The organism is Mesorhizobium sp. WSM4832, from assembly GCF_055811115.1.
The window spans coordinates 1-108,551 of record NZ_JBVVQH010000009.1; the positions used below are offsets into that span (position 1 = coordinate 1).

Below are 108,551 nucleotides of genomic sequence, written 5' to 3' on the forward strand. Positions count from 1 at the left end.
AGTGGTTCCCCCACTCCGTCTCGGCTTCGCCGATCCACCTCTCCCCCCGCCGGGGGGAGAGGAAAGGCTAGCCGTTGAAGGCGCGAGGAAACGCTAACCGTCGAGGCCGCGACCTCCGCGATTGGCATTTCCTCTCCCTCCAGCGGGGGGAGAGGTGGATCGGCGCGCAGCGCCGAGACGGAGTAGGGGAACCACCTATGCGATTAAAGCGCGACGCCAGGGCCGCGCGTCGCCTATTGGAATAACTGTTATGCGTCTCAAGCGATTGCCGTGCCCGACGTCCCGCGCGCCGTTCAAGGAAGGTCTGGCCTAATTGCGCAGCAGGCCGAGCCGGATCAGGCTCTCGGCGCAAGCGATGATGGCCTCCTCTCTTGACCGGGGTGCCCAGCCCAGCAGGCGCTCGGCTTTCTTGCCCGTCGCGCTCATGTCGTAGTCGAGCAGCGCCACGACTCCCTTGAGCTGCGCGTTCGTCTCACTGGCGATGCGCACCTGCTCGTCGGGCCACACCTGCGTCGACACCTTTTCGGCGGCCTTGCCCAGGCGCTGCCGCAGCAAATCGGCGACTTCGATCATCCACATGCTCTTGCCCACGGTGGCCAGGAACCGTTCGCCCTTGGCGGCCGGATTGGTCATGGCGCGAAGATGCAGGTCCGCCACGTCGCGCACATCGACGCAGCAGGAATTGACGTTCAGGCATCCCGGCTGCCCATCCAGCATGTTGGCGATCAGCCTGATCGAATGCGAATAGTCGGCCCCCAGGACCGGCCCGTAAACGGCAACCGGATTGACCGCCGCCAGTTCCAGCCCATTGCCCTCCCGCGCGATGAAATCCCAGGCGGCGCGCTCGGCAAGCGTTTTCGACTTCTGGTAGGGCGCGACATTGCCGCTGAGGTCGCTCCAGTCGGTCTCGTCGAAGGGCCGCCGGTGGTCGGGCTGGTGGCCGACGCCGATCGCGCCGAAGGCCGAGGTCAGCACGACGCGTTTGACGCCCGCCTCACGCGCCGCCTTGAGCACCCTGAGGTTTCCGTTGACAGCGGGCCCGATCCAATCCTCCTCGCGGGTCTGGTCGCCGGAAGGCGTGGGCGAGGCGCCATGCATCACATATTCGCATCCGGCGGCCGCCTCCGGCCACCCCTGGTCGTCGGTGAGGTCGGCTATGACGAAGGACAGGCGATCCCGGGCATCCACGCCGCCGACCTTGAGGTGCTCGCGCGCCTCTGCTTCCCGGTTGGGCGAACGGATTGTCGTGCGCACGTCGTAGCCCGCATTCAACAGGGCCAGCATGCAGTATTGCGCGATGAAGCCGGTGCCGCCGGTCACCAGGACAAGTTTGTCAGTCATATCATGCCTCGGAGATTGCAAATGAGCGCCGCATCCGATTGCGCGGCGCTTTTGTGCGTGCATGGTAGGGGCCGGAACTTGTACTGTGAATGCTTGAAAATGCGCATTGCTTGCGCGATAGTACAAAAATGATCGTCGACCCCTTCTCCGACGTCCTTACCCTCACAAGCGCCGAGGCGGTCGTCACAGGCGGCTTCACCGCCGGTGGCCCATGGGCGATCCGTTTTCCCGGGCGCGACAAGATCAAGTTCTTCGCAGTGGTGAAGGGCAGTTGCTGGGTCAGCCTCGAAGGCGAAGCGGAGCCCTTCCATTTCGAAACCGGCGACGTCGGGCTTCTGGCGGCGCGGCGCGGCTTCGTGCTCGCAAGCGAACCGGGCATTGCGCCCGTGGATGCGATGAGCCTGTTTTCCGGCGCCGGCAGGACGATGGCGACACTGGGCGACGGCTCGGAGTTCGCGCATATAGGCGGCCATGTCCTGCTCGACCCGACCCGCGGTGGCCTGCTGGCGGATATCTTGCCGCCATGGATCCACACGCGCGCGGCATCGCCGCAGGCAGCAGTCTTCCGCTGGCTTCTCGATCGGCTCATTGAAGAAAGGGACGCCGGTCAGCCGGGCGCGCAGCTTGCCTCGGCCCAGTTGACGCAACTGCTCTTCATCCAGATCCTGCGCTCGCATCTCGACACATCGAGCGTGATGCCCGCTGGCTGGTTGCGTGCCCTGGCCGAGCCGCGGATCGCGCCGGCGCTGCGTCTGATGCACGGCGACCCGGCGCGGGCCTGGCATCTGGAAGAGTTGGCGAAAGCCTGCGCGATGTCGCGCACCTCATTCGCCTTCCACTTCAAGACGGTCGCGGGCGTCGCGCCGCTGACCTATCTGACCGAATGGCGCATGCGCCTTGCCGAACGCGCCCTGCGGGAGGAGAGGACGCCTGTGGCGGTGGTCGCCCGCTCGCTCGGCTATATGTCCGAAAGCGCTTTCAGCAACGCGTTCAAGCGCGTCAACGGCAAGTCTCCGACGGCGTATCGGGCTTCAAGGAAGCCATTCGCCGGCCAGATCGTTGATGCCGCGTCGGCGAACTGACGGCATTTGTGCCAATAACTCCATTGACGACATTGCACTCACAACAGCTCAGGTAACGATTCCGGAATGGCCAAGAAGTTCGCATTCCTCCTGGTGCGCGATTTCACCTTGTCGCCGCTGTCGCTGTTCATCGACACGCTGCGGCTGGCCGGCGACGAGGGCGACCGCAGCCGCAGGATCGAGTTCGACTGGGAGATCGTCGGCGAGCGCGGCCTGCCGATCCGCGCAAGCTGCGGCGTCGAACTGCTGCCGACGAAGGCGATGGGCAATCCGGAGGATTTCGACAATGTCGTGGTGGTCGGCGGCCTGCTCGACACCAACCGTGCCTTGAGCTCCGAAAAGGAGGCGTTCCTGCTGCGCGCGGCCGAAAAAGGCGTGCCGCTCACCGCGCTCTGCACCGGCAGCTTCGTGCTGGCGCGCTACGGCCTGCTCGACGGCTACAGCGCCGCCGTCAGCTGGTTCCATATCAAGGATTTTCGTGCCGAGTTCCCCGATGTGAGCGCCCATGCCGACAGCCTCTATACCGTCGACCGCGGCCGCGCCACCTGCGCCGGCGGCACGGGCGCGGCCGACCTAGCCGGCTATTTCGTCTCGCAATTCATCGGCCAGAAGGCGGCGGAGAAGGCGGCGAAAATCCTCGTGCTCGACCGCATCCGCAACGTCAGGGATGTGCAGCCGGTCGGCGACCTCTTTCCCGCGGCCGCGAGCCGCGCCGTCAAGCGGGCGCTGCTCCTGATGGAAAGCAATCTCCAGGAGAAGGTCTCGGTCACCGAGATCGCCAGCCGGCTGAATTGCTCGCGCCGCCAGCTGGAGCGCCTGTTCGGCGCCGAACTGGGCACCAGCCCCATGGCCGCCTATCTGGCGCTCAGGGTGCACTACGCGAAGTCCCTGCTGGAAGGCAGCGACCTGGCAATCGGCGACATCGCCTACCGATGCGGCTTCGAGAATGCCGGCCATTTCAGCCGCGTCTTCCGCCAGCACACCGGCATCACGCCGACCAATCTGAGGCACCCAAACCGCGCCTCGAATGGGGCGGCGGCGATGATGCCGGAGTGAGGCGGCGCCGGGAGGAGGGATTGCCTTGGTCTAAGCCGAGAAGCTGAACAGGCGGAACAAGTCAAAGGTTGAGCGATAGTGCTCCAGCATCCGGGCAAAACCGGCCTGATGGCCAAGCTCCTGCCAATCAGACGCCGTTTCAGGATAGTCCATGCTGTGCACATGGGTGGTGAGCAGCAGCCATTCGAGGCCGCTGAACGCCGCGAAGTGTTTTCGCTGCCGGTCCCAGCGTTTCATCCAGCCGGCCCGGCTCTCCGATGTCCTGCAGGTGTTCTCGTAGACCAGAAGCGTGCCTGACGGACCGACCAGGCGCCTCAGGTGCTGCATGGCTTCCAGCTTCCGCTCGAACGGCAGATGGTGCAGCGACAGGCCGATCCAGGCGACGTCGACCGGCGCCTCGCAGGCGCTCAGCCATTCGACGAAGTTGCCGTGCCGAAGTTCGCTAGGGCAAGGCAAAGCGGCAATGTTGGCGGCGGCATCGTCGAGAGCCGGCCGCGACAGGTCGATACCGATGTAGCGGCCGGCCGGCAGGCCTGCCAGGGCGGCGGCACTGAAGGAAGCATCCCCGCAGGCAATGTCTAGGAAGGTGAAGCCTGGCCGCTGATGACGCAGAACCTCGCGAAGTGCCGCGTAAGCTTCGCGATGATTGAGGTAATTGTAGTCCACGACCTTGCGGTAGATGCCCCACATGTCCTGAAACAGACGGGCGGAGGAATTCGCGGCAACGTCGATTTTTGTGGCGGCGGTCATCGGATCGCTCCTGTTGGTCGGGTGCGATCACAGTGGAATCTGCGCCGTTAAAAGTAGCGAAGAGCGCCTATAAAACTTTCGAAAACTTCCAAAATGTTCCTTATTGCATTAGCGTTCGATGATGGAGGAGCAGCGCTACATGTTCGGCCCCTTCCTGCTCGATGCGGGAGCCGGCGTGCTTTACCGGCGCGGCGTGCCTGTTCCGATCGGCTACCGCGCCATGCTGCTTCTGGAACGCCTGTTACGCTCCGCCGGAACCGTCGTCGGCAAGGACGAGCTTATCGATGCCGCCTGGAGGGGGCTGGCGGTCGAAGAAGGCAATCTCTCGGTGCAGATCGCCAGCCTGCGCAAGGTGCTGGGGGAGGGACCCGAAGGAACGTCGTCGTCCGAGGGTTCGCATTCCATCGTCTCGGTGTCGCGTGTCGGCTATCGGTTGGTCGGCGATGTGCGGCCGCAGGCAAGCGAGGCGCGTAACGGCGCCGAGCTCGAGGCAGGGCCGTCGATCGCGGTGACCCGCTTTCGCGCGATAGGCGACGATCCCGACAAGGCTTATTTTGCCGACGGCCTGTCGGAGGACATCATCACCGGCCTGTCGCGGTTGCGCGGCCTGCATGTGCGCGACCGCAGCGCTTCCTTCGCCTATGACCCGCGGCATATCGAGCTCGACCGCCTACACCGCGAATTGAAGGTGCGCTACGTGCTCCAGGGCAGCGTCCGCCAGTCCGGCCACGCCTTGCGCATCACCGCGAGCTTGAGCGATGCCAGCGTCGGCACGCAGGTATGGGCGGAACGCTTCGACATCGAGGTCGGTGACTTCCTGGCACTGCAGGACCAAATCACCCACAAGGTCATGGCGTCGATCGAGCCCCAGCTTTATGAAGCAGAGCGATTGCGCCTGCACAGCCGACCGGCCGAGAGCCTCGATGCCTGGGGCTTCGTCATGAAGGCGATGCCGCATGTCTGGACGTGGGGATCGCAGAAAGACCTCGACATTGCCGAGGGCCTGCTGGTCAGGGCGCTCGACATCGATCCCGACTATGCGCGCGCCAACAGCCTGCTTGCCTGGACCACCGGCGCCCGCGCCGCACTTGGCCTGACGCCGAAACCTCGCGAACTGCTGGCTTCCGCGCTGGCGCGGGCGCAAGCCGCCGTCGTGCGCGACCAGGACGATCCATGGGCGCATTTGTCGGCCGGCTACGTCCATATGGTGTCGCGCAATTTCCGCCCGGCCGTGGACGAATTGCTGGAAGCGATCGACCGCAATCCGAGCCTGTCACTGGCGCATTGCATTCTGGGCTCGACCTATGGTTATGGCGACATGGCCGAGGACGGCCTTCACCATCTGGCGATCGCCGCGCGCCTCAGCCCGCGCGACTTCACCCAGGCGGCGATCTTTTCCACCATGGGCATCTGCCATTTCACGGCGGGGCGGTTCGATGTGGCGGCCGGTCTGGAGCGCAGGGCGATACAGCTGCGGCCAGCGTTCGGAACGGCTTGGCGCACCTACGCTGCGACCGCGGCGCTCGCCGGCGACACCGCCACGGCCACCATGGCGCTGGGGGAGGCTCGGCGGCTGCAGCCGAACCTGTCGGTCGCCTGGATTGAGGAGCATCACCCGATCGTCAAGCCAGAGAAGCGCGCGCTTTACATCAGTGGTCTTCGTATCGCCGGGCTGTCATAGCGCGCGGCGACGGGGCAGGAGGGCCGTGGTCGTGTCGCATGCCCCGCCTGGCCGATTGCGCCGGTGCGCAAACGGACCGTAGCATCTGGACAAGCGGCGGTGCCGTCGCTGTTTCAACGCTCGAATTTCGCCTGCGAGAACCATGCCGCATTACCCCGACGCCATGCCCGGATCGAAAACCCTCTTCGAGCGCGCCAGGAAGGTGATGCCGGGCGGCAACACGCGCACCACCGTCTTCGTCGATCCGTTTCCGATCTACGCCGCGCGCGGCGAGGGGTGCAGGGTCTGGGATGTCGACGGCAATGTCTATTACGACTGCATCAACAATTTCACCTCGATGATCCATGGCTATACGCATCCCGATGTCGCGCTCGCGGTGACCGAGCAGATGCCCCTTGGCACGGCTTTCGGCGCTCCGACGCTGAGCGAGATCGAGCTTGCCGAGCTGCTCGTCGATCGGCTGCCTTCGGTCGACCAGATCCGCTTCGCCAACTCCGGCACCGAAGGCGTGATGATGGCGATCAAGGCTGCGCGCGCCTTCACCGGACGGCCGAAGATCGTCAAGATCGAGGGCGCCTACCACGGATCCTACGATTTCGCCGAAGTGAGCCTGGACTCCTCCCCCGCCAATTGGGGTGACCTGCCGAACTCGACGCCCTATGCCAAGGGCACGCCGCGCGGGGTGCTGGACGATGTGATCGCCGTGCCCTTCAACGACACCGAGGTGTTGCGCGCGGTCTTCGCCGCTCACGGCGAAAGCATCGCCGGCGTGCTGATCGACCCGATGCCCAACCGTGCCGGATTGATCCCGGCGCGCCAGGACTATCTCCGCGCCATGGTCGAGATCGCCCACGCCGCGGGCGCGTTGGTCATCTTCGACGAGGTCATCTCATTCCGCCTGGAATGGTCGGGCGCGCAAGGGTTGTGGGGCATCGAGCCCGACCTGACGGCGCTCGGAAAAATCATCGGCGGCGGCTTCCCGGTCGGCGCCGTCGGCGGGCGCGCCGATATCATGGCGGTGTTCGATCCGACCGCGGGCAAGCCCGCGCTTCCGCATGGCGGCACATTCACCGCCAACCCGGTGACCATGCGCGCCGGACTGGCCGCGATGCGGGCGCTGACGAAGGAAAGCTTCGCCCATCTCGATAGCCTCGGCGCATCCTTGCGCGATGGCGTCGCCGCCTCGTTGGAGAGCCATGGTCTTGCCGGCCAATGCGTCGGGCTGGGCTCGCTGTTCAAGGTTCATTTCACCTCCCACCCGGTCACGGATTACCGGTCCGTCTATCCCGGCCAGGCCGAGCGCAAAAAACTCGACGCCTTCCACAAGGGCCTGCTCGGCCGCGGCGTCCTGTCGGCCAGCTACGGCCTGTTCGCGCTGTCGACGCCGATGACAGAGGCGGACGCCGGCGCCATCCTTCATGCGATCGACGAGACCCTTGGCGAGATTGCCGCGCAATCCTGAAAACAGGCGGACATAGATGACAGCTCCTCATGTCGTGGTGATCGGCGCGGGCACATTGGGCGTCTGCACGGCGCTCAACCTTGTCGAGCAGGGCGCGCGCGTGACCGTGCTGGAGGCCCAGTCGATTGCCTCCGGATCGAGCGGCCGGTCGGTCGGCGTCGTCGGATCGCAACTGACCGACCCGTTCGAGATAATGCTGCGCGTCCATTCGCTGCGCCGGTTCCGCCAATGGGAGGGCGAGGGGCTTCACTTCAACCACATCGGCTATCTCCGGCTGGCGCGCACGTCGGCGCAGATGGAGCTGTTTGCGAAGTCGGTCGAGATCCAGGGCGAGGCGGGCCTGAGGTCGCGCCTGATCCGCGCGAACGAGCTCACGCAGCTCGTTCCCCACATCAGCCCTGACGGGCTCGAAGGCGGATTGTTCGGGCCCGACGACGGCTTCCTCGATCCGCACGAGATGTGCAATTTCCTGGCCGGCATCGTCCGTGCGAAGGGCGGCGAGATCCGCCAGTACCGCAAACTGCTCGGCGTAGAACGGCGACCCGGCGGCTACACGCTGGAGACCAACGGCGGTCCGATTGATCCCAAGCGACGACTGATCGATTGCGACGTTGTGGTCAATGCGGGCGGCGCATGGGCGCCCCAGGTCGCCGCGCTCTTCGGCCAGCGCCTGCACATCTGGCCCGAGCGCCATGAGGCAATCGTCATCCATCTGGACGAGCCGCTCGGCTACACGATGCCGATGGTCATGGATCTCGTGAACGGCGAGGGCAGCGGCCTCAATTTCCGCCACGAGAAGCCTGGCGAGCTGATCGCCGAGATCCACAAGGTGGATGCGATCGCGCCGGAAGACCCGGACAATTACAACGACCAGTGCGAGGAGCGGTCGAAGGTCGATCTGGCCGAGCTGCTTTTGGAACGGGTGCCCGATCTGCTCGGCGCGCGGCTCGGCCGCGGCTGGGCGGGACTCTATCCCGTCACGGCCGACCACCGGCCCTTCGTCGGGCCGATCGATGCCTCGGAACCCACCTTGATCACCGCCGCCGGCGCCGGCGGCTACGGCATCCAGCTCGCTCCGGTGATCGGACAGATCGCGGCCGACTGGGTTTTGCACGGCGCGCCGGTTTCGGTGCCCGGATCGCAAATCCTGGCGCCGTCGGTTGAGCGGAACATCCCCGGTCACTGACCGGGTGTTGTTCAGCGTGCCGGACGCCTAAGATGCGACCGTTCCCGTTAACCATCGATTAACTATCCGATCGCCTTTAATACGGTTCTGGAGGATACTGATTTTGGCCGCGAGCAATGATTTCGCGACTGCCGAAATGAGAAAAGAAGCGGCGGATACCGTCGCCATCTGCCGGGGAGGCGCCCAGCATCTTTTGATGAGGAGCGCCGAATGAACATCGAAGAAGCAGTCACAGCAGCGACAGCCGAGTCGAGCCCGCTTCTGTCCTGTCTTGGCCAGCCCGTCGTCGCCTATCACGTCACGGCCATCATGCGCGAACCCGACAAAAGCCATGCGCGCCAGATGCAGCTCGCCTTGCTGCGGCGAAGCATCGAGGCCCTTGTCGACGATGGCCTCGAAGACACAGAAGCCGAACGCTTCGCGTCGCAGTTCCACGGTCGCGTCGGCTCGACCTGGGACCTCCTGCACATGTCCGACACGTCGCATTGATCTCTCAAGGATCGGCATCCGGCCGCAGATATATGTAACACCCCCGATATGCGGTAGACTGCCGGCCACTGGCGTTCATGGGATGGGGGGCATGCGATGCAGGCGATACCGATAGTCCATCAGCCGGAGCCGCCGGCCATCCCGGCGGTATCATCCCTGGGCGGCTATCCCACCGCCGTGCTGTGCTGGCTGCTTTCGGCCGGCGTCTATATCGCGGCCAAGTGGGTGGCGCCGGAAATGCCACCCTGGGGCCTGTGCTTCTGGCGGTTGGCGCTCGCCTGCGCCATCCTTTTGCCGATCGTGCACCGCCATCACGGCGCGATGATTGCGCTGCTGCGCTCGCGGCCGCTGGAGATCGTCGCCGTGGGCGCGATCGGCCTGACACTCTGCCAGGGCATGATCTATCACGGCTTGAACGACACCGACGCGACCACGGCGGGCATCATCATGGCGATGTCGCCGATCATGACCATGGTGCTGGCTCGTCTCGTGCTTGGCGAGCCGCTCGGGCTCTGGAAGGCGCTCGGCGCGCTGGCCGCGCTCGCCGGCATGCTGGTCATCGTCGCGCATGGCAATATCGAGGCGCTGGTGCAGCTGCGCTTCAATGTCGGGGAATTGTGGATCGTCGGCAGCGCCTTCTGCTGGGCGCTCTACACGGTGCTGCTGCGCCGCTCCAAATTCGGCCTCGAGCTTTTGCCGCTGGTCGTGCTCCTGCTGGGCGCGGGCGCGCTGGTCGCGCTGCCTTTCCACCTGTGGGAGATCGCCAACGACGAACGCTCGGCCATGAATGCCCACGGCTTGCTCGCGCTCGCCTATCTGGCCGGACCCGGCGGCGCGCTGATGTACTATCTCTACAACCAAAGCGTGGAGACGCTGGGCGCCAGCCGGGCAAGCATGCTGCTCTATCTGCAGACGCTGTTTGTCGCCGTGCTCGCCTATCTGCTGCTCGGCGAGAGCCTGCATGACTATGATCTGATCGGCGCGGCCTTCATCATCGCCGGGGTGGTGCTGGCGACGGTGGTCAAGTCGCGGGCGGTTCCTGCAAAGGCGTGAAGCCGAAGAGCCTCGATCGACATAAGGCTGTCCGCGTCGCCTGGCCGATTTGGTTCCCCGTGCCCCCGAGCGTCGGACCAAGCTTTCCTAAATTAGCCGATTTTGCTATTGGCGGGCGGCTGCCTTTGGCGGCGCCGGCCAAGGCCGAAGGGGGATAGCGGCAATCGACAAGCGCGTGGACGCATGAACGAGGTGCTGGAGCTGCGCGTGCTTGGCGATTTCCAGGTGACGCGCGACGGCCGACCGCTTGACCTGCCGCCATCGCGCAAGACGCGGGCGCTGCTCGCCTACCTTGCCGTCACCGGCAGGCAGCACCAGCGCGAGCGGCTGTGCGAAATATTCTGGGACATTCCCGACGATCCGCGTGGCGCGTTGCGCTGGAGCCTCTCCAAGATCCGACAGGTCCTGAGCGGCGAACCCGCCCTCGTCGCAGATCGCAACGCGGTCGCGCTCAACGTCGAGACGGATTGTGCGCGGCTGGCGCCACTGGTGAAGGCCGACCTTTCGTCCCGCTCGACCGAGGAGCTTGAAGCCGCCCTGGCCTCGATCCGCGGCGGCTTTCTGGCCGATCTCTCGCTCGAACGATGCTTCGAATATGAGTCCTGGCGGCAAGCGATCGCCAGCGAGGTGGAGATCGCCGAACTCGGCATCTTGCGCGAGCTGGTCGAGCGCCTAGCGGACCAGCCTCGGCAGGCGCTGCCGCTTGCGCAGCGCCTGCGCCGCCTCGCGCCCGAGGACCTGAGGCTCGCCGCCGAGATCGAGGCGCTGGAGGGCAAGGTCCGCTCGGTCGCCGCCCAGCCCACCCGCCGCGCGCCGCAGCCTGCTGCGCCCACGCTGCCGCAGGCGCCGTCGAAACCCGCCGCGTCGCCGCAGGATCCCGGCCGCGCCGTGCAATTCTGCCGGGGTGTCGACGGCACCAGGCTCGCCTATGCCAGCACCGGCAACGGCCCTGCGATCCTGCGCGCCGCGCATTGGATGTCGCATCTCACCTTCGACTGGGACAGCCCGATCTGGCGGCACTGGATGCGGGAGCTGTCGCGCCAGAACCGGCTGGTGCGCTATGACGAGCGCTGCAACGGCCTTTCGCAGCGGCACGTCGTCGATATCTCATTCGAGACCATGCTGTCGGACCTCGAATGCGTGATCGAGGCGACAGGGCTCGACCGCTTCACCTTGCTCGGCCTGTCGCAGAGCTGCGCGGTTTCGATCGCCTATGCCATCCGCCATCCCGAGAAAGTGTCGGGCATGATCCTTTACGGCGGTTACGTCAAAGGCTGGCGGGCGCGCGGCGACGCGGGCGAGATCGCGACACGCGAGGCCGCGGCGACGCTGATGCGCGAGAGCTGGGGCAAGCCGAACCCGATGTTCCGGCAGGCCTTCTGCTCCATGTTCATCCCCGGCGCCACGCACGAACATTTCGCCTGGATGGACGAGTTGATGCTGCGCACCGTCTCGCCCGACGACGCCTGGCGTCTTCAGAGCGCCTTTTCGGTGATCGATGTCAGCGAATTGCTGGAGAAAGTGCGTGTGCCGACGCTGGTGCTGCACGCGCGCGACGATAACGTGGCGCCGGTGGAGTCGGGCCGCACCATGGCCGCGGGCATTCCCGGCGCGCGCTTTATCGAGCTCGAGAGCCAGAACCATATCCTGCTCGAAGGCGAGCCCGCCTTCGAAGAGTTCATAGACCACGTCCGCGCCTTCATCGCCGAGACGGCGGGCGCGTAGCCAGGCGTTCTCAGCCTCAGCCCCTGGCCAGCGGCACGGTGAACACCGTCGCGGTGCCGGTGAGGCAAAGTTCGCCGGCTGCGTTGCGCACCGATGTCTCCAGCTTGGTGATCGGCTTGTCCGCGCGCACCTCCTTGACCTCGACGCGGCCGGTGACCAATTCGCCGACGCCGACCGCCTTGACGAATTTCCATGAGACTTCGAGGAACACCGAACCGGGCCCGGGGAGGTCTTCCGCCACCACAGCATTCAGGATGCCCGAGGTGACGCCGCCCTGCACGATAAGCTTGCCGAACACCGAAGCCTCGGCGAGCGCCTTGTCGTAATGCAGCGGGTTGCGGTCGCCGGTCATCTCGGCGAACGCGTCGATATCCTGCGGCTGCGTGCGCCGCGAACGCTCGGCGAAGGCGCCGGGTTGCGGGCGGCCCTTGATGACGCCGACCCAGCCGTCCTGCATCAAATGCCCATCCTTCATCGACTGCCCATCCTTTATCAGCTGCAAAGTCATGATCCTGCTCCTGTTCGGTTGCGAGAAAGGTTCGAGCCGGCCAACGGCTTGTCCTGGTTCGCCGGTGCCCGATAGGTCGTCGGCTTCGATGCCGAGGATGGCGCGCGGCGGGGCGGCGTGGGCTGCCCCGCCAGCGCCTGCACCTCAGCCTTCAGCACGGCGCTGAGAAGGCGATGCCTCTCGCCGATATCGTCGAGCGTCCAGTCGAAGCCGGCGATGGCATCGGTCGTGTCTAAAATCCGGTTGGCGATCATGTCGCGCTGCTGCTGCCAGGTTCTGAACGCCGCCTCCGAGCCGTCGAGGATGGCGCGCGCAAGGCTTTCGGCGTCGCGCAACGCATCGGAAATGCCGTGCGCGGTGATGGGATCACGGAAGAAGCCGGCATCGCCCACCAGCGCCCAGCCCGGGCCGTGCGCCTGGCGGACATAGCCCGGCACGCCCCGGAACGCCTGCAGGCGCGTATCCTTCGGCGCCTGGGCCGCCTGGGCGGCCAGCGCTGGCGAAAGCGCGTCGAGCACATCCATGCGGGCGCGGGCGTGGCCGAGGCGGAACCGCTGGTCGAACACGCCCGTCGGCACCGAGGCGACAATGCAGGCGAGGCCGTCATTGGTCGGGATGAAGGAGCCGGCGATCCCATCGCGAAAATACCAGTGGTAGCCGGCGCCGGGCTCGACCGGCGCGTAGCCATAGACATGGGCGGCCGACACGGCGCCTTGCCGCAACAGCTGGGCGTCGACGCACTTTGCCACCAGCGAGCCGATGCCGTCGGCGCCGACCACGATATCGGCGCTGACCCGCACCGACGCACGGCCGGCGGCGCGGATCTCGATGCCGCGGACGCGGCCGCGCGTGTCGGCAAAGAGGTCGCCGACCGCCACCTCGTGCAGGATCTCCGCGCCGGCCTTGCGCGCCGCGTCGACCAGGATGCGATCGAGCACGGTGCGCCGCGGCGCGATCAGGCCGGGAAGGTCCGAACCGTCGGCGAGCGGGACGGTGATCGCCTGGTCGCCATAGTGGAAGGTCGTCGTCTCGACCAGCGGCGTGCCGGCCTTGAGCAGCGGCTCGAGCAGGCCCCAGCGCCACAATTGCAGCACGGCGGGCCGCATCAGCGCATGCGTCGACAGCGTGTCCGAGCCATAGGGCTTCCGGTCGATCGCAAGCACCTTGAGACCCGCGCGGGCGAGTAGCATCGCGGTCGCCGCACCCGCGCAGCGCGCGCCGACGATGATGGCGTCGTAATGGCCGCGCCTGGGGCTGGCCATGAGGGAGATAGGGTTGATTGCCATGTTTTATTGTCCTTAGGCCGCCTTGCGGCCGTTGCAGTCGACTTCAGGCCGCCTTGCGGCCCTTGGAGTCGAGATGACAGGAGATTTCGGTGGCGATCGCCTTCGCGTCCGCGCCGACGCCGCCAATAAAGTTGGAATCGCGCTTGCGCAGGAAGCGGAAGCCGAGCGCGTAGAGGCCGGGCACGCTGGTGATGCCGCCCCGATGCGCAAGCTCGCCATCGGCGCCGAGCGCCAGCGGCTCCAGCCAGCCGAACGAGCGCGCGTAGCCGGTCGCCCAGATGATGCTGCGGATCGATCCGTCCGTCAGCGAAAGCCGCTCCACGCAGGCCGACGGCATCGCCACCGGCTCGCGCCGGTATGGTGTCGCCGTCCCCGCGAAACGGTCGATCTGGTCAAGCAGTCGAGCCTGCTTCGCTTCGGCCGCCGCGATGTGCGCGCCAGGATCGTCGGCGAAGACGATCTCGCGATCGGCAACGCCACGCACCCGCCCGGCCAGTTCCACGCCGAGCGCCTGCAGCGTGGCGAGGTCGACATCGGCCTTGTCGGGCCGGCCGGCGAGCTGCAGCGAAGGCTGGCGCCGGGCGCTTTCCGGATCGGCGAGGTCTTCCTGGCGCTGCGCCATCAGGCCCATTTCGCAAAGCCAGAAGAAGATGTCCTTGCCGCGCCATGTTCTTGGCAGGCGCGTATGCTTGCCGACCGAAAGCACCACGCGCCGCCCGGCGCGGGCGAGCTCGTCGGCGATCTGCACGCCGGAAGACGAGGCGCCGACCACCAGCACGCCGCCGCCCGGCAGCTCTCCGGGTGAGCGATACTGCGAAGCGTGGATGCTGAGCAGTCCGCCTCTGGCGCCAACCGCGAAGGGGATGACCGGCCGGTCGCAATGTCCGGTCGCGACGACGACCGCGCGCGCCGACTTCTCGCCGGCGCTGGTGTGCAAGGCAAAGCCGTCGCCGGTCCGCTTGCAGGAGATGACCTCGACGCCGGTCTCGACAGGCGCATTCCATTGCCAGGCATAGCGCTCCAGCCCTTCCACGAAAGCCCCTTTGGTCATGAAACCGTCCGGATCGCCGCCCTTGTAGGGCGAGCCGGGCAGGGCATTCAGCCAGTTGGGCGTCAAGAGCCGCAGCGAGCGCCAGCTCTGCGAACGCCAGCGCTCGCCGATGCGGCCGCGTTCCAGCACGACATGGTCGATGCCGGCCTGGCCGAGGCAATGGCTGAGCGCAAGGCCGGCCTGGCCCGCGCCGATGATGACCGCGCGTCTCATGGCTCATTTCCGTCGATAGGAGGAGAGGCGGTTCGGATCGGATCCGGACCGCCTGCCGGCTTCAGCCTACTGGATGGTCTTGATCCCGACGGTGACCGGGACACCCTTGGTCAGCACGTCGAAGACGGCCGAACGGGAGCGCGACTGCTCGACCAGCTGCTGGAGCTTCTCGGCCGGCGCGTCGCCTTCGATCTCGAACGACACCTGGATGTTCTGGAAGCCGTTGCGGACCTCGTCGGAAATGCCGAGGATGCCGCGCAGGTCGATGTCGCCGTCCACCGAGCACTTAACCCTGGTGAGCTTGATGCCGCGTGCGGCGGCAATGTTGGCGACGCCCGCCATCAGGCAGCCGGCCAGCCCGTGCAGCAGCCACTCGACCGGGGTCGGCGCATTGTCGGCGCCGCAAAGGATCGCCGGATGGTCGGCGTCGGCATAGTGGGGCTTCTCGTGCTTCTGCTCCTGGCCGGCGCCGAAAAAGCCCTTCATGACGGTCTTGCTGTGCGTGCCCTCGATCCACTCGTTGTGGGCGCGGAACTGGAACTTGGCCAGCTCCGGCTGCGCCGCGACGAAATTGATCGTCGCCAACAGGTTCGGCGTGTCGACGCCATTGAGCGGAAGCCGTGCAGGTTTGGTGTTGGGTTGCATCGTCATCTCCAAAGATTGTTTGCGGCTTGGTTGCCGTGACGGCTTCTGTTTGCCGATGGAGCGTTTGAACGAGAGTGGATGCGAGCGTGGAATTTTTCATACACTCACCGTGGAAATTGCGTTGGACGTATCGTTTGAAACGCGTGCTGATCGCCTGGTTCCATGGGTCGGATGTTTGCTTGATCCGAATGCGCCGGAACGCAAAAACCCCAGGCGTGGGAAGCGCCCTGGGGCCCATCGGCAGCGTGGCCACGTTCGCCGTCGGGCGGTCACCTGACGTTGCCGATGTCCATCCGGTCGGTGTCGGACGGGGCGTAGTCCATCGCGGTGTAGTGGTCGATTTCCGAACGGGCGATGCCCAGATCCTTGAGCAGATAGTCGGGCATGGCCTGCAAGGCGGCGCGCTCGCTGCGCATCTTCATCGCACGATAGGCAAGCCGCAGCGCGCGGCCGGCAAAACCGGTCAGGCCTAGGCGCGCACGGCCGGTTTCACAGGCGGTGTGTTCCAAACTCGTCATTGTCGTCTCCATCTTTGCGGCGCGATTATTCGCGTCGTCGATGGCAGGACTGTCGCAGGCGACCGGGGGAACCAGCATTGGAGCGGGCGTCGAAATTGCCGTGGAAATCTCGCAGTCTCTCAGTTTGAAGTATCGTCCTTTGCCAATGCGGCACGGAGCGCATCGTCGCGAAGGCGTTTCTCCGTATCGGCGAGAGGCAGTGTATTGGGGCCAAGGTGACGGCGGGGTATTTCTACCCCCTATGGCGTAAGAAACGAAAAGTCCTTGGCCTTCCGTTTATATCAGGACTTGCGTATATAAGGGCTGCGTTACTTTGCTCATTTTCAGAGGGGAACAAAATCATGCGCGAACAGAAATCGCTTGGACTGGCGCTTCTGGCTTCCATATCGCTTTTCCTCGTCGATGCCGCTTTAGCGAAAGATGCCTACAAAACACCATGCAGGGCGGATGCCCAGCGAGTGTGCAAGATGGTCGACAATGCGAAGGGGTTTAGCTGTCTTAAGCAGCACATCAGTGAGCTCACGCCTGCCTGCAAGACGTTTCTCTCCAAGAAATGAACTGAATGCGTTGTAGCCGTTCGATCGCATCGCCGGTTGCCGAGTGCACAAGCGACCGATGCGTAAAGCCATTCCTGCACAGAGCTGCAACCCTTTGTCGGGTGCGCTGAGTCAGGTCACGAATGAAGTGTCCGCTCTTGAAGATACCCAACCCGAAGACGCCGGTCCGCTCTCGGCCGACCGGCGCAGCCCTACCGTCCAAGGGCGCCTCCGATCGTGACGCAATCGACGTCAGCTCGTGAGCGGATCTGATAAGCCGCAGGCTGCACACCGGCTGACAGACCGGCTATTTCATTCACGAGCTTCTTCCGAATTGCCGTTGCAAACTCGGCTGTGCTGTCGACCCTGACGATGAAAGCGTCGGAACCGCCGATGACGCAGCTCTCATAATACAGCTCGACGAAGCGCGGACCAAAGCTGTCGAGCGTGTCGGCCGCTTGCAGCGAGATCGCCAGTCCGTTGATGGTCACGCCGGCAGCAATGAGTGCGTCGCGCACGGGTTGAAGCGGCAGACCGGCATTGTTGGGTCCGTCGCCAGAAACATCGATTACGCGGCGATCGCTTCCCGGCCCTTCGGCCAGTAGGTTGCCCGCCGCCAGGATCGCCCCTGAGATTGACGTGCCGCGTCCTCTGACGATCGGCTGAGCCCGCAGCACCTCGCCGAAGGCGGCCGCATCTTCGGGTCCATCGAGAACAGTCCATGGTATCAGCACGCTCTGGTGATTAGGGCCTGCCCACTCGACATAGGCTATGGCAATTCTGCCACTTCGACCGGATTCGATGGACTGCAACACCGCGGGATCGTGCAGTGCGTTGACATATCCTTCCCGCTGCAGCCGTTGTTCCGTCTCGCTCATTGAAGACGATACATCGACGCAAAGAACCAGTTCGAGATCCACCGAGGAAACTTGCGCCGCCGTGGCCGACAGCGACGTTGTCAGGCTCACCGCGAGGGCAAATAGCCCGCCTCGTGCCCGTCCCGATTCTTCTTGCCCAGCGAAGGGTGGATCGAAGGGCATCATATTGGCGCGTCCATCCGGTTGATCGAACGAGAGGATGCTGCCGGCGACTTTGTCTCGCATCACCCGTAAGGGTGAACCGAGGCTGCGCTTTCGCTGGTAGTGTGCGCCAGCATCCAGCGCTGTCTCCCCAAGGCGCAACGTGCTATTGAAGCGTGCCTTCACGACCACGGAGTTGGTCGATGCTTGTGGAACGAACTGAGCGGGCCATCGAGGCCTGTTACGATGCGGTCCTGGCGCCAGGCGAGTGGCCTCGCGCGCTACAATTGCTTGCAGAGTCGCTAGGCGCCGAAAGCTGCACCTTCTTCTCAGACGATGAAGAGGTGCCGCCCAAGATGCCCATCTCCACCGAACATGCCGAATTCCACGAATTGTGGCTGCGCAACGAAAGCGATGCTCCGGATCCGCACGTCACAAGAGCGCCCGCATTCCGCCGGGCAGGCTATACGACGCTCATCGAAGACCAGATCTCCACGAAGGAGGAACGCAGGACGCTGCCCTATTACCAAGAGATTGCCCGTCCCGGGGCACGGGATTGGTATGCCTCAACTCCCTTTATGGTCGATGAACATCGCTGGAGCATGCCTCTCTATCGTGGCGCTCGCCGTGGTAGGTTCTTTCCCGAGGAAACCAACTGTTTCGCGGAAGTTGGCCCGCACCTCGGCAGGATCGTAAGGCTCGCCAAGCGGTTTGCAGCGTTCCAGCAGGTGTCGGAACTCTCGTCGCTTGAACGAGCAAGCTGCGCGGCCATTCTGCTCGACGAACAGGGCCGCGCGAAGGATCTGAACGTTTCGGCACAGAAGCTGATTGGTGAGGAGTTCTACCTTGTGAGAGGTCGCCCGGCGACCGATGACCCCAGCAGCAACGACCGGCTCCGGCGGCTGCTCGCCGGCGGTCTGCCTAGCCGGCGGGACGGAGCGCCTGCGGCCGCACCGGTGGTCATCAGCCGCGGCGAAAGGCCCTGGCTTTTGGCGGAGGTGATGCCGCTGAGCGCACTAGGCAGCGATCTGTTCATGGCCGGCTGCGCCGTCCTCCTGCTGACCGACCTAAGGTCTCTGGAGCGTCCGGATGCACTGCGCTTGCGCGCTGCATTTGGCTTGACGGCAGCCGAGGCCAGGCTGGCCGCGCGCCTTGCGTCGGGCGATGGCATCAATGCGGCGGCAATTGCACTCGGCATCAGCCGCGAAACCGCGCGCACCCAGATCAGAGCGGTATTCGCCAAGACCAACACTCACCGTCAGGCGGAACTCGCCACGCTCGTCGCTCGCCTTCGGCCACACGCATGATGACCGATTGGTAGGAGCGTATTGCGGCCGGAAGCGTCACGAGGCAGGTGCTAGCGCTAGGCGGCCAACGCGGCGCCGCAGTCGAGTGTCTGGTTTCAGGCAACGGCAAGCAAAGTCGTTGAGGTCAAGATGGGGCGCCAGCGGAAATGGCACCTTTCTGGCTAGTTCGTCCCAGAACCAGACCGTCTGCTTCCGGCCCAAAAAGGACATTGGAGATTGCCCTGGCGAGGACGCCTCTGGAGTGAAGCGGCCGCTCGTGGCAGCACCAGGAAGAAGATCAGCAGCAGAAGCACCGGTGCAACCAGCATCCAGGCCAGGCGTGGATCATACAAGGTCCAGCGATTGTTCATGCGCACCCGAAGGTAGGCGCCTTCTTCGAGGCGCTTATGTTCCCAGCGGGCGAGATTGGGTGATTGACGCCGCGATGCCTACAGGCGGTGGCCAAATTCGCTTCAGCCAGGGGAGGGCGTCATACCAGCGCCGGTCAATACCGCCGGGCCAACCGTCGCTCGAAGAAGCCGAAGCCGGTCGTCACCAATGCCGCCAGCAGGAAATACCCCAGCGCGGCCGCGAACAGGGGCTCGTAGACCCGAAAGGTCTGCGCCCGAACGAGGTTCGCCGCGCCCATAAGCTCGAAAACAGTGATCGTCGAGGCCAGAGCGGTTCCCTTCAGAAGCAGGATATTCTGCCCGCCGATCGCCGGCAGCGCCAACCGGAAGGCCTGAGGCAGAAGCACGGAAATCATGATCCGTGCTTTCGACAGGCCGAGCGACTGGCCGGCCTCGCGCTGGCCGTCCGGAATCGACTTTATCGCGCCCCGCCATATTTCGCCGCAATAGGCCGCGGTGTTGAGCGACAGGGTGAGGAACGCATAGCAATAGGCGCCTCGCAGAATGGGCCACAGCGGGCTGTACCTTATCGAAGGGACGCCGGCGAGCAGCTGGCCGACGCCAAAATAGAAAAGGTAGAGCTGGACGAGCAGCGGCGTCCCCCGGAAAGCCAGGATGAAGGCGACCGCCGGATAGCGCAGCCATGGCCTGGTCGACAGCCGGGCAAGGGCAAGAGGAATGGCAAGCAGATTGCCGACCAGCGCGCAGCCGACAAACAGGATGACCGTGGTCTGGATGCCGGCCAGGAGCTGGCTGGCGAGATAGTGCCCGAACTCTGTCACGCTATCTGCGCCTCCCGGCACTTGCGGTGGCGGTTTCCAAGGTGTGGAAGAGCATTGCCGACAAGCTCGACATCACCAGGAACACGAAGGCGATCGCGCAATAGAACAGGAAATAATCACGCGTGGCGCCGGCGGCCATCTTGCCGGCGAGGACGAGCTCCGTGAAACCGATGAGGCTGACCAGCGAGCTCTCCTTCAGCACGACCAGCCACAAATTGCCGAGCCCCGGCAGTGCCAGCGGGACCATCTGCGGCAGGACCACCAGGAAGAAGGTCTGGCGGCGGGTCAAGCCAAGCGCATGCGCCGCCTCGGTCTGGCCCCGCGGGATGGCGGTGATCGCGCCGCGAAGGACTTCCGTGCTGTAGCCGCCTTGAACGATCCCGAGCGACAGCGTCGCGGCGACAAATCCGTTGATCTGAAATTCGGAAGTGAGACCGGCGATGGTCACGAGCGAACGCAACGCGTCGGTCGCGGTATAGTAGACGAGAAAAATGACGAGGATGTCCGGGACGGAGCGGATGATCGTTGTGTAGGCGACAGCGGCAAAGACGGCTGCCCGGCGCTTCGAAAGCTTGGCCAACGCACCAGCAAGGCCAAGCATCAGGCCAACGATATAGGCGCTGATCGAAATTTCGAGGCTCAGCAAGGCGCCGCGAAGCAACTCGTCGCCCCAGCCCTTGTCTCCGAAGCTGAGCAAGGCCAGCCAAGACACCATCGAATCCATACGGCAGGTTCCAATGAAGATGGTGCCGGCCGATGGCCGGCACTAAAGCATGGTGCCGAAAGGCGGCCGCTTAATCGCCGTAGATGTCGAAATCGAAATATCGCTTGGTTATCGTGTCATACTCGCCGCTGGCCTTCACGGCCTTGAGCGCAGCGTTGAGGCGGTCCCTGAGGGCCGCGTCTTCCTTGCGCACACCGCCGCCGTCTCCGTAGCCGAACATCTTCTCATGCGGCAGGGTCACCTTGACTTCGTAGGCCTGGCCTTCCGGCTTTTTCAGGAAATCCTGGATCTGGATGCCCGCCGCCGCCATCAGGTCGACGCGCCCGGCTTGCATGTCGGCGATTTCATCGTCGAGCGTCGGATAGATCTTCACGTCGGCAATGCCGGTGAATTTGTCCTGCATGTAGGACGCCTGGAGGCTCGCATTCTGCGCCGCCACGGCCACCCCCTTGAACGTGTCGGGTTTGGTCACGTCGAACTTGCGCGTGTCCGCCTTGGCGCCGACGAGCACGTTGGGCGAATAATAGTACTTGTCCGTGAAGTCGATGACCTCCTTGCGCTTGTCCGTGATCGACATCGAACTCCAGATCACGTCGAATTTCTTGTCCAGCAGCGCGGGAATGATGCCGTCCCAGGCGATATCGACGATCTCGCATTTTGCCTTCATCTGCGTGCAGACGGCATTCATCAGGTCGATTTCCCAGCCTTGCCATTTGCCGCTGGCATCCTTGACCGAGAAGGGCGCGTATGGCTCGGCCGCGACACCGAAGCGGATGACGTCCTCGGCGGCCGCCGGGGAGGAGCCGGCGACGCCAAAGGCCGCCGCGATCAATGATAGGATGACTGCCAGTTTTTTCATGATGGTTCCCCTTTTTGTTTCCTGCTGAATTGTCTTTCGCAGGGTGGTTCTCAAAAACGCTAACAGGTCAAATCAAGGCGATCTAATGCTCTCTGCGGCGCGGTTCATCACCAATAGTTATGACAGTGACGGGGCTTTGAATGGCACAGTCTGGCCGGAGCCTCGACTGTGTTCAAAACTGTCATCGGGCCCTCCGGTTGATCCAATCATGAATTTTCCTCGCTAGCCTCGCTCCAAAGGAAATAGGCTCGGCACTGTCCGCCAAATCTCGATTGTGCCATCGTCGATCGGCTCCCTTCCCATGGCGGGGACAATGCCGGTAGCGAGGTCTCGTGCGACTTGAGTTTGCCAAATGAAAAGCGGTGCTTGCGGGTCAATCGCGGAACTGGGTGAAAAGATCGCTTCCGGCCTGTCGCCGGTGAAGATCGTGGAAGGCTGCCTCGAGAGGATCCATGCGCTGAACGGACAGATCAGGGCGATGATCTTCGTGAACGAAGCCGACGCCCTCGATGCCGCGCTCCAGGCCGAACGTGAAATTCAATCAGGCAGCAGGCGCGGTCCTCTGCATGGCGTGCCCGTCGCGATCAAGGATGTTGTCGATGTGAAGCACTGGCCGACGACGGCGGGATCCATGTTGTTCCGCAACCAGGTCGCACAGGGTACCGCAGCCTGCGTGGCCAACCTCCAGGCGGCAGGCGCGATCATAATCGGCAAGACCAACCTGCATGAACTCTGCGCCGGCGGCCATGACAATCCCTGGTTCGGTAAGGTCGTCAACCCGCTCGATAGAAGCCGCGGGACTGGCGGCACCAGCAGCGGATCGGCGGCGGCGGTTGCCGCGGGCTTCTGCGCGGCGGCGATCGGCACCGACAGCGGCGGGTCGAACCGGTCTCCGGCGGCCGCGACGGGGTTGTTTGGCTATAAGCCGACCAACGGTCTGATCGACACGCAGGGGGTGATGAGCATCGCGCCTTCGCTGGACTGCGTCGGCGTTCTCGCGCGCTCGTCGAGGGACATCCGCCTGGTGACCGAGGCGCTGGCCGGAAAGCGGCTCAGCGCGCAGGAGGGCAAGGAAAGCGCATCGGGAACCGGCATGACGATCGGCGTCTGCCCCGAACTGACCGGCGCTTCTGTCGACGGCACCGTCGAAACGGCGTTGGCCGCGCTGCTCGATCGGCCGATGGTGCGCAGGGTGGAGATACCCTTCGCCGGCCGCGAAGAATTCGTCGCCGCGGGCCTGACGATCCTGCAGTACGAATTTGCAAGGACCTACCGGGATCCGATCGAGCGGAACCCGGATATGGTCGGCGACGCGGTTCGCGCTTTCCTGCAGGACGGCATCGGCATCGGCACCGGCGCCTACGATAGAGCCGTCGAGGTCCGCGAGGACGCGCGTCGGCGGTTTATGACAAAGATGGCGGGCCTGGATGCCCTGGCCGTCCCAACGGCTCCCGGCTCGGCGCCCCGGCTGGCGGACGAACTCACGCAGGTGAATGGGGAAATGGTGTCGTGGGGAATGGCGGGCGGCCGGTTTCGGCGCTGGGCGAACATGCTCCGCATGCCGGCTTTGGCCATCCCCCTGGATGTTCCCGACGGCCTTCCGGTATCTGTGCAACTCGCCGCTCTTCCCGGCCGGGATGCAGCCTTGCTCGACCTTGCCGAGACGTTGACCGGCAGCTGACCGGGGTCCCGCGGCTGGCTGAAGTTCATAACCTGTAGGAATAAACTTCATTCACTTGGCTATTGGAACGCTCGCCTCGGCCCGTTAACATCGGGGTTGCCGCGAGCTTGCTTGACGGCGCATCGATTTGTCGGCGGGGCAGGGGTCAGCGGCCATGAAGTTCAGCGAAAAGGACACGACCCCCAGGGACGCGGAGTTCACGCCCCGCGAGATCGAGATTTTCGCGTCGGTGATGCTGCATGGGACGACGACGAAGGCGGCCGACGCGCTGGACATCACGCAGCCTGCCGTCAGCAAGATGCTCCAGCAGCTCACCGAGAAGGCGGATTTTCAGCTGTTCAGGAAAAGCCGGCAGCGACTGATCCCGACGCCGGAAGCGCACATGCTCTATGCCGAGGTGCAGCGGGTTTTCGAATCCGCGCGCGGCATTTCGCGCGCTGCCAGGGAAATCCGCGAGCTGCGCAGCGGCAGGCTGAACATCTGCGCGCTCCCGGCCTTCGGGTCCACGCTGCTGCCGTCCGTCATAACCAGCTTCTCAAGACAGCATCCGTCCGTCTCCATCTCGCTGGACATCCGCAGCTCCGCGACGGTGGTGCAGAGGGCAAGCCGCAATCAGCTCGACATCGGCATCGGCGTCACGGCGTCGGACGAGAACCCTTCGATCGTCCGACGCGCGCTGACCGCGACGCCGCCCGTATGCGTCATGCCGGCGGGCCACCGGCTGGCTCAGCTCGACGTCGTCCAGGCGGACGACCTCGACGGTCTCGACTTCATCTCGATGGGCTCCGCCGATCCGATGCGGCGGCAGCTCGACGCGCTTTGCGAAGAGCGCGGCGTCAGGCGCCTGCTAAAGGTGGAGGCGAGCCTCTCCAGCGCCTGCATCGCCCTGGTCGCATCCGGCGCGGGCGTGACGGTCGTCGACCGGCTTTCCGCGTGGCTGGCGCGCGACTTGCCGATCGAGATCAGGGATTTCCGGCCGCATCTCGATCTAAATCTCAGCGTCTACAGGCCTTGGGGCGTCATCGCATCGACGGCGGCGGACGCTTTCACCGAGCATCTCATCCAGACCACGCGGAGCTTCATGAACGGTGTGGATGCCGGGATAATGGCCCTGGGAACAAGGCAGGGCCAGTAAGGGCGCTAATGCATGTCGCCCAGAAGTGTGCAGCGGTTCTGGGACAACGACATGCATCAAAACAAAGACTTAAAAGCGCGTCGCTTGAATCCGTTTCAGCGCGACGCGCTTTAGTGGAGCGGCAGGCTCCGGAACAGGCGTTCGATATCGGCTTCGTCATTGTAGACATGCGGCGATACGCGCATCTTCGTGCCGCGCAGCGTGACATGCACATTGGCGCGCTTCAGTTCCTGCGCCGCATTCGGCAATAGCCGATCGCCGATATCGAGGATCGAGATATGCGGCGTCGGGTAGCGCGGACGCGCGACCGGCAGACCGCGATTTTCCGCCTCGGCCCAGACAAGCTCGTTGAGGTGGCGAAGGCGCTCGAAAACTTGGCCGACGGTCCATTCGTGGATGAGCTTCATGGCGGTGATTGCCACCGGCAGGACCGCGAAGTCCGAGCGTTCGCCCATGTCGAACCGACGCGCGCCGGGAAGAAACTCCGCCACCGTCACCTTGTAGAAGTCGGATCTGTCGCCACCCAGGCGGTTCCAGGAATGGTGCTCGAGCGTGCGTCCCGCTTCGTGCCAGCGCGGATCGGCGTAAAGGAAGGCGAGGCGATAGGGACCGAGCAGGAATTTGTAGGTGGCAAAGACCAGGAAATCCGGCCGGACGCGGCGGACGTCGAAGGGCACCGCGCCCACCCACTGCGTGCCGTCGACGACAAGCGCAGCGCCCGCCGACCGTGCGGCGACTGCCACTGCCTCGAGATCGATCGCCATGCCTTCGAACCAATGGACAAGGGTACCCGCAACGACAGCGATGGGGCGGCTCGAGGCCCGGATCGCCGCTACGATCGCGCCGGTCCAGTTCCCGTCGGCCGGTTGCACAACGATGTCGACAAAGGCGCCCGCGCGTTGCGCCAGATCGTACCAGATATATCGATGCGAGGTGTGTTCGTTCTCCATGAGAAGGATCGCCGAACCCGCCGGGACCGCCACGTTGGCGGCTGCGATCGCCATGCCGTAGCTGGTGGCGGCGACGATGGCGATGTCGTCGGTATCGGCGCCCACCATCGAGGCGGCGAGCTGCCGCGCCTGCTCCACCTCGTCGTAATAGGATGCGATCGTCATCTTCCAGGGCTCTGCTTTCACCCTGACGCCGGCCTCTCCGGCCGCGACCGCGGCGGTCGGAATCGGGGACATGTAGGCTGCGTCGAGATAGGCCGTCTCGCGGGGTATGGAAAAGAGATCGCGCTGGCAGCTCAGCATGGCGTCACAACCTGAAATCGATCGAAGTGCCCAACCCGGCGTCGCGGACGCGGGCATAGACAAGATTGGCGAGTTCGATGTCCTGGGCGGGAACGCCAAGGGATCGGTAAAGGGTGATGTCGGTGTCGCCGGCGCGGCCGAGCTTCGCGCCCGCCAGCACTTCGCCGATCTCGCCGCGAATATGGTCACGGCCGATCTGGCCGCCCTCCATCGCCTCGACCAGCTCGCCGGCGGCCACGAGGGCCATGGGCAGGTAATCGACCCAGACCTTGGATCTACGCACGCATTCGAGGTCGATCTCGCGGCACGACGCCACGCTCGCGCCGACCGCATTGACGTGGACGCCAGGCGGCAGCCACGCGCCAAACAGAACCGGCTCCTCGGATGATGTCGTTGTGCAGATGATATCGGCCCCGCGAACTGCTTCGCCGGCGTCGCGATGCGCATGCGCCTCGAAGCCGCCGTTCGACAGGCTCTCTGCCAAGCGCTGGGCCTTGGCGAAGTCTCGACCCCAGATATGGACCATCCGGATCGGCCGCACTTCGGCAATGGCCTCGACGTGCCGGCGGGCCTGCTCGCCATAGCCGAAAATCGTCAGCATCGAGCTGTCCTGGCGCGAAAGCGCCCTGCTGGCAACCGCGCTGGCCGCCGCGGTCCGCCAGGCCGTGAGCTCTCCTCCGTCGATCAGGGCCACGGGCCGCCCGTGATCCTTGTCGAACAGGAAGACACCGCCGCGGTGGGACGCGAGCCCGTGCGCGAAATTTTCGGGAAACACCGACAGCACCTTCGCCCCGAACAGCGGCCGGTCGTCAAGCGCGGCATACATCAGCGACAGGCAACTGCCTGTCGCCCCCGGAAGGTCGAGCGTGCGCCTGATCTGCTGGCGGGCCATGCCGTTGGAAGTCTTGAGCAGCGCCGCCTCGGTCGCTCCAAGCGCCTCAGTCAGGGTCAAGGCCTGCCGGATCGCATTCTTGTCGATCAGGAGGAATTCGGTCTCGGCTTTCACCGTGCAGTCTCTTCCATTCCACGACCTCCGTTTGCGCCTTGCCGCGCCAAGCGTAGCACCGCCATCACAGGCGGTTGCCCACGACCTTCATAACTTCGCGCGAGAAGTTGCCCATGCCGCATCATGCTCGGACGAATGCATCGTCGGATCGTGGCAATCACCGGTTCATAACTTTTGGCCATCAACGGCAGCGGCCAGTTCAATTGACCCCAATTGCCCGACCGTTGCAATGTTTTCAGGCAATCTCGAATACCGTGCTGGATATCTGCATCAATATGCAGAGATTATCCCGCCGTGCATTCGAATAATATCGATGTAATAAATGGCACAAGAAGCGTCAGAATCATCGATATACCTGAAAAAATAACAGATATGGCGCCAATAATGATGAATATATTGGCGGCACGAGTAAGAGATTTATCGGAGGTTATCGATATGCGCGTCGTGGTCATCGGTTCCGGCATCGTCGGCAGCTCCGCCGCTTATGAATGCGCCAAGGCGGGAGCAAGCGTCGTTGTGCTGGAGGCCGGCAGGATAGCGGGAGGCACGTCGGCGGTGAGCTTTGCTTGGACGAATGCGACGACCAAGCGGCCGCGGCCCTATTTCGATCTCAACGTTGCGGGCATGCGCGCCCATCTCGAGCTGAAACGCGGCTTCGGCGTCGCGCCCTGGTTCACGCAGACCGGCAGTTTCGATTGGCGCACGGTGCCGGAGTCTATGGACGACTATTTCGAAAACTTCCGGCAGATGAAGGAGTGGGGCTACGGCGTCGAGTGGATCGACACGAAGCTGGTCGCAGAGATGGAGCCCGATATCGACATCGCGGCCATCGGCGATTGTCCGGTCTCATATTATCCGGAGGAGGGCTGGGTCGATCCGGTCCTTTATTCGGCCTGGCTTTTGCGGGCGGCAAAGGAGCGCTGGGGCGCTGAGGTGAGGGTCAATGCACGCGTGACCGAGATCGAAGCCGAAGGCGGTCGCGTCCGTGCGGTACGCACGGCGGACGGCGAGCGCACCGCTGCCGATGCCGTGGTGAACTGCACCGGCGGCTGGTCCAGCCAGAGGCTCGGCGATGCCCAGGGCATTCCGCTGTCCTCGACGATCGGCGTGCTAGCCCTCACCCCGCCGGCGGCGTTGACGCTACGCAGCCAGTTGCATGCCGACGATCTGGATATACGTCCCGACGGCGCCGGCCGCATCATGATCCACAAGGTTTCGGTGGATTTGACCTTCAAGAAGCCGCAGCCGCTCAGCCCCGCCGGCGATGAGGCGGCGACGTTGCTTGAGGCGGCGAGCAAGGTCCTGCCTTCGCTTCGCTCCGTCGGGGTGGAAGCCATTCGCACCACGGTGCGGCCCTTCCCGGAAGATGGCTACACCTGCGCCGGCGTGATGCCGGACATCGCCGGTCACTACATGGCGGTGACGCACAGCGGCGTCACCATCGGCCCGCAATTGGGCAAGGTGGTCGCCGACGAGGTCGTGCGCGGCAAGTTCCATGACGAGATGGAGACGTTCCGTCCGCAGCGCTTCTTCCAGGTGGATACCAAACGGTCCAGTGCCGCGCACGCATAATCCCCCTATCCATCGAACGCGGGCGTCGCGATCAGGCGGCCTGCGTCTCGTTCAGTGCATCAAGGACGCATGCTTCATGGGGACGATCGAAAGACACGAGAAGAACGATCGGCTCAGCCGGATCGTCGTTCACAACGGAACGATATATCTTTCGGGTCTGACCGCCGATGACAAGCAGGACGACACGGCCGGCCAGACGAAGCAGATACTGAGAAAGGCCGATACCCTTCTGGCCAGCGTCGGTGCGGAGAGATCGCGGCTGCTCTTCGCGCAGATATGGTTGAAGGACGTCGAGGATTTCGATGCGATGAACAGGGCGTGGGTCAGCTGGCTCGATGGCGCCGAGCCACCGGCGCGCGCCACGGTCGGAGCGACCTTCGCGCTGCCCGATATCCGTGTCGAAATCCAGCTTATCGCAGCAAGCTGAACGCATTTGCGTGTGAACTGCGAAGCCTGCCTACCTTTCCCTGAATGCCCGTGCGAACGAATCCATCATCGGGCGTACCAGATACTCGAAGAAAGTCCGGTCGTCGGTGCTGATGAAGGCGTCGACCGGGGTGCCGGGATAGAGCTGTTCGGTTTTCACGCCGGGGGGTAGGGCGTCGGCGATCTTCAGCCTGGCGCGGAAATAGGGTTCGTGGGTGGCTTCGTCGATCAGCCGGTCGGCGGAGATCTCGCTCACCGTGGCGGGGACTTCCGGGGTGAGGCGCATGTTGAGCGCGGCCAGCCTCAGCTTCGCCGACTGGCCGACATGCACCTGGTCGATGTCCTTCGGCCGCAGCTTGGCGTCGACCACTAGGCCCGACGCCGTGGGCAGGATCTCCATGATCTTTTCGCCGGGCGCGACCACGCTGCCTTGCGAGTTGTAGGTCGAGGACACCACGATGCCCGCCGCCGGCGCGGTGATCGTCGTGCGCTTCAGCACGGCTTGCGCGGCGCGCATCTGCTCCTCGATGTCGGCGAGGTTGATGCGCACGTCGTCGAGCTTGGTCAGCGCTTCCTCGACGCGCTGGGTGGTGGCGCGTTCGGTCTGCGCCTCAGCCTCCACGATCTGCGTGCTGGCGGAGGCGAGGTCGGCCTCCAGCGCGCCGGCCTGGCCGATGAGGTCGGCCTCCGAGCGCAGCAGCTGCGAATATTCGGTGCGGTTGGTGAGGCCCTTGCCGAGCAGGTCGGTCTTGATGCCGAGCTCCTTCTTCACCACCTCGGCCTGCTGCTCGATGGCGAGCTTCTGCGCGTCCAACCCCTTGACCGACTCGCGATGCATGGCGACGCGCTGCGCCAGGATCGATTGCTCCGAGCGGAACCGCGCGAGCCTGGCGTCGAATTCCTTCTGCTGTTCGCGGACGAGGTTTTCGAAGTCCCGCTGGAACGGCGCGGGTGCGGCCTCGCTGATCGGCGCCAGCCTGTCCAGCCCGTCGCGCTCGGCCTCCAGTCGCGCCGCACTTGCCTTGAGCGCGATCCACTGCCTTGTCAGCCGGTTGAGATCGGCCTCCGGGGCGGTCCGGTCGAGCAGGATGAGCTCCTGGCCCTCGCGCACGCGATCGCCTTCATGCGCCAGCAGCCGCCTGATGATGCCGCCCTCGCGGTGCTGGATCAGGATGTTGCCGCCGGTCGCCGCGATCGTGCCTTGCGTGATCACCGCGCCGGCCAGCGGCGCTTTAGCCGCCCAGTAGCCGAAGCCGCTGACCATGAGCGCGATTGCCGCGTAGCCGGCGAAGGCCGTGCGCCGGAAGTCGGTGCGCGGGCTGCCTTCGAAAGTGAGGCTCTGCGTCATCGTCTACGACCCGTGCCGGATGGTCGGCGAGGCGCGGATGGTCGGCGCGAACGATCCCGTCACCACCGTGTTGCGCTGCGCGCCTTTGCCCTTATCGACAATTGCCTGCCGCAACACCTCGGCGCTCGGGCCGAACGCCTCGATGACACCGCCGCGCAGAACCATCACGCGGTCGCAGGCAGCCGCAATCGCGGGCCGATGCGTGATCACGATCGTGGTGACGCTGGCGGCGCGCGCGGCCGCCAGCACCGCTTCGAGCGCCGCTTCGCCTGCGCCGTCGAGATGCGTGCTCGGCTCGTCCAGCACCAGGATGCGCGGATTGCCGTAGAAGGCGCGCGCCAGCCCGATCCGCTGCCGCTCGCCGCCCGACAGCGTCCCGGCGATCGTCGTCTGGTAGCCGTCGCGCAGCGAAAGGATCAGCTCATGAGCCTCGGCGCGCCTTGACGCTTCCACGATCGCCGCATCGTCCGCGCCTGCGTCGAAGCGGGCGATGTTTTCGCCGACCGAGCCCGGAAAAAGCTCCACCTCTTGCGCCAGGTAGCCGATATGCCGGCCGAGCTGGTTTTCGTCCCAGGTCCTGAGCTCGGCGCCGTCGATCCTGACCGAACCGCCGCTCGGCTGCGCGGCCCCGACAAGCAGCCGCGCCAGCGTCGATTTGCCGGCGCCGCTCGGGCCGACGATCGCCACCGCCTCGCCAGGCTGAATCGCAAAACTCAGCCGCTTGAGGATGGGCTCGGCGCCGAAACCGGCGTTGGGCGCGATGAAGAAAAGATCCTGCGCTGAAATCGCGCCGGTCGGGTCGGGCAAGGCGAGCTTGCGCGCCTGTGCCGGCTGCGCCGCGAGCGCTCCTCCCAGCCGCGACCACGCGCGCCTGGCCTCGAGGATCTGCCGCCAGGAGCCGATCAGCTGGTCGAGCGGCTGCAGCGCGCGCGACGACACCAGCGAGGAGGCGAAGATCATGCCGGCCGTCATCTCGCCCTTGAGCACCAGCCACGCGCCGGCGCCGAGGATCGCCAGCTGCAGCATCATGCGTAGCGCCCGGGAAACGCCGCTGAAGAGCGCGTTGGCGCCGGCCGAACGGTCGTGCAGCACAAGCGCCTGAGCCACATGCCGCCCCCACACGCGCGCGGCGTTTTCCACCATGCCCATGGCGCGCAACGTCTCGGCGTTGCGGGCAAAGGCCTGCTCGGCCTGGCTGGCCAAGGCCGAACGCTCCGCCGAGAGCGCATCGTTCCGGCCGATGGCGATCTGGTTGGCCACGACCAGCACGACGAGCAGCGCCGCGCCGCCGAGCGTCACCCAGAACAGCACCGGATGGATGAGATAGAGCAGGCCGAGAAAGACCGGCGCGAAGGGCAGGTCGAACAGCACCGATACGCCGCGCGAGCGGATGAAGGCGCAGACCGCGGCGAGGTCGGTGAGCGGCGACGGCGCGTTCCTGGCGCCGAGCGAGGCGGCGAACATTCTTGCGCCCAGCCTGTCGTTGACCGTCGCGGCGATGCGCTGCGTGTAGACCGCGCGGATGCCGTCGAGGAAGCCAAGGAAGCCAAGGGCAGCGACCGCGATGACCGATAGATAGACAAGCGTCTCGACGCTGGAGGAGGGCAGGACGCGGTCATAGACCTGAAGCAGGTAAAGCGGGATCACCAGAAGCAGAAGGTTGATGAGCAGCGAGAACAGGCCGACATCGGCGGCGGCGCGATGGAACACCGCCCGCAGGCCGGCCTGCCCGATCGCATCCGGAACGCTCTCCTGTGACATTCGCCCGGCCGCCTAGTGCATGATGCCGAAAAGTGTGACGCGGTTTTCGGGCGACATCATGCTCTATCTCCTTAACTTAGAGACGGATTCAGATTTCAGGTCGATTCGACCTGAAATCATCCGGCTCTAGGCCACGTGCTCGCCCGTGACGCTCAAATGGCTCTGCTGCAACTCGTCCAGCGTATAGGCATGGATATAGTCGATCTTCATCTGCGCCGGCGTCGCCAGATGGTCCGGCGGCGCGCCGGCCTGGCCGCCGACCGCGAGATCGACCAGCATATACATCGGCTTGTTCATGTCGGACGGCGTCGCCGCCGATGCGACCTGCACGCCGTCATAGGTCCAGACCAGCTTGTCCGGCGTCCACAACAGGCCATAGGTGTGGAAGCCGGCGGTGTCCATGACGTTCACCGTGGATCCGACCGTGGTGTGCTGGCCCGTCTGGTTCGTGTGCGCGGTCATCAGCAGCGAATTCGGTTTCTGGCCGTACATTTCCATCACGTCGAGCTCCGGCGGCCAGGAGCCGTCTTCCGGCAGCAGCCAGAAGGCCGGCCAGGCGCCGGCGTGTTCCGGCAAGTCGGCCTTCATTTCGAAATAGCCATAGGTCTGCGAGAACGAGTCGTGTGTGGTCAGGATGCCGGAGGTGTATTCGTAATTGTTGATCAGCGGCTTGATGTCGGCCGGCGCTTGCGCCGCGGTGATGGTGAGCACGCCATTATCGACGCTGAACGGATGCACCGAGCTGGTCGGGCCGTAATTGGCGTCGATGTACCACTGCAGCTCGCCATTGCGGGTGAGCGTGCTGCCGTTCGGCGCGCCCCACCAGAAGTTGGTGTCCCAGGTGCCGCCCTGGCTGTTGTGAAGGTTCAGCGTGTTGAACTCGTCGCTGAAGGACAGCGTCATGCCGGACTTGTCGATCGGCAGCTCGAACTGGTTGGGCTGCAGCTTATCGATCGTCGTGTTCTTGAATTCGAGGATCTCGCCCGATCCGAGGTTCAGCACCACATTGGGTCCCGCCTGGATCATGTTGTCGTGGATGGCGGCGAACGACGTGAACCCGTAGCCATCGAGGCGCACGGTATCGTTCGAGGCGAAATTGACGATCGAGTCGCTCCCGTTGCCCTTCGCGATGATAAAAGTGTCGGCGCCGCCGCCGCCATCGATCAGGACGTCATTGCCCGCCCCGCCGTCCAGCGTCTGGCCGCCCGCCGTGGCGGTGATGATGTTGTTCAGCGCGTTGCCGAAGGCATAATTATGGGCGTTGGTGACGACGAGGTTCTCGACATTGTCCGGCAGCGTGTAGCTCATCCATGTGTTGATCGTGTCGATGCCCTGGCCAGGGTTCTCGACCACCTTGTTGCCCGCCGAATAGAGGTAATAGATGTCGTCGCCAGCGCCGCCATACATGGTGACGTTGACGCCGCTGGAGGCCCAGATTGAGTCGTTGCCGCTGCTGCCGTTGAATGTCGGTCCGGACGTTGCCGAAAACCAATGATTGGAAGCGCCGCTATAGTAAAGAGGAACGCCTACCGCGTTGACGACGAAGCTCATCGGACAATCCTTCCGCGCTGCCCCGCCCGGATGGCTCGTTGCAAATTCAAGCGACCGCTCCGAGCCAGCTTGCAACGTGGACTATCGTTCCTGAAAACAAGCAAATAGTACAGAGAAAATCAGAAGTATTTTTATCGATATTTTATGCCGATAGAATAAGCGGTATCTAATACAATCATGGCGTGAGCTCTTCTCAATTTTACTTAATTTTGCAAGGTTTTCTGCCAAAAGATTATGCAGATAGCCATGGATGGATGCAGTTGGCGCAACGGAGCACCTGCACCTGCCGACGGTCCAAAACCGGCGTCGAACCGCTCACCGAACAGGTGGCGGCAAGATGGTCCGGCATCTACGGCGAAGAACAACCGGTTGCCGTGTCGCATCTGTCGGATGGACGTGGCTGGCTACCACGCCTCCTTGAGTCCGCAGGACCCGGAAACCGGAGTGGAGTTTAGCCGGCCCGGCGACTGGTGGAGTCGATCGGGGATGCCTTGTCAGTTGTTCCAGTCGTCCCAGTTGTCATCGTCCCCGGGATCGCTGGGTATGACCCGGATGATCGGCCGCTGGCGCTGGTAGCGCCAGTCATACTCGTCCGGCGGCTGCGGCTCGTAGGTTTCGTAGATGCGCCGGTGGTAATGCCGGTGCTTCCAATATTTGTGCCCTTTATGCGGCCGCACGCAGTAGCCGTCCTCGGTCAGGTAAGCGCATCTGACATCCGCCTGGTGCACAAGGCCGTGCCTTGGCGGAGCAGCAAGCATCGGCGCAGCCTGGGTTGCGGGCAAGGGCAAAAGCACGCCGCCGGCAAGGGCAATAACGAACAGTTTCATCGGCCTCTCCATGATCTCGTTCGAGGCGGAACAAACCCGACGCGTTGCGCGATTTGAAGGCGGCGGAGATCACTTAGTTTTTCCGCCGCAAACAAAGCGGCGCTGCTGGCCGAACGCGGGGGCCATAGGCCGCTGTGGCCGGCGATGGCGCCGCCCAGCCAGCCCGCGTCGCGGACGATGCCCCAGCCTGATCGAAGCGCTCATGTCGGTTGCCTCCGCTGCACAGCGATAGGGTGGCTGTCAGGCAAAAAATTTGACAGCCTCTGTCGGATCGGCCGGGACGCCCCCGTCCTTGGGCCATCGATCAAACGAAACCGGAAAGGATATCGAGATATGCCGAGCACCATCCACCTGCACCGCGTCCTGGCGACCAAGCCGGAGAAGGTCTACCGCGCGTTCGTCGAGGCCGATGCGCTGGCCAAGTGGCTGCCGCCGAACGGCTTTACCTGCACGGTCCACGAGTTCGAGGGCAAGGTCGGCGGCGCCTACAAAATGTCCTTCCGCAACTTCACCACCGGCGACAGCCACGTCTTCGGCGGCGAATTCGTCGAGCTCGTTCCGGGCGAGCGCCTGCGCTACACCGACCGCTTCGACGATCCCAACCTGCCGGGCCAGATCGAAGTGACCGTGATCCTGAAGAAAGTCTCGGTCGGCACCGAGATCAACATCACCCAGGCCGGCATCCCGGACGCCATCCCCGCCGAGGCCTGCTATCTCGGCTGGCAGGAATCGCTGCGCAACCTGGCCAAGCTCGTCGAGCCGGAGATCAACCAGTAAGTTCGCGAAAACGTGCGCGGCGGCCGGTGCCGCGGCCGCCGCCTTACCCGAGGTAAGCAAAATTTCACCAAGGGCGGTTAAAATTTGCGCCATGGATCGCAACAAGAACAACGACCTCTTTGTCCTGATGGCGGCGCTCGCCGCCGTGGCGATCTACAACATTGCCTGCGGCATCAAGACAGGCGAAGTCCGGGGCAAGTTGCATTGGGTTGCCCTGGCGGACGATCCGACGCGATTTTGGAACATCGTGGTCGGCAATTCGATTGTCCTGGTGGCTTCAATGGCGTTCCTGTGGGTGCTTAATTCCCGCAGCCGCGGATGACTTGAGGCGACGCCCTCTCCGCCTCACAGCGCCCCCGTTTCACAGCGCTCTTGTGATGCCGCCATCGACGCGGATGTTCTGGCCGGTGATGTAGGCCGCTCCGTCCGAGGCGAGGAACGAGATCGTCGCGGCGATCTCCTCCGACGTGCCATAGCGCTTCATCGGCACGCTGTCGCGGCGCTCGTTCGTCGTCGGCAGGCTGTCGATCCAGCCGGGCAGCACATTGTTCATGCGGATGTTGTCGCCGGCATAGGTGTCGGCGAAGATCTTGGTGTAAGCGGCAAGCCCGGCACGCGCCACGGCCGAGGTCGGGAACATCGCGCTCGGCTCGAACGCCCATGCGGTCGAGATGTTGATGATGACGCCCGATTTTTGGCTTTGCATCACCGGCGTCACCAGCCGGGTCGGGCGCACGGCATTGAGGAAATAGGTGTCGATGCCCTTGTGCCATTCCTCGTCGCTGATCTCGATGATCTGCGCGCGCGGCCCGTGGCCGGCGCTGTTGACCAGCACGTCGATACGGCCCCAGCGTTCCATCGCGCCGTCGGTGAGGCGCTTGAGATCGTCATTCGACTGGTTGGAGCCGGTGACGCCGAAGCCGCCGAGTTCCTTGCCCAGGGCCTCGCCCTTGCCGGAGGAGGACAGCACGCCGACCTTGAATCCGTCCGCCGCCAGGCGCTCAGCCGCCGCCGCGCCCATACCGCTTCCGCCCGCCGTCACCAGAGCTACTTTTTCCACTGCCATGTCCTGTCCATCCTGGGTGTTGAGGTTGAAAGCGACCCTGTTAGCATGCCGAGGGCAGGGGATGAACCGGATTGGATTGCGCCAAGGATTGGCGAAGCCGGCGAAGCTGCCAATCTCCCCACGTGGGCGAAATGTACGGCAGGGCAGAGCGGCGCCCCACTCGGCAGCATTACCCAAACCGATTGCCCGGCACGCCCCGCACTCCCGGGCGCAGCGCGAACAGGCCGCCCTCGTGCGGGTTTGCGCCGAGATGCTCCGCGCTCATCGTGAAGCGGGCGGAGGTGACGAACAGCGTGTCGAGGTCTGGGCCGCCGAAGGCGCAGCTCGTCGGCCAGCTGCAGGGCAGCTCGACGATCCGGTCCAGCCTGCCGTCGGGCGCGATGCGGGCGAGGCAGCTTCCGCCCACCACCCGGCAGTTCCAGACATAACCCTCGGCGTCGAGGCATGAGCCGTCCGGCAGGCCGCGCTCGAAACCGGTGAAGAAGGGATGCGCTTCGCCGAGCTGCCCCGCCTTCGTGTCCCAGTCATAGCTATAGAGCGCGTTCTTCGTCGTGTCGGCGGTGACGAAGCGCCCGTCAGGCAGCCACACCATCGTGTTGGTGATGCCGAACCGGTCTTCGCTGAGACCCCTCACATCGCCGTCCGGGCCGACCCGGTAGAGCTGGCCTTCGTCGCTCGTGATCGCCGCCGGCGCGTCGTCCGGCCCGATATTGTTGGCCATCGTGCCGACCCAGAACGAACCGTCCGGCGCCACCACGCCCTCGTTGAGCCGCGTGCCCGGCCGGTCAGGCTCGATGGCCGCGATCGTCCGGAACGGCCCGTCGAAATCCCACAATGCGATGTCCTTGCGCAGGCCGACAATCGCGCCGCCGTCCTTGCGCAGGCCGACCGAGGTGACAAGGTCGTTCGTCGCCCAGCTTTCATGCGCTCTGCTCGACGGATCCAGCCGATGGACCCTGCGGCCGATGATGTCGACCCAGACCAGCCTTCCGCGGCGCTCGTCCCACACCACGCTTTCGCCGACAACGTCGCGCGCGTCGAAGATCAGGCCGGCTTCCGTTTCGCGCATGAGGGCTCCTCCGGGCACACATTCAGAAATCGGCTTGACATATATCTTTTGCCTGAATTATGAGCAATTCAATAACAACCTATCATACAGGTTTTCGAGGAAGCGGGATGCAAGAGCAGACGGACCCACCGGACGAGCCGAGTCCTGGCCTGGTCAGCACGGCGATCCAGGCGATCACCCAGCACATCCGCTCGGAGGGCTTGGCGCCGGGCGATCCGCTGCCCAGCGAGGCTGCCATGACGCGCCGGCTCAACGTTTCGCGCACCGTCGTGCGCGAGGCCTTCCGCTCGCTGTCGGCGATGCGCCTCATCGACCTGAGCGCCGGGCGCCGCGCTACCGTTGCCAAGCTCGACACCGGCGCCATGTCGATGGTCATCGAGCACGGCATCACCACCCAGCAGATCAGCGTCCAGCAGGTCTATGACGTCAGGCGCACCATCGAGATGCGCACCGTCGCGCTGGCGGCCCTGCGCCGCACCGACACGGAAGCCGTGGCGATCGCCCAGTCGGCCCGGCTGATGCGCGAGAATTTCAAGAACCCCGAACTGGTCATGGAGCACGACATCGCCTTCCACGAGGCGATCGCGGCGGCCTCGCACAATCCGGTGTTTTCGCTGATCGTCACCGCCTTCAGCGGCGTGACGCGGCGCACCTGGGTGATCGGTTGGCGCACCCGCTCCTCCGATCAGGCACAGCTCAAGATGATCAAGGGCCATGAGGACATCGCCGATGCCATCCTCAGGGGCGATCCGCGACTGGCGGCCGAGCACATGGCCGAGCATTTCGACAAGAGCGTCAAGGCGCTGCTCGATGCGGGGATCGCCTGACATGAAGATCACCGCCATCGAGACCGTCCGCGTCGACGAGCGGCCAAACCTGCTCTGGGTCGAGGTCCATACGGACGAAGGCATCACCGGGCTCGGCGAGACCTTCTATTTGTCGCGCACGGTCGAGGAGTACCTGCACGAATATGTCGCGCCCAGGGTGATCGGCCGCGATCCGCTTGCGATCGATCTCCTGGCCGCCGATCTGGTCGGCTATCTCGGCTTCCGCTCCAGCGGCGCCGAGGTGCGCGGCAATTCGGCCTTCGACATCGCGTTGTGGGATATTTTCGGCAAGGCCACCGGCCAGCCGATCGCGCAACTGCTCGGCGGCTTCAGCCGCCGTTCCATCCGCACCTACAACACCTGCGCCGGCACCGAATACATCAAGGACGCCAAGGGCCAGACGACGGCCAATTACGGCATCGGCGCGAAGCGGGACTATGACGATCTCAACAGCTTCCTTACCCGCGCCGGCGAGTTGGCCGAGGAGCTGCTCGAGGACGGCATCACCGCCATGAAGATCTGGCCGTTCGACCATGCGGCCGAAAAGACGCGCGGCAACGACATCTCGGCGGCGGACCTGAAGGCGGCGCTCGAACCCTTTGAGAAGATTCGCAAAGCCGTCGGCGACCGGATGGACATCATGGTCGAATTCCACTCGATGTGGCAGCTCCTGCCGGCCATGCGGATCGCCGGGGCACTGACGCCCTACGCCACCTACTGGCACGAGGATCCCATCCGCATGGACAGCCTCGGCGACCTGAAGCGCTACGCCGCGGCGAGCCCCGCGCCGATCTCGGCCTCGGAGACGCTGGGCAGCCGCTGGGCTTTTCGCGACCTTCTGGAAACAGGTGCTGCCGGCATCGTCATGCTCGACATCTCCTGGTGCGGCGGCCTGTCCGAGGCGCGCAAGATCGCCTCGATGGCGGAGGCCTGGCGGCTGCCGGTCGCGCCGCATGACTGCACCGGTCCGGTCGTGCTCGCCGCCTCGACGCATCTGTCGCTCAATGCCCCCAACGCGCTCGTCCAGGAGAGCGTGCGCGCCTTCTACCGCACCTGGTACCGCGACCTGGTGACGGCGCTGCCGGAGGTGAAGGACGGCATGATCACCGTGCCGCCCGGACCAGGGCTGGGGCTGGCGCTCAGTCCCGATCTTGGCAAGGCCTACACCGTCCACCGCCGCGTCAGCGACAAGGCGGACATCTAGAAAGATCCAAAGGGAGGAACAGACATGAGAAAACTGACTGCAATGCTTCTGCTCGGGGCAGCCCTTGTCGGCGGGCAATCCGTCGCCAGAGCCGACGGCCTCAACATCGTCTTCACCCACCATTCGTCGGCCTCGAATACGTTTTGGCAGGCGGTGAAGAAAGGCTTCGACGACGGCTGCGCCAAGGTCGAGGCGACCTGCAACATGGTCTTCACCCAGACCGAGGGCTCGATCGAGCAGCAGGTCGCCAACATGCGCGCCGCCCTTGCCGCCAAGCCCGATGCGCTTTTGACCTCGATCGTCGACGACCATGCCTTCGACGACGTCATCAAGGAGGCGCGCGACGCCGGCGTTCTCGTGATCGCGGTCAATGTCGACGACACCGAGGGCGCCAAGGGCAATGCGCGCCAGGCCTTCGTCGGCCAGGGTTTCAAGCCCGCCGGTTATTCGCTCGCCAGGGCGATTTCCGAGAGCTTCCCGAAGGACGGCCCGATCAAGGTGCTGGTCGGCATTTCGGCTCCCGGCCAGAACTGGTCGGAAACCCGTGGCGCCGGCGTCATGCAGTTCCTCGAGGAATACAAGGCCGCGCACACCGATCGTGACGTGTCGTGGGAGCGCATCGACAGCGGCACCGACCTCGCCATAACCTCCGACCGCGTCGGCGCCTATCTGAACGCGCATCCCGACACCACGGCCTATTTCGACACCGGCTTCTGGTGCGCCGGCGTGGCGCGCGTGCTGGCCGATCGCGGCGTCGCGCCCGGCAAGGTGCTGCTCGGCGGCTTCGACCTCGTGCCTGAAGTGCTGCAGCAGATGCAGAAGGGCTATGTCCAGGCGCTGGTCGACCAGCAGCCCTACATGCAGGGCTTCATGCCGGTGATGGAGGCCTATCTCAACAAGAAGATCGGCCTCGCTCCTTCCGACATCGACACGGGGCAGGGCATCGTGCGGCAGAACCAGGCCGACGCTATAATGGCGCTGTCCGCGCAAGGCATGCGCTGAGACCGTTTGGAAACTCTACTCCTGCGGCCATCTGAAGGCGTTTTCTGCGCTTCCGGTGCTCACGTACTCAAATGTACGCTCCGCTCCGGTTCTCGAAAACGCCTTCATATGACTCGCAGGAGCGAGTTTCGAAACGGTCTCCGAGCGTCGGAGCAATTCCAAGAAGTGCGTAGCGGTTTTCCGTCGGGAATTGCGTAGAACAAGAACATCAAGCCTTTGATCGGCGTTGCCGGTCATCTTGGAAATCTCGAACCGCCGGAGCCCTTCGTTGAAGCGCCTGTTCAAGACCTATCTCGAAAAGCCGGAACTTGCTGGGTTGATCCTTCTGGTGCTGCTCGTCATCCTGTTCCAGGTCCGCTCGCATGGCGTGTTCCTCAACCAGGACAACCTGCGCGGCATCCTCGGCATCCTGCCGGAGGCCGGCCTCGTCGCCATCGGCGTCACCATCCTGATGATCAGCGGCGAGTTCGACCTCTCGGTCGGCTCGGTCTTCGCGCTGATGCCGATGACCATGGCGGTGCTGATGGTGCATGGTTGGCCGTTCCCGCTGGCGCTGCTCGCCGGGCTGCTGGTCTCGGCGGCCATCGGCTTCATCAACGGCTACATCACCATCCGCTTTGCCATCCCGAGCTTCATCACCACGCTCGGCATGCTGTTCATGGCGCGCTCGCTCACCGTCGTCGTCTCCGGCGGCTTCCCGCCGCTGCTGCCCGCCGACCTGCCCAACTGGCTGTTCACCTCCTTTGTCGGCCCTGGCAACATGTTCCGCATGTCGTTCCTGTGGTTCGCGGCGGTTGCGCTGCTCACCTCGCTGATGCTGTCGCGCACCAATTTCGGCAATTGGATCAAGGCGACCGGCGGCTTCCTGCCCGCGGCAGCCGCGATGGGCATTCCGACGGCCAGGGTCAAGATCGTCTGCTTCATGCTGTGCTCGGTACTCTCCGGTTTCGCCGGCATGCTGCAGGTGTTGCGGCTCGGCTCGCCGCTCCCCTCGATCGGCGAGGGGATGGAGCTGCAGGCGGTGGCGTCGGCCGTCATCGGCGGCGCATCGCTGCTGGGCGGCATCGGCACCGTGATGGGCGGTATCATCGGCACGACGCTCATCCGCGTCATCGACAACGGCCTTGTGCTTAGCCATGTCGACGCCAATTGGTTCAAGTTCGCCATCGGCTTCCTCACCATCTTCGCCGTCGTCGCCAATGCCTGGATGCGCAAGCGCGCCAAGGCGATCAAGATGGAGGGCTGAAGCGATGGGCGACGCCATCATCTCCGTGCGCGACCTCCACAAATGGTATTCCGGCGTTCATGCCCTCAAAGGGGTCACGCTCGACTTCAAGCGCGGCGAGGCGCTTGGGCTCGTCGGCGACAACGGCGCCGGCAAGTCGACCCTCATCAACATCCTGTCCGGCGTCCACCGCGCCGACCAGGGCGAGATCAAGGTCGAGGGCAGGGCGGTGAGCATCGCCACGCCGCGCGACGCCATGGATCTCGGTATCGAGACCATCTACCAGTACAACTCCATGGTTCCCACCATGTCGATCGCCAGGAACCTGTTCATCGGCCGCGAGCCGACGCGCTTCTCGGTCCTCGGCGTCGGCATCCTCGACCAGAAGAAGATGGCCGAGGAGAGCGTGCGCGCGATCGCCAATGTCGACCTGCATCTGCGCTCGCCCGACGCCCTGGTCGGCGAGCTCTCCGGCGGCCAGCGCCAGGGTGTCGCGATTGCGCGCGCCATGCATTTCAAGTCGAAGGTGATGATCCTCGACGAGCCGACCAACCACCTTTCGGTCAAGGAGACGAACAAGGTGATCGGCTTCGTGCGCGGCCTGAAGGAACAGGGCGTGACAGGCGTCTTCATCAGCCACAACATGCATCATGTCTTCGAATGCTGCGACCGCATCGTGGCGATGGCGCGCGGCGAGGTGGTGCTGGACAAGCGCATCGGGGACACCTCGATCGACGAAGTCCATGGCGTTTTGTAGAGGTGGCGGCGATGAAGGTGCTTGGCGATCGTGTCGTGCTGCTGACGGGCGGGCTCGGCTCGCTCGGCCGGGCACAGGCGGTGAGGCTGGCGCGGGCCGGCGCGCGCGTCCTGGTGCTCGACCGCCCGGACATCGCGGACGCTGCGCAGACCGTGGCGGCGCTTGGCCAGCAGGCCAAGGGCGATATCGCTTTCATTGACTGCGATCTCAACCGCCTTGCCGAGGCCGAAGCCGCCGTAGCCGCGGTGGCGGAAAGGGAAGGCGGCATCGACATTTTGATCAACAACGCGGCGCTGATCATCAACCGGCCCTTCGAGGAGTTTTCGCTGACCGAGTATGAGGACCAGATCCGCGTCAATTCCTCGGCCGCCTTCGCGCTTGCTCGCGCCTGCGCGCCGGGCATGAAGGCGAAGGCCTATGGCAAGATTGTCAACTTCTGCTCGATCACGCTCAACGGCCGCTGGGACGGCTACGTGCCCTACGTCGCGTCGAAGGGCGCCATGCTCGGCCTCACAAAATCGCTGGCGCGCGAGCTCGGCCCGCATGGCATCCGCGTCAACGCCGTGTCGCCGGGCGCGGTGGTCTCGGAGGCCGAGGAGCGTGTCTTCGGCGACCGACTCAAGCAGTACAATGACTGGATCCTCGAGAACCAAAGCCTGAAGAAGCGCATCGAGCCGGAAAATGTCGCCGAGCTAGTGCTGTTCCTCGTCTCGCCCGCTTCCGACATGATCAGCGGCCAGAATATAGCGGTCGATGGTGGCTGGTGAGCATGGCCGGCGCCATCGAGCTGAACGACGGCCAGTCGAGGCTGGTTTTGACGCCGGAGAACGGCGCGGCGATCGCCCGTTATGACGCCCTGGTGATCGGCAGCGCCCCGGTTGCGCTGTTCAAGCCAGGCGACGGCACCGGCACCTCTGGCTGCCAGCTGCTGGTGCCGTGGTCGAACCGCATTTCCGGCGGCGGCTTTTTCTTCGAAGGCCGTTTCCATGCCGTCGAGCCGAACGTGTCGGGCGAGACCTTCCCGATCCATGGCGATGGTTTCCAGAAACTGTGGCGGCTCGCCAGCCGCACGGATACCGAGGCGGAGCTGGTGCTCGAAGACGGCGCGATCGGTCCTTACCGCTATGCGGCATCGGTCACCTATGCGCTGCGCGACGGCGCGCTCGACGCGTGGCTGACGGTGGAGAACCGTGCCGGCATGCGCCTGCCTTACGGCCTCGGCTTCCATCCCTGGTTCCCGCGCGGTGACACAACCCTGCTGGAGGCGAAGGCCAGGCGTGTCTGGCTGGAGGACGAGCGTCATTTGCCTGTCGGCGTCGTCCCGGTGGGCGAGCGCCCGGCCTGGGATTTCGACCGCCCCATTCCGCTGCCGCCGGACTGGGTGAACAACGCCTTCGACGGATGGGACGGCCACGCCAGGATCGTGCAGATGGAAGAGGGGATCGCAATCACGCTCACCGCCTCACGCGAGCTCGACGTCTACATTCTCTATTCGCCGTCGCCCGATGCCGGCTTCTTCTGCTTCGAGCCGGTCTCGCACCCGGTCGACGCGCATCACGGCGAGGGGCTGACGCCGCTTGATGACGGGGAAACGATGAGCGCGACGATGCGGCTGGACTGGGCGGTGACGGAAAGCGACGCGCTCTGAGGGATTGGCAGCTTCGGCGAAGGCGCCATTCTTGAAACGTTGGAGATTGGCGAAAGCCGAGGCGACGTCCAATCTCCCCCAAGTGGGGGAGATGTCCGGTAGGACAGAGGGGGGCGCCGTAGAGTAGAAGCGTTGGTGACCCAAACCTAAGCGTCCTAACTCCGACCATGCCGCATACGCCTGCGCCACCAAGACATCGGGCCAACGCGATGCCGAAACGCCTCCCTTACAGCTCCTTTTCCGCCAACTCCCTGAACCCGTCCGGCACCGAGCGCGTGCGCTCCAGCGCCACGGCGCCGTAGCCGACGGCCTCCTTGCCGAAACGCTGGCGGATCTTGTCGATGGCGCGGTCGGCGCCGAAGCGGGCCAGCCCCTTGCGGCTGCCGGGCTTGAGCTTTTCATCGGCGAGGCCGAGCGGCAGTTCGAGCTGCAGCTCGGTGTGCTCCTCCAGATGAGAGACGGAGATGGCGAGCAGCGAGATGTCACGCTCGCCCGGATGGGCGGCCAGCACGCCGCGCACCAGCTCCTCGGCGATTTCGGCGAGCATTGCGGTCGCCTGGATCGGCTGCTCCAGTGTCATCGAGCGGGTGACCGCGCGCAGATCGGCGAAGCGAACGCGCACCGTCACCGTGCGCCCCGGCCGGTCCTTGGCGCGTAGCCGGCTGGCGACGCGGTCGGCCAGATGCAAGAGCGTCGGCACGAAGACGTGTGGCACCGCTGGCTTCCTGCCCAGCGCCGATTGCGCGCCGGCGGAAATCGCACGTCGATGTGTCTCGAGCTTGCGCGGGTCGCGGTTCCAGGCGAGCGCGGCGAGCTTCTGGCCGGCGGCATGGCCGATCAGCCGCTCCAGCGCACCGCCATGGGTGCGCGCCAGCTGCCCGATCGTCTCGACGCCGATCTCGGCCAGCCGCGCCTTGGTCGCCGGGCCGACGCCCCACATCAGCGTGACAGGCAGGTCGTGCAGGAATGAAAGCTCGGTGCCTGGCTCGACCACCACCAGCCCGTCGGGCTTGGCCACTTGCGAGGCGATCTTGGCGAGATGCTTTGTCCGCGCCACGCCGATCGAGATCGGCAGGCCGAGCTCAGCCTTTACCCGATGGCGGATTTTTCGCGCGATCTCTTGCGGCGGCCCGAACAGATGCGTGCAGCCGGCAACATCGGCGAAGGCCTCATCGATCGAGATGCGCTCGACAACCGGCGTGAAATCGTCGAGCACCTTGATCGCGGCGTCGCCGAGGCGCTGGTACTCGGAAAAATGGCCGCCGACGAAGATGAGCTGCGGGCAGAGCTCGCGCGCCTTGCGGCCGGGCATGCCGCCGCGCACGCCGAAGACCTTGGCCTCATAGGACGCGGCCAGTACCACTCCGCCGCCGACGGCGATCGGCTTGCCGCGCAGGGACGGGTCGAGCAGCTGCTCGACCGAAGCGTAGAAGGCGTCGAGATCGGCATGCAGGATGGTAGCGGCCGCAGCGTCGTTCGTGGTGCGCATCGCTCGATGGCCATTTGTGTGGCATTGCAGCATTAGCTGCGTCTGTTGCAAGGGGAATTAACTGAACATAAAGAGAACAAAAAGCGTTTAGTGTCAAGCCGCCACACCAAAACATGCAGCCTTGCACAGCTTGGCACAACCCGAGCTTGCAGACGCCGAACTGCGGCCCGACGTCGCCCCGCAATGCCCCCGGCGACGGTTCCCTTCTGTTCTCCCGATGTTCGAAATAGAGGGTATCTCTAACATAAGATGTTCACGGCCATTTGGATGAGGGCTGAGCCGAAAGAGGTATGGAATTTCCGGTACGGCTTTTGGATGGTCCGCTTGCGCCTACCCCTTGTGTGCGAGCCGGCCCACCCATACCGCAACTGCCCCGGCTTCGGCTGGTCGTCCTTTGCTGGCAAAACTTGGCAGTGCCCGGCGCTCAAGGCGCCCCTATAGCGGCCCGACAGTCCGTTGGGGTGGTTAGGGTCACCGACCGCCGGGCCTAACCGACTGGTGCGAGTCGGCTAGGCACATCGTAATATTAGCAACCCAGCATCTAAACCGTGACTGGAGGTTTTCCCCTGATTCTGCCGTCCGCCTTTCTGTCCCACTCTAGGACATGCGCGCTGGCATCGGTCTTGCTCCGCAGGTTCTGCCGGTTGATCCCGGTCCTGATCGCGTAGCTTGATCAGGTTGTAGGCTCGCCGGGCTAGAGGAGTTGGGGTCTCGCCCGGCGAGTTCTTCGGAATTCGACTGCGCCAAGGACCGATACGGTCGGCCTTTGGCCGGACAAAAAAGGACCCGACTTGCAGGCCATGCGGCAGAGAAACAGCGAAACGGCGCCTGCAGGTCGGGCCTCACCCATAGCCCCCGCCAAAACTGGGTGATACCCATTTATGATCCCTGCAGCGCGATGGGCCGAATCAATTCATCTTAGTAGTCGCTAAAATATCGCCCGGTGTGGCAAAACTGCATCCATCGGTCAGTTGCGTCAAATGCCCTGCCGTCAACCGTGGTGATCGACGGTGCAATTCACAAATCATCCCGCAACTCCGGAGAAGCTGCGGAGTCCATGGGGGCGGCCCGGCACCGTGGCGGGGTAGGCCAGCATGGGCCGGGCCTAACCGGCGGGGGCTCGGAAGAGAAACACGGCGCCGGCTGATGACAAATATACGCTCCTGCTTGTATGCCGGTACGCATCCTTAAGGACGAAGCCGGGGTAAGCTTGGCACGGCTGCCGGAAAGAAGTGCCACGGCTCCGGCCGTGCCGGCCTTCGCCCGATCCGTCCTATGCCGGCTTGGCGTATTGCTCGGCGCTCAGCACCTCGATGCACTGGAACGGCTGGTTGCCTTCTACCCAGGCGTCATGGCCGGGCGGGATGGTGTAGGACGTGCCGGCCTCGAAGGTCTTCTGCGTGCCGTCGTTCATGCGCACGGTGATCGAGCCGGACACGACATAGCCGACATGCGAGACCTGGCAGCTCTCGGTCTTGACCACCGGCTTCACGCATTCGGACCATTTCCAGCCCGGCTGCATGTTCATCCGCCCGAGCGTATAGCCCGGCAGCCGGACGATCTCGACGCGCGTCTTGGCGGGCGCGCGGACCTCGTCGGGATTGTTGTGCGATTTGGCTTCGAGTTTTGTCACGTTCATTGCAACTTCGGCCATGGTTTCCTCCCATGAGTGAAGCGGCGCCTGACGTTGCGATCGTCGGCGACCGCACCCATCCATACGCCTAGCTATGAGTAATTGCTAATATTATGATTGAGGACGGCGATCCCGAGTCCGGGCAACGGCAGCGGGAAGCGTTGCGTTCGGGCTTCGGGCGACGGTCCGGGGCCGCGTTCGGACTGAAGTCTCAACGCGTAAACGCAGAGGCCCGAGGCGCCGATTTTGAAGAAACAACCGCCCCGTCAAATTCATTGCCTAGCAAGCCGCCGGACAAAGTCCCTTCATCGGCGGTTGACCACGGCGTGCTCGCCATCCCTGCGATATGGCGGGCACGCCTTTCCTGGAGTTGTAGGCCGTGCAACCCGGCAAGACGATCGCGAATCTGTTTGCCGCGCTGCTTCTGGCGAGCCTGGTCGGCGGCGTCTTCTTCGTCTTCGGCAGGCCGCTCTGGCCCGAGCGCCGAGCCCGGATGGTGATCCTTCTGCCGATCGACACGATCGCGACCGGATCGGTGCGCAAGGCTTGCCTCGCGCCATGCCTGCCGGCCCGCTTCGATCTCAAGCTTGCTCCCGCCAGGCCGCCTGGATGAAGTAAGCCGCGGGAACCAGTCCGCGCCTCACGCCGTTGATTGAGCGAAGGGATGGCGCTGGCGGAGGCCGCCATGGGCAATTTCGAACTCATCGATCTTCTGTGCGTCATCGACGCCTGCGCGAGCGACCGTTCGGCCGGGCGTGTCGTGCCGATGTCGAAGGCCGTCGAGGAACTGCGCGTGCTGACCGGCGATTTCGTCTCGTCGGATGAGGATGCGGCCAACGCCTTGACGCAGGTTGCGCTCGAGCGCGGCTGCGCGGTTCTCTTCGACGAGCAACCCGGCGCCGACATCATCGCGGAATTCTAATGCATGTCGCCCAGAAGTGTGCAGCGGTTCTGGGATAACGACATGCATAAAAACAGAAACTTAAAGCGTGTCGCCTGAATCCGTTTCAGCGCGACACGCTTTAGGGCCGCGACACAGGCTGCCGATTTCCCCGCAACTCATCGCGGCCCTTGCGGGCCGCCGCCGTCTTCTCGTCTCACTTCGCCAGGGTGATCAGCCGTCCCGCATACATCTCGCGGTTCCCGAGTTCGGCCGTGCAGTCCGCCTTCACGGCGGAGGTCCCCGTCATGGCGATGGTGTCGCCGACCAGCCGCAGGCAACTGCCCTGGGCGTTCATGTCCGAATTTCCGGCAAAGGTGACGGTGGCGTCCGGGGCGTAGATGAAACCGCTCACCACCGAGCCGGATCCGCCGTTCAGCGTCAGCGCCTGGGTGTTGCCGTGCGCCTGGTAAATGGTGATGCCGGCATAAGGGCCGCTGGTCGGCGGCGAGAGCTTCACCTGCTCGTTGGCGTTGATGTAGACCTGCGAGTTCTCCATCAGGAAGATCGTCACGCCCTGGCCGCTCAGGCTGCCGTTGCCGCCCGGCTTTATGGTGACGTTGCGCAGGATGTAGGTGCCCGGATTGAGGGTGATCTTTCCCGACAAGGTCTTATCGCAATAGGTGCCCGGCGACAGCGTCACCGTCTTGCCGTTGGGCACCGGCAGGCAGAGCGTGTAGGCGGGAGGAACGACGTCGGCCAGCGGATCGAACGAGGCATACTGGTTCTCGTGCGGCGCGCCGCAGGAAAGGGTGGCGTTGGGCGGCGTCAATCCTTGCGTGCCGCCGACCGTCGAGACGCAGCCGGCGCTGACGATCGCCGAGCCGCCGCGGTTGACGGCGTCGGCGGCGTCCGAATTGGCCGCGATCACGCAGCCGCTCATCGCCACATTGGTGGAGCCCTGCAGGTTGACCGCACCGTCGGCGTGCTGGTTGAGCGCGAGCACGCAGGCTTGCGCGCCGGGTTTGACCTTGACCGAGGCGGAGCGCGTAGCCTGCCAGGCCGGCATGCCGCTGACGAAGGCCGGCCGGCTGATGCTCGACGACAGCGAAATGAAGTAGGCGCTCGGACCGCCGCTGGCGGCAGCCTGGAAGGCGGCGATGCTGCCCGACAACTCTTGCGCGTCGGCCGCGCTCATATTGGCCGCGAAGAAGGTCTGGCCGAGTTGCTGCACGTCGCTCGCCGACATGGCGGCCTGGTATTTCGTACCGATCGCAAGGCCGGCCGCGTCCAGCGAGTTCTGCAACTGCGCGGCGTCGTCGCTGGTGCCTATCAGGTCGACGGAAGCTGCCAGGCCAAGCATCAGCGGCACCATGGCGACAGCGGTCGCGATCGCGAAATTGCCGCGCCTCGATGCCCAAAACCGTCCAAACATGGAGCCCGCCCTCGTCGTATGGCACAGAGTGATAGGCGCGCCGTCTCTACGAGCGATTTCCAAAAAAGATAAAATGCAGAAGAAGCTAAAATATTAGACTTTCCCGTGGCTTACGTCTTAAGTCCGAAGTTTGTTGGGCCTTAAGTCCTAGCGTGCGCGGCGCAAGATGGGGGCAGCAGCCGCTGCAGTCCTACCAGCGCAAGTCGAGCGAAATAATTAGGCATTCGTTCATATGGCAATGATGACATCACGGCTGGGATACCTTGGGTGCGCTCAGCCATGGCCTTTTCGGGTCGGTTCTTCAAACCTCTTTTTTTTCGACGCGTCTTGCGACGCTTTTGCGAAGGCGTGGGCGGCAATGTCGCCACCATCTTCGCGCTTACCCTGCCGGTCGTCATCGGCGGCGCGGGGCTCGGCGTCGAGACCTCCTATTGGTACTATTCGAGCCTGAAGCTGCAGGCGATCGCGGACGCGGCCGCCTATGCCGGCGCGCTGGAAAAGGTTCAGGGATCCAACACAGCCACGATCACCGCCGCCGCCACGACATCGGCCAGCTCGAACGGACTGGGCGGCGGCACCATTGTCGTCAACACCCCGCCCACCTCGGGGCCGAACATGGCCAAGAAGGCGGTCGAGGTCATCCTCAACCAGAACCTCGACCGGATGTTCACCTCCATCTTCACGCAGACCAAGGTGCCGGAGCGGGCGAGGGCGGTGGCGCTGATCACCGATGCCTCTAAGGCCTGCGTGCTGGCGCTCAATTACTCGGCCGCGCAGGCGGCGCTTTTCTCCGGCAGCACCAGCGTCAAGCTGACCGGCTGCTCGGTCATGTCCAATTCGAGCGCCGCTGACGCCATCAAGGTGCAGGGATCGGCAGGGCTTCAGGCCGACTGCCTGATCACCGTGGGCGGCGTCGTGCTGAACAATCCGGTGACGATGGACCCGGCGGTCTGCAAAGCCCCGATCACCCAGGCGCTGCCGGCTTCCGATCCATTTGGGAGCCTGCCGACACCCGCGGCCACCGGCGGCTGCAAGAATATCAACGGCAACAAGACGACGCAAACGATCCAGGCCGGCACCTACTGCAGCGGCATGAACCTCAACGGCAATGTCGCGCTCTCTTCCGGGACCTATGTCGTCCAGGGAAATTTGAAGATCAACGCGGGTGCGGTCATCACCTGCGCCACCCCTTGCACCGGCGTGACCATCTTCATGGCCGGCAGCAACACCGTCAGCATAAATGGCAACGCCACCGTGAACCTGAGCGCGCCGACCTCTGGCACTTATTCCGGCGTGCTGTTCTACGGCGACCGGACCGGGACTGCGGCGCAGAGCACCTTCAACGGTACCGCCACTTCGCTTTTGACCGGCGCCATCTATTTTCCCAGGCAACAGGTCAACTATCTCGGCAACTTCTCGGGCAAGAACGGCTGCACGCAGGTCGTTGCCGATACCATCCAGTGGTCGGGCAATTCGACCATCAACCAGGACTGTTCGAGCCTTGGGATGAAGGACATCCCGGCCGCTCAGTCGGTTGCAGTCGTCGAGTAGTGGCAGTGCGGCTACCGATTATCCGTTTTGGCAGAAACCGCGCCGGCATCGCCGCGGTGGAGTTGGCGCTGGTGACGCCGGTGCTCTGTGCTGCTCTTCTCGGCGTCACGGACGGCTGGTCCTACGTCTCAAGTTCGCTGGCGATGCGGGCAAGCGTGAAGACGGCAGCGAACCTGGTGATGGCCGGCGCCACCGACGACAGCGCCATCCAGGCCGTGGCGCTGGCCAGTTGGGAGCAGAAACCGGGTGATGCCGCGGTCGCGGTGAGCCGCACTTACCAATGCGGAACCACCGTGGTCACGTCGACCACCATCTGCAGTGGATCGAAAGTGCCCTCGGTCTTCGTCCAGATCCACGCATCTGGCACCTGGATCCCGCCCTTCACCTTCGGCCCCTACCCGGACAACACCGGCCTCGGTCACGTGCAGGTGGTCCGTGTCCGCTAAACAACGACCTCAAGCATTTGCCGGCAATATCTCGGGCGGCGCCGGTATCGAGTTCGCGCTCGTTGCGCCTTTCCTCATCATGCTCCTGTTCGGCATCTTCGCCTTCGGCTGGTCGATGAACAGCGTGTCCAGCGTGCGCTATGCGCTTGAAGCCTCCGCGCGCTCGCTGCAGCTCAACAACACGCTGACGCAGTCCGATATCCAGGCGATCGCGACGCAGAAGCTGCAGGCGCTGGGCCTGCGCAATGTGAACGTCACCATTACCACCGATCCGCCAAGCGGCGGCTTCCGCATGGCGCATGTCAACGCCAGCTATGCCTTCGTCATCAGCTTTCCCTATTTCAGTGATTACCCGATCAGCTACACGACCTCGGTGACCGTGCCGCTGATCGGCGGCTAGAAGCAATTCCAGGAAAAGCGGTGGGGCTCGGCGACCTCGCCGCAGCTTTCCGTCCGGAATTGCGATCGCCGGTCCGCATCAACGTCTGACATTAGCGATGTCTAAATTCCGCAAGGTTGGCGCCAGCCAGCAATGCTAGGCAGTTGCTGTCATCCCTATCAGGAGCACAGCCATGACCTCTCCCGTTGCAAGCCAGCCCGGCGCCGGTGTCTTGCATCATGCAAGCAAACCCCAGGCATCGTCGGAAACGTTCCCGGGCAAGAGCGGCGAAAGCATCGGCCACCTTGCAAAGGTTTCGGTTTCCGAAACGGGTGCCAGCGAACCGAACGCGCAAGGAAAAGCCGCGTCCCGGATCGCCCGGATGGATTTGACGGTGCTTTCCCCGACCGGTTCAGGTGAAGACCAGGAGCCGGACACCGCACCGCCGACGGATCAGGAAGCCGGCGGCACGGAAGCGCCTTCTTCCATTTGATGCATGTCGCCCAGAAGTGTGCAGCGGTTCTGGGACAACGACATGCATAAGACAAACACTTAAAGCGCGTCGCCTGAATCCGTTTCAGCGCGACGCGCTTTAGTCACGCCGCACCAGGCGCATTCCGCTCGAGCGGACCTTGCCGTCGCATGGCGCGGAGGCGCCGTGCTGTTGGTTTCCACGCAAGCAAGAACGTTACCGGGACCATGGTCTGGCGAGACAAGGGCCCTCATTGTTCCAAACGGCCCAAGGCCGCCCGGCCCTTTGTATTTCCATTGAATTTCAATACGTTAACACAATATTATGTGGAAATACCTCGGCACCGGCGGGCCCGCTCTCATTTCGCGACCGCAATTGCTTAAAGTTTATCCGACGTCATTAGGAAATTCTCATAAGAGGCTGGCTAGCGGTTGGGCGATGATGACGATTCATCTGCGGAGAAGCACAATGACATTGCGAAAGACACTTCTGGCATCCCTTGCCATTCTGGCGCTCGCGGCGGCCCCCGCGCTTGCCGGCAACGGCCATGGCGGCGGCAACGGCCACGGCGGCGGCAACGGCCATAGCGGCGGCAACGGCGGCGGCAATGCCGGGGGCAACGGCAATGGCAACAGCGGCGCCTCGCATGGCAAGTCGGCCTCGGCCAAGGGCCACAACAAGGGCACCGACGACAGCTCGACCGATGACACGACAACGGCTGCCACGCCGAAGGAGAAGAACCTTCACGCCAAGCTCGGCCGGCTGAACTCGCTGAAGCGCAACATCAACGCCTACATGAACTCCAAGAGCAAGAAGTTCGCTGGCGTCCAGGCCTATGTGACGCAAGCCGCGGCGGCCCAGAATGCGCAGGCGGCGGTGGACGCGGCTCAGCAGGCCGTGGATGACGCCACGGCTGCGCTTGCTGAGCTGAATGCCAAAGCGGCTGACCCGATAACCCCGCCCGACGAGGTTCCGACCCAACAGGAGCTTGATGACGCACAGGCGGCGCTGGATGCCGCCAACGCGGCGCTCACCGATGCCACAAACGCGGCAGCCAATACCCCGCCCCCCACCGATACGTCGTTGGACGCCGCCCTTGCCGACATGGCCAACAAGCCGGTCGACCCCGACGTCACCGCCTGGGCCAAGGATACGCTGGCAGCCAAGATCGATGCTGCGGCAGCCGCCACGGCGCCGACAAGCACAACGTCGACAACTCCATAAAGCCGGTCGGTCGAACCGACCAGAGGGTGAACGAAACGCCGCCGGCCTCGCTCGGCGGCGTTTCTTTTTTGCGATAGGCTTTGGCCGGGCCAAGCGGGCCCAATTCGACAGCGTGTCGGACCTCAGTCGCCTTGCATTCGGCGACACACAGCGCCTATGTCACAGGCGCGCTCCCCGTTCTTGCCCTCCATGGCGCATGGTTCTGTCTCCACCGCCCCCGGTGGAACGGAGCCCAGATATGAGGAGCTGAAGAACGACAGTCGATTCCTCAGGGATGTAGCTGTTCCTTCATCGAGCCCGCCGCTGGTTCAGGCCAGTAGGCGGGCTTTTGATGATCAGCGCGAGGCAGGCTGCGTCATTTCGGCGTGGTCGAGCAGGCGGGTGACGTCGGGGCGATCCCGCTCGTGCTCGGCACCGACGTGATCGATGCCTTCCACCGTGATGGCGAACGTCCCGTTCTCGGTCCTGCCGATGAAACCCTTCGCCTTGAGGTACCACAGGTGAAATTCCAGGTGCTCGCGAGGGCAGCCCGACAGGCGCTCGAGTTCTTCGTCGCCGATGCCCGGATTGTTGACGTCCCGCCGGCGCCTCACATAGAGAAGCGACAGCAAATTGGCCTGGATGACGGAGTCCCGTTCAAGGCCGCCGCTGTTGCGCGCTTCCTCCGTAAGCTCGTGGCGAAGGCCCAGATGCTCGCGGTAAAGGATGTCGTATTGGGCCCGTTTGACCGGGTCGCGGAGCGTATTGTTGGCTTCGACGATCTCGCTGAAACGCGCCTCATTGCCGGTTTCCCGATTGTCGGGATGGTAACGCATAGCAAAGTAGCGGAAAATCCGCTCGATTGTCTCAGAATTGGCGTTCGGGCTTATTTCCAGAGCTTCGTAGTAATCAATGAACATGTAATCGTGCTTCCGCAATTACGGAAACCACTCCCCAGCTCCAAGCATTGCCCAAATGCTGCCCGCATGCAAGGCGCCGAGGCTCGCTTTGACGCCATTCATGTGAAGCCGCTCGCTTATTACATCCCCGTGGGGGTCACCATCGTCCAGCGGAAAATGGCGGAAATCCGCCGTTTCGGACGATTTGGCTAAAGTCGTCCCCACTTTTCGTCCCACACTTTTTTGCGGCTTTAGTGGCACCGATCGGCATGTCCTCGGATCACGTTGCGATTCTTTGCGTGAAAGGGTGCCAAGTTCGATATTTTATCAACCGCTTTTCGGCGTTTGCCGACGGGCAGCTTTTGGGGTCCGCTTTCGCCGCCGGAATGTCTGAGATCGGGTGGTTAGCGGAACGTCCGGTTGTGGGTGGAAAGCAGACGCTAAACCACTCCACCAGCCTCTGTAACCGGACCGATCGCGCCATCGTATATGCCGTAACTGCACCCAAGACTGGTACAGAGTTAATCCGCGTGTGCAGGTGGTTCGGGTCACGCCAATGCAGCCTCTTTTTGATCGCTGATCTAAGCTCGTCACCGGCCCGCAGCACAGTTTCAGGACGTCTTTTGATGGAGAACGAGATGCTTCGAGGGGGATGCCGCTGTGGAGCGGTGACGTATCAAATAGCGTTGGAGGATTTGCCGGCGAGTTATGCCTGCCACTGCGAAGATTGTCAGACGTGGAGTGGAAGTGCCTTCGCGCTGCACGCCATGCTACCTGAGTCACCTATCTGCTTCCAAGGCGCGGCCACGACCTTCGCTTTGAACGGCGCGGAACGGGCCGCCTCAGAGCATATCGGGTGTGAGGCTTGCATGACCCGCCTTGCCAATCGTAACTCGGCCGTTCCCGGAATGCTGATACTTCGTGCGGGGACGCTCGTCCGGAGTAGGGAGATCGAACCCTACGTGCACATCTGGACTTCTCGCAAACAGCCTTGGATCGCTTTGCCGGCTAGCGCTCAGGCGTTTCATCGCACTCCTACACCCGCAGAGTTTCAAGCGGCTGTAGCGACCGCCGCGGAAGGACGGCGGACCTGAGGTGGCAGACGACATCGCGCGGCCCGCCCTCCCGAAAAGGATGGTGAAACGGGAAGGATTGTAGGTGCTCTGCGACCGCCCGAGCTTCGGGAATAGAGATTTGATCTGATGTTTGCGACAAGCCGGCAAGCGCATGAATGTGGCTGACACTCAGCCAACGGTGGAGTTCAACTGCTTTTCCATAACAACAAGTTCCAGGTCGGGGCGCAGCGGATGACCGACCGAAGGGTCGTCATAGGGGAATGCTAGAGTTTCGCCCGTCAGCTCGTATCCACGCCGGCGATGCCAAGCGATCAATGCCTCACGCTGCCGGATCACCTCCATTCGCATCCGTGGCGCCCCAGCCGCCGCGGCCTGTCGCTCGACCTCCTGCTTGATCAACTTTCCGATGCCCGCGGTCTGCTCGTCCGGAGCCACGGCGAGCATCGACGTATGCCACGCGCCATCGTCGTCTATCGCGATGTTGATGCAGCCGGAGATCGCGCCATCCGTCAACCGGCGCAGCAGAAGAATGCGTCCCCGCGCGATGAGCGCACGAACGCCCTCCTCGCCGATGCGCGGTCCATCAAGCAACCCACGCTCGTTGGTCCATCCCTCAACTGCGCCATTGGCCCTGTATGCCCCGTTCACGACTGACACTATTGCAGCGGCATCGCCCGTCACGGCATCAATGAAACGCAATTTTTCTACTCCTATCGAAACGTTCGTCATTGCAGCTGCGATCACCGTTGGGGCGCCCCAGCATCCGGTTTTGGGGTCACGCCGTCTTCGCACCAGCAGGAGCCGGCGACGTGATCGACGCCTACCTCGCTTGTTCGCCCGTCGTAAAGCCTCGGTTACGATGAATTTGGTTCGGAGATATCTCCACCTTCAGGAGCGCGCTCCCGACACCGTCGCGATAAAGGCGCGCAGGTCGGCCAGCATCAGTTCCGGCTCTTCCAGCGCGGCGAAATGGCCGCCCCGCGGCATGTCGGTCCAATGCACGATGTTGTAGGTCTTCTCCGCGAACGAGCGCGGCGGCGGCAAGAACACCGGATCGGGGAAGGCCGCAATGCCGGTCGGCACCTGGATGCGGGTGCCGGCCGGAAGCATTAGCGACTTCTCAAGCCGGCTGCCGTAGTAGATCCAGGTTGCAGTCACGAACGATGCCGGCGCGATGTAGAGCATGATGTTGGTGAGGAGTTCCTCCTCGGAAAACTTGCTCCAGATGTCGGGGTCGCCATTGGCGGTTGTCGGAAGATCGGCCCACTTGCCGAATTTTTCGAGTATCCAGCCCGCCGCTCCGACCGGGCTGTCGGCCATCGCGATGCCGAGCGTCTGCGGACGGGTTTCCTGCTCGTGAAAGTAGGCGCTCTCCTGATCGGCAATCGCGGCCCGCTTGGCGGCGAAGGACTTCTCCTCGCCGGTCGTCGGAGCGGCGTCCTCCGCACGCACGGTCATCATGTTAATATGGATGCCGAGCAGAGCGTCCGGGCGATCATGCGCTGCCCAGGCCGCGATGCCGTGGCCCCAATCGCCCCCTTGAATGAAATACCGCGCGTCGCCGAACAGTTGAATCATCAGCCCATGCACGAGCGCAGCAGCCCGCCGCGGGCCGATCGAGTGCGTGATCGGGTTGGAGAACGCGAAGCCAGGAAGCGAGGGGACGACAACATCGTGCCCGTCCGCTGCGAGCGGCTCCAACAGCCGCTCGAACTCGAGATACGAGCCCGGCCAGCCGTGGAGAAGCAGGACGGGCGGCTTGGAGCCGTCGCCTTTCACATGAACGAAGTGGAGGTGCTCGCCTTCCACGTCGGCCGTGAAGTTGGGCAGCGCGTTGAGGCGCCGTTCGACCGCACGCCAGTCATAGCTGTCCCGCCAATAAGCGGCGAGTCGCTTGAGGTCATCAACCCCGACCCCCGCCGACCAGCCTCCCGCATCCGGCAGCTGGCTCCAGTCATAAGCCTCGACCTTGGCTCTGATCGTGGCGAGCCGTTCGTCAGGGACGTTTATTGTGTAGGGTGAAATCATGATGTTCTCCGCTTAAGCTGGGATGCGGTTCCAGGAAGAGGGTGTCCACGAATCCGATATTGTCGATCGATGTTCTGAGAGCCGAAGACTACTCGGCATACTGCTCGGTACGTCGCCGAGGTTGAAATCGAACCTTCTGATCTCCGTTTCCGAAGCGCGGTGCGTGGCGCTGGCGACGCATAGCCTTTGACCGCAGCCGGTGGACGAGCCGCTGGTCGCCGGAAGCCAGTGCCATTTCGCTATCACCGCAGCTCTCACCGCCGCCTTCCTGTTCTGGCCTACACGGTCGAAACCACAATACTGAGATACCAGTGCGAGGGCTTTCCCGATTGGGAAGGCCCAGCGGGACGATGATGCGTCCCGCCAGCATCGCGCCATAGCCGGACGCGAAGCCGCTCAAGAGATTGCCGAGCGCGAACAGCAGCATCAATCCAACCGCTAGCGGCCGGCGCGGCAGATGCCCGACTAACGCCGTGACCGTGGGGGCACCGGCCGTCACGGCGAGGGCATAGCCGGAAACGAGCAGACCAGCCGCCGGGAGCGTTATCCCGAGATCGCGCGCGATCCCGGGAACCAGGCCGATGATCACGAACTCAGTCGTGCCAATGGCAAATGCTCCCGCGGCCAGCGCGATCAGCGAAGGCTTCATGATCGTCGTGCCTCACGCGTCAACCGTCTCGACCACCCTTTCGACATGCGCGACGATGCCGGTCTGGCCCGGCGCGACGTCATCCGCCATGGTGTGGCGATCGGGGAAATCGCCTCCGTTCTGCGCACGGAACGGGATTGGCGCGTCGGTGAACAGCCCGGCGAGTCGCGCGCGCCAGCCCGCCTTGATCGCCTCGACCTCTTCGGCGGTGGAGACATGGCCGGCGCTGTAGACAGCGTGCGTGGACAGCACATCCATGCCCGGATAGAAGAGCGCGCCGTGGGTCAGCGGAAAGAGCAGCTGCTCAATCGGCGCGTTGATCCCGCGCGGGCCATAGTCCGCCACAGGTCCACCGGCCTGAACATTTACCAGCGCGCGCTTGCCCTTCAGGATGCCGTCCCCGAAGCGAAACTCGTTGGTGCCGTTCTGGTAGCCATAAGCGAAACCAAAGGCATAGACGCGTTCGATCCAGCCCTTCAGGATCGCGGGCACGCCGTACCACCACAGCGGGAACTGCAGGATGACCGCGTCCGCGGCAAGGAGTTTGGCCTGTTCGGCGACAACATCCGGCGTCTGGTTGCCGGTCGCATAGGCATGGCCCGATTCCATGATGAACGACAGCCGGTCGGGATTGGTGCGGACGGGAAAGTCGTCGGCGTCGAACACTGCTTTCCACTTCATACCGTAAAGTTCGGATTGCACGATCTCGTGTCCGGCGGCGCCAAGCGTCTCGACAGTAACATCGACCAGCTGCCGGGTGAGCGAGGTTGGTTCGGGGTGCGCAGATACAATAAGGATATTCTTCTTCATCATGCTTCTCTGGTCTCTATCGTGGAGTGTGGGGGGGCGCTTCAGCCCTCGCTGGGATGTACCCAAGCCAGCGGCTTCACCGGATCATCAAGCTCGGTATGGGCCAGCGCGTTGGTGAAGTTGGAGATGATCTTTGCGTCGGCCATCAACGTCGCGACGCTCACATTCCCGAGCTGAACGACCGGCGCGATGTCGGTGTAGTTCGGTACGTCGCCCTGAATTTCGGCCGCGTGCGCGTGGAATGCTTTTTGGAAGCTGTCCGGCGACTCGAACAGCGCGTGAAACGCGGCGATGTAGGGCGCGGGGGCACCCGGCTGTGCGCCGCCAAGGCCGGTTTCGACGATCACCCCTCTGACGGCGTCGCCAAGCAGGCCCGGGGCCAAGGGCACATGTTTCTCGACATAATAGGCGGCGTCGAAGCGTGCCCTCTCAGTATTGGGATAAAGAAAACTGACGATGATCATCCTTGCCTCCCGCGGGAGGGATTGGTGAAGCTCCCGCATTGAGGCTTGCAGGATGAAGGCTTTTCAGCCATATCTGAAATCGATTATATTTTATTCGGAAATAAATGTGGTGGATACCAGCCGCATCGACCTCAACCTTCTGGCAACGCTCGAAGTGCTGCTCGCCGAACGGAACGTCACCAAGGCGGCGGCGAAGCTGCATCTCAGCCAGCCGGCAGTCAGTGCGCAACTCGCGCGGCTGCGGGATTTGTTCGACGATCCGTTGCTTCTTCCTGCCCAGCGCGGAATGACCCCGACCGCCAAGGCAACAGAACTTGCCCCGCAATTGCGCGAGGCGTTGGATCGGGTGCGCTCGACACTGCAATCCCACAGGGACTTCGATCCCGAAACGGCGCAACTCGCTGTGTCGATCGCTTGCTCGGATTATGTCCAGGCAGCCGTTGTGATGCCGCTCGTCTTAGCGCTCCGGCGGATAGCACCAGGCGTGCGCGTGGCGGTTTGGCACCTGTCCCCCGCCCTCATGGAACAGCAGTTGGCGAACGGCGATATCGATTTGGTGATCGCCACACCCGATCCCGCGATGCCGCATCTACGTGCATGTCATCTTTACGAGGAAACATATGTCCTCATCGGCAGGCAAAGCCACCCGGATCTGAAGCCTGGTCTGACGATCGAGAACTATGTCAGGCTGGAACATATCATCGTCTCACGGCGAGGCGGCAATTTCGAGACACCAGTTGACGACGCCTTGGGGGTTCTCGGTTATCGGCGCAATGTCGTCATGTCAGCGGGCTCGTTCTTGTTCATTCCCGAAATTGTTTCCAGCAGCGATCTTGTCGCGCTCGTACCCAGGCGGCTGTTTCGTGCCCAATCGGAAAGGCTGACGATCATCGATCTGCCCTGGCTGAGCGAGCGGTTCGATATCGGCTTGATCTGGCACGAGCGTTGTCACGGCCATGCCGGGCAGCGCTGGGTTCGCGAATTGATCGGAAAGCTGATGGTCGAGGGCGAAGACGACGCGCCGCGCGGCTAGACTAATCGGGCAGCGACAGTTTCCCGCCATCGCCGAGGCTATCGAGTTCGTCGAGCTCGGCGGCGTGGCGGCGGCCCCATTTGCACAGGTCAAGTAGAACTGGCCTCAGGCTTTGGCCCAGCGGCGTCGCTTCATAATCCACTCTTGGCGGCACCTGCGGGAACACCGTGCGGCTCACGATGCCGTGCGCCTCAATCTCGCGCAATTGCTGGATCAAGACCTTCTGGCTGATAGCGGGCATCAGCCGGTTCAGTTCGGACATATTCGGCCTCGAGCTTCTGATATTCGGCGTTTAGCGCCCCAATGGTGGCGTTCTCCTCGGCAGTGAGGTCGAGCGGTTCGCCCTGCACTTAGCCCAGGAGAAACTCGGCCCACTCGTTCATCAGCACACGACGCCGGTCAAAAAAATCGGTGCGCCGATAGGGCTGCTTCAACCGCGTTGGCGATGCGATGTGCCAAAGCCTTGTCTGCGACTTCCTTCGGCACGTTGGTGCATTCGGCCACCCAATCGGTGAACGTGCTGCGAAAGCCGTGAACGGTCGCATTCCCAACCTTCATGTCCCGCAGAACCTTTAGCATGGTCATATCGCTGATCGGCTTGTCACCTGTGAAGCTGAACGGCAGGCTCTCCGGCTTAACCTCGCCGTGTAATGCGAGGTGACGCTGGTGCAGCGCGCGCAGCAGCTTGACCGTAGCGGGGGCGAGCGGAACGACGTGGGCTTCCTTCATCTTCATTCTGGCCGCGGGTATCGACCAGACCGCCTTGTCGAGATCGAACTCGGCCCAGGTCGCCTTGCGAGCCTCATTCGAACGCACAGCGGTCAGCGGTCAGTACCGTGAGCCTGAGCGCGTCCCGACCGAGGGTTGAGGGAAGAGCGCTCAGCGTCTTCATGAAGGCGGGCGCATCCTCATGCGGCATCGCGGCGCGGTGGGTCGCGCGACGGGTCTGGCGCGGCAGACCGCGCGTCACCGATCGAAGCGAAACTTCGTCCGGCACCAGCCCTTTGATGTGCGCGAAGTCCATCACGGTGCCGATACGCTGAAGCACCCGCTTGGCTGTATCCGGGATGGTCAACCAGATCGGCTCCAGCACGGACAGCACCGCCGCGCTGTCGACCGCTGTAACGGCTTTGCCGCCAATATGCGGAAACACGTGCCGCTCAAAGCTCGACATCCATGAGGCGTGTCGCTGGTCCTTCCAGCCGCCCTTCATCGCGTCGTAGCAATCGCGCGTCACCTTCTCGAAGGTCGGTGCCGATTTACGGGTCGCGCGCCGCCTGGAGGGCGGATCAATGCCGGCGCGGACCGCCCTGCGCAGGTCTGCCGCGAGTATCCGCGCGTCGGCCAGTGGTACGTCGTGGGCGGGTCCCAGCCCGAAATCCCGCCGCTGCCCGGCATGCTGCATCCGGAGCACCCACGATCGCGTTCCGCTTTCGCGCACAAGCAGATATAGCCCGTGCAAGTCGGCGTGCCTGCCGGGGCCAGCATGTTTGACCTTGAGAGTAGTCAGCGCCATCGAAACCTCGTTCTGAAGTCCCACATCGCGTCCCACGTTTCGATCCGGATTTTGTGACAAACTGTGGGACGAGCTGGACCGACAGTTTTCAAGTATTTCTCGCTAGATCAATAGGTTGAGACGTCCTGAAGGTTGCTGAGATTTCAGAACGGTATCCGTAGGGGTTAGAAAACCTTACCGGATTAATCCACTATTGCTCTGGAATAAAATACAGCCTCTGCTACGTTAGCTCCGTTTGAAATTCAGGTGGCAACCTGAATGGGGGCCGACCTCAAGCCCGGCTCCCTTTTTTGGCTCGCTTCGAAAGAGGCGAGCCATTTTTTTTGCAAGCCGCGCTCGCGGCTTTCGCCTGAAGATCGCATCGTGCGCGATGGCTAATATGGCTTGCAAGATGTAGACTTCGCAGAGTCGGGTTTACAAAGGCATATGGGAGCACAGACAGAATGCCACGGGTATCGGAACTCTTCTTCAAGACGGCCATCATCTTTTTCCTGCTGGGCATCACCATCGGCATCAAGATGGGCATTTCGGGCGATCATGGCGCCTTCCCGGCGCATGCGCATTTCAATCTTCTGGGCTGGGTCACCAGCGCCATCTTCGGCGGCTACTACGCGCTCAATCCGGCCAAGGCCGAAAGGCGTCTGGCCATGATCCACTACGGCCTCTACACGCTCGGCCTCGTGGTGATGCTGCCGCCGCTTTACTTGAAATACGCCTATGGAATGGACGCCGTCGAGCCGATCCTGGGCATTGGATCGCTGATCGTCGCCGCAGGCGTGCTGATCTTTGCCTATATGGTGTTCTCGCCCGCGCAGCCGGTGCGCTCGGCCACGGTCGCCCCGGCGCGCTAATGCATTGTCGCCCAGAAGTGCGCAGCGGTTCTGGGACAACGACATGCATCAAAGCAAAGACCTAAAGCGCGTCGCCTGAATCCGTTTCAGCGCGACGCGCCTGCATGTCGCCCAGAAGTGCGCAGCGGTTCTGGGACAAACAACATGCGTCAAAACAAAAACCTAAAGCGTGTCGCCTGAATCCGTTTCAGCGCGGCGCGCTATGCATGTCGCCCAGAAGTGCGCAGCGGTTCTGGGACAAACGACATGCGTCAAAACAAAAAACCTAAAGCGTGTCGCCTGAATCCGTTTCAGCGCGGCGCGCCAATGCATGTCGCCCAGAAGTGCGCAGCGGTTCTGGGACAAACGACATGCGTCAAAACAAAAACCTAAGGCGTGTCGCCTGAATCCGTTTCAGCGCGGCGCGCTTTGGATCCGTCGCTCATGGCCGAGCGACCTTTGCGCCGCTCGGCTTGCCGGCTCCCGCGGACCCGCAGTTCCTCGTCTTCTTGCGCTTAGGGTAGTCTTGGAAAGAGGCGCGACAGCAGCGCCAGGATGATGCCGTCCCGCTCGAACGGGCCTGGCAATTTGGCGGGCGAGGCGGCGCCGTCGCTCGACTTGGCTTCGTCGGTCACGCGGGTCTCGCCATGCACGAGCCACAGCACCACCGCGAAGTAGCCTACCTGCAGAACAACCGCGGCAAGGACCGTCCAGCCCAATGCGGCCCAGACTGATCCGGTGGACGTGAATGTCCAGCCGAGGATCACCAGAAGCGTAGCCACCATTCCCACAAGAAACTGCGGAAAATACATTTGCCCAACCGAGCGCCGCGGCCATGTCCGGTCGTCGACGATCTCGCCCATACCTCTACCCGCCATGACCCATGCACCTTTTCCGCTAGGACCGCAAGCTTCAACGACTTGCCAGCGGCCCTGTAGCCCTTTCGTCTGGTCCGGCACGGACCACAGGCGCAGGACTTCTGTGTGAGAACCGCGAGTTGCGCCATATCGTTCCCGAAGAACTTGCATTTAAGGAGCGCCTAATGGAGCGCGGCGCCTGTCAGGCGCGGTAAGCCAGCGCGGTCTTCCCGCGCCTTCGTTTTCGCAAAAAAAAGAGGCCCACCGATCGGCAGGCCCTTTTCTCTTCATGCTGTCTGGATCAGGCCTCCAGGATCGCCACGATCTCGTAGGTGTCCGGATCGACGATGACGATGCGTCCGTCGGCCAGCACGAAATAATCGTAGCCTTTATAAGCCGGAACGATCTCGACGATGCGGGCCGGCAGGCGGTGCAGGCGGATCTTGTGCCGCGGGACCTCGACGCCGACCGAGATGTTGAAGCTGACGTCGCGAACCGGCGTGACGTTGGTCTCGTGGATGATCTGCGTGATCTGCGTCCTCTGTTCGACCGTCACGTTGTTGATCGAGGCGGTCTTGTTCTGGTCGGTCTGCACGTTGGTATTACCCTGGGCATTCTGCTCAGTGCTGGTTCCGGTCTTGCCCTGTGCATTCTGCTCGGTCTGCATCTTGGTGGTGCCGCCCTGGGCGTTCTGCTCGGTGCTGGTTCCGGTCTTGCCCTGGGCGTTCTGCTGGGTCTGCATCTTGGTAGTGCCGCCCTGGGCATTCTGCTGGGTGCTGGTTCCGGTCTTGCCCTGGGCGTTCTGCTCAGTCTGCATCTTGGTGTTGCCCTGAGCGTTCTGCTCGGTGTTGGCGCCGGCCTTGCCCTGGGCCTGCTTCTTCTTCTTCAGCTGCGTGTTGTCCTGGGCGTTCTGGTCCGTGCTGGCGCCCGCCTGACCCTGGGCCTGCTCATCGGTCTTCATCTGGGCCTTGCCTTGAGCCTGCTCTTCGGTGTTGGCGCCGGCCTTGCCCTGAGCGTTCTGCTCGGTCTGCGACTTCATCTCGCCCTGGGCCTGCCCGCCCGCCTTGCCGCCCTTCTGGCAGTCGGCCGTGCCGGTCGCGCAATTGTCGCCACCGCTCGGCTGCGCGGATTCGGTTTGCGCCATCGCCGCGCCGCAACCAACACCGAGCGCGATCATACTTGTGATAAGCACGCGTTTCATTGGATTTCTCCTCGAAAAAAGTCGGTCCCTTCGTTTTGGGTAACCCTGCCCGAAACGCATTGTTCCGAAATTGTTTGGCGAGGAACCGGCGAACGTTTGCCGAAAAACGGGGCCGCGAATTTTTGCCGGAACAAGGCCTATGGAAGGGCGTTACGCACAATGCCTACCAGCTGTGAAATCGCAGGCGCAGCGTGAGAGGCAGCCTATCCATCCAAGGAGAAGATCGATGAAAATGCACCTCATAACCGCTGCCGCGGGCCTGCTGCTCCTGACCGGCATCGGCGCCGCCGCTGCGCAGGATGTCGTGATTGAGCCCGAGCAGGAAACGGTCATCAAGGAATATGTGCATAAGCAGCCGTTGGCCTCGATCGAGATTCCCGGCGTCAAGCTCAGCGTCGGCAGCGTCCTTCCCGACACCGTCGAGCTGCATGAGGTTCCCAACGTCAAATATCGTTACGTTGTCGTCGACAACCAGACGGTCATCGTCGATCCCGGCACGCGCAAGATCGTCCAGGTGATCGAGTAAGGGATCAATTCGCGGCTGAGTAACGGCCTGCCGCCGGCGCGGCGGCCGGCCGTTAACCAGTATTAATTCGTTACCACTTGCTAACGGAACCTTCGATCCGGGCACGCGTTGCCGCCTCTGTGTTCGCACTTGCCTCATAGAGGACACAAGCGTGCGCAGGATTGCGAACCAGGGCGGTGGCGAAACAGGCACGGGTGGGGGAGGAGACCAACCGACATGTCGAGACGAGAAATCGGAACATCCCGTTCGCTGGGGATACGTGTCGCCGATCTGAAAGCCAGGATGCGGGACGCCAGGATCACCGAGCATGAGATGAAGACCTTCCAGAAGGTCGCGGCCATCATGGGGGGCGGCGAGGGCTCCCTACGCATTGAGGCGGACGATCTGATCGCCGCGTCCTTCGTTACCGAGGCGCTGGGCGAATCGACGCCGAACTGACAGCGGCCACCTGCCGAAAATCACCGGTCGAACCAGTCGACCGTCAGCCGGCAAGGCGACGGTCTTCGGACAGGCGCGCAGCGACGCCCCGTTGCTCCGGGATCTGCACGGCCAAATCCTGAACTGATAGGCAAGCCGTTGCGACGCTCCATCCGGAGCCTTCGCCGGCGAGGGGTTTATCCAGGCGCGTGTCGGTGCCGTATGCGGCTTTCGCGTGCCCGGCGGCGCCTGATCTTTGCTTCGCGCAGCACCGCCACCGGATCGGCGCCGGTCCACTCGATCCCGGCCTTCTTCGCGAAGACCAGGAACGCCTCCCGCGCCTGGTCGAGATCGATCTCTCCCGACCGCGCCGCCTCGCAGGCGCGCACCGTCATGGCGTAGCTTTCGCCTCGCGAGACTGCCGGCCATTCCTTGAGAAAGTTCTGCATCGCGGTGAGCGAGGCGATCTCGCGCTTGAAGCCGGCGCCGACCGCAACGGCCACCGGGGTTCTAAATTCGATGTCGCTTTTGATGCGACCTTCTTGTCCGATGAGACCTTCTTGCATGACGGCGCGCCCTATGGATTTCAAAGTCTTGAGGATTTCAAAGCCTTCCAATGCAGAGCCGATGCGAAGGTTCCGCTAGGTCAATCCACCAGGTCAATTAGTCGTCGCTGACGGAACAACACCCCTGCCGAGGGCGTTTGCCCCCGGAGCTCCCACGTTCGACCTGCCGGTGTTTCCGCCCCCGCGGAGGCACGGCGGAGCTCGCCAACGCAACAGGAGATAAACGATGAAAACCACCTTCATTCCAGCTGTCGCCGGCCTGGCTCTGATGGCCGGCATCGGCATCGCGGCCGCGGACGAGGTGATCGTCACCCCTGAGCAGCAGACCGTGGTCAAGGAATATGTCCACAGGCATCCGATCGCCTCGGTCAACGTGCTCGGCCTCGAACTCGGTGTCGGCTCCACGATACCCGATACAGTCGAGCTGCAGCAGGTCCCGGATGTGCAGTACCGCTATGCGATCGTCAATGACCACACGGTGCTGATCGACCCTGGCACGCGCCGCGTCGTCCAGGTGATCCAGTAGCGCCTGGTTGCCGAAGAGCCCGACCTTCCCCGATGCATCGGGCAAGGGTCGGGCTCTTCTCGCACCTGGACATATCGTCTAGATTGGACGGCGGTTTGGGAGGCAACGTTCGGGAAGGAGTCGTTGCCATGCACCATCTACACGTCGAACCACCTGACCTCGCCAAGAGCGTCGACCAGCTTCTGGCTGAACATTGCACCGGCCTGCTGTCGATGAAGGACGCGATAGCGATCCTGCGCAAGCGCACAGGGACGGAGCGCTCTGACGCCGATTTGGCCGGATTGATTACAAAGAAGGCAGCCTATCTCGGCGTCGCCGTCATCGCCGACGGGCACTGAGGAAAATCGCCGCCGAAGTTCGGCCCTCCATGTGTCGATGCGCAAGACGCGGCGCGAAAATTCGGCTAATGTTCGCGCCGGGGAACCGTCCCAACCAAATGGAGGCGACAAGTGACGGACGACAGGCACGAACGCATTCGCCAGCGCGCGCACGAGATCTGGGAACAGGCAGGCAGGCCGGAAGGCGCTCACATGGAGCATTGGGACCAGGCGGCAGCCGAGGTCGACGCCGAGATGAAACCGAAGGCGAAGAGTCCGAAGAAGGCGGTCGCCGCCAAGGTCGAAAAGCCGAAAGCGGCAAAGGCCAAGGCTCCCGCCAAGCCGAAAGCCAAGGCCTGATTTCCGGCGGCCATGCCGCCGCTAGCTCATTCCGACAACGGTCGAAGAGGACGTGGAGAGCCCGCGCCCGGAGTTTGGGCGCGTGAAGACGCTGGAACTTCCGCCGTTGAAGGTCGGGCGGGTTAATATTACCTTCCTCTAAAATTAGCTGTGCTTTAATAGATAAGCTTCGCGCGATCGCAAGTTGTTGAACAGATGGAGCCATCCACTGTGGCATCTCGGCAACACGCGCTCTTTTAGTCAAATAGCCCCAGTAAAAGTCGGTCTTCGGTCTGACTGCCCCGTTGACATCGGCACTCGTCCAATGTGCCTTTCGTGTTAAGGCTTTCTTAACGTCAAGCTTGGGGATTGGGTTATGCGGGGCATCGACCGTTTCATTTTATTTGCGTTTCTGGCTGCGGCAGGCGGCTTTGCGACACAGGCTTCAGCGGCGGTCGACTATGTGCGCGCTTGTGACGCCTTCGGCACGCAATACTATTACAGCCCAGGCACCAATACCTGCATCAACGCCAACACCGGCGAGACCCGGCTTGTGACGGATGATGACAAGGTGGTTGCAGGCAAGACCGCGCTGGCGAGCAAGGTCGACGACATCGATGGTCGGGTCCAGCGCGCCTTCGAAGGTGCCTCTGTGGCCTCGTCGCTCACCAGCCCGGACCTAGTGCAGGGCGAGCATTTCGGCGTGCGCGTCAACTGGGGCAATGCCGGCCAAGCCAACGCCATGGGCGTCACCGGCGCGGCGGTGCTGGGCGAGAGCTTCCTTCCCGGCGGCAGCGGACGGCTGACCGGCGCCGCGGGCGTAGCGTTCTCCGGTAAGACGGTCGGCGGCAATGCCGGCCTGCAGCTCACCTGGTAGCGTGGCCGGGGGCCAATCATGTTCAAATATCTTTTTGCGGCCGTCGCGGTAGCCTTGTGTGGCCTGTCCTTGCCTGCGGCAGCTGCGCAGCCGGTCGAATATGTCCGGGCATGCGACATGTACGGCACCAACTACTACTACAGCCCGGGCACCAACACCTGCATCAACGCCGACACGGGCATGACCAGGCGGCAGGTCGATGACGGCAATGGCGGCGAGATGACCGAGGTCGGCAAAACGGCTTTGGCTGCCCACGTCGACGACATCGATAACCGCATCACCCGGGCTTTCGAAAACGCCTCGATCTCGGCCGCGCTCGCCGCGCCCGATCTTGTCCAGGGCGAGCATTTCGGCCTTCGTATCAACTGGGGCAACGCCGGCGACGCCAACGCTTTCGGCATCACAGGTGCGGCGGTGCTGAGCGAGGGCTTCAACCATGGCGGCCGGCTGACCGGCACGCTCGGCATCGCCTTCGCCGGCAGCCAGGTCGGCGGCAATGCAGGGCTGCAGTTCAGCTGGTAGGCGAGGCCCGGACCGCTACCGCCGCCCTTGTTTTCCGGCGTATCGCGCGACCGCGCAAAGGAAGGCCAGCGCGGCTGTATCGCAGGCAGCCCGCGACGGCGACGGACCCTTGGCGAAAAGGACCGCATCGGCGATTGGGATCGTCAGGCCATGCCTCCTGGCGAATGAGGTGACTTCGTAGGGCTGATCGTCGAGCTTAATGCCGATGTCGATTTGCTGGTCCATCAAAACGAGTTCCTCCCTGGTATACGGCTTTACCCTCCTTCGCCTGAGAGGAATTAACCACCGGCCGCTCGCCTGCGTCCACCAATTGGCGATTGTGTGAAACGATGCATTTTTCGAGGGGTGGCCCAAGGGTTGCAGAGACCTGTCGGCGGCGGCCGTCCCGGGATGACGGCCGCACCGGAGAGGTGCTGTCCTGCCGCGTTCGGTCCTGTCTTTCTTTGCGGCGAAGAGCGGGCTTCCGGCGAAGAGCGGGGACAGGCGCCTCACTCCCACGCATCGCTCGACCTGGCAAACCGCACGCCGGCAGCGAGCATCGCGCTTTCGCATTCGCTGATCAGCCGGAGATTGCGCAAATACCGCGCCACCGTCTCCGGCAGCCAGGCGGCGCAGGCTTCGACATAGGCGCGGCCATGCACCAGCGTGCCGGTCGAAAGCCTGTCCTCCTTCTCGGCGACTACCTTCAGATATTGCCGGATGAAGCGGATGTCGTCGGCGATATCCTGGCTGGCCATGCGCCAGGCGCCGGCAAGGCGCTCGCGCTCGGCAAGCGGCAGTGGCGACAGCAAAGGGCGGGAGAGGTCGGCAAAAGCGGCGTGGTTCGCGGTGTCCAAGCAAATCCCCTCAAAGGAAGGGAAGTATCGTACTTTATGTACGAAACACAATCAAGCGAGATTCGTACAATTTGAACGATAGGAGTTGAAAGCAGTTATAAGAAGTCTGCGAAAATCTTGTAACGCAGCCATCTCCCCCTAGGGGGAGATGACACTTCCTGGCCTGATTGCGCGGCAAAAAAACCTCTTTCCCGCCGCTACAAACAGTGCTTTAACCCGACCATCCACAGGGGTGCTCCGTACGGTCGGGGCTGAGATGGGGGCGGCAAGCCTCCGGACCCTAAAGCTGATCTGGATAATACCAGCGGAGCGAGGCGGGCTATGTTTTCCGGCGCACAGATTTCCCTTTATCCCATGACCGACGATTTCGTCGGCGTCATCCTCGGCGCGCTCGGCGCGCTCGATCCTTACCGTGACAGGCTCAGGATCGAGACCGACGACATCTCGACGCTGCTGGTCGGGCGGCCCGAAGTCCTGTTTGCGGCCATGCGCGACCTGTTCGTGGCGGCGGCGGGAAGCGGCAAGCACTGCGTGCTGTCGGCCGCGGTCTCGCGCGGCTGTCCCGGCGAGCCGGACGATCCGATCTGCCGCTCCGACGAGATCGGCGGCCCGGCGATCCCACTTGACGAACGCAAGCTCGCCGCGCTCAGCGCAGTGAACGCGACGCCTTCGACCAACCAGCCGGTGGTGGCGCAATTCTCGCTCTACGTGATGGGCACCGGCGACCACATGGACGAGATCTACGGCTGCATCGATTTCCTGAAACAGTCCGGCGTCTTCGAGCGCTCGAAGAATTTCTGCACCAAGCTGCGCGGCGATGCCGGCGCGGTGTTCGCCACGCTCAACGAAGCCTTCTGCCGCTTCGGCCCCGGCGCGGGGCACGTGACGCTCGACATCACCATCTCGGCGAACAGCCCGACCGCGGTTTGAGCGCAAGTTCAAGCTGTCGAGGAGAGTGTCGTGGCTGTTTGGTTCGACCCATTGCGTGGGGGAGAGAATCCTACATCTGATCACATCCCGGAAGAGGGATGGGAATCGTCGGCCATTGGCGAAAGCGGGCGCGACAGCCAATCTCCCCCACAAGGGGGGAGATCAGCCGTCGCGTCGGCCTTCGCCAAAGCCGCGCCCGCCGCCCTGGCTTTCATCTTGCTGCTCCTCGCCTGGGAGCTCTACGCCCGCCTCGGCGGCGTCGCTCCCTCCGTGCTGCCGGCGCCGTCCCGCGTGCTGGCGCAGGCATGGGAGAACCGCGCGGCACTGGCCGAAAACACGCTCCCCACCATCCGAGCCACGCTGGCCGGCTTCGCCTGTTCGTTGCTTGCCGCCTTCATCCTCTCCGCGCTGGTCGACTTCCTGCCGCGCTTGCGCCGCGCGCTGTTCCCGCTGCTGATTGCCAGCCAGACCTTGCCGCTGGTGGCGATCGCGCCGCTGGTGGTGCTGTGGTTCGGCTTCGGGCTCTTGCCAAAAATCCTGCTTGTCGCCTTGGTCACTTTCTTCCCGATGATGGTGGCGCTGGTCGAGGGCTATGCGTCGACCGAAAAAGAGATTGCCCAGATGCTCGCCGCCATGGGAGCGGGGCGCTGGCGCATTTTCTGGGCCGCGCGGCTGCCTTCGGCGCTGCCCTATTTCTTCGCCGGTCTGCGCATCTCCATCACCTATGCGGTGGTCGGCGCGATCTTCGCCGAATATGCCGGTGCCGCGAAGGGGCTGGGCATCTACATGCTCAGCGCCAAGAACAATTTTCGGCCCGACCTGGTGCTTGCCGCGGTCGCCGTCAGCTCGGTTCTGACGCTGGCGCTGTTCGGCCTGGCGGTGCTCGTCCAGCGGCTCGCCATGCCCTGGGAAAATGCAGGGAGCGAGACGGCAGGGAGCGAAGGCAAGTCCGATCCTGACGCAGGGGGCCGGCCATGACCCGGCTCGAGCTCCGCGATGTCCGCAAAAGCTTCGGCGCGCTCGAGGTTCTGGCAGGCGTTTCGCTCGATGTCGGCGCGGGCGAGTTCGTCTCGATCCTCGGGCCTTCCGGCGCCGGCAAATCGACGCTGTTCCAACTGCTCACCGGCGCGCTCAAGGGCGAGGGCTCGATGCGCTTCGACGGCGCGCCGCTCGATGGCGCCCGCTTCGCCTTCATGCCGCAGCGCGACGCGCTGATGCCGTGGCGGCGCGTCATCGACAACGCGACGCTGGCCCTGGAAGTGCAGGGCATGAAGCGCCGGGCGGCGCGTGAGCGCGTGGCGCCGTTGTTCGCCGAGTTCGGCCTCGCCGGCTTCGAGCGCGCCTGGCCGGCCGAGCTTTCCGGCGGCATGCGCCAGCGCGCCGCACTTCTGCGCACCGTGGTGCAGCAGCGCGAGATGCTGCTGCTCGACGAGCCGTTCGGCGCGCTCGATGCGCTCACCCGCGCGGCCATGCAGCGCTGGCTCGAAGGCATGTGGCAGAGCCATCGCTGGACGGCGCTGCTGATCACCCATGACGTGCGCGAGGCGGTGCTTCTGTCCGACCGCATCTATGTGCTTTCGGCGCGCCCCGCGCGCGTGGTCCGCGAAGTGGCGGTGCCGCTGCCGCGCCCGCGCACCGAAAGCGCGGCGCTCGCCCGCGAGGCGGCCGCGATCGAGGCCGGCATCCTCGACACGCTGCTTGGGCAGCCGCCGATCCGAGTTCCCGATCATCCGATGGAGAATTGAAATGACTGACCTGACCCGCCGCCAGGCGCTATTCCTGGCCGCCGGCCTGCCATTTGCCGGGGCCATCACATGTGCCGGGGCCACCACTAGTGCCCGGGCCGCCGCGCAGAAAATCACCGTCGCGCTGGACTGGACCGCCAACACCAACCATGTCGGCCTTTTCGTCGCCCGCGACAAAGGCTTTTACCGCGACGCGGGTTTGGAGGTTGAAATCCTGCCCTATGGCGACACCGGATCGGGCACGCTGGTCGCCAACCGTGTCGCCGATTTCGGCATTTCCGGTTCGCTCGGCCTATTCACGCAAAAGAGCGCCGGTGCCGACTTGAAGGCCGTCTACGCCGTCGTCCAGTCCGAGACCGGCCGTGTCGTCTTCAACGCCGACCGCGCCGCGATCAAGAGCCCCAGGAATCTCGACGGCCTGACCTATGGCGGGTTCGGCAGCGCCTGGGAGAACGCGCTGATATCGACCATCATCCGCCATGACGGCGGCAAGGGCGATTTTTCGACCGTGACGCTCGGCACCTCGGCCTATGAGGCGCTGGCCAACGGCGCGGTCGATTTCACGCTCGAGGTCTCGACCTGGGAAGGCGTCGAGGCCGAGCTGAAGGGCCTCAAGCAGCGCAGCTTCCGCTATGCCGATTACGGCGTGCCGGACGAGCACACCACGCTGATAGTTTCCAGCAACGCCTTCCTCGCCACCAATCCGAAGATGGCCGCGGCCTTCGTCCAGGCGACGAGGGCTGGTTATGCGTTCGCCGTGGATCATGCACAGGAAGCCGGCGACCTGCTGATCGCCGCCAACAAGGACACGCTGACCAACCCGGCGCTGGTGCACGCCTCGCTGAAGGCGCTGAACGACGGGCATTTTTTGAAAAGCGCGCAAGGCGCCATCGGCACGATGGACAAGGCCAAGATGGAGGCCATGGGCGGGTATCTGCTTGCTTCCGGGATATTGCTCGACGGCAATGGCAAGGTGCTGAAGGAGAAGCCGGATTTGGGGGCGTATTACACGAATGAGTTTTTGGGGTAGGACAAGACGAAGGGAGCCATAGGTCGAACGCATTGGGCCTCCCCAGATCAGCTGTCCGCCTTCTTGCGGCCGAACAGCCTTCTCAGCCAGACCAGTGGCAGCAACAGCAGGAAGGCGCCTTTCTTCAGCACCAGCAGCGCGAGCGCGATAAGGCCGGCGCCGGCGGCCTTGCCGTATTTGACGCCGAGCATTGTCGCCAGGACGCCCAGCGCGCCATATCCAGCCACCTTGTCGCCGCTGGAGAATTCGAAATAGGAACTGCCGGCCTTCGACTTGTAGGCGTCGGCCGATGCCTCGACGATTTTCTGCACGGCATCGCCTGTGATGTTGCCGTTCACCGGCACGATCTTGACCGGGACATAGCCCTGCCGGTCGAAGATCGAGACCGAGATGTTGATGGTCCTATCGCCGGCCCAGTTCAGGATGTTGGCGTAGTAGAGGATGTTCTTGGCCTTGTCGATTTGCGGATAAACCAGCCAGCCGTCGAAGCGGATGTCCTGGCCCAGCCGTTCCGACTGCGCCTTCACCGAGTCCTTGAAGCTCTCCTCGAGGGAACTGATTTCTTCGTTGCGATCTGCGCTGTCCCAGTCCGCCAGGCTGACATAGCCGTCCGACACCGGCTTTTCGACGGTGAGGTTGTCGATCTCCGGCGTGAAGCCGAAGATCAACTGGTCGATCGAGCCGCACTGGTCACGGTCCCAGCCGAACTCCTTCACCACCAGGTTGCAGCGGTCCTCCGGCTTCAGGTAGATGGCGCCGCCACCAGCCGGAGTGATTGTGCCTCTGGCGGCGCTCAGAGGCTGGGTAAAATTTTGCGGATGATAGTCCGTGTCCTCGGCATGCACGATGGCCGGCTGCGCCAGAAAGCAGGCATGCGCCACCATGATGAAAATCAGGTTTTCCCTGACTGATTTGTTCATGACCCCCTCCCGCTAACGGGACCCCAACCTCACGCACCCGTGATCTAAAAGGATTTCGACAACAAGTACAAGACGGAAAGGTTCTTTTTTTGTTCTTCGCCAAGACCGTTACACTATTGCGACGCTCTAAGCCTCACATATCGATCATCGACCGCTTCACCCGTCCGATGATGGTGATCGCGCCTTCCAGCTCCGGCGGGGGAATATCCAGATACGACGCTGGCTGGAAAGGCGGGGTGTCGTTCGGCCGCCAGCGCTTGTAGGTGGCGCGGCCGGTTTCGTCGGAGATCACGTAGCAGCCATTGGTCACCAGCCGCTTGTCGCGCAGGTTGACGAAGATGATCGAATCCGGCGGCGAGATCTTGTTCATCGACGGCCCGTCGACGCGCAGCGCGATCCATTCGCCTTCCTCGAGGTCGGCGGTGGGGATCGTCGGATAGTCGGAGAGGTTGACGACGCTGTCCTGGCTGCCGAGCTCGCCGGCGCTGATCCACGACACGATCGGCACGTCGATGGTGACGGGCGAGGGGGCAAGGTGCACCGCGCTGGCCTCGGCGCCGTCGACCCCCAAACCACCATTGAACAAGAGCCAGCCGGGGTCGACCCCGAACAGCCGGCCGTATTTCTCCGCCGCCTTGCGCGACAGCGGCCGGTTGCCGTTCTCGTGACTGATCAGTGTGTTCTTGTTGATGTCGCGCAAGGCGCGGGCCGCATCGCTGGGCGAGGCATAGCCGGCCTGGGCGCGCGCCTGCTGCAATCTGTGCCGAGAATCCATCATCGTACAAAATGCCTGAAATTTATCGTCCAAAGTGTACGATTTTGCTTGCGCGCCATTCGTACATAACGTACGCTTAGCGCATGAATGAACATCCCGCAAGCATTTCCGCATTGCCCGTGATTCCGGCGCTGAACGCGCTGCCCCCATCTTTCCATTTTGAGTCACCTGTCGAATTCCAATCGTCCGGACTGTCCTCCTCCCCGGTCCGGGCGCATTCCGGGGCGCTTGCCCCGGATCCGGTCGAACCGCCCGCACCCCGGTTCACCGGAACGGCCGGAGCCGCTCCTCCCCCGGCTCCGGCCCCCAATTCGGGCACAAGCTGCATCCGCACCGAGGACGGCACCGTCATCCTGTTCGACCGGATGACGGGCCGGGCGGTGTCGGGCCTGACGCGCGCGGCGGCTGAAGCCAGGCTTCGCGAACTGGCCAGACTTCGCGAACTGGAATGGGCCGCGCGCCCCGCCTGATCCCAACCCTTTTCCGAACCCGACCGACGGCCTCGCGGCCGAACCCTGGCGCTCGGCCCGAGCCCTTCGCAAGCCGAACCCAAGCCCTAGCAATCAACGGAACGAGAAGATGGCAGCCGCCTACACCGAGAAGGAAATCGACGAGATCGCCGCCTGGCTTAAGGAGGGGCTTTCGGCCTCGCGCATCGCCGGCCGCTTCAGCGCGCTGCGCGGCAGCACGGTCTCGCGCAACGCCATCATCGGCATCGTCCACCGCAACGCCGGCCTTCGCGCCATCGGCTTCGCCAACCCCAAGGGCGGCCGCGCCGGCGGCCGGCCGAGGAAGAACGCGCGGCTACAGGCGCAAGGCAGCCGGCGGGGCAGGGCGGCCGTTGGAGGTGCCACGCTATCGGAACCGGCCGCTCTTTCCCGATACGCCGAACTGGTAGAGGGCGCCGGCGCCGAAGCTGCCAATCTCACCCCCAATCTTACATCGGCAAGAGGGGAAGATGTCCGATCCACCCTCCGCAGCAGCGGCGTAGCGGCAGCGAAGGACGGGCAGGACAAAGGGGGGCGCGGTCCCGCCGACGTGTCCGCTTGTGGGATCGCCACGCAAGCAGACTGCATCCCCACCCCCAGGCTGAAGAAACCCAAGCCCCGCAAAACCGCGCGCACTTTGCCACCGGCCTGGCTCGCGCCGGGCACCCGCGAGAAATCAGAAGCGCACCTCTACAAGCTCCCCGCGCCGCCACCCCCGGTAGCGCCCGGCCGCCAGCCGCATGTCGCGGCGATGCGTTTCCTCAATTGCCTGTTCGGCCGCTGCCGCGCGCCGATCGATCTCGCGCTGCGCGAGGATGCAGAGGACGATCCCGTGGGCGCTCGGCCCGGCCCCGACATGCTCTGCTGCGGCCTGCGTACGACAGGCACGCGCTCCTATTGCGCGCATCACCATGCAAGGTTTCACGGCCATCGCGGGAGGGGGACGTGAGAGGCGGGGCGATGAAGGCACCATCGCTGGAGCTGCCAATCTCCCCCCTTGCGGGGGAGATGTCCGGTCCACCCTCCGAAGCTGCAGCGCAGCTGCTGCGAAGGACGGGCAGGCCAGAGGGGGGCGCGAAGGAACGCAGCCTCCCTGTTAGCTACCACCCCACACCCAAGGACCAGCCCATGCCCCGCAAACCAACCAAAAAACCCCAACCCCCCAAACTCCCCAAGGGCGAGGCAGAGCAGGTGCGCATCCGCCGCGAGGTCGGCCATGATTTTGCGTTGAAGCAGGACGCTTTCGGCCGCCAGCGGCTCACCCCCGGCACGGCGGAGGCGCAGCGCGTCTACGAGGTGTCGAACGGCGGCTATACCTCCACCGGCGGTGTCGTGCGCCTGCGCAATGTCGATCCGCTCAACGGCATCACCTCGCTCAGCCGCCAGCAGCGCGAGGCCGGACAGCGCTTCCGCGACGATTTCGAGCGCAGCCAGCGCGAGGGCCTGCAGCCGCAATCCTGGAGCGAGCGCATCGACAGCGGCCGGATTGGCGGCATCCCCGACCGCGTGCTGTCAGCCGGCCGGGCGCATGCCCACGCCGCCGCCGCCCTTGCCCATTGGGAAGTGGCGGAAGTGGTGCGCAAGACCTGCCTCGAAGGTCAGTCGGTGAAGGCCATCGCCGAACGCACCGGCGACGGGCGGGATGTGGTGGTGAAGATGTTGAAGGTGGGGCTCGACCTGCTGGCGGTGCATTACGGCATGATGGGCAGGCGGGCGGGGTGAGGGGATCGCCGCGGCGAAACAAGCGCTTAGGGCAGTGAAGTGATTCACGATGCGAGGTGGCTGGCGTGAACTTTGCGGAGGCTTGGCGCTGCCCCTCATCCGCCCTTCGGGCACCTTCTCCCCGTAAACGGGGCGAAGGAAGAGGCGCGGCGCCGGCGGCAGCCTCTTTCGCCCCGTTTACGGGGAGAAATGCCCGGCAGGGCAATGAGGGGCGGTGCCAACCGAACGCTTCTCAGGCTCCAGTCTTGTCCGCCTTCGTTGGCCCTTCGCCACCCTCCGGCGCCCTCTCCCACCCAAACACACTCCGTCCGCCCAGCAGATGCGACTGGTCCATTTCCCCCGCCACGATCTCCTTCAAGCTCGGCCCCGTCACATACCGCTCCATCCGGCGTGACTCCCCGTCCAGCCGCCGCAACGCCTGCAACTCCTCGTCCCGCCCGAGCTTGGCCTTGCCCACCGCCGATTTCAGCACCGAGATCGTCTCGTCATAAACCTTCAGCGGCACGGGGAAGGGGTGGCGGTCCTTGCCGCCGTGGGCGAGTGAGAAGCGCGCCGGGTCGGAGAAGCGGTAGGGTGCGCCGTGCACCACTTCCGAGACCATCGCTAAAGCCCGTACCGTGCGCGGGCCGACGCCGGGGACCAGGAGCAGCTCGGGGAAATCCTTCGGACCACTCTCGATGGCCGACGCGATGTTGCCGTGCAGGCGGCGCATGACGATGTCGCTTTCGCGCACGTCGTGATGTGCGGGCATGACGAGGTTGGGCAACAGTGGCTGCGCGGCGGGTTCCGGCTCGGGCCGTGGCTCCAGCACGGCAAGCTCGGCCAGGATCTTTTCCGGGCTCATCGTCTTCAAGAGCTCGATCTGGCCGCCGCGCGCCTTCTCGGCGCGACGGTCGGTGAGGTTGACGATCTCGCCCTGGCGCTCGCCCTCGATCGCCGCATGCGGCTGGTCGACGAAGCTGGTCAGCCCTTCCGACAGCCAGTGGTAGCGGCGCGCCTGGCGGGCATCGCCGTTCATGCCTTGCTGCACCACCACCCAGCGCCCGTCATCGGTGACGATGAAGCCGTGCAGGTAAAGGTCGTAGCCGTCCTGCACGGCCGCGCTGTCCACCTTGGCGACGAGCCGGCTGGCGGTGGCGAGCGCCTCGCCGTCCAGGCCGACGCGCTCGCCGATGGCGATCAGCTCGCCCGGCGTCTTGCGCGAATGCGCGCCGCGCCCGCCGCAGACATGGATGCCGAGCTCGCTCGCCATCGGATTCAGCCCGCGCTTCAGCGCGCCGATGACGGAGGTGGTGATGCCGGAGGAATGCCAGTCCATGCCCATCACGGCGCCGAAGGACTGGAACCAGAAGGGATGCGCCAGGCGCCGCAAGAGCTCGTCGCGGCCGTAATGGTGGATGACGGCCTCGCACAGCACCGCGCCGAGCTTCGTCATGCGATCGCCCAGCCATTTCGGGACCCGCCCGCCATGCAGCGGCAGGTCGGCGCTGCCGCTTCGCTGCGTCACCTTTGTTCTCCTCGGAGCCGGCGACTTAGATGGCATTTTGGCGGGGATTTGCAAGCGTGGAAGGAGCGGGCATGCGCTGTTGCTTCGTCATTCCAGGGCGGAGGAAGGAGCGAAGCGACGCGCGCAGACCTTAGCCATACGGCGACGTGTCACCGTCCACTTTGCCAACCCCGCCCTGCTGCGCGCTCCTGCCCGGCGGTAGATATGGCTACTCGCAGACACGCACCTCCCGCATGAACCGGTGGTCACGACTGTGGTGCCCCACCGTTTCGATCCGGCAATGGCGGGCGTGGCGCACGACATGATAGCGGACCGGCGGGGCGACGTAGCCGCCGTCGTAGTCGTCTTCTTCACCGGGGGCATAGTTGAGATAAGGGCCGCCCCAATAGGAGCCGTAGATCGGAACGGAGCCGTAACTGTCGTAAAAGTCGCCGAACGGGCCGTAGTCGAAATAACTGCCGCCGAGGAATACATTGCCTGCATCCGCCGGCGTGACGATGGCCGCTGCCGAGGCTAGGGCGAGCACCGAGGCAAACAGGAATTTCCGCATGGCAACCTCCTGAGGTTCTCCATGATAACGCGCGGCACGCCGAAGGGTCTCGCCGCCCTCGCAGGATCATCAGGATTTGAAGGGTCCGTGAGCGTCCGCAGCTGCCGGCTGCATTGCGGACGATCGCGCGAGGCGGCCAAAAGCCGTCCCACGCGACTTATCCAGGCTCGCTTAGTAGCGGTTGTAGCCGTGACCGCAGATCCGCACTTCTTCCACCACGCGATGGTGGTGGCGCCAATGGCTCACCAGTTCGGTGCGGCAATGACGCCGGTGATGATAGCGCACCACATAACCGTCATTGTCGTAATCGTCATTGTAGACGTGCCGGTAGTAGCGGTGCGGGTAGTACCCGCCATAGTCGTCGTAGTAGGGATCATAGGACGGACCGATGCCGATACCGAGCTGCACGCTGCCGGCGCTGGCCGGCGCGATCGCAAACGCCGAGGCGATGGCGATCATCGAAGCAAGCAGAAGCTTTTTCATCGCTGCCTCCTTTAGATAGACGCCCCTTCGAGTAATAAACGGTTTCGGGCGGCCGGTGTTCCCCGGAATCGCGAGGGCGCGGCGCCCTATCTTCCCCCTCTTGGGGCAAAGTGAAGGGAAAGGCCCGGCCCACTCGAGGACAAGCCTGCTCGCAAACGCAGGAAAATGCTTCTCCCCGCAAGGCCCACAAGGAGGAGACAGACGCCGCCGTCGCCATACCGCCACCTGCTGTCGCGGCGTCGCGCGTGCACGCCGGCGCCAGTCGTTATTCATCTCCCAGCCAAACCCGCGAACTTAGGAGCCTTCGATGACCAAGCAGACCATCCTCAAATTCGGCGCCATCGACCATGCCGAGGCCGGCGACCTGCCGGGCTGGGTCGTCGTCGAGGGCAGGCCGACGATGCAGACGGCCGTACAGCACACCACCGAGGACGGCAAGGTGATGTCCGGCACCTGGCGGGCTTCGCCCGGCACCTATCACGCCACCTACACCGACTATGAATTCGTCCACATGATCGCCGGCCGCATCGTCATCACGCCCGACGGCGGCGAGCCGGTCGAGGCCGGCCCCGGCGACGCCTTCGTGGTCGAGGCCGATTTCAAGGGCACCTGGAAGATCCTCGAGCCGGTGACCAAGCATTTCGTTGTTGTGGTGGGGTAAAGGGGCGCCGTCGCAGGAACTGCTGATCTCCCCCCTCGTGGGGGAATGCCCGGCAGGGCAGAGGGGTCGCTGCGCGTGAAGTGCCGACGCCTTCCGAGGAGCCTCCGAAGAGAGAAGACGTCGGCACTCTTTGCGCGGCGCCCCCGCTGGCCGCTTCACCGCCCCACCTTCGAAATCACTCTTTTCTCCACATCCGGCTCCAGCGATTCCGCGAAGGGCGTGGCCATGTGGTGCTGGTCGCGGAAGGCGAGCTTGCCGTCGATGAAGACGTGGCAGGTGGTGGCGCTGCAGAAGCGGTCGGTGAGGTCGACATAGCTCGCGTTGGGGATGCTGGTCACGATCTCGCGTTCCACCGCCGCCATCCGGTCGTTGGCGGCATAGGCCCGCGTCTGGTCGCAGCTTGAGGGCGTTTGGTCCCGCCAGAGCGCCCGCGCCACGCAGGTGTCGACATTCGCGTTGTTGAACGGCACGTCGCGGATGAAGGCGACCTTGAGGCCGGCTTTGCTGAGGCTGGTGAGCGTGGAGCGCAGGCCGGCCCGCCAGGCGGCGTCCTGGCTGTCCGTGTCGCCGCCGCGGCCCGCCATCTTGCGCCCGCTGGTCAGCGCCAGCTCCGAGATGACCACCAGCGCCGGACGCGCCTTGATGATCTCGGCGATCGCCTGCTCGCGCCAGCGGTCGCATTCCAGGTAGGCGCGCTTGAGCTCGGACGACCAGACGCTGATTCGCGAGGCGCGGCAGGAGTTCTTCAGCCAGGTCACCACCCGGTAGCCGTTTTTCCGGCCCGCCTCGATCAGCGGCGTCGACCAGTGGTCGGCGTGGGAGTCGCCGAACAGAGCGATGATGCGCCGTCCCTCGCCGAACACGCAGGGTTTCGGCGTCACCGTCTCATAGTCCAGCACGCAGCCCGCTTTGGCGCGGGCCGTGGAAGGTTCGGCGGCACTTGCCGCAATGATGCGCTGTTGCGGATCGAGGTCGCGCACGGCGAGCCTGGCATTGCCATAGGCGGCTGCGACGCCGGTGCCGGTCAGGAGGAGGGCCGGCACCAGCGCCCGCGCCGCATTGGCCATCAGCCAGCCGTTGCGACGGATAGGGTTCTCGATGAGGTGATAGCTGAAAGTTGAGAGCGCCAGCGTCAGCGCAAGGCACAGCAGCCGCTCGGCCGGCGTCAGCTCCGGCGCCAGCATGCCGGCATAGACGATCACCGGCCAATGCCAGAGATAGAGCGAATAGGAGAGCCTGCCGATCCACTGCAACGGCGGCAGCGCCAGGGCGGCGTTCACGCAATTCCCTCCGGAATTGCGCGGACGAGGAGTGCCGTCCCTGGCGCCGGCCGCTCCCGCCTTGAGCAGAAGGACTGTACCGGCCACCGGCAGAAGCGCCAGAAAGCCGGGGAAGGGAGCGTCCTCGCTGAAGGTGAGATAAGCGACCCCGATCATCGCCAGGCCGGCCAGGCTCAACGCCCGCCCCAGCTGCGGGCGCTCCTGCAACAGCCTTGCCGGCGCCATCGATGCGAGGCCGCCGGCGGCAAATTCCCACGCGCGCAGCGGCGAAAAATAGAAGGCCCAGGGCTGCGAGACGCTCGTCAGCCAGGCACAGAGGATGAAGGAGGCGAGGCCGGCAATGCCGATCGCAAGCATGATGGCGCGCTTGCCGGGCTTAAGAGCAATTCCAGGAAAAGTGTGAAACGGTTGGGCTCGGCGGCTTCGCCGTAGCCTTCCGTCCGGAATTGCGTCAGAACGAAAAGCTGGAGCGGTTCGCCGTTTCCGTGAAAGGGTGAACCGCTCCAGCCAGGCGGCCAGCATCAGCAGCGCTGGCCAGGCGAGATAGAATTGCTCCTCGACCGACAGCGACCAGTAATGGATGAACGGGTTGCTTGCCGCGTCATTGGCGAAATAGTCGAACGACCAGCGGATCAGCCACAAATTGATCATATAGGCCGAGGCGAACATGGCGCCCTTGGAATAGAGCGCCTGCTCCTCCGGCGACAGGAGGACCGCGCCGGCGGCAAGCGTCGCGGCGATGACGAAAAGTGCGGCCGGCAGCAACCGCCGCGCGCGCCGGGCATAGAAGCGCAAAAGGTCGAGCCGGCCGGTGTCGGAGATCTCGGCGACCAGATGGCGGGTGATCAGATAGCCCGAGATGACGAAGAAGATGTCGACCCCGGCAAAGCCGCCGGGCAGCGCGGTCAGGCCGAAATGGTAGGCGACGACACCCGCCACGGCCAGCGCCCGCAACCCTTCGATGTCGGGCCGGAAATCCCGCGCTGATGCTGACACGAATACGAACCTCGCACTGTTCGTTCGTATCCCGCCTGAGGCAGAGGTTCGGCCCTACGGGCTGATATCGCAATGCAACAAATCTAACGCAGTGCAACATAATGGGAGGGCTCTTCCTTCTCCCCGTTCACGGGGAGAAGGTGCCCGAAGGGCGGATGAGGGGCAGCGCCATGCCTGTGTGGCGAGGCTCCGTTGCTGTCGTTCACGATTGACGCTCGAAATCTTGCCAGCGTCGCGCTGCCCCTCATCTGGCTGCTGGCTGCCGCCATCTTCTCCTTGTGAACGGGGAGAGGGGACGCTGCCGCTCCGGCTTTCGCCAATCGCCCTTCGGTCAACGCCTCGGCCTCGATTTCGACCGGGAGGGGCAGGGCCTCGGCCCCTCATCACGCCTTCTTCAAAAACTCCGTCTTCAGCACCAGGCCCTTCACCTGCTTGGTGTTGCATTCGATCTCGCCGGGATTGCCGTTGAGGCGGATGTTCTTCACCAGCGTGCCGCGCTTGATCGTTTCGGACGTGCCCTTGACCTTGAGGTCCTTGATCAGGGTCACGGAGTCGCCATCCTTCAGCGGCGTGCCGTTGCTGTCTCTTATGTCCGTCATGGGTGGGTCTTTCATCGGGTGGATAGCCTGCGTCCGCCTATCGCGCCGACGCCGGCGTGGTCAAGCCAATCACGTCTTAATCGTCACCTCGGCCTCGATCTCGACCGGGAAATTCAGCGGCAACGCAGCGACGCCGATGGCCGTGCGGGCGTGGCGGCCGATCTCCGGCCCGAAGATTTCGAGGATGAGCTCCGAAAAGCCGTTCATCACCGCCGGCGTCTCGGTGAAGCGCAATGCCGAATTGACCATGCCGTGCACGCGGCACCAGCCGGTGATCCGGTCGAGGCTGCCGAGCTCGCGTTTCAGGCTGCCGAGCATCGACAGTCCGACCTTGCGGGCCGACGCCCGCGCCTCGTCCAGCGACACGCTCTCGCCGACCGCGCCGAACGGAGCGGCAAGCGAGCCATCCGGCTCCTGCGGTCCATGGCCCGAAATATAGGCGCGGTCGCCGCGCACATTCACCCAGGGAAAGGGCAGCACCATGCCCGGCGGGAGCTTCAGCGGCGGCGGCAGGACGATGCCGAGCGCGGCAAGCTTTTCGTCGGCACCCGGCATGGCATGGCCTCCCTCGGAGTTCGTCGTACAGCGCCATCGAGCGCCGTGGCGGAGCTTTCCGGTTCGGCGACCTTTCGTCAAGAATGACTTGGGCTCGAAGAACTTGGGTTCGAAGAAAATGGCTGGGCCTGAAGAGCTGGGTCCGAAAAGACTCGGCGCGAAAACTTGGCCCGCGCGGGCCGCAGCCTTGCGATCCGCGCGGGCAGGCGCCGGCCCCCGCCGCCGGCGCCAAGCCCCGGCCCTCAGGCTGGCCGGGTGGCTCTTTGGTTCGGCCGTCCGGGCGCTGCCTTTTCTTCGCCGATCCCGAATGGCGGACCGCTATGGGTCCCCGGAATGGCCACCTTTGCCTGACGCGGTTCCGGACCAAAACCGCCGAACACGGTTCCTGGAATTGCTCTAGAAGTGCAAGTCCAGCGGCTGCGGATAGGCCTGGCCGGCATCGGCCGGCGTCATCGTGACCGCGAGAGGCAGGACGCCGCCGGTGGCAGTCTGGTCGAGCAGCGGCTTGCTCTTTTCGGTCTTGGCCACCTTGCTGTCGCTTTCCGGAATTTTCGTCTTGGCCCCTGCGGCTTGCGTCAGTGCAAGCGACAGCAGAAGTGCCGATAGCGTCGATAGGATGATCTTCATAACGGGTTCCCTTCTTGGTTCCGTGGCCTCCTCATTGCTTGAAGCCAGCTGCGTCGAGCAGGGCGACCTGCTTGCCGTCGATGTAGAAGCGTATCGCGTGCGCGTCGTTGTCGACGTCGATGCGCGTGGGCTGCACGGCGGGCGCCGCGGGCGCCGCTCTGGCGTATTTCGACGGAAATTCTCCCGCGGGCGCGTACACGAACATCAGCCCCAGCGCGATGCATCCAGCGGTAAACAAGACAAAGGTGAGTGTCGAAGAGGTGGTCGAGGTCATCTGATCGTTCCCTTCCTGATGAGGTGGCTTTACGGTTCGGTTGTTCCCGGCTCTGCGAGCCGGGTTTCGCCGTTGCTCGAAAATCGAGCGTGTCACTGCTCTACGAAGGAAGGGGATGACGTACTCAAGCCTACATTCAGCGCGTTTTTCATGATGGTCTGCCCCTAGCCCGCGGCCAGCTTAGCGTCGGCAGCCGGATGGCAAAGGCCAGCAATGTGGAAGGGCGTGGAATTCTCTGGAATTCCAGGGATATCGGCCCGTGGAAGGTTGGAACGCCGGACGTATGGCGGCGACGAAAGTCCGGCGCGAACCATGGCCGCGATACGTATCATCCCGAGTCGACGCCGTGCCGGCGGGCAGCCGCAGCCGGTCATGGGCAGACCGGATTCCACGGGAGGGCATGGGTTCCGAGGGGCGGTTCGATGGCACAACATATCGCGCAGAAACTGCGGCTGACATCGGCCTTGCTCGGCACTGTGACCCGCAAGGATCTCGCGGCGGCGTTCCGCGCCGTCAATCCCAGGACCGCATTCGACCTCGGCCGCGCCGACAAATGGCTGCAGGGCCGGGCTCAGCCGCGCGAACTCAGCGTCTATGAGGACTGGGCAAAGCTGTTGCGGCTGGAGCAGCCCGGCAAGTGGATCGCCGAAAGCGACCTGCCAAGCTTCACCGCCGCCGTCTGCGCCCGTCACGGCCTCGACAAGGTCGATCTCGAACGCCACGCCGCGCAGCAGTTCGAGACAGCCTCCTCGCATGACGACCGGGCTCACAGCGTCGCGCTCATCGGAAGCTATGCCTGCTATTCGCGCGCCTGGTCGCCCTACTATCGCGGCCAACTGATCAAGGGCAGCCTGTCGATCGAGGGTGGGCCGGGCGTACATGGTCTCACCGCCCGCTACAGCGAGGCGCTGCCGACCGGCAAGCTTGTGCTTGGCGGTCCCGTCTCGCCGGCAAAGCGCGGCCTTTATATCCATGTCCGGGAAGTCGGCGGCGATGCCCAGTTCTTCCTCAGCCTGTTCCCGCGGTCGCAACCGGGCAGCGTGCTTGGCGGCTACATGTGCGGCACCGCCGTCATCGGCCCGGAGGCGCAGCCCTCGCTGACCAGGATCCTCATCGTGCGCCTGCGCGATCCGGCGCCCGCCGCAGCCGCAGCCGCATGGAGCGGGTACCTGCTGCCCGACCAGTCGATAACAGCGGATCTGGCAACGCTGGGGGTCTCCATCGAACAGCCGGAGCAGGTTGACCGGCAGCTCTCGCGATTCCTCTTTGGAGGCAGCGACGGCGGCGTCCACCAGGCCTCACCGACGGAGTTCCGCGCCATCCTCGACGTGTTCGACCGCCATTGGCTGCAGCACGCGGGTTAACCCGCGTCGTAAAGTTCTGTCGGGGACGGCGCCAGATGTTGCCGGCCAGCCACAGCCCGCGCTCTTTCGGTGGCGGCCAGCTCTCGTTGCGCCTCGATGGCGCAAAAAGGGGCTACATGCGGAACGGGATGGAATTCTCTGGAATTCCTGGAATATTAGCCAATAGAAATAAAGGTACGGGGTGAGGAGCCTGCGACATGCTCGCTTGCTCAGATTGCAGCGCACAGTGAGCTGCGGGGAGCGTGAAAGCATGATCTTCGCTCGAACAAGAAGCCAATCCCGATTCCATCGGGATGAAACAGGTCAAGCCGGATGGCACTGAACATCGCGCAGAAGTTACGACTGACCTCGGTCGTGCTGGGAACCGCCAGCCGCAAGGATCTGGCGGCGGCGTTCCGCGCGGTCAATCCAAAGACGGCTTTCGATGTCGGGCGCGCCGACAAATGGCTGCAGGGGCGCGCGCAGCCTCGCGAGCACAGCGTCTACGACGATTGGGCGAAAGTGCTGCGCCTGGAGCAGCCCGGCGCCTGGATCGCCGAGAGCGATCTGCAGAGCTTCGCAGCCGCCATCGCGGCCCGCCACGGCATCGGCGTGGCGGAGCTCGAACGCCGCGCCCACGCGCAGTCCGCTGCCTCGCCCGGGCATGACGACAAAGGCATCGGACTGGCGCTCGCCGGGACCTATGCCTGGTACTCTCGCGCCTGGTCGCCCTATTATCGCGGCCAGCTCATCAGGGGCCGCCTGGCGATCGAGGCGGGGCCGGGTGCGCATGCCTTCACCGCCATATATCGCGAGACATTGCCGAGCGGGCAGTTGCAGTTCTCCGGACCGGTCACGCCAGCAAAGCGCAGTCTCTATCTGCATCTGAAGGAGGTGGGCGGCGAGGCGCAGTCCTTCCTTTGCCTGTTCCCGCATACGCAGCCGGTGAGTGTGCTCGGCGGCTATATGGTCGGCACCGCCATCTTCGCCCCGGAAGCGCAGCCCTCGCTCACCAGGATCCTGTTGGTGCGCCTGCGCGATGCGCCCGCCGCCGAACAATGGGGCGGGCCCCTGCCGCTCGGCATCTCGATCGCCGCCGACCTGGCAAGTCTCGGCATCGTCATGGAGCACCCGGAAGCAATCGACCGCCAGCTCGGCCAATTCCTCAGCGCCGACAGCGACGGCGGCGTCAACCAGATCCCCCCGTCCGAATACCGTGCCATCCTCGACGTGTTCGACCGCCATTGGCTGCAGCACGCGGGTTGATCTGCGGCTGCCGTCCACTCGATCGGCTTTAAGCAAGCTGTAAAGCTGAAAGCCGGACCGGCCAGGAGCGGGCGGTACACTGCGCAGGTGCCCGCCCGTCCGGCGCCGCCGCCAAGCTGCTGAAACCCCGTCCGTCCCCAACAGCAACGGTCATGGCGTGACCAGTGGTTGCGGAGTGCCATTGGCGTGGTTTCCTGTCAACGCCGCCTGCGGGTTGCCCGGAGGCGCCCAATTGGCCGCCTTTTCGTGCCCGCCGCGCGCTTTTCAACCAGGCCGAAGTCGTGGCGAAAGATCGCGAAATGGCGGAATTCCGGCCTTTCCGATGTCTCGAACGCTCCGCCGGACATATATGCGTATCTGCTTGAATAGGCTGCTTTTTCGCCGGCCGACATCTCTCTTCCCCCGACTTTTTTTGGGCGTATTTCGGCATGCAGCATTGGCGCCCCGGCAACAGTCGATTGCCTCTTTAAGCGGCGCCGGACGCTTCTGTGAGCAGTTTCATGATGTTCTCATCAAAGACGTGATAGAATGCATTAAAGGGGGAAGTTGCGATGGCCAATCTGTTGTTCGAGGTTCTTGCCAGACGGCGATCATGGCTGGATCGGGTCGCATTGGGGTTGCTTGTCTTCCTGGCGACACTGGTCGCCGCGCTGATGGGTGGCGCCAGCACCTAGAGCAGACTTTCGTCCGCAATTGCCACAGAGCAAAAGCGGTCTCCTATTTCCTTTGCCCGATCGCCTTGAATTCGAACGTCGCTGGCCGCAGCCTTGCCGGCCGCGGCCGCTCGGTGAGGTCGATCACCCGGACCCACCTGGCGGCGCCGGCGCGCAAGGTCACCTTCAGGCCAAGTGCCTTCTCGGCCGCCTCGAAAGGCGTCTTTGCTTCGACCGAATGGACCGCGACTACGGTTTCGCCGTCTATTTCCTCGACGCGATAGATTTTCATGCGCGCCTCCCGGAGCGCTCCGCCGTTTCGTTTCTCGCGTGGAGGCCTTTATATTAGAAATCCGGAATGTGTAGCAAGATTGCCAGCCGCAAATACCGTGATCGGCAAGGCCGGACGGCGGCTCAGTCCTGCAAAATGGAGGGCGCGCTGTAGCCGCGCAGGCCGGTTCCGTTGCAGGCCTTGCAGGAAACCCGTTGACCCGGGCAATTGTCGCGCAACGCCCCAGGGGGACAGCAAGCGCCGTTCGACGCCACCTGCTTTTCACACTCGAACACCTTGCCGGCACCCAGGCACCGGGGGCAGGTGAATTTCCTGAATTCGCTCAAGCGAGCCCTCCGGCTGTTTCACAGGCGCCCGGCAACGCGCTGACCATGCCGCTTGTTCCATGACGGACGCGGTTTGTGTGCGATGGTATATGTTAGTGATACCTAATATTCTAGGGATACCGCCTGCAACGCGCGGTTGGTTCCGCGCTGAGTGGCGGCATGGGCCTTGGGTTCCTCCCCGGTTCAAGGGGACGAGGAAGCCCCACACACCTCTCTCACCAGCCCGCGCAGCCAGCGATGCGCCGGATCGGCATCGAGCCTCGGGTGCCACAGGAGCGAGATCGTCAGCGCGGCGAGCTTCACCGGCAGCGGGAAGGTAAGCAGGCCTTCGCGCAGCGTGCCGGTATAACGCTCCGGCACGGTGGCGATGAGGTCGGAGCCGCGCGCCAGCGCCAGCGCCTCGGCAAAGCCACCGACCACGGTCGCGACCTTCCGCGTCAGCCCGACGAGCTCCAGCGCGTCATCCACCGGGCCGCGGTCGAGACCGCGGCGCGAGATCAAGATGTGGCGGCCGGCGGCGAAGCGGGCGGCGGTGATGCGGCCTTCGCTCAAGGGATGGCCGGCCCGCACGACGCCGACGAAGCGGTCGCGAAACAGCGCCTGCGTTCGTACCTCCGGCCCGGTCGAGCCGCCGACCACGCCGGTCTCGAAATCGACCGCGCCCTCGCGCATCGGGCCGCTGTCCTTGTCGGGCTTGGGCACGAAGCGCAATTGTACGCCCGGTGCTTGCTCAGCTACGCGGGCAAGCAGCGCCGGGCCGAAATTCTCGACGAAACCGTCGCTGTTGCGCAGGGTGAAGCTGCGCGTGAGCCGTGCGAGCTCGAGCCGCTCGGCGGGCCGCAGCAGCGCTTGCGCCTCCTTCACCAGCCGGCCGACCTCAGCGCCGAGCTCGACGGCGCGCGGTGTCGGCACCAGGCCGCGCCCGGCGCGCACCAGAAGCGGATCGCCGGTCGTCTCGCGCAGCCTCGCCAGCGCCCGGCTCATCGCCGAGGGGCTGAGCTTCAGGCGCCGCGCGGCCTTGGCGACGCTGCCTTCGGCAAGCAGCACGTCCAGCGTGACGAGCAGGTTGAGATCGGGTCGCGGCATGGCGTGACCATAGCACGGATACGTCGAAGAGATATGGCGTTTCATGCACGAGTAATGTGCAAATGCTGCGCCTTCCGCCATCTCAATCACACGCTTATCTTCCCCGGAAAATCAGTCGACGGAGAAGAAATCATGGCCGACATCGCTGAAACCCGCGCCGCGCCCGCACGCCATTCGACGGCGGGCGCGCTGGCCAGCCTGTCTCTGGCCATGCTCATCTCCTCGCTCAGCACCAGCGTCGCCAATGTCGCGCTGCCGACGCTGAGCGTGGCCTTCGCCGCGTCCTTTCCGGCAGTGCAATGGGTGGTGCTTGCCTATCTGCTGGCCATCACGACGCTGATCGTCAGCGTCGGGCGTCTCGGCGATCTCGTTGGCCGGCGGCTCTTGCTGATCGCTGGCCTCGCGCTGTTCAGCGCCGCCTCGCTGGCCGCGGCCTTGGCCCCGACGCTGGCGCTGCTGATCGCGGCGCGCGCCGTGCAAGGCCTGGGCGCGGCGGTGATGATGGCGCTGACGATAGCCTTCGTCGGCGAGACGGTGCCGAAAGAGCGTACCGGCAGCGCCATGGGCCTGCTCGGCACCATGTCGGCGATCGGCACGGCGCTCGGACCCTCGCTCGGCGGCCTGCTGATCGCCGTTCTCGGCTGGCGCTCGATCTTCCTCGTCAGCGCCGCGCTCGGCGTCGTCGCGGTGCTTGCAGCCTGGCGCTTCCTGCCGGGTGACCAAGCGGCGAGCATCGTCCGCCCAGCGGCGAGCATCGTCCGCCAAGCGGCGAGCATCGTCCGCACGCCGGGCGGCGCCAAGCGCGAGGCGAGCGCAGGCGCGCGCTTCGATACGCTGGGCACGCTGCTGCTCGCCGCCACGCTCGCCGCCTATGCGCTGGCCATGACCATGGGGCGCGGCCACTTCGGCGGCCTCAACGTGGCGTTGCTCGGCATGGCCGTGGCCGGCGCGGCGCTGTTCGTCGTCGTGGAGGCCAAGGTGGCGTCGCCCCTGGTCAAGCTCGCGCTGTTGCGCGACCCGGTGCTGGCGCCGAGCCTCGCCATGAACGTGCTGGTCTCGACGGTGATGATGGCCACGCTGGTCGTCGGTCCGTTCTTCCTGTCGCGCGCGCTGGGCCTGGGCGAAGCGGCGACCGGGGCGGTGCTGTCGATCGGGCCCGTGGTCTCGGCGTTCTGCGGCGTCATTGCCGGTCGCGCCGTCGACCGCCTCGGCGCTGCGGCGATGGTCGTCGCCGGCCTGGTGCTGATGGTCGCCGGCTGCGCCGCGCTTGGCCTTCTGCCGGGCCTCTTCGGCGTCGCCGGCTACGCGGCGGCGATCATCCTGCTGACGCCGGGCTACCAACTCTTCCAGGCCGCCAACAACACCGCCGTCATGGCCGATGTCGACAGCAGCGAGCGCGGCGTGGTGTCGGGCATGCTCAGCCTGTCGCGCAATCTCGGCCTCGTCACCGGCACGGCGGTGATGGGCGCGGTGTTCGCCTTCGCAGTGGGGTCGAGCGATGTCGCCGGCGCGGCGGCCGAGGCCGTCGCGCAGGGCATGCGCTTCACTTTCGGCATAGCGGCGGGGTTGGTGCTGGTGGCAGTTCTGTTGGCCGTCCTCAGCCTGCCGGCAAAGCGCCCCGCATAGCACTTCCGCGATCGCGTAATTTCGCCGCCGCCCGCAAAGCTTAGTCTTTGTCTGGCGGCGGTGTCCATTCCGCCTTCGGCCGGTGCCTCAGCTACCCCACGAACCCCCACCCACTGTGGCACCGGCCTCACCCATTCCGTTCTTCCTTGGTCGGCCAAGCTTCTCCTGCCGCGATCCCGCGCCAGGACGCAAAACCAGGCCGGAACCAAAGCGGCAGGCGACGGTTTACCCGGCGAAGGGATAATGCAGGAATTAGGAATAGGGCAATGAAAACAGTGCTTCTTGCTGCCTTGGCGCTCTGCGTCGCCGCACCCGCCGTCGCTTCCGCGGCCGAGGCCGATGTCGTCATCAGGACGCACCACAGGCATTATTACCACCACCGTCCCGCCGTCATTATCAACGAGGAAGGCCATCGCCTGCACCACCGCCATCACGGCACGGTCGCCTTCTACGACAACGGCGAGCGCGCCTGGCGCTATCGCCATCACCGCCGTCCGGACACCGTGATCGTCACGGGTTCGATCGGGCACCGGCACCATCATCGTCCAGTCATTATCGAGGGTGGCTCCGACTACTGATGTCCACGGCTCGGCTCGTGCGGAATGAAGCACGAGCCGGGCGCGTTCTGTCTCCATAATTTCCTACACAAGCTGGTTTCCTACGCCGCGCTTTTCCGCGCGCCGGCCTGAACCAGGGCCGCCGCGGGGTTGAGGCTGTCCACCAGGCCGGTCGGGATGGCAGCTCGTTGGACTTCGCCCAGCACAACCCCATATTGTACCGAAGGAGCTTTGAGCGTGAGACTCGCGCGGATGGCCCTTCTCGCAGCGGCCTTCGTGGCCGTCGCGGTTCTTTTCCCCTTCTCCTCGGCCGGAACGGCGACGGAGAGGGTGGCCGTCAGCATCTCGATCGACGGCGCCATCGGTCCGGCGAGCGCGCGCCAGCTGAAGGAGGCGCTCAAGGCGGCGGCCGAGCGCAATGCCGAAGTGTTCATCCTGCAGCTCGACACGCCTGGCGGCCTGGTCACCTCGATGCGCGAGATGATCGCCGATATCCTGGCCTCTCGCGTTCCCGTGATCGGCTATGTCGCGCCGGCCGGCGGTCATGCGGCGAGCGCCGGAACCTATATCCTCTACGCCACCCATGTCGCGGCGATGGCGCCCGGCACAAATCTTGGCGCGGCGACGCCAGTCGAATTCGGCGGGCTGCCCTCGCTTCCCGGCGGTGAGAAGGACGAGAAGGACGGCGGCGGGGCCGGCGACGCGATGATGGCCAAGGTGACTAATGACGCGGTGGCGCTCATTCGCTCGCTCGCCGAGCTGCGCGGCCGCAACGGCGACTGGGGCGAGAAGGCCGTGCGCCAGGCGGCGAGCCTGTCGGCGAGCGCCGCTCTGCAGGAGCACGTCATCGACTTCGTCGCCCGCGACACGGCCGAGCTGTTGCAGCTTGCCGATGGCCGCACCGTCGACGTGGCCGGCAAGAAAGAGGTGCTGGCGACCAAGGGTCTGCCGGTCGAGACGCTGGACCCCGGCTGGTTCATCCGGCTTCTCGCAGTCATCACCGATCCGAACGTCGCCGTCCTGCTGATGCTCGTCGGCTTCTACGGCATCGTCTTCGAGGTCACGAGCCCCGGCGCGGTGGCTCCGGGCGTCATCGGCGGCATCTGCCTCGTGCTCGCCCTCTATGCGCTCGATCTATTGCCGATCAACTATACCGGGCTGGCCCTGATGCTGCTCGGCATCGCCTTCCTCATCGTCGAGGCCTTCAATCCGACGGTCGTGCTGGGGCTCGGCGGCGTGGCCGCGTTCCTGCTCGGCGCGGCCATGCTGCTCAAGGTCGAGGGTCCGGGCTTCGCGATATCCTGGGCGGTCATCGGCCCCGCCGCGGCGCTGACGCTGGGGCTCGCGCTGCTTGCCGGCAGCTACCTCTGGGCGGCGCGACGCAATCCGCCGCGCATCGGCGGCGAGGCTATGCGCGGCCTGCCCGTGCAGATCCTCGACTGGCAAGGCGGCGAGGGCCATGTGCTGGCGCTCGGCGAACGCTGGCGGGCAAAGGCCGATGGGCCTATCGCGCCGGGAGATCGCGCGGAGGTGACCGCCGTCAACGACCTCGTGCTGACGGTGCGCCGGCGCGACGCCGGAAACGACGGGGCAGGAAACGACGGAGCAAAACAATGACAGTCGCTTATGTCGCCTATCTGATCCTTGCGCTTGTGGTGATCATGTTCCTGTCGGCGGCCATCCGCATCCTGAGGGAATATGAGCGCGGCGTGGTCTTCACGCTGGGCCGCTTCACCGGGGTCAAAGGGCCCGGCCTGATCATCCTCGTGCCCTTCATCCAGCAGATGGTGCGGGTGGACCTGCGCGTGGTGGTGCAGGACGTGCCGCCGCAGGACGTCATCTCGCGCGACAACGTCTCGGTGAAGGTCAACGCCGTGCTCTATTTTCGCATCGTCGATGCCGAGCGCGCGATCATCCAGGTCGAGGATTTCATGACCGCCACCAACCAGCTGGCGCAGACCACGCTGCGCTCGGTGCTCGGCAAGCACGAGCTCGACGAGATGCTGGCCGAGCGCGACCGGCTCAACAGCGACATCCAGGAGATCCTCGACCAGCGTACCGACGCCTGGGGCATCAAGGTCTCCAATGTCGAGATCAAGCATGTCGACCTCAACGAGAGCATGATCCGCGCCATCGCCAAGCAGGCCGAGGCCGAGCGGCTGCGCCGCGCCAAGGTGATCAACGCCGACGGCGAGCAGCAGGCCGCGGCAAAGCTGGTCGAGGCCGGCAAGATGCTGGCCGAGGAGCCGCAGGCCATGCAGCTGCGCTATTTCGAAGCCCTGCACGACATCGCCGGCGAGCGATCCTCCACGGTGGTCTTCCCGTTGCCGGTGGATCTGCTCAGCCAGTTTTTGAAGGGGCAGGGGAAGGGCGGGTAATCTCTCCTTGAGGGTCCTGTACAGTCACGGAAGGTGACGGAGGGGGTCGCCGCGCGTGGAACGCCAACTTCTTTTTCGTTGCGACAGGGTACCGGAGCTCTATGTGAGACGACCCCTTCTGGCCTGCCGACCATCTCTATTTACAAGGGGAGAGATAGGCGCAGCGCTCAATCCGCCTCGCCGCCTGAACCCTTGCCGCACTCGGCCAGCACCTTGCCGATCGCGGCACCGGAGCCTTTCAGCGGAAAGTTAACGTCGCCGTATTTGTCGGCCGACACCATCACGTCGCCCTTGCCGCGCAGCAGCGCCAGCAACGAGTCGGACGGGCCGGAGAGCTCGGCAGTGAAGTAATTGTACATCGCCTCGAGTTCGAGTTTTTTCGTCAGGCTCTTGTCGCCGGTCTTGAAGGTAAAGGAGCTGCTGATGCCGGGTTCGAGCTGCCCGCCCGCGGCGCCGAGATCATAGCTCAGCACCGGCTTGTCGAAGCAGGCCAGCATCAGATGCGCATCGCCCTTCGGCCCGCCGCAGACCGATGCCGTCATCACGCTGCCGCCCTCATCCTCCTCCATCTTGGCGGACCAACTGCAAGAGGCGGCGTGGGCGGGGAGGGTGGTGAGCAGTGCCAGGATGATTGTCGCCAACGCGCTTTTCATGATCGCTCCCCCTTGTGACGGTTCGATCATACCGAAATTGGCGAAAGCCGGCGAGTGCGCAATCTCCCCACCCGGGGATATAAGGCCGGCGCTATCAACTTTTCCCGCGCGATCGGCAAATCACCGCCGCCACGGTGGCTCGGGCGAAAATCGCTTGCCGATCCAGTCGGCGAAGGCACGGGTTTTGGCGGCCTGGCCCTTGGCTGAGGGCATGACGACATAGACCGCGCCCTCGTCGGCCAGCGTCCAGTCCTCCAGGATCGGTACCAGCCTTCCGTCGGCGAGCTCGCGCCCGACCAGCCAGTCGGTACTCATCATCAGGCCGAGGCCTTGCACGGCGGCCTCGACCAGCACCTCGGCGTCGTCGCTGACCAGCGGCCCGGAAACCTCGACGCGCGCGCGGCGGCCTTCGCGGTCGGTCATCTCCCAGGCCGGAAACGTCTGGAACCCTGTGAAGCCCAGGCAGGAATGTTCAAGCAGCGCCTGCGGCGTCTCCGGCCTGCCTCTTTGGGCGAGGTAGGAGGGCGCGGCGCAGAGCAGCCGGCGCCGCGTCGTCACCTTGCGCGCCACCAGGCGCGAATCCTCCAGGCTTCCCAGCCGGACAGCGACGTCGAAATTCTCGGCGACCAGGTCGGCAAAGCGGTTGGAGAACTCGGCCTCGATGCGCACATCAGGGAACTCAGCGAGGAACTGCGGCAGGAACGGGGCTATCCACATGCGCCCGAACGTGCCGGGCAGCGCCAGCCGGAGCAGCCCACGCGGCCGGCCGCCGGCATGCGCGGCGGCGGCCGCTTCCGCCTCGTCGACCAAGGCGAGGATAGCGCGCACGCGCAATAGGAACTCCGCGCCCGCCTCGGTCAGCGACACGCTGCGCGTTGTGCGGTGGAGCAGCCGCACCCCCAACCGCTCTTCCAGCGACAGCAGGCGGCGCGACAAGATGGTCGGGTCGCGCCCGACCCGCGCCGCCGCCCTGGTGAAGGAGCGCGCCTCGGCGACAGCCGCGAAGGCCGCCATTTCGGCAAGGGCGGAGGGTTCATGGGATTGCTGCATAGTTTGCAATACTCAAATGCAAAGTCCAACGATTATCGAAGAATAGAGCAGCAGATAGGTTCGCTCAATCGTCAATCGACTACCTATGGAGCGAACACATGAAAGCCATCGAACTCAGCCAGCCCAGGCTCGACGCCTTCCGCGCTGCCAGCGTCGCCACGCCCGAACCGCAACGCGGCGAAGTGCTGATCCGCCAGCGCGCGGCGAGCCTCAATTTCGTCGATGTCGCTGCGGCGAGCGGTAATTACCCCGGACCGGTCTTCCCGCTTATCCCGGTCGCCGACGGTGCCGGCGAAATCGTCGCGCTCGGCGAGGGCGTCACGAATTTAGCTGTCGGCGACCACGTCGTCGCCCACGCCAAGCCGCGCTGGATCGGCGGCCCGCCGCGGCCCTACGAGATGAGAGAGATGCGCGGCATCTCGTTGCCCGGTTCGCTTGCCGAATATGTCGCGCTGCCGGCCAATTCCGTCGTGCCGATCCCGGCGCATCTCTCCTTCGAGGCGGCTTCGACCCTGCCCATCGCCGGCACCACTGCCTGGAACGCCATCCGCGCCGCCAACATCGGCCCGGGTTCGGTCGTCGTGTTGCTCGGCACCGGCGGCGTCTCGATCTTCACGCTGCAGCTTGCAAAGGCCGCCGGCGCCACCGTCATCATCACCTCTTCTTCGGATGAGAAACTGGAGCGGGCGAGGGTGCTCGGCGCCGATCACCTCATCAATTACCGCGCCACACTCGATTGGGACGGCAAGGTGCTGGAGCTGACTGACGGCCTCGGCGCCGACCTCGTCGTCGAGACTGGCGGCACCGCCACTTTCGCCCGAGCCGTCAACGCCACGGCACCCGGCGGCACACTGTTCACCATCGGCTTCGTCACCGGCGCCGAGGCCACCGTCAACCTGCTGCCTATCATCATCAAGGCGCTGAAGGTGGTTGGCAACAATACCGGATCGGTGTCCGACCTGCGCGATGCCGCCCGCGCCATCGGCGCTGCCAAGATCGAGCCGGTCGTCGACAGGGTGTTTTCGCAGGATGAAGCGACCGAAGCCTACACCCACATGGCCGCCGGCGGCCTGCATTTTGGCAAGCTGGTGTTCGGGTTGGATTGGTAGGAAGAGCTGAAGCCATGGCAGCAGAAGATTGGCGAGGCGGAGGTGACAGGCCCCTTGAGGGAAGATGACCGGTCCACCCTCCGTGGCTGCAGCGCGGCTGCCGCGGAGGGCGGGCAGCGCAGATGCCTCGCGCGATCTTCTTTCCCTACGCGACCTTCTCCAGGGTGATCGGCTATCTCGCGCTCGTTGGCGTGTAGCCGAAGCGCCGGCGGAAGCAGCGATTGAAGTAGGACACGTCGCTGAATCCAATTGTCAGCGCAATTTCGCTGACGCGCATAGCGCCATTGTGCCTCTGCGAGAGCATTCTGTGCGCGCTCTGCAGGCGCAGTTCGAGAACGCGCTCGGAAAAGCTGATGCCTGTCTCCTGAAGCAGATCGTGAACATAGCGCGCCGACAGGCCGAGTTCCTTTGCGACCCCTTGCGCGGAGATGCCGGGGTTGGCGAAATTGTCCGCGATCTTCGCCAGCACCGCCTGCAGTCTTGCCGCCCGCAGGCCTCGCAGCCCGGCCAATTCGGCAGCCCGGCCTTTCGCGCCGGTCACCAGGCCGATCAGATCGACGATCGTTTCCGTGGCGTGGGTTATCAGGTCAGGCGAGGCGAGGGGGCGACCGCTCTCAAGCAACTGGCAATAGCGTTTGAGAAGATCGAGGGCTTCGTTTTCGGCGCCGATCTTCAACGCCAGCCTGTCATCGATCTGTGGGAAGGCCTGGGTTAGGATCGCGCGCGGGACGACCACGTTCGTCCACAGGTTTTGGTCGGCACCGGTCATTTTCAGCGCTTCCGCCGCGGTGACCAGGGCTGCTTCTCCCCGGCCGACGCTGTACTCGCGGCCGGCCTGCGCCCCGGTCAGCACGGTGTCGGCCCTGTTGATCAGCAGCAAATATCCGTCATTGCCGTCATCGGCGATGTTGCTTGCCTTCCTCGTCGCATGCTTGATCGTCCCGGCCATCCGGCCAAGCACCAGCGACCCGACGGCCGTGGCCTCGATCGCCGCTTCGAAGGGCAGGTTTTCCGATATGCCGTATTCGACCGACCAGATCTCGGCGACGTGGATATCCTGCCAGAGGGAAAATCGATCGCGCTCGCCAAGATGCTTCGGCAAATCAGCCGATGAAAACACCGTCTTCCGTGACAATAGCTTACCCCCGATAAACATTCGCGACTTCTAATATGTGAACGCGATGCTTTTCATTCCAAGAATAACCAGCGACATTAACTGCCTGGCGTTCAGGTGATCGATCTTTAATCGAGTTCAACCACGCGTGGCGTCACCCAAAAGTATGACGCCGCGGAATCCAGCGAGACCGGGCGTGCAGAAGACAGGAGGCGTGGTGGAGAGGCTGGGCAGCGAAGTTCTTGGTTCGATTATCGGCGACATCTATGATTGCGTTTTGAGCCCGGAAGGCTGGGCCGCGGTAATGACCCGGATCACAAAGGTTATGGACGCAGCCTATACCACCATCGCGCTTGCCAGCACCGCCGACAATCATGGCCGGTTCGCGGCCCAATCACCCTGGGATCCCATGCAAATGCGTGTGCTCCAGGAGGATTATGACTTCGATGCGATTCCCGGGCTGAAGGCCGCGGTCGTCGGCGATATCGACACGCCCGTCGCGACGCTGTCGCATATGAGCGAAGCCGAACTTCAGCAGACGCCTTTCTTCCAGAATTGGGCCAAACCGCAAGGATTGCGTGAAGGCTGCATCATCAAATTCGTTCACACACCGGACCGGATCGGCCTCATGGGTTGCACCACGCGGGCCGACCGGGAAATCATATCGGTCGAAGAGCAGGGTTTCATGGCATTGCTCTCGCCGCATCTGCGCCGCGCCTCCCTGATTGGAGATCTGCTCGATCAGGCTCGCGTAACCGCCAGTCTTTATCGTCAGGCGCTCGACCATCTGGCCGTGCCTGTCGTGCTGACTGGCGCCAACGGAGCGATCCTCCATGCCAATGGGGCTGCCCAACAGATGCTTTCGGCGCAAGGTCCCATTCTTTCCAGGCACGGCCTGCTCCAGGCGCAGAACCCGGCGGTGGTCCTCGCCCTGCAGGAAGCGATCGCCAGTGCCGCGAGCGCGGATGCCTCGCTTGGCTCGCGCGGCATAGGACTGCCCATTTCGGCCTCGGGCCAGCCGCCCGCCGTCGCCTACGTATTGCCGTTGACCGAAGGAACCGCGCGGGCGGTTTTCCGGCCCGCCTGTGCCGCTGTCTTCGTGTCGACCACGACGTCCGCCTCGCCATTGCCGGAGGCCGTTCTCACCACGCTGTTCGACCTGACGCCGGCAGAGGCGCGCGTCCTGCTCAGGATCGGCGGCGGCTTGTCCGCGCCCAGGAGCGCGGTGTCGCTCGGCATCGGCGAGAACACCCTGAAGACCCACCTCAACCGGATATTCGCCAAAACCGGCACGCGGCGCCAGGCCGATCTCGTCAAACTCATTTCGGACATGGGCGCCCCATTGCGTCCCATTGGCGCCGAGTCGTCTCAAGAGTGATCGCGTAGCGTCACCCCCGTTAGAGCGTTTCACCGTTTCACGGAAACGGCGAACCGTTCTATCTCTTTGTTTTGACGCAATTCCGGACGGAAGGCTACGGCGGAAGCGCCGAGCTTAACCGCTCACACTTTTCCTGGAATTGCGCTTAGTCCCGCCAAATCCGCGGCGCGCGCCGGTCGACTGCGGCTGATCGGCCACACCGATCGGGAAAGTGCGAGGGTGCGTTCCAGGACAATTCTATTGCGACCCAGCCCAAGACGCGAGGCGCCGGACAATGCAACACCGGGGCCGTCGACAACAGCTGGATCTCCGCGAAGCATTTCCGCGGCGGGGAACGCAACATTTCTGGGGCAGCAAATTGACAGTGAAATCAATATTTCTCGCGACAGCCATCATTCTCACGCCTGCCGGCATTGCGTCCGCGGCCGACATCGGTGAGAGCTCGCCTGTCGCCGCCTACGACTGGTCCGGCCTCTATGCCGGCGTTCACTTCGGCTACGTCGCCGGAAAATCCAATCTCTTCATCGCCGGTGCTGGCGTTGGCGGCACCGACGTCAACGTTCCTCTCGATCCGAGCGGTTTTATTGGCGGCGTCCACATCGGCGCCAACCAGGAATTGGCGAACGGCTTCGTGCTCGGCGCCGAGGCCGACATTGCGTACAGCAATGCAGATGGGTTGGACACCTTCACCGGTGCCGGGGCGCTGCTCAAGGGCGAAGTCAAGTGGTCGGGCTCGGCGCGGCTGCGGGCTGGCTATGCCTTCGATCGGACCTTGCCTTACATCACAGCAGGCGTGGCCGCCGCCAAATATGAAGTGACGGTGATCGCCACCAGCGGTTCAATCCCAATCCACGACGAAACCTATCTTGGCTGGACGGTCGGGGCGGGCGTCGAGCACGCTTTCACCGACAGGTGGATCGCCCGCGTCGAATATCGCTATACCGACTTCGGCAAAAAGGATCTCTCGGTACCGCTTTTTGGTCCTGGCACGGTTTCGAACCTCGATCTCAAGTCCCACGATTTGCGGGTCGGCCTGAGCTACAAGTTCTGATCCGACGGGCCGAATGAGCCAGCTAGGAAAGCAACATTTTCGGCGCAATGAAAACCATTGCTCGTTGGCGTCCGCGGCGGTCGCCAACGAGGTGGCGATAGCCGCCGGCTAAACGTATTCGGCCCTATGTAAGCACGGCCTGTGCGCGAAGAGACGCAAGGGCCGGGCAGATCTTTGCGCCGGTCCGGAACAGAAACGCATTTTCGCATTCGAGGGGCTCCTGATGCATCGCTGTTCAATCGTCGTTGCGTCACTGATCGCCGCGACATCCGCCAATGCGGCGGACACCATACAGCCGCTGGCCGGGGAGACGGCGGCGACACTGCTTATTTCCGGCTATGGCGAGTTCTATCTCGGCGGCCTTCGCTTTGTCGGCGACGACTACACGACCCGGGCCGGCGGGGGCGCCGCGCGCGTCAACGTTGCGTTTGCGCAGCGCTGGAACCTGCAGGGCGATCTGAGCTACGACCGCATCTGGGGCCACTATGCTCCTTTGGATGACACGCGCGGCGCGATCCACTTCTACTACCGCGACCCCGACAGCTTCGCCGCCGGTCTTTTCGCCGCCTACACATCGATTGGCGAAACCGGCGTACCCGTAAGCAGCTATGCGATCGGCCCGGAAGCCCAGCTCTATTTCGGCAATCTGACCCTTTACGGCCAGGTCAGTGTTGGCCAGCTCACCATCAACGACTTCCATGGCGACCAATGGGGCGTGCGCGCCGTGGCGCGTTATTTCGTCCTGAAGAACCTTCGCATCGATGGTGAGCTCGCCTTCGACAGAACGGATTACAACGGCTTCAACGAGGACATATTCGGCGCCGCCGTGCAGGCCATGTACCGGTTCGAAGACACGCCGTTGTCGCTGTTCGGACGCTATCAATTCGAACGGAGGAAGTTCGAATCGTTCACCGCGGACAATAGGAGCAACAAGTTCGTCATCGGGCTGCGCGCCAGCTTCGGCAGCGAGACGCTGTTCGACGAGGACCGCAATGGCGCGACGATGGACACCCATGGATCCGCTTCGGTGATCAGTACGAAGTGAGTCGGGCTGCATTGGCGAAGACGGCGGAGCTGGCTATCTCCCCTTTATGGTGGGGAGATGCCCGGCAAGGTAGAGGGGTGCCTCGCGCCACCCTCAGATCAATTTCTCCAGCGTGATCGGCAGATCCCTGATCCTTTTCCCTGTCGCATGGAACACCGCGTTGGCGATCGCCGGCGCGATGCCGACGATCGCCAGCTCGCCAACGCCCTTGCCCCCAAGGGCGGAGGAGTGCGGATCGGGAATGCCGACCGAGATCGTCTGGATATCGGGAATGTCGGCATTGGTCGGCAGCATGTAGTCGGCGAAATTGCCGTTGACGATGCGGCCGTGGCGGCGGTCGACGATGCCTTCTTCAAGCAGCGCCTGGCCGATGCCCATGATGATGCCGCCCTTCCACTGGCTCTCCGCCAGCTTGGGATTGTAGAGCCGGCCGGAATCCAGCGCCGACACCACGCGCGACACGCGTACCGTGCCGAAATCTTCGTCGACCCTGACCTCGACGAAATGCGCGCACCAGGAGTGGCGCGACCAGTCGCCCTCGGTGTGCGGGATCGACATCGCTATCGTGGTGTAGTTCTTGTAGCGCTCCTCCGGCGTCGTGCTTGCCGGCAGAGTGTCGCCCTTGGCCTCGATATGCTCGCGGCCAAGCGCGCTCATCAGCTCGGCGATCGACAGCTCCGGCCCTTCGCCGCGCGGCGAGGCGATGCGGCCGTCGCGCACTTGCAGGGTGTTCGCCTGCAGCTTCTGGAACGGAGAACGCGGATCGGAAAGCGCCAGCCCGATCAGCTCGTCCAGCGCCTGGCCGGCTGCCTTGTAGACGGCGCCGGTCATGACGCCGGCAAGCCGCGAGCCGCCGGTGACGCCGGCGCGGGCAAAGTGCGAGTCGCCAAGCTTGACCGAGACCTGCTCCACCGGCACGCCGAGCGTTTCGGCGGCGGTCTGCGCCAGGATCGTGTAGGTGCCCTGGCCCATGTCGATGGAGGAGCTTTCGACCTCGACCGAACCGTCGGCCAGTATCTTCACCACCGCTTCGCCATGCGCGCGCCGCACCGGATAGGTGCCGGCCGCCACACCCCAGCCGATAAGCTGGTGGCCGTCGCGCATCGAGCGCGGCTGGGGCGAGCGCTTCGCCCAGCCGAAGGCTTCCGCGCCCGCCGCAAAAGCCTCGCGCAGCTGCCGCGTCGACCACGGCTTTTTCGCATGCGGGTCCTGTTCGGCATAGTTGATCAGCCGCATCTCCAGCGGATCCAGCCCAAGCTCATAGGCGAGTTCGTCGATGGCGCTCTCGATACCGAAGGCGCTCGGGTTCTCGCCCGGCGCGCGCTTGGCCCCCGGCACCACGGTGTTGACCCGCACGACATTCTGCTTGGAGGAGAAGTTGGGCGTGGCGTACATGATCGAGGTGACGGAGCCGAGCGGCTCGACCCACATGCCGTCGACCGCCGTCTCGTTGACGCCGCGATGCACGATCGACTGGATGCGGCCCTCGCGGTCAGCGCCGATCGCGACAGTCTGCCGCGTCGCGGCGCGGCCGCCATAGGAGGTGAAATTCTGCTGCCGGTTGAGCACCAGCTTCACCGGCCGGTCGAGCATCTTGGCCGCCGCGGCCGCCACCGCGCTGTGCGCCAGCGCCAGCGCCTTGGAGCCGAAGCCGCCGCCGATATAGGGCGAGACCAGCCGCACATTCTCGAACGGCACGGAAAACCACTCGGCATAGGTGCGCGCCATGCCATCCAGCCACTGGCTGGGCTCCCATATGGTGAGCTCGTCGCCTTGCCAGCGCGCGATCAGCCCATGCGGCTCCATCGCCGCCTGGAATTCGCGCGGCGTGTTGTAGGCCGCGCAGATGCGCGCCGGCGCTTCGGCGAAGGCGGCTTGCGCGTCGCCCCATTCCTTGGTCATGGCGTCGATCGGGATGCCGTCGCCGGCCTTGCCGTCGCTGAGGTCGACGATGGCCGGCGTCTCGTCATACCAGACCTTGACAAGTGCTGCCGCCGCCACCGCCTGCTCGAAAGTCTCGGCCACCACCGCCGCGACATGCTGGCCGGAAAAGGTGACCTCGCGCACAAGCGGCGAGAAGGTCGGCTGCGCGGGCGGGTTGCCGAACCAGTCCGACGCGCCGTTCAATTCCATGATGGTGTCGGGCGTCAGCACGGCGAGCACGCCGGGCGCGGTTTCGGCAGCGCGCGTGTCGATGGCGGTCACCTTGCCGGCGGCGATGGTCGCGCCGACCAGCACCGCATGGGTGAGCCCTTCGAGCTGCTGCTCGACGGCGTAGTGCGCCGCGCCGGTGATCTTGGCCGGGCCGTCGACGCGCGACAGCCGTCCGCCGACCGCTTCGAGCCGCGCGCTGTCGGACACTGCGTGTTTCATGTCATGAACGGTCATGCCGTCTCTCCCAATTTGAGGATGGCGCGCGCGACGACGCGGGGGCCGAGCGCAATCTTGTAGTGGTTGGCGCCATGGTCGACGGCGCCCTCCATGGCGAGATCGCTCGCCCTTCGGACTGTGTCTTCATCGAGCGCCTTGCCTTTGAGCGCGTCTTCGACGGCCCGCGCCCGCCACGGTTTCGTGGCGACGCCGCCGAGCGCGACGCGGATGTCGCGGATGGTGCGGCCATCGCCTTCGAGCTCCAGTCCGACTGCGGCACTTGCCGCCGCGAATTCATAGGACTGGCGGTCGCGCACCTTGATGTAGGTCGAGCGTCTGGCCGCGGCCGAGCCGGGAATCTCGATAGCCGTGATCACCTCGCCAGGGCGGATGTCGTGCTCTTGCTCTGCCGTGGCGCCGGGGGCGAGGAAGAAGTCCTCGACCCTGAGCTTGCGCTCGCCGAGATCGACCTCGGCGTCGAAGGCGACCAGCGCGACGGCGAGGTCGCCCGGATAGGTGGCGATGCAGGCTTCGCTGGTGCCGAGCACGGCATGGCCGCGCGTCACGCCGCCGATCGCCGAGCAGCCGCTGCCGGGCGCGCGCTTGTTGCAGGCCGGGAAGTTTTGCGGATCGCGGAAATAGGGGCAGCGCGTGCGCTGCATCAGGTTGCCGCCGATGGTCGCCATGTTGCGAAGCTGCGCCGACGCCGCCTGCCAGAGCGCCTCCGACACGGCCGGAAACAGGCTCTTCACTTGCGGGTTGTCGGCGACATGGCTCATCTTGGCGAGCGCGCCGATGACGGCGCGGTCGGCGGTGACGTCGATGGCGCTGAGCCCCTCGATATGGCTGATGTCGATGACGGTTGCCGGTTCGGCGACGCCGCATTTGGCGAGGTCGACCAGCGTCGTGCCGCCGGCCAGCAGCATGGCGCCGGGAAGGGTGGCCGCGTTGCGCGCGGCTTCCACGCTGTCGGCGCGGAGGTAAGCAAAATCTCTCATGAGCTGAGTTCCTTGGCTGCCTGGCGGACGGCGGCGACGATGTGCGGATAGGCGCCGCAGCGGCAGAGATTGCCCGCCATGTATTCGCGAATTTCCTCGTCGGAGCCGGCATGTCCCTCGCGAATGCAGGCCACCGCCGACATGATCTGGCCCGGCGTGCAATAGCCGCACTGGAAGGCGTCCTGCTCGAGGAAGGCGGCCTGCACGGCGTTGAGCGTGCCGTCCTCATCGGCCAGCCCCTCGATCGTGGTGATCGAGCGGCCTTCGACCTGGGCGGCCAGCGTCAGGCAGGCCAGCACGCGCTCGCCGTCGACATGCACGGTGCAGGCGCCGCACTGGCCCTGGTCGCAGCCTTTCTTGGTGCCGGTGAGGTGCAGCCGGTCGCGCAGCGCATCGAGCAGGGTGACGCGCGGTTCGATGTCGAGGGAATGGTCGCGGCCGTTGATGGTGAGGTGGATGGAAAGCGTGGTGGGACTGATGGTGACTTGGTCATTCATGAGGCGTCGGGCTCCAATTGCTGGACGCTTAAGCGGATGGAAATGGGACTTGGGAAGAGAGGGGCAAGGGTTGAGGCTGAGGACGAGGCGGGGCGACTCTCCAGCGGCCAAGGCAAGCTTTCCGTCCTTCAACACGTGACATGCCGCTTCCCCTGGTTATATGATAAAAGCACTCCACTAAAGCGGAGGTGCCTCCGTTTATTTAACTGGGGTCTGGCCAGTCATGGTTCAACCCCCCATATTGCGTTCAGTGGAGAAAAAAGTGCCGGACCCCCAGACGACCGCCGAAGCGACGCGTTATGCGCCAGCGCCAAAGCCGCTACGCGCCGATGCGCAGCGCAACCGCGACAAGCTGGTCGAGGTGGCCGCGCAGGCTTTCGCAGCTGACGGCGTCGACGCCTCGCTGGAGGAGATCGCCAAGCGGGCAGGGGTCGGCATCGGCACGCTCTACCGGCATTTCCCGACGCGCGAGCATCTGGTCGAGGTGGTCTACCGCCGCGAGGTCGAAGGCCTCTGCCATGCCGCCGAGGACCTGGGGCGCGAGCATCCGGCCGATGTCGCGCTGGAGCTCTGGATGCAGCGCTTCGTCGACTACATCGCCACCAAGCGCGGCCTCGCCACCAGCCTGCGGCTTTTGCTCACCACCAATTCCACGCTGTTCTCCGACACATCGGGCCGCGTCTCCGGCGCCATGCGAAGCCTGATCGAGGCCGCCGCCGCCTCGGGAAAAATCCGCGCCGATGTCGACGCCTCCGATGTCATGCACGCGCTCGGCGGCATCTACTCCGCCCCCAACACGCCGGACTGGCGCGAGCGCTCGGGACGGCTGGTGAAGCTGCTGATGGATGGGCTCAGGTTCGGGGCCAAGAAGGCCGACTAGCCTCGCCCTACGCCACCGCCGCTTCCACCTTGTATCGCAGCCACACCACGCCGCCCTCCAGCGTCTCCGTGCTGAAATGCCGGAGCGCCTTGCCGGCGGCCGGGCGGTCGTCGTTGGCGCCGACGAACTCGAAGATGCTCGGCACGCCGGCTAGCCCGTCTATGCCCGGATAGACGAGCAGGCTGATCTCGTCGATCAACCCGGCCTTCAAAAACGTGCCGTTGGTGATGCCGCCGCCTTCGAGCAGGATGGTCCTGATGCCGAAAGCTTCGCCCAGTGTGTCCATCGCCTGGTCAAGGTCCGTCCCGTCGGCACCGGCGAACAGATAGGAGACGCCGTCGGCCTGCAACTCGGCAAGATAGGCGTCCGACACGTGTTGGCCGAGCACGGCGATGACGTGATCGCCACCGGCATTGTCCTGGCCGTAGTGCAGCCGGCCATGCGGGTCGATCGCAACGGCGACATCGCGACCCCGGCGGTTGGCGACATGGGTGTCCAGCAGATCGCCCGAGGTGGCGGCCCCGGCCCGCTCGGTCCCCTTTGCGAAATCCTGCATCGACTTGCGGCCGACCATCCAGCCATCGGCCTCGAGCCGCGCCGCCACCGCCTCATAGTGCCGGTGCTCCCAGCCCGGCGCTATGCCGGCGGCCGGCGGCGTCCAGCGCCTGGGAAGCAGGCGCCCGTCGACCGAGCTCACCATATGGCAGATGATTTTTGGGCGCATGCGACTTCTCCGGTGTTCAGGCCGGCACGATGCAGGCATCGGGCGGCATCGTAAAGTGCTGGGTGTCATCCTCTCGCATTATCCGCGATGCAGCCTACATAGACCGCACTACCCACCCCGCATAAGGACCCTCCCATGCCCGAACAGCTCAAATTGAACGACGGCGTCACCATTCCCCAGATCGGGCTCGGCGTGTGGCAGGTCGATCCGGACATCACGGCCAAGGTGGTGCGTTGGGGCATCGAGGCCGGCTATCGGCTGATCGACACCGCCGAGGGTTACCGCAACGAGGAAGGCGTCGGCGAGGCGATCCGCGCCGCCGGCGTGCCGAGGAACGATCTCTTCATCACCTCCAAGCTGCGCAACGGCGCTCATCAGCGCGACGCGGCGCTGCGCGCCTTCGACGACAGCATGCAGAAACTCGGCATCGACCGGATCGACCTCTTCCTCATCCACTGGCCGGTGCCTAGCCAGGACAAATATGTCGAGGCCTGGAAGACGCTGGTCGAACTGCAGAAGGCCGGCCGCATCAGGTCGGTCGGCGTCTCGAACTTCAACCAGGACCATCTGGAGCGCATTATCGGCGAGACCGGCGTGACGCCCGTCGTCAACCAGATCGAATTGCACCCGCGCTTCCAGCAGCGCGACAAGCGCGAGTTCCATGCCAAGCACGACATCCAGATCGAGAGCTGGAGTCCACTGGGCAGCGGCCGGCTGCTTGCCGACCCGACGTTGGAAAAGATCGCCAGCAAGCACGGCAAGTCGGTGGCTCAAATCATCATCCGCTGGCACCTGCAGGAAGGGCTGGTGGTGATCCCGAAGTCGATCCACCAGGAGCGCATCGCCGGCAATTTCGACGTCTTCGATTTCGAGCTGGACGCCGACGATATGCAGACCATCCGCGGGATGGACTCGCGCGACGGCCGCACGGGGCCGGACCCGGCCACGGCGGCGTTCTTGTTCTGAGGGGTTGCGCCCCCTTGTCCCTTCATGGACCCGGCGACGAGCTGCCAATCCCCGCTCGTGAGAGGGAGATCAGCAGTTGCGCCTACACGTGCCAGCGCTCATCTTGTGGCGTCAAGATGGTCTTTCGCGATGTCGCTCCGAGGCCGGTGACGAAGCTTCGTATCTCGTCGATCAGGCGGTCGCAGCCTTCGCCCCAGATCACGTGGTCTCTGCCGGCCAGTTCGACGTATCTGGCGCCTTTGATGTGCGTTGCCAGGTAACGCCCTTCCTCCGGCCGTACCCAGCGGTCCCCCGTCCTTTGCACCACCAGCGTCGGGACGCCGATCGCGGGCAGGATGTCGCGAACGTCGACCTCGGTGCCCCAGCGCCAGAGCGCAATCGCGTCCGCGGGCGAGGCCGAATTTCGGAGGTAGGCAGCAAACCACTCACGTTCGACCATGTCTTCGGTCAGGCTAGGCGCCGCGTTGCTCATG

At 64.3% G+C, this 108,551-nt stretch carries 117 protein-coding genes, 1 pseudogene and 1 riboswitch (1 of these 119 running past the window's edge); of the genes and pseudogenes, 61 read left to right on the forward strand and 57 right to left on the reverse strand.

Going from position 1 to position 108,551, the window contains the following annotated elements:
* Nucleotides 1-309: 309 nt before the first annotated feature.
* Entirely contained in the window at nt 310-1,341 is a 1,032-nt protein-coding gene (locus AC0L2L_RS14265) for an SDR family oxidoreductase (RefSeq protein WP_473579218.1), read from the reverse strand.
* A gap of 128 nt (nt 1,342-1,469) precedes the next feature.
* On the opposite strand from AC0L2L_RS14265, the gene AC0L2L_RS14270 reads away from it, so the two are divergent.
* Both AC0L2L_RS14270 and AC0L2L_RS14275 read left to right on the forward strand, forming a co-directional pair.
* The gene (locus AC0L2L_RS14270) at nt 1,470-2,423 is read left to right on the forward strand and encodes an AraC family transcriptional regulator (RefSeq protein ID WP_473579219.1); all 954 of its coding nucleotides are present in this window, start codon (nt 1,470-1,472) and stop codon (nt 2,421-2,423) included.
* A 66-nt stretch (nt 2,424-2,489) separates the two neighbouring features.
* A complete protein-coding gene (locus AC0L2L_RS14275; protein WP_473579220.1) occupies nt 2,490-3,479 on the forward strand; it encodes a GlxA family transcriptional regulator in 990 nt (329 codons plus the stop codon).
* Between the two features lie 30 nt (nt 3,480-3,509).
* Here the strand turns inward: AC0L2L_RS14275 and AC0L2L_RS14280 are convergent, their stop codons facing one another.
* Nucleotides 3,510-4,229: a class I SAM-dependent methyltransferase gene (locus AC0L2L_RS14280; protein WP_473579221.1), complete on the reverse strand. Its 720-nt coding sequence runs from the start codon at nt 4,227-4,229 to the stop codon at nt 3,510-3,512.
* A gap of 139 nt (nt 4,230-4,368) precedes the next feature.
* On the opposite strand from AC0L2L_RS14280, the gene AC0L2L_RS14285 reads away from it, so the two are divergent.
* The 6 genes from AC0L2L_RS14285 (at nt 4,369) to AC0L2L_RS14310 (ending at nt 11,825) form a co-directional block, all read left to right on the forward strand.
* Nucleotides 4,369-5,910, forward strand: coding sequence for a winged helix-turn-helix domain-containing tetratricopeptide repeat protein (locus tag AC0L2L_RS14285; protein ID WP_473579222.1), 1,542 nt, complete (start codon nt 4,369-4,371; stop codon nt 5,908-5,910).
* Between the two features lie 142 nt (nt 5,911-6,052).
* Entirely contained in the window at nt 6,053-7,372 is a 1,320-nt protein-coding gene (locus AC0L2L_RS14290) for an aspartate aminotransferase family protein (RefSeq protein WP_473579223.1), read from the forward strand.
* Nucleotides 7,373-7,388: 16 nt separating this feature from the next.
* Nucleotides 7,389-8,558 carry an NAD(P)/FAD-dependent oxidoreductase gene (locus AC0L2L_RS14295; protein WP_473579224.1) on the forward strand — a complete coding sequence of 390 codons (1,170 nt, stop codon included), beginning with the start codon at nt 7,389-7,391 and terminating at the stop codon, nt 8,556-8,558.
* Between the two features lie 210 nt (nt 8,559-8,768).
* Nucleotides 8,769-9,047: a hypothetical protein gene (locus tag AC0L2L_RS14300; protein ID WP_473579225.1), complete on the forward strand. Its 279-nt coding sequence runs from the start codon at nt 8,769-8,771 to the stop codon at nt 9,045-9,047.
* A 96-nt stretch (nt 9,048-9,143) separates the two neighbouring features.
* Entirely contained in the window at nt 9,144-10,100 is a 957-nt protein-coding gene (locus AC0L2L_RS14305) for a DMT family transporter (protein ID WP_473579226.1), read from the forward strand.
* Nucleotides 10,101-10,283: 183 nt separating this feature from the next.
* Nucleotides 10,284-11,825, forward strand: coding sequence for a bifunctional AfsR/SARP family transcriptional regulator/alpha/beta hydrolase (locus AC0L2L_RS14310; protein ID WP_473579227.1), 1,542 nt, complete (start codon nt 10,284-10,286; stop codon nt 11,823-11,825).
* Between the two features lie 16 nt (nt 11,826-11,841).
* Here the strand turns inward: AC0L2L_RS14310 and AC0L2L_RS14315 are convergent, their stop codons facing one another.
* The 5 genes from AC0L2L_RS14315 to AC0L2L_RS14335 all read right to left on the reverse strand — a co-directional run bounded on the left by AC0L2L_RS14315 (nt 11,842) and on the right by AC0L2L_RS14335 (nt 16,046).
* Nucleotides 11,842-12,333, reverse strand: coding sequence for a MaoC family dehydratase (locus tag AC0L2L_RS14315; protein WP_473579228.1), 492 nt, complete (start codon nt 12,331-12,333; stop codon nt 11,842-11,844).
* Entirely contained in the window at nt 12,330-13,619 is a 1,290-nt protein-coding gene (locus AC0L2L_RS14320) for an NAD(P)/FAD-dependent oxidoreductase (RefSeq protein WP_473579229.1), read from the reverse strand. Before AC0L2L_RS14320 ends, AC0L2L_RS14315 begins: the two co-directional genes overlap by 4 nt.
* A gap of 43 nt (nt 13,620-13,662) precedes the next feature.
* On the reverse strand, nt 13,663-14,883 hold the full coding sequence (locus AC0L2L_RS14325) for a flavin-containing monooxygenase (RefSeq protein ID WP_473579230.1): 1,221 nt from the start codon (nt 14,881-14,883) through the stop codon (nt 13,663-13,665).
* Between the two features lie 66 nt (nt 14,884-14,949).
* Complete coding sequence (locus AC0L2L_RS14330) at nt 14,950-15,528, reverse strand: OsmC family protein (RefSeq protein ID WP_473579231.1); 579 nt, start codon at nt 15,526-15,528, stop codon at nt 14,950-14,952.
* A 269-nt stretch (nt 15,529-15,797) separates the two neighbouring features.
* Nucleotides 15,798-16,046: a YjiS-like domain-containing protein gene (locus AC0L2L_RS14335; protein WP_473579232.1), complete on the reverse strand. Its 249-nt coding sequence runs from the start codon at nt 16,044-16,046 to the stop codon at nt 15,798-15,800.
* A 341-nt stretch (nt 16,047-16,387) separates the two neighbouring features.
* Between AC0L2L_RS14335 and AC0L2L_RS14340 the strand changes: the two genes are divergently transcribed.
* A complete protein-coding gene (locus AC0L2L_RS14340) occupies nt 16,388-16,603 on the forward strand; it encodes a hypothetical protein (protein WP_473579233.1) in 216 nt (71 codons plus the stop codon).
* Nucleotides 16,604-16,794: 191 nt separating this feature from the next.
* Here AC0L2L_RS14340 and AC0L2L_RS14345 read toward each other — a convergent pair whose 3' ends face one another.
* Nucleotides 16,795-17,793 (reverse strand): DUF1194 domain-containing protein, encoded by a 999-nt coding sequence (locus AC0L2L_RS14345; protein ID WP_473579234.1) that lies wholly within the window; start codon nt 17,791-17,793, stop codon nt 16,795-16,797.
* A gap of 11 nt (nt 17,794-17,804) precedes the next feature.
* Between AC0L2L_RS14345 and AC0L2L_RS14350 the strand changes: the two genes are divergently transcribed.
* Entirely contained in the window at nt 17,805-18,908 is a 1,104-nt protein-coding gene (locus AC0L2L_RS14350; RefSeq protein WP_473579235.1) for a helix-turn-helix transcriptional regulator, read from the forward strand.
* A gap of 484 nt (nt 18,909-19,392) precedes the next feature.
* Here AC0L2L_RS14350 and AC0L2L_RS14355 read toward each other — a convergent pair whose 3' ends face one another.
* From AC0L2L_RS14355 to AC0L2L_RS14365, 3 genes are all read right to left on the reverse strand, one after another.
* A complete protein-coding gene (locus AC0L2L_RS14355; RefSeq protein WP_473579236.1) occupies nt 19,393-20,079 on the reverse strand; it encodes an ABC transporter permease in 687 nt (228 codons plus the stop codon).
* 1 nt (nt 20,080) lies between these two features.
* Complete coding sequence (locus AC0L2L_RS14360; RefSeq protein ID WP_473579237.1) at nt 20,081-20,803, reverse strand: ABC transporter permease; 723 nt, start codon at nt 20,801-20,803, stop codon at nt 20,081-20,083.
* Nucleotides 20,804-20,873: 70 nt separating this feature from the next.
* Nucleotides 20,874-21,662, reverse strand: coding sequence for a transporter substrate-binding domain-containing protein (locus AC0L2L_RS14365; RefSeq protein ID WP_473579238.1), 789 nt, complete (start codon nt 21,660-21,662; stop codon nt 20,874-20,876).
* A gap of 352 nt (nt 21,663-22,014) precedes the next feature.
* Here AC0L2L_RS14365 and AC0L2L_RS14370 point away from each other — a divergent pair, with 352 nt between their 5' ends.
* The gene (locus AC0L2L_RS14370) at nt 22,015-23,343 is read left to right on the forward strand and encodes an amidase (protein ID WP_473579239.1); all 1,329 of its coding nucleotides are present in this window, start codon (nt 22,015-22,017) and stop codon (nt 23,341-23,343) included.
* A gap of 154 nt (nt 23,344-23,497) precedes the next feature.
* Entirely contained in the window at nt 23,498-24,478 is a 981-nt protein-coding gene (locus AC0L2L_RS14375) for a LysR substrate-binding domain-containing protein (protein WP_473579240.1), read from the forward strand.
* Nucleotides 24,479-24,588: 110 nt separating this feature from the next.
* Here AC0L2L_RS14375 and AC0L2L_RS14380 read toward each other — a convergent pair whose 3' ends face one another.
* Together AC0L2L_RS14380 and AC0L2L_RS14385 are read right to left on the reverse strand one after the other, a co-directional pair.
* Complete coding sequence (locus AC0L2L_RS14380) at nt 24,589-25,731, reverse strand: aminotransferase class V-fold PLP-dependent enzyme (RefSeq protein ID WP_473579241.1); 1,143 nt, start codon at nt 25,729-25,731, stop codon at nt 24,589-24,591.
* A 4-nt stretch (nt 25,732-25,735) separates the two neighbouring features.
* Nucleotides 25,736-26,737: an ornithine cyclodeaminase family protein gene (locus AC0L2L_RS14385; RefSeq protein WP_473579242.1), complete on the reverse strand. Its 1,002-nt coding sequence runs from the start codon at nt 26,735-26,737 to the stop codon at nt 25,736-25,738.
* Nucleotides 26,738-27,172: 435 nt separating this feature from the next.
* Between AC0L2L_RS14385 and AC0L2L_RS14390 the strand changes: the two genes are divergently transcribed.
* Entirely contained in the window at nt 27,173-28,309 is a 1,137-nt protein-coding gene (locus tag AC0L2L_RS14390; RefSeq protein WP_473579243.1) for an NAD(P)/FAD-dependent oxidoreductase, read from the forward strand.
* Between the two features lie 76 nt (nt 28,310-28,385).
* The gene (locus tag AC0L2L_RS14395) at nt 28,386-28,736 is read left to right on the forward strand and encodes a RidA family protein (protein ID WP_473579244.1); all 351 of its coding nucleotides are present in this window, start codon (nt 28,386-28,388) and stop codon (nt 28,734-28,736) included.
* A 30-nt stretch (nt 28,737-28,766) separates the two neighbouring features.
* Here the strand turns inward: AC0L2L_RS14395 and AC0L2L_RS14400 are convergent, their stop codons facing one another.
* The 4 genes from AC0L2L_RS14400 to AC0L2L_RS14415 all read right to left on the reverse strand — a co-directional run bounded on the left by AC0L2L_RS14400 (nt 28,767) and on the right by AC0L2L_RS14415 (nt 34,222).
* Entirely contained in the window at nt 28,767-30,083 is a 1,317-nt protein-coding gene (locus AC0L2L_RS14400) for an HlyD family type I secretion periplasmic adaptor subunit (RefSeq protein ID WP_473579245.1), read from the reverse strand.
* A gap of 3 nt (nt 30,084-30,086) precedes the next feature.
* Nucleotides 30,087-31,844, reverse strand: a complete 1,758-nt coding sequence (locus AC0L2L_RS14405; protein WP_473579246.1) for a type I secretion system permease/ATPase — start codon at nt 31,842-31,844, stop codon at nt 30,087-30,089.
* A gap of 126 nt (nt 31,845-31,970) precedes the next feature.
* Nucleotides 31,971-33,395, reverse strand: a complete 1,425-nt coding sequence (gene eglC / locus AC0L2L_RS14410) for an endo-1,3-1,4-beta-glycanase EglC (RefSeq protein WP_473579247.1) — start codon at nt 33,393-33,395, stop codon at nt 31,971-31,973.
* 494 nt (nt 33,396-33,889) lie between these two features.
* The gene (locus AC0L2L_RS14415) at nt 33,890-34,222 is read right to left on the reverse strand and encodes a hypothetical protein (RefSeq protein WP_473579248.1); all 333 of its coding nucleotides are present in this window, start codon (nt 34,220-34,222) and stop codon (nt 33,890-33,892) included.
* Between the two features lie 333 nt (nt 34,223-34,555).
* On the opposite strand from AC0L2L_RS14415, the gene AC0L2L_RS14420 reads away from it, so the two are divergent.
* Together AC0L2L_RS14420 and AC0L2L_RS14425 are read left to right on the forward strand one after the other, a co-directional pair.
* Nucleotides 34,556-34,999 carry an SRPBCC family protein gene (locus tag AC0L2L_RS14420; protein ID WP_473579249.1) on the forward strand — a complete coding sequence of 148 codons (444 nt, stop codon included), beginning with the start codon at nt 34,556-34,558 and terminating at the stop codon, nt 34,997-34,999.
* A gap of 91 nt (nt 35,000-35,090) precedes the next feature.
* Complete coding sequence (locus tag AC0L2L_RS14425; protein WP_473579250.1) at nt 35,091-35,321, forward strand: hypothetical protein; 231 nt, start codon at nt 35,091-35,093, stop codon at nt 35,319-35,321.
* Nucleotides 35,322-35,360: 39 nt separating this feature from the next.
* Here AC0L2L_RS14425 and AC0L2L_RS14430 read toward each other — a convergent pair whose 3' ends face one another.
* Together AC0L2L_RS14430 and AC0L2L_RS14435 are read right to left on the reverse strand one after the other, a co-directional pair.
* On the reverse strand, nt 35,361-36,065 hold the full coding sequence (locus AC0L2L_RS14430; RefSeq protein WP_473579251.1) for an SDR family oxidoreductase: 705 nt from the start codon (nt 36,063-36,065) through the stop codon (nt 35,361-35,363).
* 169 nt (nt 36,066-36,234) lie between these two features.
* Nucleotides 36,235-37,134, reverse strand: a complete 900-nt coding sequence (locus AC0L2L_RS14435) for an SMP-30/gluconolactonase/LRE family protein (RefSeq protein ID WP_473579252.1) — start codon at nt 37,132-37,134, stop codon at nt 36,235-36,237.
* 107 nt (nt 37,135-37,241) lie between these two features.
* Between AC0L2L_RS14435 and AC0L2L_RS14440 the strand changes: the two genes are divergently transcribed.
* From AC0L2L_RS14440 to AC0L2L_RS14470, 7 genes are all read left to right on the forward strand, one after another.
* Nucleotides 37,242-37,961 carry a FadR/GntR family transcriptional regulator gene (locus AC0L2L_RS14440; protein WP_473579253.1) on the forward strand — a complete coding sequence of 240 codons (720 nt, stop codon included), beginning with the start codon at nt 37,242-37,244 and terminating at the stop codon, nt 37,959-37,961.
* Between the two features lies 1 nt (nt 37,962).
* Nucleotides 37,963-39,165, forward strand: coding sequence for a mandelate racemase/muconate lactonizing enzyme family protein (locus AC0L2L_RS14445; protein WP_473579254.1), 1,203 nt, complete (start codon nt 37,963-37,965; stop codon nt 39,163-39,165).
* Between the two features lie 24 nt (nt 39,166-39,189).
* Nucleotides 39,190-40,167, forward strand: coding sequence for a substrate-binding domain-containing protein (locus AC0L2L_RS14450; RefSeq protein ID WP_473579255.1), 978 nt, complete (start codon nt 39,190-39,192; stop codon nt 40,165-40,167).
* Between the two features lie 268 nt (nt 40,168-40,435).
* Complete coding sequence (locus AC0L2L_RS14455; RefSeq protein ID WP_473579256.1) at nt 40,436-41,413, forward strand: ABC transporter permease; 978 nt, start codon at nt 40,436-40,438, stop codon at nt 41,411-41,413.
* Nucleotides 41,414-41,417: 4 nt separating this feature from the next.
* Nucleotides 41,418-42,149 (forward strand): ATP-binding cassette domain-containing protein, encoded by a 732-nt coding sequence (locus AC0L2L_RS14460; RefSeq protein WP_473579257.1) that lies wholly within the window; start codon nt 41,418-41,420, stop codon nt 42,147-42,149.
* A gap of 11 nt (nt 42,150-42,160) precedes the next feature.
* Nucleotides 42,161-42,916, forward strand: coding sequence for an SDR family oxidoreductase (locus AC0L2L_RS14465; RefSeq protein ID WP_473579258.1), 756 nt, complete (start codon nt 42,161-42,163; stop codon nt 42,914-42,916).
* Between the two features lie 2 nt (nt 42,917-42,918).
* Complete coding sequence (locus AC0L2L_RS14470; RefSeq protein ID WP_473579259.1) at nt 42,919-43,797, forward strand: aldose 1-epimerase; 879 nt, start codon at nt 42,919-42,921, stop codon at nt 43,795-43,797.
* A 226-nt stretch (nt 43,798-44,023) separates the two neighbouring features.
* Here the strand turns inward: AC0L2L_RS14470 and dinB are convergent, their stop codons facing one another.
* The gene (dinB, locus tag AC0L2L_RS14475) at nt 44,024-45,286 is read right to left on the reverse strand and encodes a DNA polymerase IV (protein ID WP_473579260.1); all 1,263 of its coding nucleotides are present in this window, start codon (nt 45,284-45,286) and stop codon (nt 44,024-44,026) included.
* Nucleotides 45,287-46,559: 1,273 nt separating this feature from the next.
* Nucleotides 46,560-46,940: a cupin domain-containing protein gene (locus AC0L2L_RS14480; protein ID WP_473579261.1), complete on the reverse strand. Its 381-nt coding sequence runs from the start codon at nt 46,938-46,940 to the stop codon at nt 46,560-46,562.
* Between the two features lie 358 nt (nt 46,941-47,298).
* Here AC0L2L_RS14480 and AC0L2L_RS14485 point away from each other — a divergent pair, with 358 nt between their 5' ends.
* The gene (locus AC0L2L_RS14485) at nt 47,299-47,532 is read left to right on the forward strand and encodes a polymerase (RefSeq protein ID WP_473579262.1); all 234 of its coding nucleotides are present in this window, start codon (nt 47,299-47,301) and stop codon (nt 47,530-47,532) included.
* A gap of 72 nt (nt 47,533-47,604) precedes the next feature.
* Nucleotides 47,605-47,841, forward strand: coding sequence for a hypothetical protein (locus tag AC0L2L_RS14490; RefSeq protein WP_473579263.1), 237 nt, complete (start codon nt 47,605-47,607; stop codon nt 47,839-47,841).
* 175 nt (nt 47,842-48,016) lie between these two features.
* On the opposite strand, the gene AC0L2L_RS14495 is transcribed toward AC0L2L_RS14490, so the two are convergent.
* Entirely contained in the window at nt 48,017-49,234 is a 1,218-nt protein-coding gene (locus AC0L2L_RS14495; RefSeq protein ID WP_473579264.1) for a TadE/TadG family type IV pilus assembly protein, read from the reverse strand.
* A gap of 279 nt (nt 49,235-49,513) precedes the next feature.
* On the opposite strand from AC0L2L_RS14495, the gene AC0L2L_RS14500 reads away from it, so the two are divergent.
* The 5 genes from AC0L2L_RS14500 to AC0L2L_RS14520 all read left to right on the forward strand — a co-directional run bounded on the left by AC0L2L_RS14500 (nt 49,514) and on the right by AC0L2L_RS14520 (nt 53,306).
* Nucleotides 49,514-50,785, forward strand: coding sequence for a TadE/TadG family type IV pilus assembly protein (locus AC0L2L_RS14500; RefSeq protein ID WP_473579265.1), 1,272 nt, complete (start codon nt 49,514-49,516; stop codon nt 50,783-50,785).
* 5 nt (nt 50,786-50,790) lie between these two features.
* On the forward strand, nt 50,791-51,231 hold the full coding sequence (locus tag AC0L2L_RS14505; RefSeq protein ID WP_473579266.1) for a TadE/TadG family type IV pilus assembly protein: 441 nt from the start codon (nt 50,791-50,793) through the stop codon (nt 51,229-51,231).
* Nucleotides 51,221-51,631, forward strand: a complete 411-nt coding sequence (locus AC0L2L_RS14510) for a TadE/TadG family type IV pilus assembly protein (protein WP_473579267.1) — start codon at nt 51,221-51,223, stop codon at nt 51,629-51,631. Before AC0L2L_RS14505 ends, AC0L2L_RS14510 begins: the two co-directional genes overlap by 11 nt.
* 172 nt (nt 51,632-51,803) lie before the next feature.
* The gene (locus AC0L2L_RS14515) at nt 51,804-52,103 is read left to right on the forward strand and encodes a hypothetical protein (RefSeq protein ID WP_473579268.1); all 300 of its coding nucleotides are present in this window, start codon (nt 51,804-51,806) and stop codon (nt 52,101-52,103) included.
* Nucleotides 52,104-52,550: 447 nt separating this feature from the next.
* A complete protein-coding gene (locus AC0L2L_RS14520) occupies nt 52,551-53,306 on the forward strand; it encodes a hypothetical protein (protein WP_473579269.1) in 756 nt (251 codons plus the stop codon).
* 335 nt (nt 53,307-53,641) lie between these two features.
* Here AC0L2L_RS14520 and AC0L2L_RS14525 read toward each other — a convergent pair whose 3' ends face one another.
* Nucleotides 53,642-54,205: a J domain-containing protein gene (locus tag AC0L2L_RS14525; RefSeq protein WP_027165802.1), complete on the reverse strand. Its 564-nt coding sequence runs from the start codon at nt 54,203-54,205 to the stop codon at nt 53,642-53,644.
* A 617-nt stretch (nt 54,206-54,822) separates the two neighbouring features.
* Here AC0L2L_RS14525 and AC0L2L_RS14530 point away from each other — a divergent pair.
* The gene (locus AC0L2L_RS14530; protein WP_473579472.1) at nt 54,823-55,278 is read left to right on the forward strand and encodes a GFA family protein; all 456 of its coding nucleotides are present in this window, start codon (nt 54,823-54,825) and stop codon (nt 55,276-55,278) included.
* Between the two features lie 150 nt (nt 55,279-55,428).
* On the opposite strand, the gene AC0L2L_RS14535 is transcribed toward AC0L2L_RS14530, so the two are convergent.
* The 5 genes from AC0L2L_RS14535 to AC0L2L_RS14555 form a co-directional block, all read right to left on the reverse strand.
* The gene (locus AC0L2L_RS14535; protein WP_181178225.1) at nt 55,429-55,959 is read right to left on the reverse strand and encodes a GNAT family N-acetyltransferase; all 531 of its coding nucleotides are present in this window, start codon (nt 55,957-55,959) and stop codon (nt 55,429-55,431) included.
* A 189-nt stretch (nt 55,960-56,148) separates the two neighbouring features.
* Nucleotides 56,149-57,288, reverse strand: a complete 1,140-nt coding sequence (locus AC0L2L_RS14540) for an epoxide hydrolase family protein (protein WP_473579270.1) — start codon at nt 57,286-57,288, stop codon at nt 56,149-56,151.
* An 88-nt stretch (nt 57,289-57,376) separates the two neighbouring features.
* Nucleotides 57,377-57,937, reverse strand: coding sequence for an MFS transporter (locus tag AC0L2L_RS14545; RefSeq protein WP_473579271.1), 561 nt, complete (start codon nt 57,935-57,937; stop codon nt 57,377-57,379).
* A gap of 12 nt (nt 57,938-57,949) precedes the next feature.
* Complete coding sequence (locus AC0L2L_RS14550; RefSeq protein WP_473579272.1) at nt 57,950-58,750, reverse strand: NAD(P)H-dependent oxidoreductase; 801 nt, start codon at nt 58,748-58,750, stop codon at nt 57,950-57,952.
* Between the two features lie 38 nt (nt 58,751-58,788).
* On the reverse strand, nt 58,789-59,211 hold the full coding sequence (locus tag AC0L2L_RS14555) for an EthD family reductase (protein ID WP_473579273.1): 423 nt from the start codon (nt 59,209-59,211) through the stop codon (nt 58,789-58,791).
* Nucleotides 59,212-59,263: 52 nt separating this feature from the next.
* Here AC0L2L_RS14555 and AC0L2L_RS14560 point away from each other — a divergent pair, with 52 nt between their 5' ends.
* The gene (locus tag AC0L2L_RS14560) at nt 59,264-60,244 is read left to right on the forward strand and encodes a LysR family transcriptional regulator (RefSeq protein WP_473579274.1); all 981 of its coding nucleotides are present in this window, start codon (nt 59,264-59,266) and stop codon (nt 60,242-60,244) included.
* 1 nt (nt 60,245) lies between these two features.
* On the opposite strand, the pseudogene AC0L2L_RS14565 reads toward AC0L2L_RS14560, so the two are convergent.
* The 3 genes and pseudogenes from AC0L2L_RS14565 to AC0L2L_RS14575 form a co-directional block, all read right to left on the reverse strand.
* Nucleotides 60,246-60,506 (reverse strand): annotated as a pseudogene (locus AC0L2L_RS14565) (winged helix-turn-helix transcriptional regulator); the annotation flags it as partial.
* Between the two features lie 137 nt (nt 60,507-60,643).
* The gene (locus tag AC0L2L_RS14570; RefSeq protein ID WP_473579275.1) at nt 60,644-61,060 is read right to left on the reverse strand and encodes a tyrosine-type recombinase/integrase; all 417 of its coding nucleotides are present in this window, start codon (nt 61,058-61,060) and stop codon (nt 60,644-60,646) included.
* On the reverse strand, nt 61,047-61,760 hold the full coding sequence (locus tag AC0L2L_RS14575; RefSeq protein ID WP_473579276.1) for a tyrosine-type recombinase/integrase: 714 nt from the start codon (nt 61,758-61,760) through the stop codon (nt 61,047-61,049). Before AC0L2L_RS14575 ends, AC0L2L_RS14570 begins: the two co-directional genes overlap by 14 nt.
* A gap of 443 nt (nt 61,761-62,203) precedes the next feature.
* On the opposite strand from AC0L2L_RS14575, the gene AC0L2L_RS14580 reads away from it, so the two are divergent.
* Nucleotides 62,204-62,611: a heme-copper oxidase family protein gene (locus AC0L2L_RS14580; protein ID WP_027165803.1), complete on the forward strand. Its 408-nt coding sequence runs from the start codon at nt 62,204-62,206 to the stop codon at nt 62,609-62,611.
* A gap of 494 nt (nt 62,612-63,105) precedes the next feature.
* Here the strand turns inward: AC0L2L_RS14580 and AC0L2L_RS14585 are convergent, their stop codons facing one another.
* Together AC0L2L_RS14585 and AC0L2L_RS14590 are read right to left on the reverse strand one after the other, a co-directional pair.
* The gene (locus tag AC0L2L_RS14585; protein ID WP_473579277.1) at nt 63,106-63,468 is read right to left on the reverse strand and encodes an exopolysaccharide production repressor protein; all 363 of its coding nucleotides are present in this window, start codon (nt 63,466-63,468) and stop codon (nt 63,106-63,108) included.
* 280 nt (nt 63,469-63,748) lie between these two features.
* Nucleotides 63,749-64,648 (reverse strand): DUF1236 domain-containing protein, encoded by a 900-nt coding sequence (locus AC0L2L_RS14590; protein ID WP_473579278.1) that lies wholly within the window; start codon nt 64,646-64,648, stop codon nt 63,749-63,751.
* A 226-nt stretch (nt 64,649-64,874) separates the two neighbouring features.
* On the opposite strand from AC0L2L_RS14590, the gene AC0L2L_RS14595 reads away from it, so the two are divergent.
* Both AC0L2L_RS14595 and AC0L2L_RS14600 read left to right on the forward strand, forming a co-directional pair.
* Nucleotides 64,875-65,174 carry a DUF1236 domain-containing protein gene (locus AC0L2L_RS14595; protein ID WP_473579279.1) on the forward strand — a complete coding sequence of 100 codons (300 nt, stop codon included), beginning with the start codon at nt 64,875-64,877 and terminating at the stop codon, nt 65,172-65,174.
* 216 nt (nt 65,175-65,390) lie between these two features.
* On the forward strand, nt 65,391-65,612 hold the full coding sequence (locus AC0L2L_RS14600; protein ID WP_027165807.1) for a hypothetical protein: 222 nt from the start codon (nt 65,391-65,393) through the stop codon (nt 65,610-65,612).
* Between the two features lie 176 nt (nt 65,613-65,788).
* On the opposite strand, the gene AC0L2L_RS14605 is transcribed toward AC0L2L_RS14600, so the two are convergent.
* Complete coding sequence (locus AC0L2L_RS14605) at nt 65,789-66,157, reverse strand: DUF982 domain-containing protein (protein WP_473579280.1); 369 nt, start codon at nt 66,155-66,157, stop codon at nt 65,789-65,791.
* 226 nt (nt 66,158-66,383) lie between these two features.
* Between AC0L2L_RS14605 and AC0L2L_RS14610 the strand changes: the two genes are divergently transcribed.
* The 5 genes from AC0L2L_RS14610 (at nt 66,384) to AC0L2L_RS14630 (ending at nt 68,738) form a co-directional block, all read left to right on the forward strand.
* Complete coding sequence (locus tag AC0L2L_RS14610) at nt 66,384-66,683, forward strand: DUF1236 domain-containing protein (protein ID WP_027165809.1); 300 nt, start codon at nt 66,384-66,386, stop codon at nt 66,681-66,683.
* A 128-nt stretch (nt 66,684-66,811) separates the two neighbouring features.
* Nucleotides 66,812-67,021: a hypothetical protein gene (locus tag AC0L2L_RS14615; RefSeq protein WP_473579281.1), complete on the forward strand. Its 210-nt coding sequence runs from the start codon at nt 66,812-66,814 to the stop codon at nt 67,019-67,021.
* A 111-nt stretch (nt 67,022-67,132) separates the two neighbouring features.
* Nucleotides 67,133-67,360: a DUF2934 domain-containing protein gene (locus AC0L2L_RS14620; RefSeq protein ID WP_473579282.1), complete on the forward strand. Its 228-nt coding sequence runs from the start codon at nt 67,133-67,135 to the stop codon at nt 67,358-67,360.
* A gap of 355 nt (nt 67,361-67,715) precedes the next feature.
* Entirely contained in the window at nt 67,716-68,216 is a 501-nt protein-coding gene (locus tag AC0L2L_RS14625) for a porin (protein WP_027165812.1), read from the forward strand.
* Between the two features lie 18 nt (nt 68,217-68,234).
* Complete coding sequence (locus AC0L2L_RS14630; RefSeq protein WP_473579283.1) at nt 68,235-68,738, forward strand: porin; 504 nt, start codon at nt 68,235-68,237, stop codon at nt 68,736-68,738.
* A 15-nt stretch (nt 68,739-68,753) separates the two neighbouring features.
* On the opposite strand, the gene AC0L2L_RS14635 is transcribed toward AC0L2L_RS14630, so the two are convergent.
* Nucleotides 68,754-68,963, reverse strand: a complete 210-nt coding sequence (locus AC0L2L_RS14635) for a hypothetical protein (protein ID WP_473579284.1) — start codon at nt 68,961-68,963, stop codon at nt 68,754-68,756.
* A 263-nt stretch (nt 68,964-69,226) separates the two neighbouring features.
* The gene (locus AC0L2L_RS14640) at nt 69,227-69,574 is read right to left on the reverse strand and encodes a hypothetical protein (protein ID WP_473579285.1); all 348 of its coding nucleotides are present in this window, start codon (nt 69,572-69,574) and stop codon (nt 69,227-69,229) included.
* A gap of 218 nt (nt 69,575-69,792) precedes the next feature.
* Nucleotides 69,793-69,905: riboswitch (TPP riboswitch) on the forward strand.
* Here AC0L2L_RS14640 and AC0L2L_RS14645 point away from each other — a divergent pair.
* The 4 genes from AC0L2L_RS14645 to AC0L2L_RS14660 all read left to right on the forward strand — a co-directional run bounded on the left by AC0L2L_RS14645 (nt 69,896) and on the right by AC0L2L_RS14660 (nt 73,279).
* Entirely contained in the window at nt 69,896-70,504 is a 609-nt protein-coding gene (locus tag AC0L2L_RS14645) for a YkoF family thiamine/hydroxymethylpyrimidine-binding protein (RefSeq protein ID WP_473579286.1), read from the forward strand. (Overlaps the previous riboswitch by 10 nt.)
* 114 nt (nt 70,505-70,618) lie before the next feature.
* Entirely contained in the window at nt 70,619-71,482 is an 864-nt protein-coding gene (locus AC0L2L_RS14650; protein WP_473579473.1) for an ABC transporter permease, read from the forward strand.
* Nucleotides 71,479-72,249: an ABC transporter ATP-binding protein gene (locus tag AC0L2L_RS14655; protein ID WP_473579287.1), complete on the forward strand. Its 771-nt coding sequence runs from the start codon at nt 71,479-71,481 to the stop codon at nt 72,247-72,249. Before AC0L2L_RS14650 ends, AC0L2L_RS14655 begins: the two co-directional genes overlap by 4 nt.
* 1 nt (nt 72,250) lies before the next feature.
* A complete protein-coding gene (locus AC0L2L_RS14660; protein WP_473579288.1) occupies nt 72,251-73,279 on the forward strand; it encodes an ABC transporter substrate-binding protein in 1,029 nt (342 codons plus the stop codon).
* Nucleotides 73,280-73,326: 47 nt separating this feature from the next.
* Here AC0L2L_RS14660 and AC0L2L_RS14665 read toward each other — a convergent pair whose 3' ends face one another.
* Together AC0L2L_RS14665 and AC0L2L_RS14670 are read right to left on the reverse strand one after the other, a co-directional pair.
* Nucleotides 73,327-74,199 carry a DUF2167 domain-containing protein gene (locus AC0L2L_RS14665; protein WP_473579289.1) on the reverse strand — a complete coding sequence of 291 codons (873 nt, stop codon included), beginning with the start codon at nt 74,197-74,199 and terminating at the stop codon, nt 73,327-73,329.
* Nucleotides 74,200-74,332: 133 nt separating this feature from the next.
* The gene (locus AC0L2L_RS14670; RefSeq protein ID WP_473579290.1) at nt 74,333-74,977 is read right to left on the reverse strand and encodes a LexA family transcriptional regulator; all 645 of its coding nucleotides are present in this window, start codon (nt 74,975-74,977) and stop codon (nt 74,333-74,335) included.
* An 80-nt stretch (nt 74,978-75,057) separates the two neighbouring features.
* On the opposite strand from AC0L2L_RS14670, the gene AC0L2L_RS14675 reads away from it, so the two are divergent.
* The 3 genes from AC0L2L_RS14675 to AC0L2L_RS14685 all read left to right on the forward strand — a co-directional run bounded on the left by AC0L2L_RS14675 (nt 75,058) and on the right by AC0L2L_RS14685 (nt 77,184).
* Nucleotides 75,058-75,444: a hypothetical protein gene (locus AC0L2L_RS14675; protein WP_473579291.1), complete on the forward strand. Its 387-nt coding sequence runs from the start codon at nt 75,058-75,060 to the stop codon at nt 75,442-75,444.
* A gap of 109 nt (nt 75,445-75,553) precedes the next feature.
* The gene (locus AC0L2L_RS14680; protein ID WP_473579292.1) at nt 75,554-76,411 is read left to right on the forward strand and encodes a GcrA cell cycle regulator; all 858 of its coding nucleotides are present in this window, start codon (nt 75,554-75,556) and stop codon (nt 76,409-76,411) included.
* Between the two features lie 179 nt (nt 76,412-76,590).
* Nucleotides 76,591-77,184 (forward strand): DUF6456 domain-containing protein, encoded by a 594-nt coding sequence (locus tag AC0L2L_RS14685; protein WP_473579293.1) that lies wholly within the window; start codon nt 76,591-76,593, stop codon nt 77,182-77,184.
* A 232-nt stretch (nt 77,185-77,416) separates the two neighbouring features.
* On the opposite strand, the gene AC0L2L_RS14690 is transcribed toward AC0L2L_RS14685, so the two are convergent.
* The 3 genes from AC0L2L_RS14690 to AC0L2L_RS14700 form a co-directional block, all read right to left on the reverse strand.
* Nucleotides 77,417-78,691, reverse strand: coding sequence for a DUF763 domain-containing protein (locus AC0L2L_RS14690; RefSeq protein ID WP_473579294.1), 1,275 nt, complete (start codon nt 78,689-78,691; stop codon nt 77,417-77,419).
* 208 nt (nt 78,692-78,899) lie between these two features.
* Nucleotides 78,900-79,241, reverse strand: coding sequence for a hypothetical protein (locus tag AC0L2L_RS14695; RefSeq protein WP_473579295.1), 342 nt, complete (start codon nt 79,239-79,241; stop codon nt 78,900-78,902).
* Between the two features lie 171 nt (nt 79,242-79,412).
* Nucleotides 79,413-79,724, reverse strand: coding sequence for a hypothetical protein (locus AC0L2L_RS14700; RefSeq protein ID WP_473579296.1), 312 nt, complete (start codon nt 79,722-79,724; stop codon nt 79,413-79,415).
* A gap of 307 nt (nt 79,725-80,031) precedes the next feature.
* Here AC0L2L_RS14700 and AC0L2L_RS14705 point away from each other — a divergent pair, with 307 nt between their 5' ends.
* Nucleotides 80,032-80,385 (forward strand): cupin domain-containing protein, encoded by a 354-nt coding sequence (locus AC0L2L_RS14705; RefSeq protein WP_473579297.1) that lies wholly within the window; start codon nt 80,032-80,034, stop codon nt 80,383-80,385.
* Nucleotides 80,386-80,540: 155 nt separating this feature from the next.
* On the opposite strand, the gene AC0L2L_RS14710 is transcribed toward AC0L2L_RS14705, so the two are convergent.
* From AC0L2L_RS14710 to AC0L2L_RS14730, 5 genes are all read right to left on the reverse strand, one after another.
* A complete protein-coding gene (locus AC0L2L_RS14710; protein WP_473579298.1) occupies nt 80,541-82,661 on the reverse strand; it encodes an acyltransferase family protein in 2,121 nt (706 codons plus the stop codon).
* A gap of 383 nt (nt 82,662-83,044) precedes the next feature.
* The gene (locus tag AC0L2L_RS14715) at nt 83,045-83,260 is read right to left on the reverse strand and encodes an alkylphosphonate utilization protein (RefSeq protein WP_473579299.1); all 216 of its coding nucleotides are present in this window, start codon (nt 83,258-83,260) and stop codon (nt 83,045-83,047) included.
* A gap of 69 nt (nt 83,261-83,329) precedes the next feature.
* A complete protein-coding gene (locus tag AC0L2L_RS14720; protein WP_473579300.1) occupies nt 83,330-83,815 on the reverse strand; it encodes a RidA family protein in 486 nt (161 codons plus the stop codon).
* Nucleotides 83,816-84,211: 396 nt separating this feature from the next.
* Complete coding sequence (locus tag AC0L2L_RS14725; protein ID WP_473579301.1) at nt 84,212-84,442, reverse strand: hypothetical protein; 231 nt, start codon at nt 84,440-84,442, stop codon at nt 84,212-84,214.
* 31 nt (nt 84,443-84,473) lie between these two features.
* Nucleotides 84,474-84,716: a hypothetical protein gene (locus tag AC0L2L_RS14730; RefSeq protein ID WP_473579302.1), complete on the reverse strand. Its 243-nt coding sequence runs from the start codon at nt 84,714-84,716 to the stop codon at nt 84,474-84,476.
* A 422-nt stretch (nt 84,717-85,138) separates the two neighbouring features.
* Here AC0L2L_RS14730 and AC0L2L_RS14735 point away from each other — a divergent pair, with 422 nt between their 5' ends.
* The 3 genes from AC0L2L_RS14735 to AC0L2L_RS14745 all read left to right on the forward strand — a co-directional run bounded on the left by AC0L2L_RS14735 (nt 85,139) and on the right by AC0L2L_RS14745 (nt 87,999).
* Entirely contained in the window at nt 85,139-86,080 is a 942-nt protein-coding gene (locus AC0L2L_RS14735) for a hypothetical protein (protein WP_473579303.1), read from the forward strand.
* A gap of 312 nt (nt 86,081-86,392) precedes the next feature.
* Nucleotides 86,393-87,325 (forward strand): hypothetical protein, encoded by a 933-nt coding sequence (locus tag AC0L2L_RS14740; RefSeq protein ID WP_473579304.1) that lies wholly within the window; start codon nt 86,393-86,395, stop codon nt 87,323-87,325.
* Nucleotides 87,326-87,876: 551 nt separating this feature from the next.
* On the forward strand, nt 87,877-87,999 hold the full coding sequence (locus tag AC0L2L_RS14745; RefSeq protein WP_473579305.1) for a hypothetical protein: 123 nt from the start codon (nt 87,877-87,879) through the stop codon (nt 87,997-87,999).
* A 43-nt stretch (nt 88,000-88,042) separates the two neighbouring features.
* Here the strand turns inward: AC0L2L_RS14745 and AC0L2L_RS14750 are convergent, their stop codons facing one another.
* From AC0L2L_RS14750 to AC0L2L_RS14760, 3 genes are all read right to left on the reverse strand, one after another.
* Nucleotides 88,043-88,270, reverse strand: coding sequence for a hypothetical protein (locus AC0L2L_RS14750; protein WP_473579306.1), 228 nt, complete (start codon nt 88,268-88,270; stop codon nt 88,043-88,045).
* 122 nt (nt 88,271-88,392) lie between these two features.
* On the reverse strand, nt 88,393-88,596 hold the full coding sequence (locus AC0L2L_RS14755; protein ID WP_473579307.1) for a hypothetical protein: 204 nt from the start codon (nt 88,594-88,596) through the stop codon (nt 88,393-88,395).
* Between the two features lie 183 nt (nt 88,597-88,779).
* Entirely contained in the window at nt 88,780-89,682 is a 903-nt protein-coding gene (locus AC0L2L_RS14760; protein WP_473579308.1) for a LysR family transcriptional regulator, read from the reverse strand.
* A gap of 132 nt (nt 89,683-89,814) precedes the next feature.
* Here AC0L2L_RS14760 and AC0L2L_RS14765 point away from each other — a divergent pair, with 132 nt between their 5' ends.
* The 4 genes from AC0L2L_RS14765 (at nt 89,815) to AC0L2L_RS14780 (ending at nt 94,243) form a co-directional block, all read left to right on the forward strand.
* Nucleotides 89,815-91,308 carry an MFS transporter gene (locus AC0L2L_RS14765; protein WP_473579309.1) on the forward strand — a complete coding sequence of 498 codons (1,494 nt, stop codon included), beginning with the start codon at nt 89,815-89,817 and terminating at the stop codon, nt 91,306-91,308.
* Between the two features lie 266 nt (nt 91,309-91,574).
* On the forward strand, nt 91,575-91,886 hold the full coding sequence (locus AC0L2L_RS14770) for a hypothetical protein (protein ID WP_473579310.1): 312 nt from the start codon (nt 91,575-91,577) through the stop codon (nt 91,884-91,886).
* 216 nt (nt 91,887-92,102) lie between these two features.
* Entirely contained in the window at nt 92,103-93,482 is a 1,380-nt protein-coding gene (locus tag AC0L2L_RS14775; protein WP_473579311.1) for an NfeD family protein, read from the forward strand.
* Nucleotides 93,479-94,243, forward strand: a complete 765-nt coding sequence (locus AC0L2L_RS14780) for a slipin family protein (protein ID WP_473579312.1) — start codon at nt 93,479-93,481, stop codon at nt 94,241-94,243. Before AC0L2L_RS14775 ends, AC0L2L_RS14780 begins: the two co-directional genes overlap by 4 nt.
* Before the next feature lie 167 nt (nt 94,244-94,410).
* On the opposite strand, the gene AC0L2L_RS14785 is transcribed toward AC0L2L_RS14780, so the two are convergent.
* Nucleotides 94,411-94,884 carry a hypothetical protein gene (locus tag AC0L2L_RS14785; protein WP_473579313.1) on the reverse strand — a complete coding sequence of 158 codons (474 nt, stop codon included), beginning with the start codon at nt 94,882-94,884 and terminating at the stop codon, nt 94,411-94,413.
* A gap of 132 nt (nt 94,885-95,016) precedes the next feature.
* Nucleotides 95,017-95,946: a LysR family transcriptional regulator gene (locus AC0L2L_RS14790; protein WP_473579314.1), complete on the reverse strand. Its 930-nt coding sequence runs from the start codon at nt 95,944-95,946 to the stop codon at nt 95,017-95,019.
* Nucleotides 95,947-96,044: 98 nt separating this feature from the next.
* Here AC0L2L_RS14790 and AC0L2L_RS14795 point away from each other — a divergent pair, with 98 nt between their 5' ends.
* Nucleotides 96,045-97,055 (forward strand): zinc-dependent alcohol dehydrogenase family protein, encoded by a 1,011-nt coding sequence (locus AC0L2L_RS14795; protein WP_473579315.1) that lies wholly within the window; start codon nt 96,045-96,047, stop codon nt 97,053-97,055.
* 172 nt (nt 97,056-97,227) lie between these two features.
* Here AC0L2L_RS14795 and AC0L2L_RS14800 read toward each other — a convergent pair whose 3' ends face one another.
* Nucleotides 97,228-98,190, reverse strand: a complete 963-nt coding sequence (locus AC0L2L_RS14800) for an AraC family transcriptional regulator (protein WP_473579316.1) — start codon at nt 98,188-98,190, stop codon at nt 97,228-97,230.
* Between the two features lie 193 nt (nt 98,191-98,383).
* Between AC0L2L_RS14800 and AC0L2L_RS14805 the strand changes: the two genes are divergently transcribed.
* The 3 genes from AC0L2L_RS14805 to AC0L2L_RS14815 all read left to right on the forward strand — a co-directional run bounded on the left by AC0L2L_RS14805 (nt 98,384) and on the right by AC0L2L_RS14815 (nt 101,643).
* A complete protein-coding gene (locus AC0L2L_RS14805) occupies nt 98,384-99,547 on the forward strand; it encodes a helix-turn-helix transcriptional regulator (RefSeq protein ID WP_473579317.1) in 1,164 nt (387 codons plus the stop codon).
* Between the two features lie 274 nt (nt 99,548-99,821).
* On the forward strand, nt 99,822-100,598 hold the full coding sequence (locus AC0L2L_RS14810; protein ID WP_473579318.1) for an outer membrane protein: 777 nt from the start codon (nt 99,822-99,824) through the stop codon (nt 100,596-100,598).
* Between the two features lie 223 nt (nt 100,599-100,821).
* Complete coding sequence (locus tag AC0L2L_RS14815) at nt 100,822-101,643, forward strand: hypothetical protein (protein WP_473579319.1); 822 nt, start codon at nt 100,822-100,824, stop codon at nt 101,641-101,643.
* Nucleotides 101,644-101,736: 93 nt separating this feature from the next.
* Here AC0L2L_RS14815 and AC0L2L_RS14820 read toward each other — a convergent pair whose 3' ends face one another.
* Genes AC0L2L_RS14820 through AC0L2L_RS14830 form a run of 3 tightly spaced genes read right to left on the reverse strand, consistent with a single transcriptional unit; the run spans nt 101,737 to nt 105,508 of the window.
* Nucleotides 101,737-104,031, reverse strand: a complete 2,295-nt coding sequence (locus tag AC0L2L_RS14820; protein ID WP_473579320.1) for a xanthine dehydrogenase family protein molybdopterin-binding subunit — start codon at nt 104,029-104,031, stop codon at nt 101,737-101,739.
* Nucleotides 104,028-105,011 carry an FAD binding domain-containing protein gene (locus tag AC0L2L_RS14825; RefSeq protein ID WP_473579321.1) on the reverse strand — a complete coding sequence of 328 codons (984 nt, stop codon included), beginning with the start codon at nt 105,009-105,011 and terminating at the stop codon, nt 104,028-104,030. Before AC0L2L_RS14825 ends, AC0L2L_RS14820 begins: the two co-directional genes overlap by 4 nt.
* Nucleotides 105,008-105,508 carry a (2Fe-2S)-binding protein gene (locus tag AC0L2L_RS14830; RefSeq protein ID WP_473579322.1) on the reverse strand — a complete coding sequence of 167 codons (501 nt, stop codon included), beginning with the start codon at nt 105,506-105,508 and terminating at the stop codon, nt 105,008-105,010. Before AC0L2L_RS14830 ends, AC0L2L_RS14825 begins: the two co-directional genes overlap by 4 nt.
* 262 nt (nt 105,509-105,770) lie before the next feature.
* On the opposite strand from AC0L2L_RS14830, the gene AC0L2L_RS14835 reads away from it, so the two are divergent.
* Complete coding sequence (locus tag AC0L2L_RS14835) at nt 105,771-106,388, forward strand: TetR/AcrR family transcriptional regulator (protein ID WP_473579323.1); 618 nt, start codon at nt 105,771-105,773, stop codon at nt 106,386-106,388.
* A 7-nt stretch (nt 106,389-106,395) separates the two neighbouring features.
* Here the strand turns inward: AC0L2L_RS14835 and AC0L2L_RS14840 are convergent, their stop codons facing one another.
* Complete coding sequence (locus AC0L2L_RS14840; protein WP_473579324.1) at nt 106,396-107,112, reverse strand: dihydrofolate reductase family protein; 717 nt, start codon at nt 107,110-107,112, stop codon at nt 106,396-106,398.
* Nucleotides 107,113-107,247: 135 nt separating this feature from the next.
* Here AC0L2L_RS14840 and AC0L2L_RS14845 point away from each other — a divergent pair, with 135 nt between their 5' ends.
* Nucleotides 107,248-108,078, forward strand: coding sequence for an aldo/keto reductase (locus tag AC0L2L_RS14845; RefSeq protein ID WP_473579325.1), 831 nt, complete (start codon nt 107,248-107,250; stop codon nt 108,076-108,078).
* An 82-nt stretch (nt 108,079-108,160) separates the two neighbouring features.
* Here AC0L2L_RS14845 and AC0L2L_RS14850 read toward each other — a convergent pair whose 3' ends face one another.
* Nucleotides 108,161-108,551, reverse strand: the 3' portion of a protein-coding gene (locus tag AC0L2L_RS14850; RefSeq protein ID WP_473579326.1) for a bifunctional AfsR/SARP family transcriptional regulator/alpha/beta hydrolase. Its footprint extends 1,130 nt past the window's final position; only the last 391 of its 1,521 coding nucleotides appear in the window; its start codon lies beyond the right edge, outside the window; the stop codon is at nt 108,161-108,163.

Coding starts and splice junctions, on each gene's coding strand:
- AC0L2L_RS14550 (WP_473579272.1), bottom strand. CDS start 58,750: ATGATGAAGAAGAATATCCTTATTGTATCTGCGCACCCCGAACCAACC.
- AC0L2L_RS14575 (WP_473579276.1), bottom strand. CDS start 61,760: ATGGCGCTGACTACTCTCAAGGTCAAACATGCTGGCCCCGGCAGGCAC.
- AC0L2L_RS14380 (WP_473579241.1), bottom strand. CDS start 25,731: ATGCTGAGCTGCCAGCGCGATCTCTTTTCCATACCCCGCGAGACGGCC.
- AC0L2L_RS14545 (WP_473579271.1), bottom strand. CDS start 57,937: ATGAAGCCTTCGCTGATCGCGCTGGCCGCGGGAGCATTTGCCATTGGC.
- AC0L2L_RS14815 (WP_473579319.1), top strand. CDS start 100,822: ATGCATCGCTGTTCAATCGTCGTTGCGTCACTGATCGCCGCGACATCC.
- AC0L2L_RS14830 (WP_473579322.1), bottom strand. CDS start 105,508: ATGAATGACCAAGTCACCATCAGTCCCACCACGCTTTCCATCCACCTC.
- AC0L2L_RS14350 (WP_473579235.1), top strand. CDS start 17,805: ATGCTTGTGGAACGAACTGAGCGGGCCATCGAGGCCTGTTACGATGCG.
- AC0L2L_RS14610 (WP_027165809.1), top strand. CDS start 66,384: ATGAAAACCACCTTCATTCCAGCTGTCGCCGGCCTGGCTCTGATGGCC.
- AC0L2L_RS14520 (WP_473579269.1), top strand. CDS start 52,551: ATGACATTGCGAAAGACACTTCTGGCATCCCTTGCCATTCTGGCGCTC.
- AC0L2L_RS14325 (WP_473579230.1), bottom strand. CDS start 14,883: ATGAGACGCGCGGTCATCATCGGCGCGGGCCAGGCCGGCCTTGCGCTC.
- AC0L2L_RS14645 (WP_473579286.1), top strand. CDS start 69,896: ATGTTTTCCGGCGCACAGATTTCCCTTTATCCCATGACCGACGATTTC.
- AC0L2L_RS14435 (WP_473579252.1), bottom strand. CDS start 37,134: ATGCGCGAAACGGAAGCCGGCCTGATCTTCGACGCGCGCGACGTTGTC.
- AC0L2L_RS14340 (WP_473579233.1), top strand. CDS start 16,388: ATGCGCGAACAGAAATCGCTTGGACTGGCGCTTCTGGCTTCCATATCG.
- AC0L2L_RS14660 (WP_473579288.1), top strand. CDS start 72,251: ATGACTGACCTGACCCGCCGCCAGGCGCTATTCCTGGCCGCCGGCCTG.
- AC0L2L_RS14360 (WP_473579237.1), bottom strand. CDS start 20,803: ATGGATTCGATGGTGTCTTGGCTGGCCTTGCTCAGCTTCGGAGACAAG.
- AC0L2L_RS14395 (WP_473579244.1), top strand. CDS start 28,386: ATGGGGACGATCGAAAGACACGAGAAGAACGATCGGCTCAGCCGGATC.
- AC0L2L_RS14405 (WP_473579246.1), bottom strand. CDS start 31,844: ATGTCACAGGAGAGCGTTCCGGATGCGATCGGGCAGGCCGGCCTGCGG.
- AC0L2L_RS14495 (WP_473579264.1), bottom strand. CDS start 49,234: ATGTTTGGACGGTTTTGGGCATCGAGGCGCGGCAATTTCGCGATCGCG.
- AC0L2L_RS14750 (WP_473579306.1), bottom strand. CDS start 88,270: ATGAAAATCTATCGCGTCGAGGAAATAGACGGCGAAACCGTAGTCGCG.
- AC0L2L_RS14680 (WP_473579292.1), top strand. CDS start 75,554: ATGGCAGCCGCCTACACCGAGAAGGAAATCGACGAGATCGCCGCCTGG.
- AC0L2L_RS14795 (WP_473579315.1), top strand. CDS start 96,045: ATGAAAGCCATCGAACTCAGCCAGCCCAGGCTCGACGCCTTCCGCGCT.
- AC0L2L_RS14375 (WP_473579240.1), top strand. CDS start 23,498: ATGAAGTTCAGCGAAAAGGACACGACCCCCAGGGACGCGGAGTTCACG.
- AC0L2L_RS14705 (WP_473579297.1), top strand. CDS start 80,032: ATGACCAAGCAGACCATCCTCAAATTCGGCGCCATCGACCATGCCGAG.
- AC0L2L_RS14665 (WP_473579289.1), bottom strand. CDS start 74,199: ATGAACAAATCAGTCAGGGAAAACCTGATTTTCATCATGGTGGCGCAT.
- AC0L2L_RS14430 (WP_473579251.1), bottom strand. CDS start 36,065: ATGGCAGTGGAAAAAGTAGCTCTGGTGACGGCGGGCGGAAGCGGTATG.
- AC0L2L_RS14655 (WP_473579287.1), top strand. CDS start 71,479: ATGACCCGGCTCGAGCTCCGCGATGTCCGCAAAAGCTTCGGCGCGCTC.
- AC0L2L_RS14290 (WP_473579223.1), top strand. CDS start 6,053: ATGCCGCATTACCCCGACGCCATGCCCGGATCGAAAACCCTCTTCGAG.
- AC0L2L_RS14305 (WP_473579226.1), top strand. CDS start 9,144: ATGCAGGCGATACCGATAGTCCATCAGCCGGAGCCGCCGGCCATCCCG.
- AC0L2L_RS14330 (WP_473579231.1), bottom strand. CDS start 15,528: ATGCAACCCAACACCAAACCTGCACGGCTTCCGCTCAATGGCGTCGAC.
- AC0L2L_RS14670 (WP_473579290.1), bottom strand. CDS start 74,977: ATGATGGATTCTCGGCACAGATTGCAGCAGGCGCGCGCCCAGGCCGGC.
- AC0L2L_RS14625 (WP_027165812.1), top strand. CDS start 67,716: ATGCGGGGCATCGACCGTTTCATTTTATTTGCGTTTCTGGCTGCGGCA.
- AC0L2L_RS14440 (WP_473579253.1), top strand. CDS start 37,242: ATGCAAGAGCAGACGGACCCACCGGACGAGCCGAGTCCTGGCCTGGTC.
- AC0L2L_RS14400 (WP_473579245.1), bottom strand. CDS start 30,083: ATGACGCAGAGCCTCACTTTCGAAGGCAGCCCGCGCACCGACTTCCGG.
- AC0L2L_RS14450 (WP_473579255.1), top strand. CDS start 39,190: ATGAGAAAACTGACTGCAATGCTTCTGCTCGGGGCAGCCCTTGTCGGC.
- AC0L2L_RS14295 (WP_473579224.1), top strand. CDS start 7,389: ATGACAGCTCCTCATGTCGTGGTGATCGGCGCGGGCACATTGGGCGTC.
- AC0L2L_RS14720 (WP_473579300.1), bottom strand. CDS start 83,815: ATGCCGGGTGCCGACGAAAAGCTTGCCGCGCTCGGCATCGTCCTGCCG.
- AC0L2L_RS14695 (WP_473579295.1), bottom strand. CDS start 79,241: ATGCGGAAATTCCTGTTTGCCTCGGTGCTCGCCCTAGCCTCGGCAGCG.
- AC0L2L_RS14300 (WP_473579225.1), top strand. CDS start 8,769: ATGAACATCGAAGAAGCAGTCACAGCAGCGACAGCCGAGTCGAGCCCG.
- AC0L2L_RS14730 (WP_473579302.1), bottom strand. CDS start 84,716: ATGACCTCGACCACCTCTTCGACACTCACCTTTGTCTTGTTTACCGCT.
- AC0L2L_RS14715 (WP_473579299.1), bottom strand. CDS start 83,260: ATGACGGACATAAGAGACAGCAACGGCACGCCGCTGAAGGATGGCGAC.
- AC0L2L_RS14555 (WP_473579273.1), bottom strand. CDS start 59,211: ATGATCATCGTCAGTTTTCTTTATCCCAATACTGAGAGGGCACGCTTC.
- AC0L2L_RS14630 (WP_473579283.1), top strand. CDS start 68,235: ATGTTCAAATATCTTTTTGCGGCCGTCGCGGTAGCCTTGTGTGGCCTG.
- AC0L2L_RS14770 (WP_473579310.1), top strand. CDS start 91,575: ATGAAAACAGTGCTTCTTGCTGCCTTGGCGCTCTGCGTCGCCGCACCC.
- AC0L2L_RS14560 (WP_473579274.1), top strand. CDS start 59,264: ATGAAGGCTTTTCAGCCATATCTGAAATCGATTATATTTTATTCGGAA.
- AC0L2L_RS14595 (WP_473579279.1), top strand. CDS start 64,875: ATGAAAATGCACCTCATAACCGCTGCCGCGGGCCTGCTGCTCCTGACC.
- AC0L2L_RS14685 (WP_473579293.1), top strand. CDS start 76,591: ATGCCCCGCAAACCAACCAAAAAACCCCAACCCCCCAAACTCCCCAAG.
- AC0L2L_RS14735 (WP_473579303.1), top strand. CDS start 85,139: ATGGCACAACATATCGCGCAGAAACTGCGGCTGACATCGGCCTTGCTC.
- AC0L2L_RS14415 (WP_473579248.1), bottom strand. CDS start 34,222: ATGAAACTGTTCGTTATTGCCCTTGCCGGCGGCGTGCTTTTGCCCTTG.
- AC0L2L_RS14675 (WP_473579291.1), top strand. CDS start 75,058: ATGAATGAACATCCCGCAAGCATTTCCGCATTGCCCGTGATTCCGGCG.
- AC0L2L_RS14270 (WP_473579219.1), top strand. CDS start 1,470: ATGATCGTCGACCCCTTCTCCGACGTCCTTACCCTCACAAGCGCCGAG.
- AC0L2L_RS14285 (WP_473579222.1), top strand. CDS start 4,369: ATGTTCGGCCCCTTCCTGCTCGATGCGGGAGCCGGCGTGCTTTACCGG.
- AC0L2L_RS14615 (WP_473579281.1), top strand. CDS start 66,812: ATGCACCATCTACACGTCGAACCACCTGACCTCGCCAAGAGCGTCGAC.
- AC0L2L_RS14590 (WP_473579278.1), bottom strand. CDS start 64,648: ATGAAACGCGTGCTTATCACAAGTATGATCGCGCTCGGTGTTGGTTGC.
- AC0L2L_RS14275 (WP_473579220.1), top strand. CDS start 2,490: ATGGCCAAGAAGTTCGCATTCCTCCTGGTGCGCGATTTCACCTTGTCG.
- AC0L2L_RS14280 (WP_473579221.1), bottom strand. CDS start 4,229: ATGACCGCCGCCACAAAAATCGACGTTGCCGCGAATTCCTCCGCCCGT.
- AC0L2L_RS14525 (WP_027165802.1), bottom strand. CDS start 54,205: ATGTTCATTGATTACTACGAAGCTCTGGAAATAAGCCCGAACGCCAAT.
- AC0L2L_RS14540 (WP_473579270.1), bottom strand. CDS start 57,288: ATGATTTCACCCTACACAATAAACGTCCCTGACGAACGGCTCGCCACG.
- AC0L2L_RS14845 (WP_473579325.1), top strand. CDS start 107,248: ATGCCCGAACAGCTCAAATTGAACGACGGCGTCACCATTCCCCAGATC.
- AC0L2L_RS14265 (WP_473579218.1), bottom strand. CDS start 1,341: ATGACTGACAAACTTGTCCTGGTGACCGGCGGCACCGGCTTCATCGCG.
- AC0L2L_RS14725 (WP_473579301.1), bottom strand. CDS start 84,442: ATGAAGATCATCCTATCGACGCTATCGGCACTTCTGCTGTCGCTTGCA.
- AC0L2L_RS14465 (WP_473579258.1), top strand. CDS start 42,161: ATGAAGGTGCTTGGCGATCGTGTCGTGCTGCTGACGGGCGGGCTCGGC.
- AC0L2L_RS14790 (WP_473579314.1), bottom strand. CDS start 95,946: ATGCAGCAATCCCATGAACCCTCCGCCCTTGCCGAAATGGCGGCCTTC.
- AC0L2L_RS14810 (WP_473579318.1), top strand. CDS start 99,822: ATGCAACACCGGGGCCGTCGACAACAGCTGGATCTCCGCGAAGCATTT.
- AC0L2L_RS14420 (WP_473579249.1), top strand. CDS start 34,556: ATGCCGAGCACCATCCACCTGCACCGCGTCCTGGCGACCAAGCCGGAG.
- AC0L2L_RS14445 (WP_473579254.1), top strand. CDS start 37,963: ATGAAGATCACCGCCATCGAGACCGTCCGCGTCGACGAGCGGCCAAAC.
- AC0L2L_RS14515 (WP_473579268.1), top strand. CDS start 51,804: ATGACCTCTCCCGTTGCAAGCCAGCCCGGCGCCGGTGTCTTGCATCAT.
- AC0L2L_RS14600 (WP_027165807.1), top strand. CDS start 65,391: ATGTCGAGACGAGAAATCGGAACATCCCGTTCGCTGGGGATACGTGTC.
- AC0L2L_RS14605 (WP_473579280.1), bottom strand. CDS start 66,157: ATGCAAGAAGGTCTCATCGGACAAGAAGGTCGCATCAAAAGCGACATC.
- AC0L2L_RS14370 (WP_473579239.1), top strand. CDS start 22,015: ATGAAAAGCGGTGCTTGCGGGTCAATCGCGGAACTGGGTGAAAAGATC.
- AC0L2L_RS14310 (WP_473579227.1), top strand. CDS start 10,284: ATGAACGAGGTGCTGGAGCTGCGCGTGCTTGGCGATTTCCAGGTGACG.
- AC0L2L_RS14500 (WP_473579265.1), top strand. CDS start 49,514: ATGGCCTTTTCGGGTCGGTTCTTCAAACCTCTTTTTTTTCGACGCGTC.
- AC0L2L_RS14825 (WP_473579321.1), bottom strand. CDS start 105,011: ATGAGAGATTTTGCTTACCTCCGCGCCGACAGCGTGGAAGCCGCGCGC.
- AC0L2L_RS14700 (WP_473579296.1), bottom strand. CDS start 79,724: ATGAAAAAGCTTCTGCTTGCTTCGATGATCGCCATCGCCTCGGCGTTT.
- AC0L2L_RS14740 (WP_473579304.1), top strand. CDS start 86,393: ATGGCACTGAACATCGCGCAGAAGTTACGACTGACCTCGGTCGTGCTG.
- AC0L2L_RS14585 (WP_473579277.1), bottom strand. CDS start 63,468: ATGGCGGGTAGAGGTATGGGCGAGATCGTCGACGACCGGACATGGCCG.
- AC0L2L_RS14765 (WP_473579309.1), top strand. CDS start 89,815: ATGGCCGACATCGCTGAAACCCGCGCCGCGCCCGCACGCCATTCGACG.
- dinB (WP_473579260.1), bottom strand. CDS start 45,286: ATGCGCACCACGAACGACGCTGCGGCCGCTACCATCCTGCATGCCGAT.
- AC0L2L_RS14745 (WP_473579305.1), top strand. CDS start 87,877: ATGGCCAATCTGTTGTTCGAGGTTCTTGCCAGACGGCGATCATGGCTG.
- AC0L2L_RS14530 (WP_473579472.1), top strand. CDS start 54,823: ATGCTTCGAGGGGGATGCCGCTGTGGAGCGGTGACGTATCAAATAGCG.
- AC0L2L_RS14490 (WP_473579263.1), top strand. CDS start 47,605: ATGGGCAATTTCGAACTCATCGATCTTCTGTGCGTCATCGACGCCTGC.
- AC0L2L_RS14315 (WP_473579228.1), bottom strand. CDS start 12,333: ATGACTTTGCAGCTGATAAAGGATGGGCAGTCGATGAAGGATGGGCAT.
- AC0L2L_RS14635 (WP_473579284.1), bottom strand. CDS start 68,963: ATGGACCAGCAAATCGACATCGGCATTAAGCTCGACGATCAGCCCTAC.
- AC0L2L_RS14840 (WP_473579324.1), bottom strand. CDS start 107,112: ATGCGCCCAAAAATCATCTGCCATATGGTGAGCTCGGTCGACGGGCGC.
- AC0L2L_RS14480 (WP_473579261.1), bottom strand. CDS start 46,940: ATGGCCGAAGTTGCAATGAACGTGACAAAACTCGAAGCCAAATCGCAC.
- AC0L2L_RS14425 (WP_473579250.1), top strand. CDS start 35,091: ATGGATCGCAACAAGAACAACGACCTCTTTGTCCTGATGGCGGCGCTC.
- AC0L2L_RS14335 (WP_473579232.1), bottom strand. CDS start 16,046: ATGACGAGTTTGGAACACACCGCCTGTGAAACCGGCCGTGCGCGCCTA.
- AC0L2L_RS14320 (WP_473579229.1), bottom strand. CDS start 13,619: ATGGCAATCAACCCTATCTCCCTCATGGCCAGCCCCAGGCGCGGCCAT.
- eglC (WP_473579247.1), bottom strand. CDS start 33,395: ATGAGCTTCGTCGTCAACGCGGTAGGCGTTCCTCTTTACTATAGCGGC.
- AC0L2L_RS14470 (WP_473579259.1), top strand. CDS start 42,919: ATGGCCGGCGCCATCGAGCTGAACGACGGCCAGTCGAGGCTGGTTTTG.
- AC0L2L_RS14760 (WP_473579308.1), bottom strand. CDS start 89,682: ATGCCGCGACCCGATCTCAACCTGCTCGTCACGCTGGACGTGCTGCTT.
- AC0L2L_RS14780 (WP_473579312.1), top strand. CDS start 93,479: ATGACAGTCGCTTATGTCGCCTATCTGATCCTTGCGCTTGTGGTGATC.
- AC0L2L_RS14365 (WP_473579238.1), bottom strand. CDS start 21,662: ATGAAAAAACTGGCAGTCATCCTATCATTGATCGCGGCGGCCTTTGGC.
- AC0L2L_RS14820 (WP_473579320.1), bottom strand. CDS start 104,031: ATGACCGTTCATGACATGAAACACGCAGTGTCCGACAGCGCGCGGCTC.
- AC0L2L_RS14390 (WP_473579243.1), top strand. CDS start 27,173: ATGCGCGTCGTGGTCATCGGTTCCGGCATCGTCGGCAGCTCCGCCGCT.
- AC0L2L_RS14580 (WP_027165803.1), top strand. CDS start 62,204: ATGCCACGGGTATCGGAACTCTTCTTCAAGACGGCCATCATCTTTTTC.
- AC0L2L_RS14460 (WP_473579257.1), top strand. CDS start 41,418: ATGGGCGACGCCATCATCTCCGTGCGCGACCTCCACAAATGGTATTCC.